General features: G+C 61.2%; 112 protein-coding genes and 1 tRNA gene (1 of these 113 running past the window's edge). 49 read left to right on the top strand and 64 right to left on the bottom strand.

Annotated features, from left to right (window positions below; translation table 11 throughout):
• Window positions 1-45 precede the first annotated feature (45 nt).
• The 3 genes from K328_RS26155 to K328_RS0120690 form a co-directional block, all read right to left on the bottom strand.
• The gene (locus K328_RS26155; protein WP_051285318.1) at window positions 46-567 is read right to left on the bottom strand and encodes a GNAT family N-acetyltransferase; all 522 of its coding nucleotides are present in this window, start codon (window positions 565-567) and stop codon (window positions 46-48) included.
• A 36-nt stretch (window positions 568-603) separates the two neighbouring features.
• Complete coding sequence (polA, locus tag K328_RS0120695) at window positions 604-3,450, bottom strand: DNA polymerase I (RefSeq protein ID WP_051285316.1); 2,847 nt, start codon at window positions 3,448-3,450, stop codon at window positions 604-606.
• A gap of 232 nt (window positions 3,451-3,682) precedes the next feature.
• The gene (locus K328_RS0120690) at window positions 3,683-3,865 is read right to left on the bottom strand and encodes a zinc-finger domain-containing protein (RefSeq protein ID WP_028467593.1); all 183 of its coding nucleotides are present in this window, start codon (window positions 3,863-3,865) and stop codon (window positions 3,683-3,685) included.
• Between the two features lie 117 nt (window positions 3,866-3,982).
• On the opposite strand from K328_RS0120690, the gene K328_RS0120685 reads away from it, so the two are divergent.
• From K328_RS0120685 to K328_RS0120675, 3 genes are all read left to right on the top strand, one after another.
• On the top strand, window positions 3,983-4,984 hold the full coding sequence (locus K328_RS0120685; protein ID WP_028467592.1) for an ABC transporter ATP-binding protein: 1,002 nt from the start codon (window positions 3,983-3,985) through the stop codon (window positions 4,982-4,984).
• Window positions 4,974-6,011 (top strand): alpha/beta hydrolase, encoded by a 1,038-nt coding sequence (locus K328_RS25225; RefSeq protein WP_051285312.1) that lies wholly within the window; start codon window positions 4,974-4,976, stop codon window positions 6,009-6,011. The genes K328_RS0120685 and K328_RS25225 overlap by 11 nt, the downstream gene beginning before the upstream one ends.
• A 91-nt stretch (window positions 6,012-6,102) precedes the next feature.
• Window positions 6,103-6,179 (top strand) — tRNA-Arg (locus K328_RS0120675).
• 109 nt (window positions 6,180-6,288) lie between these two features.
• On the opposite strand, the gene K328_RS0120670 is transcribed toward K328_RS0120675, so the two are convergent.
• Entirely contained in the window at window positions 6,289-7,539 is a 1,251-nt protein-coding gene (locus tag K328_RS0120670) for a DUF3179 domain-containing (seleno)protein (RefSeq protein WP_205620722.1), read from the bottom strand.
• A 558-nt stretch (window positions 7,540-8,097) separates the two neighbouring features.
• Here K328_RS0120670 and K328_RS25220 point away from each other — a divergent pair.
• Window positions 8,098-9,726: an FMN-binding glutamate synthase family protein gene (locus K328_RS25220; protein WP_051285310.1), complete on the top strand. Its 1,629-nt coding sequence runs from the start codon at window positions 8,098-8,100 to the stop codon at window positions 9,724-9,726.
• Window positions 9,727-9,765: 39 nt separating this feature from the next.
• On the opposite strand, the gene K328_RS0120660 is transcribed toward K328_RS25220, so the two are convergent.
• On the bottom strand, window positions 9,766-10,173 hold the full coding sequence (locus K328_RS0120660) for a DCC1-like thiol-disulfide oxidoreductase family protein (RefSeq protein ID WP_028467590.1): 408 nt from the start codon (window positions 10,171-10,173) through the stop codon (window positions 9,766-9,768).
• 312 nt (window positions 10,174-10,485) lie between these two features.
• Here K328_RS0120660 and dctP point away from each other — a divergent pair, with 312 nt between their 5' ends.
• The 3 genes from dctP (at window position 10,486) to K328_RS0120645 (ending at window position 13,349) form a co-directional block, all read left to right on the top strand.
• Window positions 10,486-11,484, top strand: coding sequence for a TRAP transporter substrate-binding protein DctP (gene dctP / locus K328_RS0120655; RefSeq protein WP_028467589.1), 999 nt, complete (start codon window positions 10,486-10,488; stop codon window positions 11,482-11,484).
• Window positions 11,485-11,562: 78 nt separating this feature from the next.
• Entirely contained in the window at window positions 11,563-12,072 is a 510-nt protein-coding gene (locus K328_RS0120650) for a TRAP transporter small permease (RefSeq protein WP_028467588.1), read from the top strand.
• A complete protein-coding gene (locus K328_RS0120645; protein WP_028467587.1) occupies window positions 12,072-13,349 on the top strand; it encodes a TRAP transporter large permease in 1,278 nt (425 codons plus the stop codon). The genes K328_RS0120650 and K328_RS0120645 overlap by 1 nt, the downstream gene beginning before the upstream one ends.
• Window positions 13,350-13,371: 22 nt before the next feature.
• On the opposite strand, the gene K328_RS0120640 is transcribed toward K328_RS0120645, so the two are convergent.
• From K328_RS0120640 to K328_RS0120620, 5 genes are all read right to left on the bottom strand, one after another.
• Window positions 13,372-13,668, bottom strand: a complete 297-nt coding sequence (locus K328_RS0120640) for a hypothetical protein (RefSeq protein ID WP_156901532.1) — start codon at window positions 13,666-13,668, stop codon at window positions 13,372-13,374.
• 278 nt (window positions 13,669-13,946) lie between these two features.
• Window positions 13,947-16,508 carry a PAS domain-containing sensor histidine kinase gene (locus K328_RS26150; protein ID WP_051285308.1) on the bottom strand — a complete coding sequence of 854 codons (2,562 nt, stop codon included), beginning with the start codon at window positions 16,506-16,508 and terminating at the stop codon, window positions 13,947-13,949.
• A 105-nt stretch (window positions 16,509-16,613) separates the two neighbouring features.
• Window positions 16,614-17,501 (bottom strand): glycosyltransferase family 2 protein, encoded by an 888-nt coding sequence (locus K328_RS0120630; protein WP_169721252.1) that lies wholly within the window; start codon window positions 17,499-17,501, stop codon window positions 16,614-16,616.
• A gap of 36 nt (window positions 17,502-17,537) precedes the next feature.
• On the bottom strand, window positions 17,538-18,602 hold the full coding sequence (locus tag K328_RS26145) for a 2OG-Fe(II) oxygenase family protein (protein ID WP_169721251.1): 1,065 nt from the start codon (window positions 18,600-18,602) through the stop codon (window positions 17,538-17,540).
• Between the two features lie 146 nt (window positions 18,603-18,748).
• Window positions 18,749-19,351, bottom strand: a complete 603-nt coding sequence (locus tag K328_RS0120620) for a superoxide dismutase (RefSeq protein WP_028467584.1) — start codon at window positions 19,349-19,351, stop codon at window positions 18,749-18,751.
• Between the two features lie 196 nt (window positions 19,352-19,547).
• Between K328_RS0120620 and K328_RS0120615 the strand changes: the two genes are divergently transcribed.
• Complete coding sequence (locus K328_RS0120615) at window positions 19,548-20,339, top strand: phosphodiesterase (protein ID WP_028467583.1); 792 nt, start codon at window positions 19,548-19,550, stop codon at window positions 20,337-20,339.
• 149 nt (window positions 20,340-20,488) lie between these two features.
• Window positions 20,489-21,445 (top strand): NAD(+) diphosphatase, encoded by a 957-nt coding sequence (gene nudC / locus K328_RS0120610; RefSeq protein WP_028467582.1) that lies wholly within the window; start codon window positions 20,489-20,491, stop codon window positions 21,443-21,445.
• 3 nt (window positions 21,446-21,448) lie between these two features.
• Here nudC and K328_RS0120605 read toward each other — a convergent pair whose 3' ends face one another.
• The gene (locus K328_RS0120605; protein WP_028467581.1) at window positions 21,449-21,751 is read right to left on the bottom strand and encodes a 4a-hydroxytetrahydrobiopterin dehydratase; all 303 of its coding nucleotides are present in this window, start codon (window positions 21,749-21,751) and stop codon (window positions 21,449-21,451) included.
• 101 nt (window positions 21,752-21,852) lie between these two features.
• Here K328_RS0120605 and K328_RS0120600 point away from each other — a divergent pair, with 101 nt between their 5' ends.
• The 3 genes from K328_RS0120600 to K328_RS0120590 all read left to right on the top strand — a co-directional run bounded on the left by K328_RS0120600 (window position 21,853) and on the right by K328_RS0120590 (window position 23,268).
• Window positions 21,853-22,239: a metallopeptidase family protein gene (locus K328_RS0120600; RefSeq protein WP_245577617.1), complete on the top strand. Its 387-nt coding sequence runs from the start codon at window positions 21,853-21,855 to the stop codon at window positions 22,237-22,239.
• Window positions 22,240-22,351: 112 nt separating this feature from the next.
• Window positions 22,352-22,810, top strand: a complete 459-nt coding sequence (locus K328_RS0120595; RefSeq protein WP_028467579.1) for a group III truncated hemoglobin — start codon at window positions 22,352-22,354, stop codon at window positions 22,808-22,810.
• Window positions 22,811-22,839: 29 nt separating this feature from the next.
• Window positions 22,840-23,268, top strand: a complete 429-nt coding sequence (locus K328_RS0120590) for an Rrf2 family transcriptional regulator (RefSeq protein ID WP_028467578.1) — start codon at window positions 22,840-22,842, stop codon at window positions 23,266-23,268.
• Window positions 23,269-23,277: 9 nt separating this feature from the next.
• Here the strand turns inward: K328_RS0120590 and K328_RS25205 are convergent, their stop codons facing one another.
• The 11 genes from K328_RS25205 to K328_RS0120535 form a co-directional block, all read right to left on the bottom strand.
• Window positions 23,278-24,636: a S8 family serine peptidase gene (locus K328_RS25205; protein ID WP_051285302.1), complete on the bottom strand. Its 1,359-nt coding sequence runs from the start codon at window positions 24,634-24,636 to the stop codon at window positions 23,278-23,280.
• Window positions 24,637-24,712: 76 nt separating this feature from the next.
• Window positions 24,713-25,360 (bottom strand): GNAT family N-acetyltransferase, encoded by a 648-nt coding sequence (locus K328_RS0120580; protein WP_028467577.1) that lies wholly within the window; start codon window positions 25,358-25,360, stop codon window positions 24,713-24,715.
• 10 nt (window positions 25,361-25,370) lie between these two features.
• Window positions 25,371-27,281, bottom strand: coding sequence for a DNA mismatch repair endonuclease MutL (gene mutL, locus K328_RS0120575; RefSeq protein WP_425411528.1), 1,911 nt, complete (start codon window positions 27,279-27,281; stop codon window positions 25,371-25,373).
• The gene (locus K328_RS0120570; RefSeq protein ID WP_028467575.1) at window positions 27,278-28,606 is read right to left on the bottom strand and encodes a glucose-6-phosphate isomerase; all 1,329 of its coding nucleotides are present in this window, start codon (window positions 28,604-28,606) and stop codon (window positions 27,278-27,280) included. The genes mutL and K328_RS0120570 overlap by 4 nt, the downstream gene beginning before the upstream one ends.
• Window positions 28,607-28,715: 109 nt before the next feature.
• A complete protein-coding gene (locus K328_RS0120565; RefSeq protein WP_028467574.1) occupies window positions 28,716-30,071 on the bottom strand; it encodes a M16 family metallopeptidase in 1,356 nt (451 codons plus the stop codon).
• A 10-nt stretch (window positions 30,072-30,081) separates the two neighbouring features.
• A complete protein-coding gene (locus tag K328_RS0120560) occupies window positions 30,082-31,434 on the bottom strand; it encodes a M16 family metallopeptidase (RefSeq protein WP_169721250.1) in 1,353 nt (450 codons plus the stop codon).
• 183 nt (window positions 31,435-31,617) lie between these two features.
• On the bottom strand, window positions 31,618-32,208 hold the full coding sequence (locus tag K328_RS25200) for a DUF3035 domain-containing protein (protein ID WP_051285300.1): 591 nt from the start codon (window positions 32,206-32,208) through the stop codon (window positions 31,618-31,620).
• A 31-nt stretch (window positions 32,209-32,239) separates the two neighbouring features.
• Complete coding sequence (lspA, locus tag K328_RS25195; RefSeq protein ID WP_036555279.1) at window positions 32,240-32,758, bottom strand: signal peptidase II; 519 nt, start codon at window positions 32,756-32,758, stop codon at window positions 32,240-32,242.
• 4 nt (window positions 32,759-32,762) lie between these two features.
• Window positions 32,763-35,570, bottom strand: coding sequence for an isoleucine--tRNA ligase (gene ileS / locus K328_RS0120545; protein ID WP_028467572.1), 2,808 nt, complete (start codon window positions 35,568-35,570; stop codon window positions 32,763-32,765).
• A gap of 41 nt (window positions 35,571-35,611) precedes the next feature.
• Complete coding sequence (locus tag K328_RS0120540) at window positions 35,612-36,544, bottom strand: bifunctional riboflavin kinase/FAD synthetase (protein ID WP_028467571.1); 933 nt, start codon at window positions 36,542-36,544, stop codon at window positions 35,612-35,614.
• Window positions 36,545-36,556: 12 nt separating this feature from the next.
• Window positions 36,557-37,012 (bottom strand): MaoC family dehydratase, encoded by a 456-nt coding sequence (locus K328_RS0120535; protein ID WP_051285298.1) that lies wholly within the window; start codon window positions 37,010-37,012, stop codon window positions 36,557-36,559.
• A gap of 106 nt (window positions 37,013-37,118) precedes the next feature.
• On the opposite strand from K328_RS0120535, the gene K328_RS0120530 reads away from it, so the two are divergent.
• A complete protein-coding gene (locus K328_RS0120530; protein ID WP_028467569.1) occupies window positions 37,119-37,892 on the top strand; it encodes a 2-keto-4-pentenoate hydratase in 774 nt (257 codons plus the stop codon).
• A gap of 15 nt (window positions 37,893-37,907) precedes the next feature.
• Here the strand turns inward: K328_RS0120530 and K328_RS0120525 are convergent, their stop codons facing one another.
• Both K328_RS0120525 and K328_RS0120520 read right to left on the bottom strand, forming a co-directional pair.
• A complete protein-coding gene (locus K328_RS0120525) occupies window positions 37,908-38,462 on the bottom strand; it encodes a hypothetical protein (RefSeq protein WP_156901528.1) in 555 nt (184 codons plus the stop codon).
• 81 nt (window positions 38,463-38,543) lie between these two features.
• The gene (locus K328_RS0120520; protein WP_028467567.1) at window positions 38,544-39,956 is read right to left on the bottom strand and encodes an amidase; all 1,413 of its coding nucleotides are present in this window, start codon (window positions 39,954-39,956) and stop codon (window positions 38,544-38,546) included.
• Between the two features lie 212 nt (window positions 39,957-40,168).
• On the opposite strand from K328_RS0120520, the gene K328_RS0120515 reads away from it, so the two are divergent.
• From K328_RS0120515 to K328_RS0120500, 4 genes are all read left to right on the top strand, one after another.
• A complete protein-coding gene (locus K328_RS0120515) occupies window positions 40,169-41,179 on the top strand; it encodes an Ldh family oxidoreductase (RefSeq protein WP_028467566.1) in 1,011 nt (336 codons plus the stop codon).
• A gap of 29 nt (window positions 41,180-41,208) precedes the next feature.
• A complete protein-coding gene (locus K328_RS0120510; RefSeq protein WP_028467565.1) occupies window positions 41,209-41,700 on the top strand; it encodes a GNAT family N-acetyltransferase in 492 nt (163 codons plus the stop codon).
• A gap of 83 nt (window positions 41,701-41,783) precedes the next feature.
• On the top strand, window positions 41,784-42,620 hold the full coding sequence (locus K328_RS25190; RefSeq protein ID WP_051285296.1) for a mechanosensitive ion channel family protein: 837 nt from the start codon (window positions 41,784-41,786) through the stop codon (window positions 42,618-42,620).
• 96 nt (window positions 42,621-42,716) lie between these two features.
• Complete coding sequence (locus K328_RS0120500) at window positions 42,717-43,103, top strand: hypothetical protein (protein WP_028467564.1); 387 nt, start codon at window positions 42,717-42,719, stop codon at window positions 43,101-43,103.
• A gap of 46 nt (window positions 43,104-43,149) precedes the next feature.
• Here the strand turns inward: K328_RS0120500 and K328_RS0120495 are convergent, their stop codons facing one another.
• The 4 genes from K328_RS0120495 to K328_RS0120480 all read right to left on the bottom strand — a co-directional run bounded on the left by K328_RS0120495 (window position 43,150) and on the right by K328_RS0120480 (window position 45,436).
• Window positions 43,150-43,797: a hypothetical protein gene (locus K328_RS0120495; RefSeq protein WP_156901526.1), complete on the bottom strand. Its 648-nt coding sequence runs from the start codon at window positions 43,795-43,797 to the stop codon at window positions 43,150-43,152.
• Window positions 43,798-43,997: 200 nt separating this feature from the next.
• Window positions 43,998-44,375: a hypothetical protein gene (locus K328_RS0120490; RefSeq protein ID WP_028467562.1), complete on the bottom strand. Its 378-nt coding sequence runs from the start codon at window positions 44,373-44,375 to the stop codon at window positions 43,998-44,000.
• Between the two features lie 67 nt (window positions 44,376-44,442).
• On the bottom strand, window positions 44,443-44,928 hold the full coding sequence (locus K328_RS0120485) for a hypothetical protein (RefSeq protein ID WP_028467561.1): 486 nt from the start codon (window positions 44,926-44,928) through the stop codon (window positions 44,443-44,445).
• Window positions 44,929-44,950: 22 nt separating this feature from the next.
• A complete protein-coding gene (locus K328_RS0120480) occupies window positions 44,951-45,436 on the bottom strand; it encodes a response regulator (RefSeq protein ID WP_028467560.1) in 486 nt (161 codons plus the stop codon).
• Between the two features lie 355 nt (window positions 45,437-45,791).
• Here K328_RS0120480 and K328_RS0120470 point away from each other — a divergent pair, with 355 nt between their 5' ends.
• Window positions 45,792-46,478, top strand: a complete 687-nt coding sequence (locus tag K328_RS0120470) for a gamma-glutamylcyclotransferase (RefSeq protein WP_028467559.1) — start codon at window positions 45,792-45,794, stop codon at window positions 46,476-46,478.
• Between the two features lie 84 nt (window positions 46,479-46,562).
• Window positions 46,563-48,974 (top strand): Lon protease family protein, encoded by a 2,412-nt coding sequence (locus tag K328_RS0120460; RefSeq protein WP_028467558.1) that lies wholly within the window; start codon window positions 46,563-46,565, stop codon window positions 48,972-48,974.
• Between the two features lie 3 nt (window positions 48,975-48,977).
• Here the strand turns inward: K328_RS0120460 and K328_RS0120455 are convergent, their stop codons facing one another.
• Window positions 48,978-49,994, bottom strand: coding sequence for a lipid II:glycine glycyltransferase FemX (locus K328_RS0120455; protein ID WP_028467557.1), 1,017 nt, complete (start codon window positions 49,992-49,994; stop codon window positions 48,978-48,980).
• A gap of 41 nt (window positions 49,995-50,035) precedes the next feature.
• Here K328_RS0120455 and K328_RS0120450 point away from each other — a divergent pair, with 41 nt between their 5' ends.
• Window positions 50,036-50,245 (top strand): hypothetical protein, encoded by a 210-nt coding sequence (locus K328_RS0120450; RefSeq protein WP_028467556.1) that lies wholly within the window; start codon window positions 50,036-50,038, stop codon window positions 50,243-50,245.
• On the opposite strand, the gene ltnD is transcribed toward K328_RS0120450, so the two are convergent.
• The 4 genes from ltnD to K328_RS0120430 all read right to left on the bottom strand — a co-directional run bounded on the left by ltnD (window position 50,246) and on the right by K328_RS0120430 (window position 53,127).
• Window positions 50,246-51,157 (bottom strand): L-threonate dehydrogenase, encoded by a 912-nt coding sequence (gene ltnD / locus K328_RS0120445; protein WP_028467555.1) that lies wholly within the window; start codon window positions 51,155-51,157, stop codon window positions 50,246-50,248.
• Between the two features lie 9 nt (window positions 51,158-51,166).
• The gene (locus K328_RS0120440) at window positions 51,167-51,916 is read right to left on the bottom strand and encodes an SDR family NAD(P)-dependent oxidoreductase (RefSeq protein ID WP_028467554.1); all 750 of its coding nucleotides are present in this window, start codon (window positions 51,914-51,916) and stop codon (window positions 51,167-51,169) included.
• A 94-nt stretch (window positions 51,917-52,010) separates the two neighbouring features.
• Window positions 52,011-52,496: a methyltransferase family protein gene (locus tag K328_RS0120435; RefSeq protein ID WP_028467553.1), complete on the bottom strand. Its 486-nt coding sequence runs from the start codon at window positions 52,494-52,496 to the stop codon at window positions 52,011-52,013.
• A 46-nt stretch (window positions 52,497-52,542) separates the two neighbouring features.
• Window positions 52,543-53,127 (bottom strand): nucleotidyltransferase family protein, encoded by a 585-nt coding sequence (locus K328_RS0120430; RefSeq protein ID WP_028467552.1) that lies wholly within the window; start codon window positions 53,125-53,127, stop codon window positions 52,543-52,545.
• A gap of 166 nt (window positions 53,128-53,293) precedes the next feature.
• On the opposite strand from K328_RS0120430, the gene K328_RS0120425 reads away from it, so the two are divergent.
• From K328_RS0120425 to K328_RS0120405, 5 genes are all read left to right on the top strand, one after another.
• Window positions 53,294-54,331 (top strand): AbrB family transcriptional regulator, encoded by a 1,038-nt coding sequence (locus tag K328_RS0120425; protein WP_028467551.1) that lies wholly within the window; start codon window positions 53,294-53,296, stop codon window positions 54,329-54,331.
• Window positions 54,332-54,418: 87 nt separating this feature from the next.
• Window positions 54,419-55,609: an acyl-CoA dehydrogenase family protein gene (locus K328_RS0120420; protein WP_051285293.1), complete on the top strand. Its 1,191-nt coding sequence runs from the start codon at window positions 54,419-54,421 to the stop codon at window positions 55,607-55,609.
• Window positions 55,610-55,830: 221 nt separating this feature from the next.
• The gene (locus tag K328_RS26140; RefSeq protein WP_051285291.1) at window positions 55,831-57,027 is read left to right on the top strand and encodes a matrixin family metalloprotease; all 1,197 of its coding nucleotides are present in this window, start codon (window positions 55,831-55,833) and stop codon (window positions 57,025-57,027) included.
• A gap of 100 nt (window positions 57,028-57,127) precedes the next feature.
• On the top strand, window positions 57,128-58,351 hold the full coding sequence (locus K328_RS26135) for a matrixin family metalloprotease (protein ID WP_051285289.1): 1,224 nt from the start codon (window positions 57,128-57,130) through the stop codon (window positions 58,349-58,351).
• 20 nt (window positions 58,352-58,371) lie between these two features.
• The gene (locus K328_RS0120405; protein WP_156901524.1) at window positions 58,372-58,956 is read left to right on the top strand and encodes a hypothetical protein; all 585 of its coding nucleotides are present in this window, start codon (window positions 58,372-58,374) and stop codon (window positions 58,954-58,956) included.
• 43 nt (window positions 58,957-58,999) lie between these two features.
• On the opposite strand, the gene acs is transcribed toward K328_RS0120405, so the two are convergent.
• Window positions 59,000-60,940 (bottom strand): acetate--CoA ligase, encoded by a 1,941-nt coding sequence (gene acs, locus K328_RS0120400; protein WP_028467548.1) that lies wholly within the window; start codon window positions 60,938-60,940, stop codon window positions 59,000-59,002.
• 132 nt (window positions 60,941-61,072) lie between these two features.
• Window positions 61,073-61,690: a regulatory protein RecX gene (locus K328_RS0120395; protein ID WP_028467547.1), complete on the bottom strand. Its 618-nt coding sequence runs from the start codon at window positions 61,688-61,690 to the stop codon at window positions 61,073-61,075.
• A 116-nt stretch (window positions 61,691-61,806) separates the two neighbouring features.
• On the opposite strand from K328_RS0120395, the gene K328_RS0120390 reads away from it, so the two are divergent.
• The 3 genes from K328_RS0120390 (at window position 61,807) to K328_RS0120380 (ending at window position 64,284) form a co-directional block, all read left to right on the top strand.
• Window positions 61,807-62,643, top strand: a complete 837-nt coding sequence (locus tag K328_RS0120390; RefSeq protein WP_051285287.1) for an ABC transporter permease — start codon at window positions 61,807-61,809, stop codon at window positions 62,641-62,643.
• Window positions 62,644-62,717: 74 nt separating this feature from the next.
• Window positions 62,718-63,863 carry a 2'-deoxycytidine 5'-triphosphate deaminase gene (locus tag K328_RS0120385; protein ID WP_051285405.1) on the top strand — a complete coding sequence of 382 codons (1,146 nt, stop codon included), beginning with the start codon at window positions 62,718-62,720 and terminating at the stop codon, window positions 63,861-63,863.
• Window positions 63,864-63,948: 85 nt separating this feature from the next.
• Window positions 63,949-64,284, top strand: coding sequence for a hypothetical protein (locus K328_RS0120380; RefSeq protein WP_028467544.1), 336 nt, complete (start codon window positions 63,949-63,951; stop codon window positions 64,282-64,284).
• Between the two features lie 78 nt (window positions 64,285-64,362).
• Here the strand turns inward: K328_RS0120380 and K328_RS26810 are convergent, their stop codons facing one another.
• Window positions 64,363-64,533: a hypothetical protein gene (locus tag K328_RS26810; RefSeq protein ID WP_156901522.1), complete on the bottom strand. Its 171-nt coding sequence runs from the start codon at window positions 64,531-64,533 to the stop codon at window positions 64,363-64,365.
• A 422-nt stretch (window positions 64,534-64,955) separates the two neighbouring features.
• Between K328_RS26810 and K328_RS0120370 the strand changes: the two genes are divergently transcribed.
• The 4 genes from K328_RS0120370 (at window position 64,956) to K328_RS0120355 (ending at window position 68,739) form a co-directional block, all read left to right on the top strand.
• Window positions 64,956-66,128, top strand: a complete 1,173-nt coding sequence (locus K328_RS0120370) for an aspartate aminotransferase family protein (protein ID WP_245577616.1) — start codon at window positions 64,956-64,958, stop codon at window positions 66,126-66,128.
• A gap of 67 nt (window positions 66,129-66,195) precedes the next feature.
• Entirely contained in the window at window positions 66,196-67,098 is a 903-nt protein-coding gene (gene argF, locus K328_RS0120365; protein ID WP_028467542.1) for an ornithine carbamoyltransferase, read from the top strand.
• A 27-nt stretch (window positions 67,099-67,125) separates the two neighbouring features.
• Entirely contained in the window at window positions 67,126-68,088 is a 963-nt protein-coding gene (locus tag K328_RS0120360) for an Hsp33 family molecular chaperone HslO (RefSeq protein WP_051285285.1), read from the top strand.
• A 66-nt stretch (window positions 68,089-68,154) separates the two neighbouring features.
• Window positions 68,155-68,739 (top strand): hypothetical protein, encoded by a 585-nt coding sequence (locus K328_RS0120355; protein WP_028467540.1) that lies wholly within the window; start codon window positions 68,155-68,157, stop codon window positions 68,737-68,739.
• Between the two features lie 54 nt (window positions 68,740-68,793).
• On the opposite strand, the gene K328_RS0120350 is transcribed toward K328_RS0120355, so the two are convergent.
• Together K328_RS0120350 and K328_RS0120345 are read right to left on the bottom strand one after the other, a co-directional pair.
• Window positions 68,794-69,276, bottom strand: coding sequence for a peroxiredoxin (locus K328_RS0120350; protein ID WP_028467539.1), 483 nt, complete (start codon window positions 69,274-69,276; stop codon window positions 68,794-68,796).
• A 105-nt stretch (window positions 69,277-69,381) separates the two neighbouring features.
• On the bottom strand, window positions 69,382-71,481 hold the full coding sequence (locus K328_RS0120345; protein WP_051285283.1) for a protein-disulfide reductase DsbD family protein: 2,100 nt from the start codon (window positions 71,479-71,481) through the stop codon (window positions 69,382-69,384).
• Window positions 71,482-71,662: 181 nt separating this feature from the next.
• Here K328_RS0120345 and K328_RS0120340 point away from each other — a divergent pair, with 181 nt between their 5' ends.
• Entirely contained in the window at window positions 71,663-72,253 is a 591-nt protein-coding gene (locus K328_RS0120340) for a YqgE/AlgH family protein (protein ID WP_028467537.1), read from the top strand.
• A gap of 70 nt (window positions 72,254-72,323) precedes the next feature.
• Here the strand turns inward: K328_RS0120340 and K328_RS27210 are convergent, their stop codons facing one another.
• The 5 genes from K328_RS27210 to thrC form a co-directional block, all read right to left on the bottom strand.
• Window positions 72,324-72,671 carry a GFA family protein gene (locus tag K328_RS27210; RefSeq protein WP_084608480.1) on the bottom strand — a complete coding sequence of 116 codons (348 nt, stop codon included), beginning with the start codon at window positions 72,669-72,671 and terminating at the stop codon, window positions 72,324-72,326.
• A 48-nt stretch (window positions 72,672-72,719) separates the two neighbouring features.
• The gene (locus tag K328_RS0120335) at window positions 72,720-73,922 is read right to left on the bottom strand and encodes a M20 aminoacylase family protein (protein ID WP_051285281.1); all 1,203 of its coding nucleotides are present in this window, start codon (window positions 73,920-73,922) and stop codon (window positions 72,720-72,722) included.
• Window positions 73,923-74,026: 104 nt separating this feature from the next.
• Window positions 74,027-74,638, bottom strand: coding sequence for a GNAT family N-acetyltransferase (locus K328_RS25175; RefSeq protein ID WP_084608453.1), 612 nt, complete (start codon window positions 74,636-74,638; stop codon window positions 74,027-74,029).
• A 132-nt stretch (window positions 74,639-74,770) separates the two neighbouring features.
• Window positions 74,771-76,042 (bottom strand): M16 family metallopeptidase, encoded by a 1,272-nt coding sequence (locus tag K328_RS0120325; protein WP_245577615.1) that lies wholly within the window; start codon window positions 76,040-76,042, stop codon window positions 74,771-74,773.
• Complete coding sequence (gene thrC, locus K328_RS0120320; protein ID WP_028467534.1) at window positions 76,039-77,463, bottom strand: threonine synthase; 1,425 nt, start codon at window positions 77,461-77,463, stop codon at window positions 76,039-76,041. Before thrC ends, K328_RS0120325 begins: the two co-directional genes overlap by 4 nt.
• Before the next feature lie 109 nt (window positions 77,464-77,572).
• On the opposite strand from thrC, the gene K328_RS0120315 reads away from it, so the two are divergent.
• Window positions 77,573-78,469: an NAD(P)-dependent oxidoreductase gene (locus K328_RS0120315; protein ID WP_028467533.1), complete on the top strand. Its 897-nt coding sequence runs from the start codon at window positions 77,573-77,575 to the stop codon at window positions 78,467-78,469.
• On the opposite strand, the gene K328_RS0120310 is transcribed toward K328_RS0120315, so the two are convergent.
• Window positions 78,466-78,933: an Lrp/AsnC family transcriptional regulator gene (locus K328_RS0120310; protein WP_205620721.1), complete on the bottom strand. Its 468-nt coding sequence runs from the start codon at window positions 78,931-78,933 to the stop codon at window positions 78,466-78,468. The two genes, K328_RS0120315 and K328_RS0120310, sit on opposite strands and share 4 nt — an antisense overlap.
• A gap of 129 nt (window positions 78,934-79,062) precedes the next feature.
• On the opposite strand from K328_RS0120310, the gene K328_RS0120305 reads away from it, so the two are divergent.
• Complete coding sequence (locus K328_RS0120305; protein WP_028467531.1) at window positions 79,063-79,320, top strand: DUF6356 family protein; 258 nt, start codon at window positions 79,063-79,065, stop codon at window positions 79,318-79,320.
• Between the two features lie 26 nt (window positions 79,321-79,346).
• Here K328_RS0120305 and K328_RS0120300 read toward each other — a convergent pair whose 3' ends face one another.
• The 9 genes from K328_RS0120300 to coxB all read right to left on the bottom strand — a co-directional run bounded on the left by K328_RS0120300 (window position 79,347) and on the right by coxB (window position 87,122).
• Window positions 79,347-80,840, bottom strand: coding sequence for a peptidase M32 (locus K328_RS0120300; protein WP_028467530.1), 1,494 nt, complete (start codon window positions 80,838-80,840; stop codon window positions 79,347-79,349).
• Window positions 80,833-81,564 carry an SURF1 family protein gene (locus K328_RS25170; RefSeq protein ID WP_036555271.1) on the bottom strand — a complete coding sequence of 244 codons (732 nt, stop codon included), beginning with the start codon at window positions 81,562-81,564 and terminating at the stop codon, window positions 80,833-80,835. Before K328_RS25170 ends, K328_RS0120300 begins: the two co-directional genes overlap by 8 nt.
• Window positions 81,565-81,677: 113 nt before the next feature.
• Complete coding sequence (locus tag K328_RS25165) at window positions 81,678-82,052, bottom strand: DUF983 domain-containing protein (protein WP_036555269.1); 375 nt, start codon at window positions 82,050-82,052, stop codon at window positions 81,678-81,680.
• Window positions 82,053-82,085: 33 nt separating this feature from the next.
• Window positions 82,086-82,871, bottom strand: coding sequence for a cytochrome c oxidase subunit 3 (locus K328_RS0120285; protein WP_028467529.1), 786 nt, complete (start codon window positions 82,869-82,871; stop codon window positions 82,086-82,088).
• 47 nt (window positions 82,872-82,918) lie between these two features.
• Window positions 82,919-83,530, bottom strand: coding sequence for a cytochrome c oxidase assembly protein (locus K328_RS0120280; protein ID WP_028467528.1), 612 nt, complete (start codon window positions 83,528-83,530; stop codon window positions 82,919-82,921).
• 3 nt (window positions 83,531-83,533) lie between these two features.
• Entirely contained in the window at window positions 83,534-83,671 is a 138-nt protein-coding gene (locus tag K328_RS26885) for a hypothetical protein (protein ID WP_169721249.1), read from the bottom strand.
• 4 nt (window positions 83,672-83,675) lie between these two features.
• Window positions 83,676-84,593: a heme o synthase gene (locus K328_RS0120270; protein ID WP_028467527.1), complete on the bottom strand. Its 918-nt coding sequence runs from the start codon at window positions 84,591-84,593 to the stop codon at window positions 83,676-83,678.
• 56 nt (window positions 84,594-84,649) lie between these two features.
• Window positions 84,650-86,236 carry a cytochrome c oxidase subunit I gene (gene ctaD / locus K328_RS0120265; RefSeq protein ID WP_028467526.1) on the bottom strand — a complete coding sequence of 529 codons (1,587 nt, stop codon included), beginning with the start codon at window positions 86,234-86,236 and terminating at the stop codon, window positions 84,650-84,652.
• Window positions 86,237-86,264: 28 nt separating this feature from the next.
• Window positions 86,265-87,122: a cytochrome c oxidase subunit II gene (coxB, locus tag K328_RS0120260; RefSeq protein WP_028467525.1), complete on the bottom strand. Its 858-nt coding sequence runs from the start codon at window positions 87,120-87,122 to the stop codon at window positions 86,265-86,267.
• A gap of 298 nt (window positions 87,123-87,420) precedes the next feature.
• On the opposite strand from coxB, the gene tldD reads away from it, so the two are divergent.
• The 3 genes from tldD to K328_RS0120245 all read left to right on the top strand — a co-directional run bounded on the left by tldD (window position 87,421) and on the right by K328_RS0120245 (window position 90,771).
• Window positions 87,421-88,854 carry a metalloprotease TldD gene (gene tldD / locus K328_RS0120255; protein ID WP_028467524.1) on the top strand — a complete coding sequence of 478 codons (1,434 nt, stop codon included), beginning with the start codon at window positions 87,421-87,423 and terminating at the stop codon, window positions 88,852-88,854.
• Between the two features lie 121 nt (window positions 88,855-88,975).
• On the top strand, window positions 88,976-89,314 hold the full coding sequence (locus tag K328_RS0120250; protein ID WP_028467523.1) for a hypothetical protein: 339 nt from the start codon (window positions 88,976-88,978) through the stop codon (window positions 89,312-89,314).
• Between the two features lie 2 nt (window positions 89,315-89,316).
• Window positions 89,317-90,771 carry a methyl-accepting chemotaxis protein gene (locus K328_RS0120245; RefSeq protein WP_036555266.1) on the top strand — a complete coding sequence of 485 codons (1,455 nt, stop codon included), beginning with the start codon at window positions 89,317-89,319 and terminating at the stop codon, window positions 90,769-90,771.
• A 20-nt stretch (window positions 90,772-90,791) separates the two neighbouring features.
• Here the strand turns inward: K328_RS0120245 and K328_RS25160 are convergent, their stop codons facing one another.
• The 3 genes from K328_RS25160 to K328_RS0120230 are packed head-to-tail and all read right to left on the bottom strand — an operon-like array spanning window position 90,792 to window position 93,980.
• Window positions 90,792-91,727, bottom strand: a complete 936-nt coding sequence (locus tag K328_RS25160; protein ID WP_036555264.1) for a DMT family transporter — start codon at window positions 91,725-91,727, stop codon at window positions 90,792-90,794.
• A 60-nt stretch (window positions 91,728-91,787) separates the two neighbouring features.
• Window positions 91,788-93,155, bottom strand: a complete 1,368-nt coding sequence (locus K328_RS0120235; RefSeq protein ID WP_028467521.1) for a glutamate--cysteine ligase — start codon at window positions 93,153-93,155, stop codon at window positions 91,788-91,790.
• 54 nt (window positions 93,156-93,209) lie between these two features.
• Complete coding sequence (locus K328_RS0120230; protein WP_028467520.1) at window positions 93,210-93,980, bottom strand: 16S rRNA (uracil(1498)-N(3))-methyltransferase; 771 nt, start codon at window positions 93,978-93,980, stop codon at window positions 93,210-93,212.
• A gap of 83 nt (window positions 93,981-94,063) precedes the next feature.
• On the opposite strand from K328_RS0120230, the gene ubiA reads away from it, so the two are divergent.
• Window positions 94,064-94,975, top strand: a complete 912-nt coding sequence (gene ubiA / locus K328_RS0120225; RefSeq protein WP_028467519.1) for a 4-hydroxybenzoate octaprenyltransferase — start codon at window positions 94,064-94,066, stop codon at window positions 94,973-94,975.
• Entirely contained in the window at window positions 94,972-95,700 is a 729-nt protein-coding gene (locus K328_RS0120220) for a class I SAM-dependent methyltransferase (protein WP_028467518.1), read from the top strand. Before ubiA ends, K328_RS0120220 begins: the two co-directional genes overlap by 4 nt.
• On the opposite strand, the gene K328_RS26130 is transcribed toward K328_RS0120220, so the two are convergent.
• Window positions 95,681-96,418: a hypothetical protein gene (locus K328_RS26130; RefSeq protein WP_051285279.1), complete on the bottom strand. Its 738-nt coding sequence runs from the start codon at window positions 96,416-96,418 to the stop codon at window positions 95,681-95,683. The two genes, K328_RS0120220 and K328_RS26130, sit on opposite strands and share 20 nt — an antisense overlap.
• Window positions 96,419-96,733: 315 nt before the next feature.
• Here K328_RS26130 and K328_RS0120210 point away from each other — a divergent pair, with 315 nt between their 5' ends.
• The 3 genes from K328_RS0120210 (at window position 96,734) to K328_RS0120200 (ending at window position 101,053) form a co-directional block, all read left to right on the top strand.
• A complete protein-coding gene (locus K328_RS0120210; protein WP_028467517.1) occupies window positions 96,734-97,900 on the top strand; it encodes an ABC transporter substrate-binding protein in 1,167 nt (388 codons plus the stop codon).
• 85 nt (window positions 97,901-97,985) lie between these two features.
• Window positions 97,986-100,622, top strand: a complete 2,637-nt coding sequence (locus tag K328_RS26125) for a methyl-accepting chemotaxis protein (RefSeq protein ID WP_169721248.1) — start codon at window positions 97,986-97,988, stop codon at window positions 100,620-100,622.
• 5 nt (window positions 100,623-100,627) lie between these two features.
• The gene (locus K328_RS0120200) at window positions 100,628-101,053 is read left to right on the top strand and encodes a RidA family protein (protein WP_036555261.1); all 426 of its coding nucleotides are present in this window, start codon (window positions 100,628-100,630) and stop codon (window positions 101,051-101,053) included.
• A 9-nt stretch (window positions 101,054-101,062) separates the two neighbouring features.
• Here the strand turns inward: K328_RS0120200 and K328_RS0120195 are convergent, their stop codons facing one another.
• Entirely contained in the window at window positions 101,063-101,656 is a 594-nt protein-coding gene (locus K328_RS0120195) for a GNAT family N-acetyltransferase (RefSeq protein WP_028467515.1), read from the bottom strand.
• Window positions 101,653-102,837 (bottom strand): DNA recombination protein RmuC, encoded by a 1,185-nt coding sequence (locus K328_RS25145; RefSeq protein ID WP_051285275.1) that lies wholly within the window; start codon window positions 102,835-102,837, stop codon window positions 101,653-101,655. Before K328_RS25145 ends, K328_RS0120195 begins: the two co-directional genes overlap by 4 nt.
• 165 nt (window positions 102,838-103,002) lie before the next feature.
• Here K328_RS25145 and def point away from each other — a divergent pair, with 165 nt between their 5' ends.
• The 3 genes from def to truA are packed head-to-tail and all read left to right on the top strand — an operon-like array spanning window position 103,003 to window position 105,274.
• Window positions 103,003-103,530: a peptide deformylase gene (def, locus tag K328_RS0120185; protein WP_028467514.1), complete on the top strand. Its 528-nt coding sequence runs from the start codon at window positions 103,003-103,005 to the stop codon at window positions 103,528-103,530.
• 33 nt (window positions 103,531-103,563) lie between these two features.
• Window positions 103,564-104,529 (top strand): methionyl-tRNA formyltransferase, encoded by a 966-nt coding sequence (gene fmt / locus K328_RS0120180; RefSeq protein ID WP_051285272.1) that lies wholly within the window; start codon window positions 103,564-103,566, stop codon window positions 104,527-104,529.
• Window positions 104,530-104,533: 4 nt separating this feature from the next.
• Window positions 104,534-105,274, top strand: coding sequence for a tRNA pseudouridine(38-40) synthase TruA (gene truA / locus K328_RS0120175; protein ID WP_028467512.1), 741 nt, complete (start codon window positions 104,534-104,536; stop codon window positions 105,272-105,274).
• Window positions 105,275-105,278: 4 nt separating this feature from the next.
• Here the strand turns inward: truA and K328_RS0120170 are convergent, their stop codons facing one another.
• The 4 genes from K328_RS0120170 to K328_RS0120155 form a co-directional block, all read right to left on the bottom strand.
• Window positions 105,279-105,857, bottom strand: coding sequence for a hypothetical protein (locus K328_RS0120170; protein WP_028467511.1), 579 nt, complete (start codon window positions 105,855-105,857; stop codon window positions 105,279-105,281).
• 5 nt (window positions 105,858-105,862) lie between these two features.
• Complete coding sequence (dapE, locus tag K328_RS0120165; RefSeq protein ID WP_036555257.1) at window positions 105,863-107,026, bottom strand: succinyl-diaminopimelate desuccinylase; 1,164 nt, start codon at window positions 107,024-107,026, stop codon at window positions 105,863-105,865.
• Window position 107,027: 1 nt separating this feature from the next.
• Entirely contained in the window at window positions 107,028-107,888 is an 861-nt protein-coding gene (dapD, locus tag K328_RS0120160) for a 2,3,4,5-tetrahydropyridine-2,6-dicarboxylate N-succinyltransferase (protein WP_028467509.1), read from the bottom strand.
• Between the two features lie 92 nt (window positions 107,889-107,980).
• Window positions 107,981-108,736: an SDR family NAD(P)-dependent oxidoreductase gene (locus K328_RS0120155; protein ID WP_028467508.1), complete on the bottom strand. Its 756-nt coding sequence runs from the start codon at window positions 108,734-108,736 to the stop codon at window positions 107,981-107,983.
• Between the two features lie 76 nt (window positions 108,737-108,812).
• Here K328_RS0120155 and K328_RS0120150 point away from each other — a divergent pair, with 76 nt between their 5' ends.
• Window positions 108,813-109,730 (top strand): LysR substrate-binding domain-containing protein, encoded by a 918-nt coding sequence (locus tag K328_RS0120150; RefSeq protein WP_051285270.1) that lies wholly within the window; start codon window positions 108,813-108,815, stop codon window positions 109,728-109,730.
• Between the two features lie 183 nt (window positions 109,731-109,913).
• Window positions 109,914-111,128, top strand: a complete 1,215-nt coding sequence (locus K328_RS25140) for a multidrug effflux MFS transporter (protein ID WP_051285268.1) — start codon at window positions 109,914-109,916, stop codon at window positions 111,126-111,128.
• 3 nt (window positions 111,129-111,131) lie between these two features.
• On the opposite strand, the gene K328_RS0120140 is transcribed toward K328_RS25140, so the two are convergent.
• Window positions 111,132-111,821, bottom strand: a complete 690-nt coding sequence (locus tag K328_RS0120140; protein WP_245577614.1) for a pyrimidine 5'-nucleotidase — start codon at window positions 111,819-111,821, stop codon at window positions 111,132-111,134.
• A gap of 101 nt (window positions 111,822-111,922) precedes the next feature.
• Here K328_RS0120140 and K328_RS0120135 point away from each other — a divergent pair, with 101 nt between their 5' ends.
• Window positions 111,923-113,495: the 5' portion of a sensor domain-containing diguanylate cyclase gene (locus K328_RS0120135; RefSeq protein ID WP_156901520.1), read on the top strand. It continues 167 nt past the right edge of the window; the window shows 1,573 of its 1,740 coding nt (coding positions 1-1,573); its start codon is at window positions 111,923-111,925; its stop codon lies beyond the right edge, outside the window.

Below are 113,495 nucleotides of genomic sequence, written 5' to 3'. Positions count from 1 at the left end.
CACGGCCGCGCGCCTCTTTTGATGAGATACCGGGAGTCTTTAGCGCTACGAGCCTAAATCTTTCCGGAACACATGGGTCGCAACCTTGTAGCCAAGGATGTCGTTGTCAATCCGGCCGGTCTCCTCGTAGCCCATGGCGCGGTAGAAAACTGCCGCGCGGGCGTTGAAGACATCCGCTTCGACATGCACGTGGTCGTGTCCGGCCTTGGCGATGCAAGCTTCGGCATCTTGCAGCAGCGCCAGACCAATGCCGCGGCGTTGCAGGTCGGGCAACACCTGCAGGGTCTTCATCTCATTGCCAAGCAGGAAACAGAAGCCGACCACGCCTTGCTTGCCATCTTCCGCCTCGGCCACGCGGCAGGTGTGCCAAGCGTTTTCGACGAAAGCCCGGCCGAGATTTTCGTTCCGGTAACGCGCCGGGACAGCGGGCGGCATGAAAGGCATCCATGTAGCCTCCCAGCAGGCATCCATGATCTCGACCAGACGGTCCTTGTCCCGCTCTTCGGCCTGGCGAACACGAACGGGGATCGGACTTGCCGTGCGTTTCGGTTTCGCGGCCTTGCTCATATGTCCTCCGGTATCCAACGTCACTCGACCACAATATTAATGCGCGTCCGACCAGCTGTCGCCCACACCGGCGTCGGCCACCAGCGGGACGGAAAGCTGCACGACCGGATCGGCCGCGCTTTCCATCACCTTGCGGACCAGCGCTGTGGTTTCATCGACTTCCGCCTCCGGTACCTCGAACAGCAATTCATCGTGCACCTGCAGCAACATGGTTGCCTTCAGCCCGGCCTCATCGAGTGCCGGACCTATACGGACCATGGCGCGCTTGATCACGTCGGCGGCCGAGCCCTGGATCGGTGCGTTGATCGCCGCCCGCTCCGAGAAGGCGCGGCGGGCCGGATTGTTGTCCTTGATGCCTGGAATATGGATACGCCGCCCGAACAGGGTGGTGACATAGCCGTCCTCCCGCGCCGCCGCCTTGGTCTTGTCCATGTAATCGCGGATGCCCGGGAAACGCTCGAAATAGGCGTCGATATACTTCTTCGCCACACCTGGCTCGGTGCCGATCTGACGGGCGAGACCGAAAGCCGAAATGCCGTAGATGATGCCAAAATTGATCGCCTTGGCATTGCGCCGCGTGGTCGGGTCCATATCCTTCAACGGCACACCGAAGACTTCCGAGGCTGTCTGGGCGTGAATGTCGATGCCGTCCCGGAAAGCCTGTTTCAGACTTTCGATATCGGCGATATCGGCAACCAGCCGGAGCTCGATCTGGGAATAATCGACCGCCAGCAGTTTATGCCCCGTCTCCGCGACGAAAGCAGTGCGGATCTTGCGGCCCTCTTCCGAGCGGATCGGAATGTTCTGCAGGTTCGGATCGTTCGAGCTGAGCCGTCCGGTGCTCGCCCCCGTCATGGAATATGACGTGTGGATGCGCCCGGTCTCCGGATTGATCGCCTCGACCAGCGCGTCGGTATAAGTGGATTTCAGCTTTGCAAGCTGGCGCCAATCCAGCACCCGCGCCGGCAGATCGTGCCCCTGTGCCGCAAGGTCGTCCAGAATATCCGCACCGGTCGCGTAGGCACCGGTCTTGCCCTTCTTGCCGCCAGGCAGGCTCATCTTGTCGAACAGGATCTCGCCGAGCTGCTTTGGCGAGCCGATCTTGAACTCCTCCCCCGCCAGCTCGTGGATCTGCACTGCCAGCTCTTCCAGCCGTTTCTCGAAATCCTTCGACATGGCGCGCAGGATCTGCGGGTCGACCTTGATGCCCGCCTTCTCCATGCCCACCAGCACCGGGATCAGCGGCCGCTCCAGCGTCTCGTAAACCGTCAACAGGCCCGCTTTCGGCAATTCCGGGCGCAGCTTGCGGTGCAGGCGGATTGTCATGTCCGCGTCTTCGGCCGCGTAATCCAGCGCCTTTTCAAGGGAGACTTCAGAGAATGAAATCTGAGTCTTACCCTTGCCGCAAACATCCGCGAACTTGATGTTCGTGTGGCCGAAATGCAGCTCCGACAGGTCGTCCAGACCGTGCCCGTGCATACCGCCTTCAAGCACATAGGACATGCACATGGTGTCATCGACCGGGCCGAGCACGATGCCGCCATTGGCTTCCCGCGCCAGAACCAGCGCATCGTATTTCGTATTGTGCAGCACCTTCAGCACCGACGGGTCTTCCAGCAGCGGCTTCAGCAGCGCCAGCGCCTCGTCTCGGGGGATCTGTTTCGGGCCGCCCTCACCACCGTCCGAACCGCCCAGCAAGTTGCCCTGGGCTTCGCCCGCGGTGTGCCCCAAAGGGATGTAACAGGCCTTGCCTGGCGCGATGCTCAACGACACGCCGACAAGATCCGCCCGCATCGCATTCAGCGATGTTGTTTCGGTATCGACGGCGACAGTGCCCTCGGCATGCGCCGACGCGATCCAGCGCTCCAGATCGGCGACTTCCTGCACCAGCTCATAGCTGACATCACCCACCGGATTAGGTGAGCCAACCGAACCCTCCGCCGGTGCGGCGCCCGGCGAGGATGCAGAGGCGCCATCTGCCAGTTCCGACTCGAAACGGGTGATCAGCCGCTTGAATTCCATTTCCTTCAGGAAGGCCAGCACGGTGGCGTCGTCGGGATCTTCCACGGTCAGCCGTTCGAGCGGCTCGATGACTTCGACATCGTCTTTCAGCCGGACGAGATCCCGGGAGATTCGCGCCTGATCCGCGAACTCGATCAGGTTCTGCCGGCGCTTGGGCTGCTTGATCTCCTCCGCCCGCGCCAGCAACGTGTCGAGATCGCCATATTCGTTGATCAGCTGTGCCGCCGTCTTAATGCCGATGCCGGGAACGCCCGGCACATTGTCGACCGAATCCCCGGCCAGAGATTGCACATCGACCACCCGCTCCGGCCCGACGCCGAACTTCTCGATCACCTCGGCGCGCCCGATCGCCCGGTTCTTCATTGGGTCGTACATGTCGACACCGTTATCGACCAGCTGCATCAGGTCTTTGTCGGAAGAGACCACGGTGACGCGCATACCCTTTGTCTTGGCCTGCAGGGCGTAGGTCGCGATCAGGTCGTCCGCCTCATACCCTTCCATCTCCAGGCACGGCACGTTGAAGGCCCGGACCGCATCGCGGATCAGCGAGAATTGCGGCCTCAAGTCTTCCGGCGGCTCATCCCGGTTCGCCTTGTAGTCTGGATAAATATCGTTCCGGAAGGTCAGCCGCTTGGTGTCGAAGATCACCGCGACATGGTCCGCTTCCAGATCCTCGATCAGCTTCATCAGCATGGTGGTGAATCCGAACACCGCATTGGTCGGCGTGCCGTCGGACCGGTTCATCCTTGGCAGAGCGTGAAACGCGCGGAAAATATAGCCGGAGCCGTCCACCAGATAGAGATGGTTCTCTACTGTGTCGGAGACGGCACTGGGGATATCGGACGCGGTAATATCGGTCATCAAGGATCCAGGGGCGGACTTCGGGAAACGGCTGCGGTGAGAGTCTAGCGACGGTACAGGCCATGACAAGCGAATTGGCGTGGCAGCACCGGAGTACAGCCCCGAAAAACCGCTCTATTCCACAAGGACCATGACGGGATCATGGGCATCATGCGAACCGCGAACAACGCTTACTGGAAAGTTTCCGGCAGCCCCCCGGGCGCTGCCATAACGGCAGCCGGCTTGTGATCGGTCAGGCGGCGCTTTCGCCAGCCACTGGCGCGCTATAGACGAACTCGCGCGAACAATAGGGGCAGATCACCTTGCCTTCGTCGCCGATGGTCAGGAAAACCTTCGGGTGGCCCAGCGCGCCCTTGCCCCCGTCACAGGCAACACGCTTCTCCGAAACAGTGATAACTTCGAACGGTTTTGCCATCTGACTGGTCCTTCTCCGCACCGGTACCTATATTGAGCGTAGCCTCCGTTCCCGGAATGCCGGGAGATAATAGCCGCTCACCGCGTATTTTCAATCGCCTGTATAAGGTCTGCCCCCGTGTCGACACGTTCACAGCCGTCCCAGTCCGTTCCCGAGCTCGCGCTAGAGATCAAAGGCCTTGAAAAGGTCTATGGCAAAGCCGGTGGATCGCGGCAAAAACATGCCCTGAAAGGCATCGACCTTGCCGTCCCGCGCGGCTCGATATTCGCCCTGCTCGGCCCGAACGGCGCCGGCAAATCGACCATGATCAATATCCTTGCAGGCATGGTGAACAAGACGGCCGGAACGGCGAAAGTCTGGGGCATCGATATCGACGAGGATCCGCGTCAGGCCCGGGCTGCGATCGGCATCGTGCCGCAGGAGCTGAATATCGACGCCTTCTTCAGCCCGCGCGAACTGCTCGACCTCCAGGCCGGGCTGTACGGCGTTCCAAAGGCGGAGCGGCGGACCCAGGAAATTCTCGACCTGGTCGAGCTCGGCGACAAGGCCGATGCCTATACCCGATCGCTGTCCGGCGGCATGCGGCGGCGTCTGCTGGTCGCCAAGGCGATGGTACATAACCCGCCGATCCTGGTGCTGGACGAACCCACGGCAGGCGTCGATATCGAGCTTCGCCGCAAGCTCTGGGACAATGTCCGCGAGCTGAACCGGCGCGGCGTCACCATCCTGCTGACCACGCATTATCTGGAAGAGGCCGAAGAGCTCTGCGACCGCATCGCCATCATCAATCACGGTGAGGTCATTGCCTGCGACACCAAGGAAAACCTGATGCAGCGGATCGATGTCAAATCGGTCACGGTCACTGTTGCCGAAACGCTCCCGGAGGACTCCGACAAGCTGCCGCAGCCGCTCCAGCCTTTCTCCGTATCCATCACCGGGCAAAACCAGCTGACGTTTACGTTCCGCAAGAGCGACGGCCCGATTGCCCGCATTCTCGGCGCCCTGGCAGCCGCGAATTTCCACATCCAGGACATCAGCACCGACGAGAGCGACCTCGAAGACATCTTCCTCGCCCTCACCAGCAAGGATCCGGAGACTGACCGCTTTCATGCGGCGTAACGGATCAGGGCCGGCGTGGCGCGCCGTTTTCGCCGTCATTCTTTTCGCGCTCGGCGGCTGTGCGCCCGGCATCGCACCCCGACTTGAAGCTCACCAACCGGCCGCTATCCTTGATGATGCGTTCGTCATGCAGGATGGAGCGGAACTGCCCTACCAGCGCTGGGCACCAGAAGAAGCACCCCGCGCCGCCGTCGTCGCCTTGCATGGTTTCAACGATTATTCCGGCGCCTATCGCGATCTCGGCCCTCTGCTCGCACTACACGGCCTGCTGGTCTACGCCTACGACCAGCGCGGCTTCGGCGGCACGTCCATGCGCGGGGACTGGCCCGGAGCCGAAGCGATGACAGGCGATCTCGACACGGTCACCGAACTGCTGCGCGCGCGCCATCCAAAGCTCCCGATCTACGCTCTCGGCGAAAGCATGGGCGGGGCCGTGATCATGACCGCCCTCGCCGGCGAGAGCCCGCCACGGCTGGATGGCGCCATACTCTCCGCACCCGCCGTCTGGGGCCGCAGCACCATGGCGCCCTGGAAGCGCTTCACCCTGACACTAGCGGCTCACATTGCGCCACGCATCCGCGTCCGGCCGCAAAGCCTGCCGAGCCCGCCTTCCGACAATATCGAGATGCTGCGCCGGCTCTCCCGCGATCCAATGATGATCAAGGAAACCCGGATCGAAGCCGCCTGGGGTCTGAGCGGTTTGATGGATGAAGCCCTGGCGTCAGCACCCGGCCTCTCCGTCCCGCTGCTGGTGCTCTATGGCGAGCAGGACGGCATCATCCCGCGCGGACCTACCTGCCGCATGCTGGAGACCCTTCCCGATGGCGGCACGGACGGGTGGCACTGGCGCCTCGCCCTGTATGAGGACGGCTATCATATGCTGTTCCGGGACCTGCAAGGCGACCGGGTCAGCGCCGACATTGCCGCCTGGCTCGGCGATCCCGCGGCGGCATTGCCGAGCGGGGCGGAAATTCCGCACGCGAACGACACGCGCCCGCTCCCCGTATTCTGCCATCAGGACGATTGAAACAGACCCGCGCTTTCCCCCTTGCGCCCAAATGCGCCCGAGGGTAGTTTCCGGTCGCTCAGCCGTGCGGCCTCCGCCCGGCTCCCGGTATGCACCCGTAGCTCAGCTGGATAGAGCGCTGCCCTCCGAAGGCAGAGGTCAGAGGTTCGAATCCTCTCGGGTGCGCCACTCAATCAAAGCATTTCAGCGGTTAACGGGAACGTGCTGGTCTGCCGGGCCTAGATTTCCGATGACGCAGCTCCGCCTGAGCGAACAGATTAAGGAGAAGTCAGGGGCCTCACTCAGGCCAGAGGGCGGTGCCCGGATGGAACTGGGACCAGGCAAACCAGAAGGCCTGATGGCTGCCGAGGTCGGATCCGTCCGCGCCCACGGCCTTTACACCGCCGCCATCCAGCAGCAGGCGGATATTCTCGAAAACGATCTTCTCACCCTTCGTCAGCGAAGCGACCGCTTTGCTCCGTTGAAATGCCACAGGTTGTCCGGAGGCAGTGACGGCACCGATGATATCCTCGTGTACTGGTAGTCGCGGATCGACATCGCCGACCGGAAATATCGGGCCGTCTTTATCCCGGCCACTGCGGAAATCGAAATTCCGGCCGAGCGCCAACGCTTCGGTCAATACCGTCGTTTCCGGGTGCGCTTTCTTCCAGGCGCCCCACTCGGCAGTGACGACACTCGCCTGTCTTAGCTGCAGATTCCTCTTGTGAAGAGTGCCTGTCACCGCCGTTCCGAAAAATGTGTCGAATACCGAGTATGTATTGACGTCATACATCACTTTGTTGGAACGGATCAGCAGCCCGGAAGTGCGAAGGACTGGCCGCTCGATCCCGGTGGGCAAACCGTCCGTGAAATAGGCCTGAGCGGCTCCGCAGAGGGTACAATAGGGAATGCCGAGATGTCGTCCGCCCAGGGTATCGTTCACCATTTCGCGGACTTCCATGATACGCCTAGGATAAGCTCTGAACTCGCCGTTGACCGCAATGCCGAAGACGATGTCATCATCCTTCAACCAGGTAGCATCTTCGGCGCTACTCACCTCGGGATTGTCCGCAGCGGGGATGCAGTTGCACGGCTCATCGGTTGTATCGTAGGCGCGGTCATCGATCTTCACCCCTCCCCAGGAGACGTGCCGCCAGTCGATATCGCCCTCAGCAAAGATCTTATCCCAGCCCGGCACAAAGCTGATGAAAATGGCGCGTTTGGCGTCGAGATAGCCGGGCGGTGCCGGAATGTCCCAGGCGATGAGATGATCGGTTACTGCTCCCCAGTGGTTCTCCTGAATTTGACCGATCCCCAGCAAACTGGACGCAACATCGGAAAGGAGCACACTGAGAGCAGGGTCATGGACGAAACGCATAAGGTCACTGACGATCCAGGCGATCCGGGGGTCTCCCGAAACAAGTATCAATTTGAGGGCTGCTACCTGTTCCGGTCCCCAAGTTCCTTTAATGACACTGTCGATGAAGGCTACCTTCACAGCGGCTTTCAGCTCTTTGGAGATCAGCCCCTCTGGTATCGCCGGGGGCATACCGAATTTCTCGATTACATGGTCAGGTAGAGTCCTTGTTTCCTGACCTGCGCTCTGCGCGCTCGACGCATCGCCACAGAACAGAGACGGCACTACCGCCAGCAAGATCAAGAAAGCATTAATCCGAAGCCTAATCACCGGTCGCGCTCCCAATGTCACAAACAGTTTCATGAACACCCAATCCACCACCTGTTTTTCGGCGGACACCGGTTAACAATGCCGCCCCAGTTGGCGGTGTCATGAGTTGCGGCGTCAGGCGGGCACGGGCTTACGCCATTCGTGGCTAGCCATATACTATTGGGCGGCCGTGTCACCGCGACGGCCAATCACGATAGATCAGCAATCTGCGAGGCTGCCGGCATGGCCGCCGGGAGGTGTAGACACGTTCGAACTACTCGAACACACCGTCCTCGTCCTGGTCGCAGGTGCAGTAGGATTTGTTCTGGACGCACTTGGTCTTAGGCTATGAGAAGAAGCTTTTTATGTCCGCTAAACATCAAAGGCGCAATTGCTTACCCTTGGCTGCGAGGCCAATATCAGTGCGGGAGAGACTTCCAGATGCGTTTTGCGTTCTTCGTTGCGATTGTCGCGGCAGCTTTCATCGCGTTCGGCCTCGGACTTGCCGGCTTTTTTTGGGGATGGATCGTTCTCGCCATCGCCGCGCCATTGACGCTTCTCGGCATCTGGGACCTCATTCAGGGTCGGCACAGCCTGTTGCGCAATTATCCAGTCATCGCCCATATGCGCTGGCTGTTCGAGGGCATCCGTCCGGAGATCCGGCAGTATCTGATTGAAAGCGACGCCGACGCCTTTCCGTTCAACCGGGAGCAGCGCTCGCTCGTCTATCAGCGCGCCAAGCAGGAGCAGGAAACGGTTCCCTTCGGCACACAGATGGACGTCTACAAGGCGGGATACGGCTATTTCACGCACTCCTTGGCCCCATTGCATCCCAAGAACAACAACTTCCGCCGCCATGTCGGCGGGCCGGATTGCACGCAGCCCTATGACATTTCCCTGCTCAACATCTCGGGAATGAGTTTCGGGGCCATCAGCGCCAACGCAATTGCGGCACTTAATCGGGGAGCGGCGACCGGCGGCTTCGCGCACGACACGGGCGAGGGTTCGATCTCGCCGCATCACCGGCGTTTTGGCGGCGATCTGATCTGGCAGATCGGATCTGGCTATTTCGGCTGCCGCACCGAGGACGGCATGTTCGATGCGGAGAAATTCGCCGCGACGGCTGCCGACCCTCAGGTCAAGATGGTGGAACTCAAGCTTTCCCAGGGCGCGAAACCCGGCCATGGCGGCGTTCTGCCGGCCTCCAAGATCACACCCGAAATCGCCGAAACACGCGGCATCCCGATGGAACAGGATTGTGTTTCCCCGGCCGCACATCCCGCTTTCTCGACCCCCGCCGGGCTTGTCGCCTTCCTCGGCGAGCTGCGCCGGCTGTCAGGAGGCAAGCCGGTCGGCTTCAAGCTCTGCGTCGGCCACCCGCACGAGTTCATGGCGATCTGCAAGGCGATGATCGCGCAAGAAACCTATCCCGACTTCATCGTCGTCGACGGCAAGGAAGGCGGCACCGGCGCGGCGCCCGTGGAGTTCACCAACAGTCTCGGCATGCCGTTGCGCGAAGGGCTGCATCTCGTCCATATGACGCTCGTCGGTGCTGGAATTCGCGAGCATATCCGCATCGGGGCCAGCGGAAAGATCATCTCCGGCGCGGACATCGCCACCGCCATCGCGCTCGGCGCCGACTGGTGCAACGCGGCTCGCGGCTTCATGTTCTCGATCGGCTGCATTCAGGCCCGCGCCTGCCATACAAACCGCTGCCCGACCGGCGTGGCGACCCAGGACCCGACGCGCCAGCGCGGCCTCTCCGTCGAGGACAAGTACAAGAGGGTCGCGAACTTCCATCGCAACACGCTGCGCGGCTTCGCAGAAATGCTTGGTGCGATGGGTCTGGACGACCCGAGCCAGATACGGCCCGAAACGCTGCACATTCGCGCCACCGACCCGGACAGCATCCTGCACCACCGGCTGGTACCGGGGCAGCTCTTCGAGGAGGATTGCCCGGACGCCTTCGCCACCCCGTGGAACCTCGCCCGGGCCGACAATTTCCGTCCGGCTGACGCAATGGAATTCAGAGAGTCCGGCGCTCATGCAGCGACCGAGAAACAACCGTAAGCACTCTTCAGCCTGCGTCGCGCAGATGATCCTTCTGATTCAATCAGAACGACGGAGATTATTGATCGACCCGATGCGCCGCAGTCGAAGCAGGATATTCCGGAGACCGCGTAGCGCTCTGTAAACGCAAGCCGAAAGCCCAGGTGAGCGGTGCAGCATCAAGCCAGCCCTTGTCAGCAGACTTGCTGGCTCGCCAAAAGCCGCCAGAAAGGATACAGCCCCCGCACCGTGATAAATCGCGCCGTCGGCGAAAATCACCATCCCCTCATCGAGATCAAGTCCCTCGGCGCGCGCTCGCTCGCACGCCTGGTGATCCGGCGCGGCGCGGGCATTCACGAGGTTCAAAACCCCATATTCTTTCCTGATGGCGAAAGCATGAGCGGTTGAGCGGCAGACAGGGCAGTCGCCGTCATAGATCAACCAGAAGCCTTCAAGATCGGAACTCATTCTGACTGTGCGGCCATCAGTGCAAAACTAACTGGAAAGCCGACTATAGGCCAGCCGACGGAAAACAGCGTCAGGTGAATTGTCACAGCCGCGCAACGCAACAGCGAGAAACACAGCAACCGAACTCGACCTGAAGCCGCAGGATGCTCTAATCGATCTTCGCTTGCCGTATCACACCTGTTGACCCGCGCACGATTTCGGATATGAAACGTGCCGAATTCCTTTCTACAGAATGCGACCGTTGCCCTGACGGGATGCAAATTGAACGAACCTTTCGATAAGCCACAGAAAATGTATTTCCAGGAGGAAACCATGAAGCGTTGGATTTTGGGTGCCGTTGCCGCGGCTGCTCTGGTTGCCGCGCCGGTTCAGGCCTTTGCCGAGACCACCATCCGGGTCACACTGCAGCTGCCGGAGAAGCACTCCCTCGGCCAGAACTGGCTCGCTTTCAAGAAGATCGTCGAAGAGAAATCCGGCGGCGATCTGCAAATCCAGTTGTTCCCGTCGGCTCAGCTTTTCAAGGACAAGGAAGTGCCCGGCGCCGTCGGGTCCGGTGCGGTCGAGGCCGGCTCCGCCTTCATCGGCCGGTTCGCCGGTTCCGTGCCGACGGTCGACGTGGTCTCCATTCCCTTCATCTTCGAGAGCGAGGCGCATGTCCGCGCCGCCGTCGCACCGGGTTCAGCGATGCGCAAGGAACTCGATGCCTCGATCCTGAAGGAAACCAACAACAAGATCCTCTGGTGGCAGGCATTCGGCCTCAACATCTATCTCGGCAAGGATGCGCCAATCGTCGAGCCTTCCGACCTCAAGGGCAAAAAGGTCCGGACCTATGGCAAGATCCAGGGCTGGACCGTCGAGGCCCTCGGTGGCGCGCCTACCCTGATGTCCGGCTCCAAGCAGTTCCTGGCCTACCAGCAGGGCGCGGTCGATGTCGGCATGACCGGTGCCTCCGCCGTGAAGTCGCGCAAACTCTATGAAGTCATGGATCACATGACCCTGACCTATGACACCGCAATCGAGTTCGTCGCCGTGATGAACAAGGACTTCTACGAAGGCCTGACCGACGCTCAGAAGAAGATCATCGACGATGCCGCCCGCGAGGTTGAACAGAAGCTGCGCGACGAAATCTTCGCCCAGCAGGCCGCCGCCGTCGACGAAGCCCGCAGCAAGATGAATGTCGTCGAGCTGACAGACGTACAACGCGCCGCCTGGGTGAAAGCGACCGCTGGCATCGTCGACCGTTTCGTCAAGGAAACCGGCGACAAGGGTGCCGCCGCCGTGAAGGCCGTCAAGGCCGCTGCAGCCAACTAAACCGAGCGACACCGGGGGCTGGACCGTCCCGCCTCCGGTATCCTCATTCCGCAACACGATCCGAAGAAAGACGCCGGTATGTTTGTGCGCTGGATAGACGCCCTTTCCGAGTTCGTCGGCAAGCTCTGCGCCTGGAGCCTGGTCGCCGTCGGCTTCTTCATCACCTTCGAGATCGTCATGCGCTACGTTTTCAATGCGCCGACCATCTGGGTCGACGAGGTCAGCCGCATCCTGCAGATCTGGGTGGTCTATCTCGCCGCCGCCTTCGTGCTGAAACACCGCGAGATGGTCACCATCGAGCTGATCCTGCGCAACCCGAACACGCTCTGGCGCCGGCTTGCCGAAACCCTCGCCATCCTGGTGATGTTCCTGTTTGCTGGCACCGCGATCTATTACGGCTTCTCGCTCTGGCTGCACGACACGTTGGCCGGGCACACCACCGACACCTATCTCGCCCCGCCGAAATGGTTCACCCAGGCCCCGGTGTGGCTCGGAAATGCACTGCTTGTGCTGCAGGGCCTGGCCCAGCTTATCCGGGTCTGGACCGAGGATCTGCCTGAGGACGATGTGCTGGAAGGCGCGCACTGATGGAAGCCTTCCTGATCCTGACGGCACTGGTCGCCCTGCTGCTGCTGCGCACACCCGTGGCCTTCGCCCTCGGCGGACTTGGCGTCATCCTGCTCGCCCTCAAGGGCTTGCCCATGGTGGCGGTGCCGCAGCGCCTGCACGGCTCCATGGACAGTTTCGAGCTGCTGGCCGTGCCGATGTTCCTGCTGATGTCGAACGTGCTGCTGAAGGGTGGCGTCGGGCGCGATCTCTATGCCGCCGTGCAAAGCTGGGTGGGGCACTGGCCCGGCGGCCTCGGCGTCGCGACCATTCTGTCCTGCACTTTGTTCTCCGCCATCTCCGGCTCGTCGGTGGCGACCGCGGCGACCATCGGCACCGTCGCCATCCCGGAGATGGTCGCGCGCGGCTATGACCGGCGTTTTGTTTTCGGCATGCTGGCTGCCGGCGGCACGCTCGGCATCCTGATTCCACCCTCGATCCCGCTGATCATCTATGGCGTGATCTCGGAATCCTCCATTCCCACCCTGTTCCTGGCCGGAATCGGCCCCGGCCTCTTCCTGGCTGGCGTCTTCACGCTTTACGGCATGGCCTATGCACGGTTCTCAGGCTCTTACGAGCCGGTGGACCGGGCGAGCTGGAGCGAACGTGGCACGGCCACCCTGGGCGCCCTTCCGACCATCCTGCTGGCCGCCGCCGTGGTCGGCTCGATCTATCTCGGTATCGCCACCCCGTCGGAAAGCGCCGGCCTCGGGTTCGTGGTCGCTCTCGGCATCACCTTCGCCATGGGTCGGATGGACTGGCCAAAGCTCAAGGAAGCAGTGGAAGCCTCGCTCCGCACCTCCGTGATGGTGCTGATCATCGTTGCAGGCGCCAAGGTGTTCTCCTACGCCATCACGCTTTACCTGATCCCGCAGTCGATCTCGGCGCTGCTGACCGAGAGCATCTCGACGCCGGGCCTCTTCATGCTCGCTGTCGGAGCCGTGCTGCTGATCATGGGTTTCTTCCTGGAAAGCCTGTCGATGCTGCTGATCATGGTGCCGGTCATGCTGCCCGCCGTGCTCAACATGAACATCGACCCGATCTGGTTCGGCATCTTCTTCGTCGTGCTGATCGAAACCGCGCTGATCACGCCGCCGGTCGGCATGAACCTGTTTGTCATACAGGCTGTCGGCAAGGCGAGTCTGCAGGATGTCGCCCGTGGTGCGGTCCCGTTCGCCATCATCATGCTGGCAACGGCCGTGCTGCTCTGGTTCTGGCAGGATCTGGCGCTTTACATTCCCTATCAGCTGATGCGCTAAACGCCGCCAAACGGGACAAGCGCTACTCGCCTGCGTCCGCGGCAAGCCACTCGAGCGCATCTTCGAGATTCAGAAATGCTTCGCGCTGCAGCGGCACCTGATCTACGCCGTAGACCGACCAGAGACGTGCCAGAAGCATTGCCCCGCGGTCGGGCAACAGGCTTGCCGATTTTGCGTTCCTGCGTCCGGGATGGTTCTGGAGGAAACGGTTGGTAATTTCCATTTCTGCCGTTGTGTACTGCGACAGATCAGCCTCCTGAAGATCCCATAGGACCGGGATTCCAGCCGCATATTCTTCATATTCATCAAGCGCTTCCATGCCTGCCCCGACAACCGCGCCGGTCAGAACTCCCCGAACTTTGATTGTCAGGAAATGAAAGCCGTTTCGATAGATGAGATTCGTTTCTATCACGCGCTTCATTTATCCCTGTTTTTTTTATCAGAATAAATGCGTAATATAATATGCGCAATGATATTCCCTCCAACGAACCTCAAATTTGATTGGAAAATCAAACCTCAACGGTCGAGGGGGGCCGGAAAGGGAGTTTCTGTTTTCAGAAATTTTATCCAGGCTACCGCGCGGCCTCGCCAATCCGGTCAGCTCTCGTCCGGAACGATCGGAAACCGGATCACAATCTCAATGCCCTCACCTGGTGCACTCTTGCAGCGAACAGTCCCGCGGAGGACCTGTGAGACCAGATTGAACAGAATGTGCATACCAAGACCGCTGCCGCCCTGTCCGCGCTTCGTTGTGAAGAAGGGATCGAAGATCCTCTTCACCGTTTCCTCCTCCATGCCGATACCGTCATCCACATAGCGCATCTCGGCGAAGCCGTTCTCTTCGGAGACCACCATGGTAATTCCGCCCCCGTCACGATCGGCAAAACCGTGCAGCATGGAATTCATCACCAGATTGGTGACGATCTGGGCGAACGCACCGGGATAACTTTTGAGTTCGAGATCGCTCGGGCCCGAAATGTCTATCGAGATCTTCTTGGGCTTCAGGTTTGGGCTGATGCTGTTTGCGATCTCCTGCAGATACGCGACGAGATGAAACGTTCTCTCGGCTTCACTGGCTTGATCGACGGCGATGCTCTTGAAGCTTGAAATCAGCTTGGCCGCTCGCGCCAGATTAGAGTCGACGAGAGTCATCCCCTCCATGATCTTTGTCAGCGCGGCATCGAATTCACTGCGCTTGAGGTCCCCTGCCGCAATCCCGTCCCGCAACGTATGAGCAGCCCCCAGTACGGTTGTTCCCGCAGTAACGCAGATCCCGACAGGCGTATTTATCTCGTGAGCAATCCCCGCGACCATTGAGCCCAGCGAGGCAAGACGCTCGGACTCAACGAGACTTTCCCGGGCCTGATATAATTCCGATATATCGGTCGTGGCCCCGGCATAGCCTTCGAACACACCATTCCTCCATAGCGGAGTGGCATTGAGGCGATAGCACCCGATCGTATCGGTTAATTTGTTGATGGCCTCGAAGTCCCGGATCTGTTCCCGTGCTTCATAAGCCGTCAGCAGCGCCCTGCTAATGTCGGAATTGTCCCATATGTCCTTGTGATATTCGGCGATACTAACCCCGATCAACGCCGAGCGTTGACGGCCTTGGGGAACCGGAAAATTCTCCGATAGATAAGTGAACCGCAAATTCTCATCGCATTCCCAGAACCAGTCTGCGGATGCGTGCGCCAATGTCCGGAACCGCCTTTCGCTTATGCGCAGCTCCTCAGTGCGCTCGAGAATCGCTTTCTCGAGGCTATTTTTGGCTTTCTCCAGCGCTTTCTGCGTCTCGATCAGCTCGGACACATCGTAGCGTAGAACGCCTAATCCCTGGACCTCGTCATTTCTGTCGATCAAGGGAAACCTGCTGAGCAGAAGGTATTGCCGCGCGCCGTCTACCCCGTCCCGCACGACAAGATGCTCATCTGTCTCCCGCCGAGCCATCATCCCGCGTTCTTGCTCGGTGATGCCGCCGGAGACCTCCTTGAGGCCCAGTATTGTGAACATTTCCGAGGTGGTTTTACCGACGACCTGATCGGCGGAAAGCCCGATTTGCTCGAGTGCCGCCCTGTTCGCCCGGATCAGGCGGGTATCGCGATCCCGGATCATAATCCCGTGACCGAAATTATCGAACAGGTTGCGCAGCAGATCTTCGGCATCCTGGTGCTTCTGTTCAAGCCTCCGCTGTTCCGTTATGTCCTGACGAAGCACAATGACGCCGCCATGCGGCATTCTGCTCTCAATCGTCTGACAAATCCGATTACCCAGCCGTTGCTCGAACGGCACCCCTGTCGCCTCCCTGTGCCGCTTCATCCGGCCTTCTGAAACTGACTCGTACTGGTCAGGCGTAACACCGGCGACCAGTCCGCAATCAAGAGTCTCCGAGATGATCTGGCGGAAGGTCAATCCGGCCGCGAGCTCCGGATCGTTACGAAAGGATGGATTGAACTGGGCATATTCCTTATTGCAGATGACCAGACGGTCTGACTGGTCATAGACGGCGAAGCCGGCAGGCATCGCCATGATCGCTTCCCTCAGAGTTGCTTCAAGCAGGGATGCCCGGTCGCGCTCCGCGGAGAGTGCGGCTTCAGCAGCCTTTTGATCCGTCCTGTCAAAGGCAATCGTTCCCAGACCTACAATCTTGCCTTCATCGTCAATCGCCGGAAACTTCACCAAAAAGCGCTGGTGTGCTTTTCCGGCGCGGACAACCTGAAGCTCCCTCGTCGCGACTTGGCCCGTTTCAACGACGAGGGTCTCCAGGGACTGGATATCCGATGAAACCCTTTCGGAGCTCTGCAGGACTGACGCCCCGCTCTTGCCGACAATTTCCCCGGCCGATTTGCCGAACCAATCGCAATAAGCCTGATTCACCATCAGATACCGGCCGTCCTGATCTTTCAGGTTCATGCAGATGGGAGAATGCTCGAAGAGAGCGCTGAGCTGAAATGTTGAATTGCGCAGATCTCGCAGGATGTTTTCGGCACGTCCTGCTTTGAGGAAAAGAATAAACGCGCAGCCAAATGCCACGATCGCCAGTCCGATCGAGACCGTCAGAAAGCCCACGTTCTGATGACCTGCCTCCGCCCACGCAAATGCGAGGGCAATCACCAGCGCAAAATTGAGGCCTCCAACCAAGATCGACAATCTGTGCATCGGATTTGTCCTCGTTGATAGCCGGAAACAAGTCATCCGGACAGTCGCGGCGGTGAAACTGCAGGCAATAGCGCCGCACCCTCCAGCTTAGGTTGCCACAGCATATTACCGGGAAGCTAAAGACTTGCAGTCTCTTTGGTTTTTTATGTGCTGCCTTATCTGCAGTCGGGGCAGAACGACTGTAAAATGGAGCGCAATGAACAGTCCCTCCCAGCGTTTCCGCCGGATATCCCAGGCGAGTTGATGCCTCCAAAGTTGCTTCAGGAGTCCCCAGGTCTGATGAGCGGTCCGGCCAATCTCGCGCGGCTCTGGCTGCGCCCAACTCACATAAGTCTGGTACCGCCAATAGGTGTTCACAAGAGAGCGAAATGTGTCCTTACGTAAATGGTGAACAAAGGCGTTCGGCTGATAGCGGAGCCTGGCGTTTGGTACTCTCATATAGATCCGTTTGCAGATCTCCAGGTCTTCCCCATTCGTCCGAAGTCTCGCTGGATAGGCTCCCGCAGCCTCTAGGGCGCCTCGCCTGAAGACTGTGTTCGCACCGAACAGAAAACGTGGATTCTCAACAACTTTCTGCCCATAATGTTGTGCCATATGGAAGGTCCGCCAGCGATCCGGAATGGTGTCCCGCTCGGACTCGTTGACCGCACCGGCCGCGCCAGAGAGTTCCGGATCGCGTTCCATTTCCGCTTCCAGAATTTGCAGCCATAACGGGTCGGCGGCGCAATCGGAATCGATCGACGCGACAAGATCGCCCTTGCTGAACCGGATGCCGGAATTCCGAGCCGTCGCCAACCCCTTGTTCACCGCATGCTGGATGATTTTGACGCCGGGAAAGCGCTTCGCAATATCGAGAGAGCGATCCGTACTACCGTCATCCACCAGCAGGATTTCGTCGGGCTTTCGACGTTGCGCAATCAACGATGCGAGACATGCCCCTATGGTTCGTTCTGCATTGTAACAAGGCACGTAGACGGAGATTTTGAGAGACACGGTCAGTCCTGTGACGATGGGAAATAGTGATTGGGGTCAGCTTTCGCCGAAAAGGAAACCGAGGAGCGCGAATCGGCGCCCCTGGCGCATATGCAGAACCTCATGCAGCAGCGAGCATGAGAACACGATGGCCGCACCGGCCGGCGGCTTGTAGGACTGTTGGCTGAACTCCGGAAACCAGATCTCGCCGCCTTCATATTGGTCGGAATTCAGATTGATGGTCACCGCGAAGCGCCGATAGGCAACCGCTGCATCCGTATTGTCCCGATGCCCGTGCAGTTGGCCGCCCCGGTCGCCTTCATAACAGGCGATCCTATAGCGCTCGTGACGGCTGACCTTGTAATGGAAAGATTTCTGGATTTCCGGTAACAGCCGGCCAGCGATCCGCTCGTCGATATAGTTTTGCGTCTCGGGATTGATAACCCAGTGATCGATCCGGTCGCCGCGGCCATATTCCGGGATCCGCATCTTGCAGTCCGTGGTCCGGTTCTGCAGCGTGTTGTGCCCCGGCTCGACATATTCCTGGCCCTGCATGGCATAGACGCTCATCAGATGCGCGCAGTCGGCCGGGCTGAAGATATCCGGCACCAGCAACACCGGCGGATGCATGCGATAGGGCTGCTCGGCCCGGAGCGCGGACTGGGCCTCAAGCACACTGCCGACGATCTCAGGATGATCGGGCTTGTCCGCATCGAGAAGCCTGAGGATGTGCCGGTTCGGCGCGATCAGCACCGTGGTCGGGCCCGCATTCAGCGGCCGCCCGAACGGCGCCTGCTGGCCGAAGGCCGCGAAAGCCTTGCCGTCGGCATCCATCAGAACCGAGGCGTCGGCGACTGGCTTCGGAAGACCCGGCTTCTTCTTGCCGGGCGCCACATAGTAGATCTGCGCACCGTGCCCGGCGAACCGTTCTCGCGCGGCCTCAAAAGCCGCTGCCGCCGCCTTGTTCGCCGCAGCGTCATGCCCGAGCAGGACCAATATGTTGAAATCTCCGGACACCTCGTCCGCGATCAGGCTGAACTCATCCCCGGCGCAGCGTGGAAGCTTCACGGGGGCCGCGATATCGCCCTGTTCGACTTTGCGGATCGCATTTCCGGCCTGCATGGACATTGTCCAACCCCATGGTCATTTCCCAGCCGGAAGTGTGCCGATTCAGGCTCGGAAAGCAAGCGTCCAGGCGTGATATTCCGAAATGCAAACGGGCCCACCAATGGCGGGCCCGTCGCAGTTCAGTGCAGGGTCTTGCCGGATCAGCTCGCCTTGGCGAACAGCTCCCCGACATAGTCCCAGTTCACCATGTTCTCGATGAAGGCCTTCACGTAGTCGGGACGGCGGTTGCGGTAGTCGATGTAGTAGGAATGCTCCCACACGTCGCAACCGAGCAGAACGGTCTCGCCATAGGCCATCGGGCTTTCGCCGTTCGGAGTCTTGGTGACCTTCAGCTTGCCGTCGCTGCCCATGGCCAGCCAGCACCAGCCGGAGCCGAACTGAGTGACACCGGCCTCGATGAAGGCAGCCTGGAAATCGGCAACAGAGCCGAGGTCAGCGATGATCTTCTTTTCCAGCGCGCCGGGGATCGCACCGCCGCCGTTCTTCTTCATCATCTGCCAGAACTGCAGGTGATTCCAATGCTGGCTCGCATTGTTAAGCAGGCCGGCCATCTTGTTCTTGTAGGCAGTCTGCACGATCTCCTCGAGGGACTTGTCCTCGAGACCGGTGCCTTCCAGCAGCTTGTTGCCGTTGGTGACATAAGCCTGATGGTGCTTGTCGTGGTGAAACTCGAGGGTTTCCTTCGACATGTACGGCTGAAGCGCTTCGTAATCGTAGGGAAGGGCTGGCAGTTCGAGGGCCATTTCGCTCTCCTGTTCTCGCTTGTTAATCTCGCCGGAACCCGACAGCAGGACGTGCGGATGACATGCCATCCACCTATAAACACCGGATCCCTTGATAAGGTGACTTAAGTCACATTTAACGAAATGCAAAGGGAAAGAAGCTGGACAAGCGGGGAATAGACCCGTGCAATTGCTTCAGAAATGAGAGGGCACGGGCATGCTTCTGGTCGAGATTACCGATACACATTTGATGGATGGCGGCGTCCCGGCCTACGGGACCATAGACACCAAGGCCTATCTTGCAGCAGCCGTCGCCAGAATTGCCGCCCTGACGCCAAAGCCGGATGCCCTGCTGGTCGCCGGCGATGTATCGGAAGACGGCACGCCGGGCTCATATACGCTGTTCCGCGAAATGGTCGCGCCCCTTGGTATTCCGGTCTACGTGGTTCCCGGAAATCATGATGCGCGCGAACTCATGCGCGCGGCCTTTGCCACGGACGGGTACATGGCCGCCGCAGGCCCGCTCGACTATGCCGTCGATCTCGGTCCCCTCACGCTCGTCGCATTGGACACCCTCGAAGAGGGAGAGCCTTTCGGCACTTTCGGCCCGGAACAGTGCAACTGGCTGGGCGAAACGCTTGCTGCTCTTTCCGGAAAGCCCGCGATCGTCATGCTGCACCACCCGCCTTTTCCAACCGGCATGAAGATGGATGAAATAGGCTGCCGCGACGGCAATGCCATCGGCGCGATTATCGAACAATTCAGCAATATCGAGATTGTCCTGTCCGGCCATTTCCATCGCTCAATGCATCGCAACTGGGCTGGAACAACAGCCAATATCTGCTCATCGACAGCTCATCAAATGGGACTCGATCTGGCTCACCAGCCAGGTTTCAAGGTCTTCATGGAGCCGCCACAGATCCAGCTGCTTCACTGGCAGAAAGAGATAGGACTTTCCGTACATCAAGTTCCAGTCGACGCGTTCGAATGCGTCCATGAAAGCGCGTAAACGAACTACGCGGGCAAAATTTCCGGCACGGGGAATGAACGATTGGCGACTGGAAAGGCCGTCAGAATAAACCGCTCGCACAATAACCTTGTGAAAAGGTGGCCAACCGGTGATTGCCGCGCCCGCCGGAGCGTGTAAACTCCGGCGCCATGTCCGATCAATATCCCCTCGACCTCACCCGCCGCCAGCCGAACATCTACGGCTTCAGTGGCCTCGACCGCAGCGCTCACCTCCGCGAGGAGGAGGGCTGGCTTGAACGGCTTGTCGGTGACGCCACGACCCGGCTGGTGCCGGTCTGGCGCAGCCGTTCGCTCGTCTTCGGCGCGGAAAGCGAAACCCCGGCCGCCTCATTGCTGAACGCGCGGGAGTTCGCTGTCCTGGTCGAACGTTCCGAGACCGTCATCTTTCTCGGCAACCGGAACGGCGAGGCGCATGTCGCGGTCGATCTCTCCCACCTGGAAGAGGAAGAAGCGGCGGCTGCTGTGAGCGATGCCGGCGAATTCATGGATCTGCGGCAAGTCGGCCCCGTGCTGGAGCGCTTCGAGGGCTCCGTCCTCGCCTATGCCCGGGGTCTGATGCACTGGCATCAGCGTCATCGCTTCTGCGGCGTCTGCGGCTCGCCCACCCGGATCGCGAAAGGCGGGCATCAGCGCAGCTGCACGAACGAGAGCTGCAACACCCCGGCATTCCCGCGCACCGATCCCGCCGTCATCATGCTGGTGCATGACGCGGCCGGAGAGAAGGCCCTGCTCGGGCGCCAGGCTGTCTGGCCGGAAGGGCGCTATTCCACTCTCGCCGGTTTCGTCGAGCCGGGCGAGACACTGGAAGAAGCCGTTGCCCGGGAAGTTTTGGAAGAGACCGGCGTCGAAGTGTGCGACGTGCGCTATCACTCCTCACAGCCCTGGCCCTTCCCGGCATCGATCATGCTCGGGTTTCATGCCGAGGCGAAGACATCGGAAATCTTCCGGCGCGACGACGAACTGGAAGACGCCCAGTGGTTCAGCCGCGACGAGTTGATGAATTTCCGCGCCCTCGGCAAGGGACTGCCAAGCAAGGATTCCATCGCCCGCCGGCTGATCGAGGATTGGCTCGCCGGGGACGCCTGAGTTTCAGGCGCCGAAGTCTTCCGCCGCCGCGTCCATCCGCCTCGCGAGATCGATATCGAGGCGGGTCAGGCCGCCCGCGTCGTGAGTGGTGAGGGTGACGTCCAGCCGGTTATAGACATTGAACCATTCGGGATGGTGGTCCATCTCCTCGGCGATCTCGGCAACCGCACTCATGAACCCGAACGCGGCCTTGAAATCAGCGAACTTGTAGCTGCGCCGGATCGCATCCCGGCCGGCGACCGCGTCCCAAGCCGTGAGAGCGGCCATCGCCAACTCCCGTTGCTGCTCGGTGAGTTTATCTGCCAAGGCAACCTCCCTGCCCGTTCACCACCACACTAGCGGAAAATCCCCGCGCCGGTTATAGCGGAAGCATGAGCCAGCCTATTCAGCCGCGCATGGAACTGCCCATGGAACCGCCCAGCCTCGACGATATCGAGGCCCTCGCCCGCGAAGCATTCCGGACGATCCCGGACGCGTTCCGTGCGCAGACCGGGGACGTCACGTTCCTTGTTACCGACTTTGCCGAACAGGACGTGCTGGACGAACTTGGCGCCGAAAGCCCGTTCGAGATTCTCGGCCTTTATGCCGGCGTTCCGTTCGGAGAGGCCGGAACACTTGCCAGTCCGTCCGACCTCAACCGGATCTTCCTCTACCGCCGGCCGATCCTCGATTACTGGTGCGAGACCGGCGAAGACCTGAGTGACATCGTCCGGCATGTCCTGATCCACGAGATCGGCCACCATTACGGCTTCTCCGACGACGACATGGAAAATATCGAAGCCAACGCCGACTGAACCAAAAGCCGCTCCATTCCGCCTGAGCTGAGTGCCGTACCTGGCAGGACGTCTTGTGCTTTGCCATTTAAGATGCATATTAAATACATCTTTTAACATCAGAGTTCCGACCATGACCTCCATTCCGATCCGCAGCAGACCGGCCTCACGGGAAGATCTTCGCGCCGAAGCGGAGGCGATCGGCATTACCGAGGCCTATATCTCGACACTCGTCGACAGCTTTTATGACCATATCCGCGCGGACGCCATGCTTGGTCCGATCTTCGAGCGGCGCATCGGCGATGACTGGGACCCGCACCTCGCCCGGATGAAAGCCTTCTGGGGATCGGTCGCGCTTTATACCGGGCAATATTCCGGCAAACCGGTTCCGGTGCATTACGCCATAACGGAAATCGAGGCCGGGCATTTCGATCACTGGCTCACGCTGTTCGAAAAGACACTGGAGGAGACGGCGCCGACACCCGGCGTGGTGCCCTATTTCATGGAACGCGCCGGGCGTATCGCCGAAAGCCTGAAGCTGGCGATCTTCGGTGTGCCGGAGCTGCAACGCGCCCGGAGCCAGAAGCCGTGACCACGCCGGTTCACACGGAGTAGCGCGGCATGCGGCTCAACACGCAAACAGACTATGCCCTGCGGCTGCTGATGCATCTGGCGGTGAACTCCTCCCGGCTGGTGACCATCCAGGAGGTCGCGGACCGTTTCTCCATCTCCAAAAACCACCTGATGAAACTGGCCAGCACCCTCACCCGTGAAGGGTTCGTCACATCGGTGCGTGGACGTTCCGGTGGCCTGAAGCTGGCAAGACCGTCGGAGCGGATCCCTGTTGGTTCAATTGTCCGCTGCATGGAGAACGATTTCGCATTGGTCGAATGCTTTCAGGCGGAGCGGGGTGAATGTCTCATCACCCCCGCCTGCCGGCTGAAGGGCGTGCTGAACGGCGCCGTCGCGGCTTTCCTCGCGGAACTCGACCGCTGCACCCTCTCCGATCTTGTTCAGAACAACGTGCCTCTGGAGCGGATGCTGGCCTGATCCGCCGCCTCAGGTCACCGAATCTACAGCCCGCGCGGCGTCGGCGAGCCCATAGCCAACCGCCCCGTCCGGACCCGGTCGCGCTTTGCGGCCATTGGCATTCACGCCCGCAGTGATATCCCTGGCCGTGTATTTAAGCAGGTTCTTGATCTCCTGCGGCGAGAGGCCTGGCTTGACTTCCTTCAGCAGAGCGCAGATTCCGGCCACCATCGGCGTCGCGGAGGAGGAACCGCTGAAGGCGAACCACCCGTCCCGTGCCGCACTGCCGCCATGAGCGGCCTGGGGCACCGGCAGGGTGATGTAGTCCTCTTGCGCCTTGCTGCCGCAGAGTCCGCAGAGGTCCGGGGTCTGCCGACCGGGGAACCAAGTGGAATCAAACCCGCTGGTATGATCCGAGGCCCGGTAGTTCAGATCCCGGTCTACATGCACCCCGCCGACACTGATCACCTCGGGTATGCTGCCGGGAAAGCCTTTCACTCCACCATTGCCTGCCGCGACGCAGACCACGATCCCCCGTGCAATCGCATCCAGGACCGTGAGATGGAACGGCTTCAGATTGTTGGGCAGTGTCGGACTATTCTCCTCCAGTTCGGCTGCCCAACTGCAGGAAATCACATCGGGCCCCATCTCGACGGCGGTCTTGAAACCCAGAGTCTTGTTCACCTGTTTGATACCAATTAAATTCACGCCCGGAGCAACCGCGAGCAAGTTGGCCGAAATCCCCGTTCCGTGCCCTGATAGATCCGTCTCGTAGTCGATTGCATCCGTAGCCGCGATGGCGAGATAATTGTAGCCGTGCGCGTCGAAATAGGGATGTTTGAAAAAGCCGTTATCCGGCATGGCCACGGTCACGCCACGCCCGAAGATCCCCCGTTGATGCACAGTCCTGGCCTGCATCAGCAGGGCGACATCGTCTGGAACGCGTAGCCGAAACTTGTCATCCCCGAATGGCGGGACACTGTCCGGCGGCAGAATTCGCTCGCCGGCGAAATAATGTGGCGGCCGCTGCACATAAGCCCGCTCGATAATCGTCTCCAGCCCGTCGATTTCGGGCACGCGGAACGCAGCACCCGGCGGCGGGGCAAGAGAGCGCTCGTCATCCGCTCGCTCCTCCTCGACCAATTCGGTTTCGAAGAATTCTTTGAATTTTTCCGCCTCGATAGAGGCTGAGATGCTGAACCGACCGATCTTGTCGATGGTAAAATCGCGCACTCCGAGCTTTCGGGCGCATTCGATCTGCCGCGACGGGTTGGCGGCAAAATCATTCACGGTCGCGACACTTGGATAGACACCCTCGGCGAACATGGACGGGCATCCCTCATCCGGGAACACAACGATTTCAAGGCGAAGAATCTGATCGTCGGACATGACGCTTCCTCCCGCAATGAGCGTGCAGATATATTTTTATATAACTTTTTGCGTGAATTTATGAATGGAATTGTTTTTACGTCTGCCGGCATTCTCCCGCGGACGGAACCATCCGGCCAAGCCAGACGGCCCGCGCGGTCTCGTCATTCAGCGAAAGCGGGATCTGCCGAAAGCCGGTCCCCTGCCAAAAGGCCAGACCACCCGCATTGCCGGGATTGACGCCAACATGAACCCGGGCGGCTCCAGCCTCGCGTGCCGCCGCGAACCAGCGCTCAAGCAGCCTGGAGCCAACGCCCCGACGTTGCAGGCGTGGCAACAGGTTCATGTGAAGGTGGCCCGGGCACTCCGCGACAACAGCATCGGGGATCACCGCCGTATGGTGCATCCGGTGCACCCGCTTCATGTCCGCATCACAGTCCGGCGGCAATACTGCTCCCGGATCGGGGTAGCGAGCACGCAAGGCCGGCCACCATTCGCGCTCAAGCTGCGCCTCGAACGAACGGGTGTCGGCGGTCCCGACAACATAACCGGCAGGACCATGATCGTCTTCCGCGACAAAACAGAGATCAGGCACCAGCGCCGTGTAGGGCCCGACATAGATATGCCCCATAAGATCCGGGTCCCGATAGAGATGCCGCGCATCTCCCCCGACGTCTCCCGTCATCACCGAAATCTTGTAGAGCGCCGGAAGGTCCGCTTTGCGGTATTCCCTGATGCGGATCACGGAGGCTCCCTCAGCGCCGGCCGAACAGCTTCTCGATATCGTTGAGGCCGAGTGCCACATAGGTCGGGCGGCCGTGGTTGCACTGGCCGGAATGAGGGGTGACTTCCATCTCGCGCAGCAGCGCATTCATTTCCTCGACGGTCAGCCGGCGTCCGGAACGGACCGAGCCATGGCAGGCAATGGTGCCGCAGATATGCGCCAGCTTGTCCTTCAGGGCCATGGCCTCGCCGAACTCTGTCAGCTCTTCTGCAAGGTCGCGCACAAGCCCGGCCACATCCGCTTCGCCCATCAGCGCAGGCACTTCACGAACCACAACCGCACCGCCACCGAACGGCTCCAGCACAAGGCCCAGTTCGGCAAACTCCTCCGCCCGCGCGGCCAGCCGCTCGACCGAGGCTTCGTCCAGGTCCACCACTTCGGGGATCAGCAGCATCTGCCGCTTGATACCATCCGCCTCCAGCGCCTTTTTCATCCGCTCATAGACCAGCCGCTCATGCGCCGCGTGCTGATCGACGATCACCATGCCCTCGCTGGTCTGGGCCACGATGTAATTCTCGTGCAACTGGGCACGGGCCGCACCGAGCGGATGAGCCTCCAGCGCCGCGCTTTCCGGGGTCGGAGCCTCGGAACGGGCCTGCGGTGCCTCGTCCTGCCACATACCACCTGACGGCTGTTCTCCGGAAGGCTGGCCAATGGGAGCCTGACCAATAGGGGCCTGGTATGCCATGCCGGCCTCGGCCATGCCACGCGACACCGTGCTGCCGTACCCCGACCGGTTCTGCGGCTGCCAGGCATAGCTTGTCTGCGGCATCTGGTTTTCAACGGACCGCCCGAGCGCACCCAGCGTCGCGTTGGCGACCGTGGTCGATGCTCGATGACCCGCCGCGACAAGCGCATGTTTCAACGCCCCGACGATCAGCCCGCGCACCAGTCCCGGCTCCCGGAACCGGACCTCAGTCTTGGCCGGGTGCACGTTCACATCGACCATTTCCGGCGGCACGTCTAGGAAGAGCGCCAGCAGCGGGTGCCGGTCGTGCGAGATGAAATCCATATAGGCACCACGCACCGCGCCATAGAGCAACTTGTCCCGCACCGGCCGGCCGTTTACGAACAGGAACTGGTGGCTGGTGGTGCGCTTGTTGATGGTCGGCAGGCCCGCATAGCCGGACAGCCGGATGCCCTCACGCTCCGCCTCAATGGGCAGGGCGTTATCCTCGAAATCCCGTCCCATGACGGCGCCGAGCCGAACCAGCCGGGCCTGGAACAGATCGCCTTCCGCCTCGTTCAGCCGGATCGTCGTCCGGCTGCCGTCGCCGAGCGAGAAGGCGACATGGGGATGCGCCATGGCAAGCCGTTCGATGACATCGACGGCGTGGCTGTATTCGGTGCGTGGTGCTTTCAGGAACTTGAGGCGGGCGGGCGTGGCATAGAACAGATCGCGGACCTCGATGCGCGTGCCCTGGCCGAGCGCGGCAGGCTCCGGCGGGGTCACCCTCCCGCCTTCGACAGACAAGCTCCAGGCGCTCTCCTCCGGGCCCGCGGAGGCCGCCCGGGTGGTGATGGTCATACGGCTGACAGCACCGATGGACGGCAGCGCCTCGCCCCTGAAACCGAGGCTGGTGATATGGGTGAGATCCTCGCCCTTCAACTTGGAGGTTGCGTGCCGCTCGACCGCGACTTCCAGCTCCTCCCGGCTCATTCCCATGCCATTATCGGTCACCGTGATCGCCGTCCGGCCACCGTCGCGCATGACCACATCGACGCGCGTTGCACCGGCATCCAATGCGTTCTCGATCAGCTCCTTGGCGGCACTGGCGGGGCGTTCGACAACCTCGCCCGCAGCGATCCGGTTGACCAGTCCGTCCGGCAGGCGCCGGATGCGCCCGACGGTTTCCTCAATTCTGGAGGCATTTCCGCTCACCCTCCCATCTCCGCCAGATAGCGCCGGGCCAGAACCTTGCCGTCCTCGACGGCTGGCTGATCGAATGCATCGACGCCGATCAGATCGGCCGCCACCATGGTCTCCAGGAAAAGATGCATCATCAAGGCGCCGACAGTCTCCTCGTCGACGGCATCGGTTTGAATGATCCGGGTCGGCCGCTTGTTTTCAATCAGGGTCGCCGCTGTCGCCCTCTGCTCCGCATCGAACAGGTCGCCCATGGTACGCCCGGCGAGATAGGACAGCCCGTCGCCCATCAGTGCCGTCGCGTTCGCACCGACTGTGGCACCTGTTCCCGCAACTGCGCTCTGCACCAGCGTTACCAACTTGTCGCGCGGGCCGTCGAGGAAGAGCTGCAGGCTGCTATGCTGATCGACCGCGCCAAGCGCGCCGATCGGCGTGGTGCCATTGCCATGCTTGCCAAGGCTTTCCGCCCAGAGCTGGGTAAACCAGTCGCCCATCCGGTCCAGCCGGTCGCTATAGGGCATCAGTACAGTCTGGGTGACGCCACGTTCCCGGCCGAGTCCGATATTGACCATGGCCCCGAGAGCCGGTGCGCTCTCCAACGGGTCCGACGGCGCAAGAGCGGCGTCGGTCACCGCCGCCGCGCCGCGCCGGATGGCTTCCGCGTCGAGCCCGACGATCATGGCCGGCAGCAACCCGTTCAGGGTCAGGCCGGAATAGCGCCCGCCGATAGCGGGGTCATGCTCGAGGCAGCGGCACCCTGTTGTCTCCGCAAACTGGCGAAGCGGGCGCGAACCGGGCTCGGTGACCGTGATGAAATGTTTCGCCGGATCCAGTCCGGCCGCGACGAACGCATCATGGCAGATCAGGGTCTGGCACAATGTCTCCGCCGTACCGCCGGATTTGGATATGGCGATGACAGCCGTCTCCTCCAGCGCGATGCGTTTGAAGATCGAGGTGAAGGTGGCCGGGTCGATATTGTCGAGGAAATGCAGCTTCGGCGTATCCGGAGAGAAGGTCCCTCCCTTCTCCGCCAGACGGCAGATCGTCGCTCCGCCGAGGCTGGAGCCGCCGATGCCAAGCACCAGCACATGCCGGGCCCAGCCGCGCAACTCAGCCGCGAGGACCGCACCCTCTTCCAGATCGTCCTGCCGCCAGGGCAGAGAGAGCAGTGGCAGCGCGCCGCTTGCCTTCTTCTCCCGCAGCCCTTTAAGCGACCGAGCAGCAGCCGGAATCAGCGCCTCAAGAGCGGCAACAGAGAGACCAGCCTCGCCGATCCGATCCTCGAATATCGCGGAAAAATCATGCCGGAGCGGGCCGGCCACCAAGGGACACGTCTTCATGACGCAGGAATCTAGCAGATGCCCCGGGCCGGAACCACCACCGGAACGACGCTAACAAGCATATAATCGCAACACTTATTCCGCTGGCAGACCCACCGGCAGACCAACTTCAGGAACGCGGTTCGGGCGCAGGCGCCGTGGCGGTCAGGCCTTGCGGTTCTCCAACCACTGAGAATGTCAGCTCGTCCGCCAGGAACAGCCGCTTCGCAACCCGCTTCAGATCCGCCATTGTGACCGCATTGATCCGGTCTTCCCGGCCGTCGAGATAATCGATGGCCCGTCCATCCCGCTGCAGCGAAACCAGCAATCCGGCAATCGGTCGGGAACTGGTCAGACGCATCGGGAAGGAGCCGTTGATGTAGGTCTTGGCATCCCGCACCTCTTCCTCGGTCGGACCGTTCAGTGCCATCTCCGCCCAGATCTCGCGGACCAGGCCCACCGTCTCGGCAACCTTGTCGTTCCTGGTCGAGACCCCGCCCATGATCATCTGCGCATCCTCAAGCGGCAGCGTGTAGGCATAGATGCCATAGGTCAGGCCGCGTTTCTCGCGAATCTCCTCGGTCAGACGCGAGCCGAATCCGCCAGCCATGATCTCCATCAGGATGGAGGCCGCAAACCGGTCCGGATCGTTCCGGGGAATGCCCCGGTGACCAAACACGACGACCGATTGCGGTACCGGATTCTGGACCACGAAGGTCTCACCAATGGCCGCCGGTTTCGCCGGCACGGGTGGTGTCGAGGGGCCACTTTCAGGCAGCGTGCCGAAGGTTTTGTCCAGCAACGTCCCCAATCTTTCGGGCGCAATATCGCCGACGACGCCGATCTTCAAACTGCCCCGTGTCAGCACCCTGCCAGCAAAGGCTTTCATATCCGCCGTCGTGACGTGCCCGACACTTTCCACCGTGCCGCCGGACGGACGGCCGTATGGATGGTGCGGGAAGGCCGCCCGCCACCAGACCCGGCTGGCGATGGTCTGCGGTCGGTTCTCGCTACGCTTCAGCCCGGCGACGATCTGCGCGCGGATGCGTTCCACCGGCTCGGTATCGAACCGTGGCTCGGTCATGGCCAGACGGAGCAGATCGAAGGCCTCGTCCGAATTCTCCGTCAGGGTCTGCAGACTGGCGCCGAAACTGTCATTGCGGGCACTGAAACCGAGGCCGATGACCATGTCTTCCAACTTGCGGCGGAAGGCATCGCTGTCGTAGGGACCAGCCCCTTCATCCAGCAGGCTCGCGGTCAAGACAGCCAGCCCTTCCTTTCCGTCCGGATCGGCCGCCGCACCACCCTCGAAACTGGCGGAGAGAGTAATGATCGGGTTCTTGTGATCCTCGACCAGCCAGGCCTCGATACCGCTAGGGCTGACGACACGCTGGATCTCGATGGCCTCCGCAATACCCGGCCGTACCAGCAGGAGGGCGGCGAAAACCAGAAACGGGACAGAAGCCCGCGCGATAACGCTTCGCATCACTCTCTCCTCAGCTTGCCGGTTTTGGGCGCAGGATGCTGGTGACATGCGCCGGCGTATCCAAAATCGCCCGCGCCGCCTGCATGACCTGCTCCTGTGTTACTGCACCCACCTGGTCCGGCCAGCTCTCAATTTCCGCAATGGTGCGTCCGATGGCGAGTGCCTGTCCCACGGCATGAGCCGGGGCCGTCACGCTGTCCCGGGCATAAACCGCGCTTGCCTTCATCGACTTGACTGCACGGGCAACTTCCTGCGCGTCGACTCCATCCCGCAGGATGGCCGCGAGCTCCTCTTCAAAGGCTGCTTCAAGCGCCTCGACACTCGTACCTTCCGTCGGCACGGCATAGAAGGAGAACGTACCGGGGCCGATGCTGCTGCCGCTGTAGGATGCGCCGGCCGAGAGTGCGATCTTCCGGTCGATCACCAGTGACCTGTAGAGCCGGCTGGTGGCCCCGCCGCCGATCACCTCCGCCAGCACGTCGAGCGGCATGACCTGATCGGTCTCACCATAAAACCGACTCGGCGCCTGATAGCGGCGACTCCAGCTAACCTGGCCTACCTGCGGATGCGAAAACTCGATCCGGCGGGCGCTAATCTGCTCAGGCTCCAGCGGCCGCTTGCGGTCCGGTACGGCACGTGCCGGGATGACCCCGTAATATTTCTCCGCCAGCGGCTTCAGCTCATCCATGGTGATGTCACCCGCCACCACCAGCACGGCGTTATTCGGCGCATACCATTTGCGATAGAAAGCCAGCGCATTTTCCCGGGTCAGCGCCTTGATCTCATGCGCCCAGCCGATCAGCGGACGACGATAGGGATAATTGAGGTACAGCGCCGCGTTGGTCCGCTCGCTCAACAACGAGCCGGGATTGTTATCGATCCGGGAACGACGCTCTTCCAGCACCACCTCGCGTTCCGACGCGACCTCGTCTAGGTCGAGCGTCAGGTTCACCATGCGGTCGGCCTCCATTTCCATCACCAGCGGCAACTTGTCCGAAGCGATGGTCTGGAAATAGGCCGTGTAGTCGTATCCGGTAAAGGCGTTACCGTCCCCGCCATTGCGGGAAACGGTGCGGGAAAACTGGCCGGACAGCACCTTCTCGGTACCCTTGAAGAGAAGATGCTCAAGGAAGTGCGCCAGCCCGGTCTCGCCCGGCGCCTCGTCAGCGCCGCCGACCTTGTACCAGACCATATGGGTCACCACGGGCACCCGGTTATCGGTGATGGCGACCACCTGCATGCCGTTCGCCAGCGTGATGCTCTCGGGCTCGTAGACTTTCGCGTCAACCGTCCCGCCGGTCATGACGACGCATAGCGCCGCCAGAGCCAGCATCATGCGTTCCGGGATCATCCTTGATCTCACTGTCAGCCTCCTGCCTCCGGTAACGGTCTGTCCCGGGTATCCGGCAATAGGAGATATGGAAAAATTTACGGCAGGAACAAGGCGGCCGCGCCGGATCACGCTCAAACGTGGAAACAAAACAGAAAAGGCGCGGTTCATTGCACCGCGCCTTTTTATCCCAATTCGACCCGTGAGCCGTTCCGCCTAGAACAGACCCTTGCGCTTGCGCTGGATGGTCGGCGTATCGCCCGCTGTCGGTGCGTTGCCAAGCGCCGCATTTTCCTGCAAGCGCTTCTGCTCGGCCGTCGCGTCGACAACAACGCCGCGCGGCGCCTTTTCGCGCCAGAAGAGCAGGTTGTCGATCAGGTATTCTTCTTCATAGACGAAGGTACCGGTTTCCTGATTGACCGTCTGACGGATGCCCGGCTCGGCACTCGCGGTATTCAGCAACTGCCGCATCTTGGACTCGCCCGGCGTTTGCCTGGAAACAGCCGTGCTCGCCGCCGAAGACGGGACCTTCCCGGCAGTTCCGGAAACCGTGCTCTGGTTCCCGGTTCCCAGCACGAGCCGTTCGGCGCCCTTCGTCACGTCGCGTTCCTGTGGCCGTGGCTCTCCCGGGGTCGGCGGGCGCAGGGCAAAGTTCGGCGGCACGCTGAGCGGCGGCCGCGCAACCACCGCGAACTCGTCCGGTGCCTGCTTCGTATTCCCGATCGCTTTCTGAATATCGCTGCACCCCTGCAGGCCGATCACTACGGCGCAGAGGGCGAGGCCAAATGTCCGACTGACCCTGATCATTCCATGCTACTCCGGTCGATGGCTGTCCCGCTCATTCTCCATTCCCCTTTGATATCTGGGGATCGGAGCCCTGCGAGTCACCAAGAAAGCTGTCAAACAACAGAAATACTACGCCAACAGATATCGCGCTATCGGCAAGATTAAAAGCCGGCCAGTGATAGCCGAACGCATGCCAGTCGATGAAATCGACGACCGCATTGTAACGCAACCGGTCGATCACATTACCGATCGCCCCGCCGATGACCAGGCCGAGCGAGATCCGCAGCAACTGACTGGGTGCCCGCGCCAACCAGACCAGAAGCCCGATCACAACGGCGATCGCGAAACCGGACAGATAGTAAGGCGTCATCGGATTGTCGCTCGCCAGCAGGCCGAAGCTGACCCCCCGGTTCCAGACCGCGACTAGATTGAAGAACGGGGTCACCTCGACGAGAGCCCCGTCGCGGAACAGGGTCGCCAGCGCCCACTCCTTGGTCACCTGGTCGGCAAGCACAACGAGAAGCGCCAGCAGACCGCCAGCGGTGAGATTGCGTTTCGGACTAACAGTCACCTGACTATTCAGCCGCGGTTTCGAGAGTGCCCACCGCATCAGCACAGCGCTTGCAGACCGGCGGCTCGACAACCTCGGGTAGGACTTTCCAGCAGCGCTCGCACTTGCCGCCATCCGCAAGAGCCGGGACTGCTGCGATACCCTCCACGTCTTCGAGACGGAAAGCCTCTTCCGGGCCCTCACCGGCAATCAGCTCAGCATCCGACGTGATGAAGATTTCGGCAGGGTCCAGCCCCTCGAACGCCTTCAATGCGGCGTCGCTGACATAGACCTGCGGCGCGGCCTGCAGGGAGGAGCCGATACGCTTGGCGTTGCGTTCCAGCTCCAGAGCACCGGTGACGACGCGACGGACGTTCCGGATTTCTGCCCAGCGGGCCGCGACCGCATCGTCGCGCCAGCTTTCCGGGGTTTCCGGGAAGGTCCGCAGATGCACGGATTCCTCCGCCCCCAACCCACGCGTCGTCCAGGCCTCTTCCGCCGTGAAGCAGAGCACCGGAGCGAGCCAGGCGGTCAGCCGGTTGAAGATCTCGTCCAGCACGGTGCGCGCGGCCCGGCGGCGGATCGAGTCCGGCTGGTCGCAATAGAAGCTGTCCTTGCGGATATCGAAGTAGAAAGCCGAAAGGTCGATGGCGCAGAAATTATGCAGCTGGGTGAACAGCGCGTGGAAGTCGAATGCCTCGATCTTCTCGCGGATCATGGCATCCAGCTCCCAGAGCCGGTGCAATACCCAGCGCTCCAGCTCCGGCATCTCGGCGGCCGGCAGCCGTTCGGCCTCGGTGAAACCGTCGAGATTGCCGAGCAGATAGCGCAGCGTGTTCCGCAGGCGGCGATACTGGTCCGCCTGGTGCTTCAGGATTTCCTTGCCGACGCGCAGATCCTCGGAATAGTCCGAATTCACCACCCAGAGCCGGAGGATATCGGCGCCGCTCTGGTCGATGACGTCCTGCGGGGCTGTGATGTTGCCGAGAGACTTCGACATCTTGCGGCCGTTTTCGTCCAGCACGAAGCCATGGGTCAGGACCGCATTGTACGGCGCCCTGCCGCGTGTGCCGCAGCTTTCCAGCAGCGAGGAATGGAACCAACCGCGATGCTGGTCGGAGCCTTCGAGATAGAGATCCGCCGGCCATTGCAGGTCCGGGCGCTGTTCCAGCACGAAGGAGTGGGTCGAGCCACTCTCGAACCAGACCTCGACGATATCCTTGTTCTGCTCGTAATCGTCCGCGTTGTAATCGTTGCCAAGGAAACGCGACGGCTCGCTGGTGAACCAGGCGTCGGAGCCTTCTTCTTCGAAAACAGCCCCGATGCGGTCGATCACCGCCTGATCGCGCAGCATCTCGCCGGTTTTTTTCTCGACAAAAACCGGGATCGGCACGCCCCAGGTACGCTGACGGCTGATGCACCAGTCCGGCCGCTGCTCGATCATCGAGCGCAGACGGGTCTGGCCTGCCTGCGGCACGAAGCGGGTCTCGTCGATCGCCTTCAGCGCCGTGTCCCGCAGATCGTTCGACTCCATGGAGATGAACCATTGCGGCGTGTTGCGGAAGATCAGCGGCGCCTTGGAGCGCCAGGAATGCGGATAGGAGTGGGTGATGCTGCCCCGGGCCAGAAGACCGCCCGCATCGCGCAGGATGGCAGAGATCTTCAGGTTGTCTTCCAGCACATGCATGCCGGCGAAGACCGGGACGTGATCGTAGAAATAGCCGTCATCCGCCACCGTCTGCGGGATCTCGAGGCCGTTCTCGTTCCCGAGCACAAAGTCATCCGCACCATGGCCCGGCGCGATATGGACAAAGCCGGTACCGGCATCGGTGGTGACGAAATCGGCCAGCAGCAGCGGCACGTCGTAATCGTAGCCCTGTCCGCGCATCGGATGGGCCAGGATGGAGCCGGCGATATCGGCGCCGGTCACGCGGGCCAGTTCGGTGACGCTTTCAATCTTCGCCGTCTGCTTGACGGACTCGAACAGATCAACCCCAACGACCAGCTTCTCGCCCGGTTTGGCGAGGCTGTTCTCGCCAACCTCACCAACCTCGAAAACCACATACTCGAACTCTTCACCGGCCGCGACGGCGCGGTTGCCCGGCATGGTCCAGGGAGTGGTGGTCCAGATCACCACCGCGGCCCCTTCAAGGGCCGGATGCTTCGCCTCCACCACCGGGAACCGGACGTGGATCGTGACCGACTTGTGATCGTGATACTCGACCTCGGCATCGGCCAGCGCGGTCTTCTCGACCACGGACCACATGACCGGCTTGGCGCCCTTGTAGAGCCCGCCATTCATGATGAACTTGCCGATCTCGCGGGCGATCTGCGCTTCCGCCGGGAAGGTCATCGTCAGGTACGGCTGTTCCCAGTCGCCGGAGACGCCGAGCCGCTTGAATTCCTCGGTCTGGATATCGACCCATTTCTGGGCGAAATCACGGCATTCCTTGCGGAACTCGATAACCGGGACAGTGTCCTTGTCGAGCCCCTTCTCCCGGTACTGTTCCTCGATCTTCCATTCGATCGGCAGACCGTGACAGTCCCAGCCCGGCACGTAATTCGCGTCCTTGCCGAGCATCTGCTGCGAGCGGTTGATGACGTCCTTCAGCACCTTGTTGAGCGCATGGCCCATATGCAGGTTGCCGTTCGCGTAGGGCGGGCCGTCATGCAGGATGAACTTCTCGGCGCCGGCGCGGCTCTCGCGCAGCTTCTTCCGGAGGCCTATCGCTTCCCAGTGCGCCAGAATCTCCGGCTCGCGGGTCGGCAGGTTGCCGCGCATCGGGAAGTCGGTCTTCGGCAGAAAGACGGTCGTCTTATAGTCCACGCTCATCGGTTTTCTCTCTTGGCGGGCACTCTTAAGGCCCGCGCCTTTTATTCGGACAGTGTCTGGCGCGCGGCATCCGCGTCGCGCGCGATCTGCGCCTTCAGCTCGTCAAGGCCGCTAAATTTCATTTCCGGGCGGATAAAGTCAATGAATTGCACGCGGAGTTTTCGCCCATAGAGATCGGGCGAGACGTCGAACAGGTTCACTTCCAGCAACGGGCCCCGATCATTCACGGTCGGCCGTCGCCCGAAATTTGCCACCCCGGACCACCAGAGATCGCTCTCCTCGTCCCGTGCCCGAACGGCGTAAACGCCATGCGCCGGATGCATGACGTCCTCCAGCTGCAGGTTCGCCGTCGGAAACCCGATCGTACGGCCGCGCTGGTCTCCCAGGATCACGGTCGCCATCACTTCCCATGGCCTGCCGAGCAGGGCTGCCGCTCCGCGCGGATCGCCTTCTTTCAGGCATTGCCGGATCCGGCTGGAGGAATAGACAGCACCGTCCTGTTCCGTCACCGGGTCGATAATGCTGACCCCGAAGCCGAGCCGGATACCGTATTCCTGCAACATTTCAGGCGTGCCGCGCCGGCGGTGGCCGAAAAAGAAATCATGGCCGATCACCACATGCCGCAACCCGAGCCCGCGGTGCAGAATACCGGTGATGAAATCTTCGGCTGAAACCTGCGAAAACTCCGCATCGAAGCCCAGCTCGAACAGGATGTTGGTTCCGAGCGCAGCAATGGCTTCCGCGCGCGCGGCGGCGGACGTCAGTCGAAAGGCCGGGGCGTCCGGCTGGAACAGCATGCGGGGATGAGGCTCGAAGGTCAGGACGGCCGCAGGCGCACCGGCGAGTTGCGCCGCATGCTGGGCCTGTCCGATGACCGCCTTGTGCCCGAGATGGACACCGTCGAAGTTTCCGACCGCCGCTATTGCGCCGCGGTCATCGGTGGTTACGTCCGCAAGGCTACGTATGATCCGCATGATCCCGCCATCCTAGAGAGGACGGCTGGGTACCATGATCAGAGCATCCCCGTCGATCACCATCTGTTCGTTCACAAGGCATCGGGTGGCGAACAGGACCCGGCTTTTCTCGGCTTCGATCTTAACCACCTCGATGACGGTCTTGACCACATCGCCGTATCGCACCGGAGCCGTGAATTTCAGGTTCTGCTTCAAATAAACGCTACCCTGCCCCGGCATTACAGTGCCGAAAAGCGTGGAGAAGAACCCTGCCGAGATCATTCCATGCGCGATGCGGTCCTTGAAAATCGTCCCGCGCGCATAGTCCTCGTCGAAATGCAGCGGGTTCCGGTCTCCCGTAACTTCCGCGAATTCCTCGCCCATCGGTTCGGTCACCTGGCGCTCGAACTCGGCGCGCATGCCGATCTCCAGATCTTCCAGAAAGTAGCGCCCGATCTTCTCCGGAGCGTGAGAAACAACAGGTGACATTAGACCTCCCGACATATTTTTTGCACTGCAACAAAGGAATATATCCATGGAGCACGCCCCCCTCAACTGCTTAGATAGGCGCAAGAAACGGGAGGAAACCAACCACATGATTGGTATGGATAAATTGGCGGACTGCATTCTGGCTGCACGGCTGGACGCAAAGATGCCCGCGCAGACCGAACACTGGTTCGGCAACACCGATATCGACGACGCCTACAGCGTTCAGATCAATGTTCTCAAAGGGATGGAGCGTCGCCGCGGCGGCAAGGTTATTGGCCGCAAGGTCGGCTGCACCAATCAGTCCGCGCGTGACCTGCTCGGTCTCAACGGCCCGTTTCATGGCGCGTTGTTATCGGACACAGCGATGGCCAGCCCGGCCCGGATTGCGCGCAGCGACTATCCTTTCATCGTGCTGGAGCCTGAATTCGCGCTGCGGCTCGGCAAACCGCTCGGACCGGAAGGCGCACCGCACACGGCCGAAAGCGTCGCAGGAGCCGTGGACGCGGTACTGCCGGCGCTCGAGATCGTCTCCTCCTGTCACAAGGACTGGACCCGCACCGGCCCGGCCCTCGTGATTGCCGACAACGGCTCGTCCTACGGCTGGGTACACGGAGAGCCCATCATGGATTGGGATGTCGATACCCTGATGAATGCCGAAGTCACGCTGCATGTCGATGGCGATCAGGTTGCAACAGGCAATGCCGGCAACGTCGATGGCGGACCGCTTGGTGTGCTGGCATGGCTCGCAGACCGGGTGTCATTGCCCGCCGGAGCCTTCGTCAGCACCGGAACAACAACGAGCGTCCATTTTGGCGACAAGGGAGATCAGGTGGAGGCACGGTTCGGGAAATTCGGAGAGGTCTCGGTCGAGATTGCCTAGCCCGCTCGAACAGTCCTAGCCCGCTCGTCCTTCCAGTAAATCCCCCGGCTGGAAGATGAGCGCCTTACCCGCCATGCTGCAGGACAGGATGACATCCGGCTCGGCGCCATATCCGGGACAGGGAAGTTTGATCACGCTCCATTCGGATGCCCGATCATAGCTGGTGACGAAGCCGGAATTGGTGCCGATGGCCGGAATCGAGAGAATATCCTGGTAGAAAGGGATCAGGTTTCGCTCGACCATGGCCGGTGAGTGGCTCAGCAACTTGCCGGTCTCGTCTATCCCGAGACGATCGACGAGCTCCGAGCCCCAGAGGCGGCAGCGCATTTCGAAAGGACTGTCCGAGATGGTCTCGTCGATATGGATCCAGCCGTGCCAGCCGCCGAAATCATAGAAATCGAAGGCCGACCAGGACGGCAGCTTGCCATCACGCCATTTGTCCCGCCAGATCTGGACAAACGCCCCCAGAGCACCAAACCGCCCCACCGGCGCATCGACAGCGTGCAGACAAAACTGACGGCCCGGCGACGGCAGTGGCGAGATATAGGATTTCCAAGGCTTCGGCGTCACGATCACTCTGCACGTTCAACTGGGACCTTTTCATCCTACTCCAGCCGCCGCCTTCCGAACAGGACTCACCTCGAAGTGGCGTCAGATCGGATCAATCGGCACCGCTGCCGCGTGACCGAGAACCGTCTCCAACAAAGCGGAAGCCGAGAGCAAGGCTCCCTCGCCGCGCGGACCAGCTACGACCTGCAGACCGACCGGCAGCCCTTCCGAGGTGAACCCGGCCGGCATTGACAGGGCCGGGAACGTTGTCAGCGTGATCGCATAGGCCATGGTCAGCCATTCGACATAATTGTCGAACGTATGCCCGTCGCATTCCGCGACATAGCGCTGCTCAACCGGATACGGCGCCACGCAGGTCGCCGGAGACAGCAGCAGATCGTAGGTCTCGAAGAAGTCGACCGCCCGCTGGATATAAGCGCCGCGCGCAAGCTGAACGCGGGTGAAATCCTCGATGCTGTAATCCAGCGCCTTCTCGATGTTCCAGACGACTTCCGGCTTCAGCTTGTCGCGATGTTCTTCCAGAAGCTTCCGCTTGGTCATGTAGAAACCTTCCGCGCGCAAGGCCTGGAAGATGTCCTGGACGTCATGGAAATCCGGGTGCGCTTCCTCGACCTTCACACCGAGGGATTCAAACCGGAGCGCGGCTTCCTCACAGATTTTCGCAACTTCCGGGTCCACCGGCGTGCAACCCAGATCCCGGGAGAATGCGACCCGCTTCGGCAGCCGCTGAGCCTTGACCGCATCGCTGAAGCTCTCCAGCGGAGAGGCCAGCGAGATCGGGTCCCGAGGGTGCTCGCCCGACATGGCGTCCAGCATCATGGCCACATCGGTCACGTTCCGCGCCATCGGCCCCGCGACCGGCAGGTTCGAGAACGGCAGACCGCCCGGGCCGCGTGCAACCCGTCCCGGGCTCGGCCGCAGGCCGACGATGGAACAGAAGCTGGCCGGATTACGCAGCGAGCCGCCGGTATCCGAGCCCTGTGCCAGCCAGGCTGTGCCGGAGGCCAGTGCGGCAGCGGACCCGCCGGAAGACCCGGCAACGCTGCGCTCCTGGTTCCACGGGTTCAGCGTGGTCCCCAGCACTTCATTAAAGGTGTTCCCGCCGGCACCAAATTCCGGCGTGTTCGACTTCGCGTAAACCACACCGCCGTTCTTTTCCAACGTCTGCACGACAAGGTCGGAGTGATCGGGAATATGATCCGCGTAGATCGGCGAGCCGTACGTCGTGCGGACCCCCTTCACCTCTTCCAGATCCTTGATCGCAACCGGTATCCCCATCAGCGTGCCGCGCTCTTCCTTCGGCTTCTCCATCAGAGCTTTGGCTGCGTCGCGGGCGCGCTCGAAACAGAGGGTCGGCAACGCGTTGATCTTCGGCTCGACCTCGGCAACCCGCGTCTCGAGAGAGTCCAGCAGATCAAGAGGTGAAACCTCATCCTTTGCCAGCAGATCTCGGATTTCAGTCGCAGTTTTCCAGATGAGGGTAGTGTCGGACATAAGGACTCCAGTCACGGGATACGCGGATTAGCGCATGGCGGGAGCGAAAGAGTACTCCAAACCGACCCGGCTGCAAGCCAAAGCCAGTGCAGGGTCTGTTGCCGATCCGGACCGGCTGGACGGGCGGCAAGGCCGCGTTGACAAGAAAGAAGGCCCGTCGCAAGTTCGGGCACGCCTTGGTTTCCACGACAAACCTCACCGGAGAACACCCCATGCGGATTTCGCTCGACGCGCTGCAGACCCTGATCGCGGCGGCCTTCGAAAACAGCAAGGTGGCTCCGGATACGGCGCAGATCGTGGCGAAAGCTCTGGTCCGGGCCGAGGCGGACGGCATTTCCTCGCACGGCGTCGCCCGCGTCCCGCCTTATGCGGAACAGGCGAAATGCGGCAAGGTCGACGGCTTCGCCAAGCCCACGCTCGACCAGCCCCGGCCGAGCGTGATCAATGTGGACAGCCATATAGGCTTCGCCTTCCCGGCCGTCGAACTCGGTCTCCGCGAGGGGATAAAAGCAGCGCGGGAAGCTGGCATGGCGGCCATCGGCATCGCCCATTCCCACCATTTCGGCGCTGCCGGCCACCATGTCGAGGACGCGGCGGATGCGGGGCTGGTCGCTCTCGCGTTTTCGAACACACCGTCCGCGATCGCACCGTGGGGCGGGTCTCGTGCGCTTTACGGCACCAATCCAATCGCTTTCGCCTGGCCACGCAGCGACAGTGCGCCGATGGTGATTGATCTGTCCGTCTCCACCGTTGCCCGCGGCAAGGTCACACTTGCAGCAAAAGCCGGCGAGCCGATCCCGTCCGACTGGGCTTTCGATGCGGACGGCAATCCGACGACAGACGCAAAAGCCGCCCTTGCTGGCTCAATGGCGCCGCTCGGCGGTGCCGGTGCCGGCGCGAAAGGCGCGGCTCTCGCACTCATGGTCGAGCTGCTCTGCGGTGCGCTCACCGGCTCGAACTTCGGTTATCAGGGCACATCCTTCTTCGAGCCGACCGGCGCCCCGCCCTCCATCGGCCACATGATTTTGCTCTTCGATCCTGCCGCGTTCGGAGGCGCCGAAAACTTCGGCGAACGGGCCGAAGAACTGTTCGGCGAGATTCTGGCACAGGATGGCGCCCGGCTCCCCGGCGACCGCCGCCTGAAACTCCGCGAAGCTGCGGCGCGCGACGGCGTCGATATTCCCGACGATCTGCTCGACGACATCAAGTCCCGCGCCTCCTGACCTTCTCTCATGCTCCATCGGAACAGACCATGACCGACACAATCACCATCCGCCGCGCCACCCGTGAAGACGTTCACCAGATGTTCGAGATGGTCCGCGGGCTCGCGGACTATGTGAAGGAAACCCACCTGCTGCGCGCATCGGAAGAAGACCTGCTGCGGGACGGATTTGGCTCCCAGCCGCGCTTCAAGGCATTCGTCGCCGATGACGGCACGGGCACGCTGCTGGGCAGCGTGATCTATTCCGCCAACTACTCGACCTGGATCGGCCGGTCCGCCTGCTATATCGACGATCTCTTCGTCACCGAGGCAGCGCGCGGCAAAGGAGTGGGCCGGCGGCTCGTCGCTGCAGTCGCCGCCGATGCGGTGGCCGAGGGACACGGCCGGATATCACTGACGGTACTGGACTGGAACCCGGCCCGCGAGGCCTATCACAGCCTCGGGTTCGAGCATGAGGAGAGCTCCCTGCGCTATACGGTGTCGGGCGAAGCGTTGAACAAACTGGCGGCCTCCGCGGACTAATCCGCCCGCCCCGGTACTTGACAGAACCTCTGCTTTGACAACCAATTCAATAGATATTTTTCGATAAATGGAGAGTTCGGCTCATGGAAATCGATGTTGCCGGTGAAGTGAACGTTCTCTGGGAAGAAACCCAGGTCGCCCTGGCCACTTATGGCCTTGATGTCCTTGGTGCCATTCTGATCCTGCTCTTCGGCTGGATCCTTGCCGGCTGGGCCGGACGCGCCACGCGAGGTGCCGTGGACAAGATCGCGTGGATGGACGGCACGATCAAACCGTTGCTCTCCTCCGTCGTCCGCTATCTCGTGGTTATCATTACTGTTGTCGCGGTGTTGAACCGGTTCGGCGTGCAGACCACCAGCATCATCGCCGTGCTCGGTGCCGCTGGCCTTGCCGTTGGCCTCGCCCTGCAAGGCACGCTCAGCAATGTCGCCGCCGGAGTGATGATCCTGTTCCTGCGCCCCTTCAAGATCGGCGATTACGTGACTGCCGGAGGCAATGGCGGCACCGTAGCAGGGGTCGGGCTTTTCACCACCGAACTGACCACACCGGACAACGTTTTCATTTCGGTGCCGAACAGCCAGATCATCAACAGCGCAGTCAGCAACTTCTCGCGCCACGCCACCCGGCGTATCGATATCGTCGTCGGCATCGGATACAACAGCAACATCGACACCGCCTTCGAGGCCCTGATGAAGCTGGCCGAGGAAGACGAGCGGGTTCTGGCCGATCCGGAGCCGCAGGTTTCCGTCCGCGAACTGGCGGACAGTTCGGTCAATATAGGCCTCCGGTTCTGGGTGAATGCAGGCGACTATTGGCCGACCCTGTTCGCCTTCAATAAAGCCGTGAAGGAAGCTCTCGACGCCAATGGGATCGAAATTCCGTTCCCGCAGCGCGTGATCGAGATGCGCAACGCAAAGTAAGACTGAAGGCTTCGACTCAGGAACGGGATACGCGAACCAATTCGATCTATGCTATTGTATAAGAACGGATTCGGTCCGCGAGCTGGCAGGTGACGAATGGCTAAAGACTACGCCCGAACAAAAGCCCTCGAAGCCCTGGAGGCAACAGGCAACAATCGTCATGAGGCTGCCTTGCTGCTCAGGGTTTGGGCTGAGACCGACGACAAGTTGAAGTCTGCATTGATCGGCCCGTTTTTTAACAATCTCTGCGCCCTTGCAGTGCAACGGGCGATGTCCAGCAACGTCGCGCGCCGCAAGCCCGTGAGCAAACGGGCGCGCCCGAAGGATAATGCCGCAACGCTTCTGGAAGCGATTAGCAAGAGCGGTGCCCAAACCATGTCGAGCACCCGCAGCTCCGCGCCGCCACCGCCGGTCGGTAGTGCCCGACACAAGCAGGCAGTGACGCTTCTTGCCGCCGCGTTCAAGCCGGGCGGCAAGTCCTAGAGTCGAAAATCCGAGAGATTGAAAACCCTAAGGCCGTAGGCGACCCCTATTTGGGCCGCGCCTCGACCATGTTTTCATAGAGATTGGCAAGGTATGTCGGATCAGCGCCGATGCTGACCTGCTGGTTCGTTTTGCTACGAATTTCAGCTGTCTCGGCAACGCCGGCCGCGACCATCTCGGGGGTCGGCTCGTCGGGAACGATAACCTGACCGTTCTTGATCAGCCCGGCCAGCATATCCTGGGAATGCTTGCGAAAACGCTGAAACGAGGAATCCATGCCGCCGCTATCGCGTCGCGCACGCGGATTGGACGCCCGTGACAGAGCCATCGAAAAGATATCCAGAATCAGGTTCGGATTGTAGGTCTCGAGCCAGCCATCGACCATGGCGCCGAAGACGGCTTCGACATAGACCCGAGCGCCACGCTGTCCCATCAGGCCGCCGGCAAGTGTCTTGTCGGCCCCCGCGATCATGGCGTCCGTCGGCTCCTTCGGGACGATCGCGAAACCGGCCAGTTCAAGCGATTGAACGACGCCCTCGCTGTCCTTCTTGTACTTTTCCCATTCGTTCTCGATGAGGAACGAGCCCAGGATATCGACCTGGTCATTCTGGACACGGTTCAGGAACCGCGCGAATTCTTTGGCAACATGTTCAACGACGATGAACTGTTGCACCGGCTCCCTGCCGCGCATCATCTACTCCTCAACTGGACCGGCTCGCTCTAGCCGGTCAAAAACCAGCTCCACAACAAATGGATCGCGACCGCGTCCAGAAAACAAAAATTATATTCAAATTGCGCCAAACACTAGCCGATCCGGGCATCTAAAAACAATGCCGATCATTTCAAACCATGGACCTGAAGAATGCGCGTATGGCAAAATGCACGCCCTGCTCTCTAACGGGTTGTACGGGTAAGGAAGCGTGGAGGTGACTGCATGTCACCACCCGCGCCCGGTTTTCTTGCCGGGCCCGCCCGGCGTTGCGGCGCATCCATATCCCGCCAGTCGCGCTCGGTTCCGAACGGCGCCACCTCGCCGAGCTCTTCCCGAATGATCGCGTGGGCCAGATTTTCGGCGGCCGAACCAATGTCGCTACGCTGCCAGTCCGGCAGGGCATCGAATGCGGCGCGGGCCATGAAACGGTCGATCTGCTTGCCTGATGTGTAGGCCCGCCGGATTTCCCGCGTGACCTTGTCTGACGGCCCCAGTTTCTCGGAAATCGTATCCGAGAGGATGCCCAGTGCTTTGCGGTCCGTTCTGTCGAAGTCGGCCATCGGAGGCTCCAATTAAACACGTACTCCTAAGATAAGGGCACGACATCCTTCTGTCACGAGTTTGCGCTCAGCTGAATTTCCGAACAGCCGTCCTGAGACCGCTGAGCACCTGATCTTCCAGGATCCCGCCATTATCCGTGATGCGGTCTGCAATCACGACATACATGGCATCGATATGCAGCTGCAGGATCTCAAACTGGATCCGGCCCAGCGTCTGACGTTCGGTCACGAAATCATTCAAAGTCGTGGCGATCAGACTGAGCACCTGATAGCCGATCGTGCCGCCCATGCCCTTGATCTGCAGGCTTTCCTCGAACACCAGCTTCAGCAGATCAACATCGCTCATCTGGCCATCGGTCCGGGCTTGCGTACTTGCCCGCAATTTGCGCAGACGCGCTGCAAGATCGACCACAAACCGTTCGCGGGACTGATTGACCACTTCTTCCAGACGGCGCAGGACACCAGGACTGAGACGCAAGTCCATCCCGGTCGTGCTGTTGACGGCGCGCTGGGTCAAATCCTCCGCCGGAGGCAAAAGCTTTGATTTCGCCACAGTCAATTCGACACCCTAGCTGCTAATCTCGCCGGTCCGGCCCATTAAAAGGCACCTGCCGGCGACGTCTGTCAGGACCAAAATACTCGTTACTGTCTACGAAAGCACGCGGCCGCGCAACGATACCGACCATGCGCCGGTAAAAACCCTCAACCCCGTAAGGCTTTGCAATGAATTCCGTTACGCCTGCGTCACGGGCTTCGAAAACATGCTCCTTCGCCGACATCGCGGACATCACCAGGATCGGCATCTGCTTGTGCGCCCTGGTTTTACCGTCGCGCACCGTGCGGATCAGCTCGAGGCCGCTGCGTGGAGGCAGGTGGAGTTCGGTCAACAGGACGTCGACAGAGTCGGAGCCGAGAACGTCAATTCCATCATCGAAACTGTGCGCCACAAACACCGTCTCCGCGCCCATTGTCAGCAACAGGTCACGCGCCAGATCAGCGGAAAGCGCGTTACCGTCAACGATCAAAAAATGGACACCACCAAAATCTACTTTTTCCGCCATGAACGGATATGCCTTCCCTCGAAAAGCTGACCTATACCTCAAATTCGATGCGGTCGCCCGAACGGACTTTGAAAGATATCAAAGCCTTTCAGTAAAACCCGCACGCACAATCCATACCAGATGCGACGCCAGTCACGATTTTCGGCCGCTCGCACAGGCTTATTGATCATTATTTCACGCATATGGCGTAGGACACACACGCATTTGTGACCGACTATCTCGCCCTCCTATTGCCATAGGAGGCGACACGCATCGCCGAGCCGGCAATTGCCCCGCTCCATTCTGCCTGAAATCGCACAAGACCGATCCGACTGTCGGACTTGCCCGGCCCGCCAAGTCCGCTAGGCTCGTTTACATGGCTGACCAGCAACATACCCCGCTCACGCGCGATACGATCCGATCGGGTCACATCCGCGACCTGATCCGGAAAAACGCCGTTGCCTACAAGGTCCTCAGCGACGAGGAACTTCACGCATCGCTCGCCTCCATGTTCTCCGGCGGCGTTCCGGAGACGGATGTCTGGTTGTTCGGTTACGGATCGCTGATCTGGAACCCGTCTTTTCATTTCGCCGAGAAATGCTGCGCCACTGCCCGCGGTTATCACCGGCGGTTCTGCCTGCAGACCCATCTCGGGCGCGGGTCGCCCGAAGTTCCGGGCCTGACGCTTGCCCTGGACCGTGGAGGGAGTTGCCGCGGCGTCGCCTTCCGCATCTCGAAGGAAAAAGCCGCCGAGGAACTCGAAATTGTCTGGCGGCGGGAAATGGTAAGCGACGCCTATATTCCGCGCTGGCTTTCCATGACCGGACCGAGCGGCCCGTTCAAGGCCCTCGGCTTCGTGATGAACCGCAGCCACGAGCGCTATGTCGGCCAGCTCCCCGAAGAGGAAATGGCCCAGACCATCGAACGGGCCAGCGGCTTTCTTGGCCCCTGCTCGGACTATCTTTTCAATACGGTAGAGCATCTCGACGAGCTGGGCATGCCGGACCGGGGCCTGACCCGGCTGCGCGACAGGGTTCTGGAAATTCGTGGCGGCGGAGACTAGCCGGGGCAGCCACGACGGGATTAAGGTTTTCACCAGTTTCGATCCGGCGACCCGCATCAGCATCGGTCTCGAAGGAATCCAGGAATGCCCGTGAAGCCTATTGCCGCCAAGGCCCTCTACACCAAGACGGATCTCCGGCCGCTTTCTATCAAGAGCACCGAAGACCTTGAGGATATCGAGGCCCTGATCGGCCAGGAGCGGGCTCTCGGCGCCGTGCGTTTCGCCACCCGGATGCGGCAGCGGGGTTACAATCTCTTCGTCATCGGACCGAAAGGCTCCGGCAAGCACATGGCGGTGAGCCGCTTCCTGGAGCAGCGCCGTGCCGAGCTCGAGGCGCCGAGCGACTGGGTCTATGTGCACAATTTCGAAAACGCCTATACGCCGACTGCGATCGCCCTGCCCCCCGGCCGGGCCGAACCGTTCCGGCGAGCCATGCAAGAACTTGTCACCGATCTTGAAGCGGTGATCCCGGCGCTGTTCGAAAGCGAGGATTACCGACTGCGGATCGATGCCGTGAACAAGGAGGCGGCGGAGAAGCAGCAGAACGCCCTGGAAGCTGTGGACAAGCAGGCGCGGGAACAGAAACTGACCTTGATTAGAACACCTCAGGGCTTCGCTTTCGCGCCGCTTTCCGGCAAGACAACAATGGCTCCCGAGACCTTCCAGAAGCTCCCCGAAGCCGCCCGAAAGCGCTATCAGGACGCGACCCAGAGCATGATGGAGGTACTGCAGAAAACCCTCCGCTCGCTGCCGCATATCGAGCGCGACCGTTATCGCAGCCTGAGAAAAATCAACCGCGAGACCGCTCGCCGCGTCATCAAACAGGAAATCGCGGACGTCGAGAAGGCAATGACAGGGGCCGATGCGGCGCTCAAGCACCTGAAAGCCGTCGCCGACGATATGGTTGAGCAGATCGGCCTGTTCCTTAACACCGAGGAAGGCGGCCCTGACGCCATCCCGGGTGACGTCGGCGAAAGCGCGGTCGAGAGCGACCCGATGCATCGCTACCAGGTCAATGTTCTGGTCTCGAACCGTCCGGCGGGCGGAGCGCCTGTGATCGTCGAAGACCATCCGGCGCTGAGCAAACTGGTCGGCCGGATCGAGTACTACGCGCATATGGGCACGCTGACCGCGGACTTTTCGCTTATCCAGTCGGGCGCCCTGCACCGGGCCAATGGTGGCTTTCTGCTGATCAACGCGGACAAATTGCTGCTCAATCCGATGAGCTGGGAAGCCCTGAAACGCGCGCTCTATGCTGAGCAGGTCACCATAGAGGCGCCCAACATGACCACGGCGACGGCAACCGTGGTGTCGCTGCAGCCGGATCCTATTCCGCTCGATCTGAAGATCGTGCTGTTCGGGGATTACCGGCTTTATCTCATGCTCTCCGCGCTCGATCCGGACTTCCAGGACCTGTTCAAGGTTGCCGCCGATTTCGAAGAAGCCATGGAACGGACGCCGGAGAACGACCAGCTTTTCGCCCGCCTCGTCACCACCATCACCCGTAACAACAAACTCCGCCCCTTCATCCGCGCAGCCATTGAGCGGGTCATGGAACATGCCGCACGGCTGGCCGGGGACTCCGAACGGTTGTCGACCCGTGTCGGCCAGATAGCGGATCTGATGCGCGAGGCCGATTACTGGGCCGGGGAAGAGAAGAGGGACACGGTCGTGCGGGGCGATGTCGACCGCGCCATCGCCGCCCAGACCCACCGCGCGGACCGGCTCCGGCAGCGGACGGTGGAGGAGATTACCCGCGGCACGGTGCTGATCGACAGCGATGGCGCAAAGGTCGGCCAGGTTAACGGGCTCTCGGTCCTCTCGATCGGCAATTTCGCCTTCGGCAAGCCGAGCCGGATTTCCGCCACGGTCAGGGTCGGTGCCGGGAAGGTCATCGATATAGAGCGCGAGGTCGAACTTGGCGGCCCGCTGCATTCCAAAGGCGTGATGATCCTCTCCGGCTACCTCGCGCAGAATTATGCGGCAGATGCTCCAATGGCCCTCGCCGCGACACTGACCTTCGAGCAGTCCTATGGCGGCGTCGACGGCGACAGCGCCTCCTCAGCCGAGCTCTACGCCCTGTTGTCGGCACTCTCCGAGTTGCCAATCGATCAGTCCCTCGCCGTCACCGGCTCGGTGAACCAGATGGGCGAGGTACAGGCCATCGGCGGGGTGAACGAGAAGATCGAAGGCTTCTTCGACGTCTGCGTGGCGCGCGGACTGACCGGCAAACAAGGCGTCCTGATCCCTGCATCGAACGTGAAGCATCTGATGCTGCGCGAGGATGTGGTCGACGCCTGTCGGGAAAAGAAGTTCCGCATCCTGCCAATTGCCACGATCGCGGAAGGCATCGAGGTGCTGACGGGAAAGAAGGCCGGCAAGCGCGGGGCCGGCGGGAAATACCCGTCAGGCAGTATCAATCGGCTGGTTGAAGACCGGTTGGTCGGCTTCGCGGCCCTGCGTGCCAAAGCTGCGGCGAGAACAAAAGAAACCTGATCGCTAGAGATAGGTCCCCGCCAGCGTGACCAGCTCGCCGCCAACCCCGAGCTTGAAGCGGGAGACGCCGGGCATGTGCAAGCCGTCGACGCCGCCGAGATCGAGCCATTCCACACCGGTTTCCCTGAGCTTGATGATGGCTTTCCAGAGCAGCAGATTGTGGGCTTGCTTCTCGCGCCCCTCCACACCGGTCCAGCCGACATAATAGGTCGCGGAGTTGCCGTGCCGGATGGTCAGAATCGCCGCGATCGGCTCGCTGCCGACATAGGCGGTGAAAACCTGTGTCGCGCGCTTGTCGCGTCCGCTATCGGCGATGGCGGCAACGAAGGCGCCTGCCGGTGCCCGGAACTTGCGCCGCTTCCTGTGCTGGTCATGCCGGGTCAGCAGCCATTCCAGCGGCGCGCCGCCAAAACCGCTGCGCACCCGGATCGGCTCCGCTTCCGCGAGCTTGAGCTGGTTGCGCCATTTCATATGCAAACCGGCCCGGAGCGTCTCCAGGTCACGCCGGAGATCCAGCCAGACAGTGCTGTAGCCGGTCACCATCGGGCGCATGCCAATGCCGCGCAGGAGCGCATCGCTGTCCGCGCTGGCGGGGAGTTCCGGGGTCATGAAGAAGAGATTGAGCCGAGCGACCGGATAACGCTGTTTTATGAGATTGAAGATCGCCGCGCGTTCCGTCTCCGAAACATCCGCCAGGAAGACCGGGCCCCGCGTCAGTTTGGCGATCCGAAAACCGCCCGGAAACCGCCATTCGAGGACCAGGGCAAGCGCCACCCGCTCCGGGCCGCGCATGAAGACCGCCGTGACGGGGGTATAGGCGGAGGCGCGCGACATGGCCATGCCATAGGCGGAGGATTGCTCCAGCGCCGAGCGGTCCGCCTTCGCGATCAGCTCGTCCCAGCGCCGCTGATCGACCGCGTCCCAGAGCGCGACGATGCCGTCCTGCTCCTCACCACGCTTATCTTTCAGTGGCCGGTCACTTTTCTCTTTGGCTTTCTGGGCTTTGGCGGCAGCCGCCATTCAAGGTTCCCCCGTCCCCGTTCCGCGGCTAGTCTTAGCCCATGTCCGTGCTCGCACAATTCAAAAAACCGCCCGTGATTCACGGCCACCGGATTCCCGGCCGCCGCTTCACACGCTGGGCCGCGCTCTATTTTATGGGCTTCGTTGGCCTGCCGATTCTCGGTTTCACGTTGCTGCTCGACCTGATCGGCTACCTGCTGGCGGTGAAGCTGTTCGGCGCGTCCTGTTACGGCCTGCTCTGCCTGCTCTGATCAGTCGTCCTTGCTTTCCGGCAAGTCTATCCCGGCGAGTTTCTGGAACACCTTGATGACGGCGGAATCGTCCTCCGTTCCCAGCCCGGCCGCTGCCGCGCCGAGGAACTGCTGGTGCGCCGCCGCCGAGAGCGGCAACGGGAAGGTCAGCTCCTTGCCGGTCTCCAGCACGATGCCTAGATCCTTCACGAAGATATTCACGGCACTGAGCGGCGCGTAGTCGCCATCGAGAATATGCGGCACCCGGTTGTTGAACATCCAGGAAGCACCGGCGGAATTGGAAATCACCTCGAACAGGTCTGTGGGCGCCACACCGGCACGAATGCCAAGCGCCATGGCTTCCGCCGCCGCAGCGATATGCACTCCCGCGAGCAACTGGTTGATGGTCTTCACGGTCGAGCCCGGCCCTGCCTGATCGCCCAGCCGGTAAACCTTGGCGGCAATAGCGTTCAGCAGGAAGCCGGCCGCCTCGAATGCCTCCGGCGTGCCGGAGCCCATCACCGTCATCTCGCCGGTCGCCGCCTTGGCGGCACCGCCGCTGACCGGCCCATCGACCATCAGCAGGCCGTGCTCCGCCAGCCGGCCTTCCAGCTCCCGCGCATAGGCAGCAGGTACCGTGCTGCTGGCAACGACGACAGCGCCCTTTTTCATGTGTTTGACCGCGCCGGTCTCGCCGAACAGCACGCTTTCGGTCTGGGCCGCATTGACCACCAGCACCAGCAGCGCATCCACGTTCGATGCCAGCTCCGCCGGACTTGCCGCGCCCTTGCCGCCATTCGCCGCAAAATCCGCGACGGACTCGGCACGGACATCCGTGCCCCAGGTCTCGACCCCGGCCGCAACAAGAGAGCGGGCCGCGCCCATACCCATCGAGCCAAGGCCGATGACCCCGGCGATACGTCCTTCAGTCATTACTTTCCCCTAAATCAATCCGCCATTCACATGGATGACTTGCCCTGTAACGTAGCTCGCTTCGCTGGATGCGAGAAAGCCGATCACGGCCGCCACCTCGTCCGCCGTGCCTCGCCGCCCCATCGGAATATGGGCAGAGAGTGCCGCCACGCCCTCCGGCGTCATGGCCGAATGCGTGCCCGGGTCTTTCTCGATGAAACCCGGCGCCACGACATTCACGGTCGCCCCTGACGGCGCCAGCGTGAGAGCGAACGCGCGTGCTGTTGCCTCAAGAGAGGCTTTCGCCGCAGCGGTCGCCGGAAAGGCCGGCAAGTCGGTGCGCCAGACATGCGGCCCGAAAGCCCCTACCGCGATGACCCGGCCTTCTGTCGAGACTTCCAGCAGCGGCAGAGCCGTCTCCGCCATCTCGAAAAAGGAGCGCGAAATGGCGTTCTGCGCCTGCTCGAACTTCTCCGTCCCGGCCTCACCCAGCGGCGCCTTGTCCGCGTAACCCGCATTGGCAACGAGGATATCGAGCCCCCCGAAGCGTTCGGAACAGGCATCGATCAGATATCGCCCTGCGCCCGGCTCAGCCAGATCCTTCAAAACGGTTTCGGCGGTTGCCCCTTTGGAACGCACCTGCTCGGCGACGACGTTGAGACCATCCAGGTTCGCGCGCGTATGCAGCAGGAAACGGTCGCCACTCTGCGCCAGTTTGCGAGCCGCTGCCGCGCCGATGCCACTGGCCGCGCCCGTTATCAGGATTATCCGTTCGCCCATGCGCAAATCCCCCGCAGAAGATGAGACCCGACTGTCGCACGCGGGCGGCTCATGAAAAAGAGAGACCGATCATTAAGCGTGGAAAGACAGCCTTCTAGATCCAGCGCCGGACCCGCGCCTTGTAGTCAGTATAGGCCGTGCCGAAGAGGCGCTCGAGATAGGCTTCCTCACGCAGAACCACGCCGTAATGCATCACGCCGACAAAGCCGACAGTGGCTGTCAAAATCCAGAGCGTGTTCCCGGCAAAAGCAAGGCCAAACAGCAAGACCACCATGGCGACATACATCGGATTGCGGCTGATCGAGAACAGGCCGGTTGTGACGATGGCGGTCGTCGGCACCCAGGGCTTGGCGCTGGTTCCGACGCGCTTGAACTGACGCTCCGCGATGATGGCGACGGCGACCGCTCCAACGACCAACGCGGGGCCGAGATAGGTCTGCGCCCAGTCCGGCGCAAAGGGTCTCGGCACGAAAGTCTCAAGCACGGCGCCAAAGGCAATGACGATCAGCAGAATGACCGGCGGCGGCAGGATCACGCCCGCCGTGTCTGGCAAGCTGTCGGGCTGTTGCTTCTCATCCATGCCTGTCCCCTTTGTTTCAGCCGCTCGGCTTACCACACCTTCCGGATCAGGAGGTACTGATAGCCGCATCCTCTTCCACAATTTTCAGCCATGGCCAGCGCTCCCGGTAACTTCCGCATTTGAATTGAAACTGGTGCGGCGTCGGGTTCACCGGATTGTAGCGCAGGACACCCGCGAACATGTCCTCGAAGCCGTAGGGCGCATGCACCTCGCCCGCTTGCGAAATGCCGCAGCAGGTGCCCGCGACAACAAACCGGTCGATACCCGTACGGGATTCGGAAATCGGCGGATAAGGCACCCCGAACCGCGCCTCGTACCAGAGCGGGACCCGCGCCTGATTGCGGATCTCGACCTCGACCCCAAGATCGGCGAACAGGGCCGCACCGCGGCGGATCACCGCGTCCTCCGACTCATAGCTGGTGTCCGGGTCGTAATAGAAAATATCGTAGTCCCGGATGTTCTCGGTCAGCGGACGATTGGACAACTCATTCCAGACCGTCCCGAACAGACAGCCTGCCACCAGCCAGCCATCCTCGACGCCAAGATCCGGCATCCGTTTCAGGATAGCCCGGTTCACCGGGTTATTTAGCACCATCCCAAGGAACCGCTCCTGCAAGCTCTCTTCGGTCATCGACGAGCCCCTGTTTTTCGACCTTGTGGAATTCATCCCATGCACGGGCACCAAAGCGCCGTCAACAGATTGACCGGAACGCCGCAGCCTGCCTAAGTGCAGGCATCAACTCATTTGATGGCCGCGCAACCGACTCCGGAAACCGGCCAAGCCAGGCCCGCCCGCCATGTCCATTCCAGCGCCCGTTCGCCATCTCGCCAGCTTCGCCTTCGCGGCGGGAGCCGGCGGGGCATTCGCCTTCCTTGGCGTGCCTCTGCCATGGCTGCTCGGCCCCATGCTCTCGGTCGGCGTGCTCAGCATGGCCGGGCTCACGCTCACCATGCCGAAAGGCGCGCGGCAGACCGGCCAGCTTCTGCTCGGCACCGGCATCGGCCTCAATTTCACACCCACCGTCGCCGCTTTCGTGGTGGACCATATCGCGGTAATGGTGATCTGCGCGCTGGCCTCGATCCTGTTCGGGCTGCTCTCCGCACTTTATCTGCGCAAGGTCGCGAAAGTGAACATGGCCACCGCCTATTTCGCCAGCGTGCCTGGCGGCGTGGTCGAGATGGCCTTGCAGGCAACGAAGTGGGGCGGCGAGATGGCGCCGGTTTCGCTCGCCCAGTCCCTGCGCATTCTCTGCGTCGTCACCACCATCCCGACCACACTGACCCTTATCGGCGCGGTCGGGCATTCGCCGTTCGAGGCGCAAAATCTCCCGTTCGACCTGCAGGGCTTTCCGGTCCTGATCGTCCTTTCCCTGCTGTTCGGCGGCCTGATGGCCTGGCGCAAGATCACCAATGGCTGGCTGCTCGGACCGCTTGCCGCAGGCGCTCTCGTGACGGTGCTGGATCTGCACCTTTCCGGCATGCCGCGTGAACTGCTCAATCTCTCGCAGGTGCTGATCGGCTGCTTCATCGGCCTGCGCTACCGCCGCGAGCTGGTGCTGCCGCTGAAGCGCTTCCTGCCCCATGCGTTGCTCAGCACGCTGGTTCTGGTCGGACTCAACATCCTGTTCGGGCTTGGCGTGGCGGAGGTGACCGGCCTGCCAGCCGCCACCATGGTGCTGTCCGTCTCCCCCGGCGGCATGGCGGAAATGAGCATCACCGCCGCCGTGCTGGAACTTGGCGTTCCGCTGATCGCGGCCTTCCACATTATCCGGATTTTTCTGGTTATTGCCCTATCGGGACTGATCTTCCGCTATATTCTAAGTTCAAAGACCTAGAGAAACCGGTATTTTCGGTTGATCCAAAACACGATAAACGGCGTTCCGCCACACAAAAAAATCCGGGGCTCCCGGGAGGAAAACACCATGAACGCAGCTGTCGCCGCGAACCAGTCCGGCCTGTCGCTCGAAGAGCGTGCTGAACAGGAGCGCATGATTCTGGACGCTGTCGAGCGCTTCCTCACCCGCGATGTCGCGCCCTATGCCCATGAGCTGGAAGCCCAGGATGCCTGGCCGGAGGATATTGTCGGCAAGATGGCGGAGCTCGGCCTGTTCGGTGCCACCATCGGCGAAGAATGGGGCGGGCTTGGCCTCACGGCCTCGACCTATACGAAAATCGTCGAGCGGGTCAGCCGGGTCTGGATGTCGATCTCCGGCATTTTCAACTCCCATCTCATCATGGCCGCCGCGGTCGAGCGCTCCGGCACGGAAGCGCAAAAGGCCGCCTGGCTGCCACGCTTCGCCAGCGGTGAGCTGCGCGGCGGCATCGCCCTGACCGAACCAGACGCCGGCACCGATTTGCAGGCCATCCGTCTGCGCGCCGACAAGACCGAGGGCGGCTACCGGCTCAACGGCACCAAGATGTGGATCAGTAATGCCTATCACGGCCACATCCTTGCCGTGCTGGCCAAGACCGATCTCGAGGCAAAACCACGGCACAAGGGCATGAGCCTGTTCCTGATCGAAAAAGGTGAGGGCTTCAACGTCTCCAAGAAGCTGGAGAAGCTGGGCTACAAGGGCATCGATTCCGCCGGTTTCACCCTGGATGACTGCTTCGTGCCGGACGCAAATCTCGTCGGCAATGTCGAAGGCCGCGGTATGCAGCAGATCCTCGGCGGGTTGGAGCTCGGCCGGATCAATGTGGCCGCGCGCGGCGTCGGCATCGCCCGGGCCTGCCTTGAGGAATCGGTGCAATATTCACAGGTCCGCAAGACCTTCGGCAAACCGATCGCGGAGCATCAGGCGATCCAGCTGAAACTGGCCGACATGGCGACACAGGTCGAGGCTGCCCGGTTGCTGACCGAGCAAGCCGCCGCCGCCTATGACCGGGGCGAGCGCTGTGACATGGAAGCCGGCATGGCGAAACTCTTCGCCACCGAAGCGGCCCTGCATAACAGCCTGGAGGCCATGCGCCTGCACGGTGCCTATGGCTATGCCAAGGAATACAATATCGAACGCTATTACCGGGACGCCCCGCTGCTCGCCATCGCCGAGGGCACGAACGAGATGCAGCGCCTGATCATCGCCAAGCAACTGATCCAGCGGAATCCTGCCTGAGCCTGCTCGCTCAAGCTGAACCGAAAAGCCCGGCTTCAGCCGGGCTTTTTTGTGCGCAAACTCCTGATTTTCCGAGAACTTCCAAATGGAGGCGCTGTCTGCAAACTCAGGCGATATTCACGAAAGACTGTTGTCAATTTCGCTCTGTCGTATAGTTGTACGACCGCCTCAAAGATGATTAACTTTCCTTAATATATACTTCAGATATACGGATTTATTTTATGGGATTGTACACAGGCTATTCCTTTGTCCCTTCGTCAACGGTCTATTACACGACCGAGCTCGACTATAGTTTCGCTTACTATGGATTTTATGAGGTTTCATCTTCTGAGAAATCCATAACGCATTCCGTATTCGCGGAGTGGGGTCGCGACCTCTCCATCAATTTCGTCCATACCTCGAACACTGATTTCGCCGACGTGATCGTCATGGAAAGTTACATTGACGGGTATGGCGGCACACTGGGTGTGAATATTCCCTATGACGGCAATGGAGACTTCGTAATCAACACGACAGGTGTGGATTACGATTTCGTCGTCATGGACTATTACGACTCATCATACTTCAGGACGACGCTACGGCATGAGGTTGGCCACGCACTGGGCCTCGATCACGACGAAACCCCCGGCAGCCTGATGAATCCTGTGCTGATCGGCACCGAAACGATCACTGATTACGATATCGCCAAGGCCGCAGCTATTTACGGATACAACAAGACCGGCACGGCCGGCGCCGACGACTTGAGCGGCAGCCAGACTGGTGACCGGTTCAGCACGCTGGGCGGCAACGATATCGTCCGCGCAGGACTTGGTAATGACACTGTGTTGGCCGGCGATGGCAACGACATCCTGATGGGCGAATCTGGCACCGACAATCTTTCAGGCGAGGCCGGTGCCGACATCATCTACGGCAATCTTGAAGTCGACTATCTGGACGGCGGCGCCGGGGACGATACCATCTTCGGCGGCCAGAACAGCGGAACCGCCCGCCTCGACGCCTACGGCGTCCTGCGCCAACAAGATGGCGTGGAGACAATCGTCGGCGGAGACGGCAATGATTCGATCTTCGGAAACTATGGCAACGATATTCTCTCTGGCGGAGCTGGAAACGATACGCTTTTCGGCGGCCAGAACGAGGATACGCTGGATGGTGGCTCCGGCGACGACCTGCTGCTCGGCAACCGTGAGAACGATCATCTCACCGGTGGTCTGGGTGCCGACACCTTCTTCTTCGCGACAGACGGACAGGGCGACGACATCGTCACCGATTTCAATGCGGCCGAGGGCGACAAGCTGGCTTTCACAACCGCCTATTCCACATCGAGCAGCGGATCGGATCTGGTGATCACCCATGGCGGCGGGACGGTGACGCTGATCGGTGTCTCCGGCACCGGCGTCGACGCGGGCTGGTTCGCCTAAGCAATTGAAAGAATAGCTGCCGGCGCGAAGCGGGCAAAACATTGTGCACGCCCCCCTTAAGTGGCGCGCTTCAAACCCTATGATTGAGGAGCTATCGGGGGTGGGCGTTTACAACGGATACAACGTGGGTTCTGGCGGCGGCTACAACTGGAACGCCACGTCGGAGATGAGAGCGCAAGGCTATTACGATGTTTCCTACTATCTTAGGGGCACCGTAACGGACGCTTTCGAGGTCTGGGACAACAACGTCGATTTCAATTTCTATGGAACAGACATATTCGACTCGGCGTTTGTCTTTGTCGGCATAAAGACTGTTGGTAGTTCGACCGAGACAAGCGCGAGAACGGTCTTCAATGACCCTGATGGCGACGGCCGGTTGGGATGGGAAGGCGGTGAGAGTTATGGTGATGGCACCGCTTTCATCTATCTGGATCTGAGTTTTTCGGATCAGACCGATCTGGACAAGATCTACGAAGTCCTGATGCACGAGATCGGCCACGTTGTTGGCCTTGCTGACAGCTCGAATTCGGAGAGCATTATGAACCCCGCGCTGGACGGGGATCCGACACTTTCGGCGACCGACAAATCTAACCTCGACGCCCTTTATACAAATCTTCCCGAAAACACCGTTACCAACGCGACCCCGACAACGGAACCAAGCTCGGGCCAGGTTACTGGCACTTCCGGCAACGACTACCTGACCGGAGCGGAAACTGCGGATACCTTATCCGCCGGGTCAGGCCAAGATGTTCTCTCAGGAAACGGCGGGACCGATTACCTGTTCGGCGGTAACGGAAACGATCTGATCTACGGAAACAAGGAGATCGACTATCTGGCAGGTGGTTCGGGAAACGATACGATCTTTGGCGGCCAGAACAGCGGCACAGCCCGCGCCGACGCGTCCGGTCTGATGCGGCAGCAGGACGGGACTGAAACCATTTATGGGGGCACCGGAGAAGATCTGATTTATGGCAACTATGGCAACGACATCATTTATGGCGGCTCCGGCAATGACACTATTTATGGTGGCCAGAACGAGGACACAATCTTCGGAGAAGCTGGCAACGATATGATATTCGGCAACCTTGGGAACGACACCTTGGATGGCGGATCAGGCTCCGACACCTTCATGTTTGGATCGTCTAACCAAGGTTTTGATGTAATCAACAATTTCGACCGCTCCGAAGGCGACCTGATTGCATTTGCGGGCGACCATACAACATCATCCGATAGCGCAGGGGATGTCATCCTCACCTACAAAGGCGGCCAGATAAAGCTGACTGGCATTTCCACGTCAGACTTCGAGGATGGCTGGGTATTATGAGTTTCCGGTATCTTTTCATTGTGGCAGCCCTGACAGCCTACACAATTCACACAAGTGCTTCTGTCGCCGATCAACAGAAAGAAATTACGGCACGCCAGTCTCCTCTCTATTTCGCACTCGATGTTCCGCAGAAGATCGTCGATGCCGGTTGGGATGCCGAATATTCTATGCGCACCTATTCGATCACCTCAATTCCGACGAGCCCCATTGACCCACGTGCTGAAATCATCCTGATCAATATGGCTCCCGGCTACTACATGGAATGGGTCACGGAGGCAGAGGGCATGGTCGAGAAGTTTCGCTTCTTCACGAAGGGCGGAAAAGCTACCGGCTCGCAACAACCTGCTAACCTAGGCCATTTTCTGTCAACTTACGTGAAGGCTCGCGCCCATGGTCGGGAATGCGTGGTCTTTGCCGGGAAACAGGGACAAGGTGGCGGAGACCTCGCGGTGTCGGAGGGAACTGCCTACATGACCGGTTATTATTGCCAGCCTGCGACCGACCCGCTCGACGCAGACGCCATCAGGACGGTCCTCGGCGCAATCGGTTTGAAGGCGATAGATACATCGGGGCCAGTCAAAATCCCGGCACCAATACCGGAATAACGAACAACAGCGGAGCCTGCAAATGCAGGCCCCGCTACATGCTCTACTTGTTCATCCGGTTATCGACCAGATCATCCACCACCGCCGGCTCCGCCAGCGTTGAGGTGTCACCGAGGGAGTCCTGCTCGTTGGCGGCGATCTTGCGCAGAATACGGCGCATGATCTTGCCGGATCGGGTTTTCGGCAGGCTCGGGGCCCACTGGATCAGGTCCGGTGAGGCGATCGGGCCGATTTCCTTGCGAACCCAGGTCACCAGCTCCTTGCGCAGCTCTTCCGACGGCTCCAGCCCGGCATTCAGGGTGACATAGGCGTAGATGCCCTGGCCCTTGATGTCGTGCGGATAGCCGACCACCGCCGCTTCCGCGACCTTGTCGTGCGCAACCAGCGCGCTTTCGACCTCGGCTGTGCCCATGCGGTGACCGGAGACGTTGATCACGTCGTCGACGCGGCCCGTGATCCAGTAATAGCCGTCCTCGTCCCGGCGGCAGCCGTCGCCGGAGAAGTAACGGCCCGGGAACGTGGTGAAGTAGGTCTGGATGAAGCGCTCATGGTCGCCATAGACTGTGCGCATCTGGCCCGGCCAGCTGTCAGCCATGCAGAGATTGCCCTCTGCCGCGCCTTCCAGCACCTTGTTGTCCGCATCGACAAGGACCGGCTGGACCCCGAAGAAGGGCAACGTCGCCGATCCCGGCTTCAGTCTGGTTGCCCCCGGCAGCGGGGTGATCAGGATGCCGCCTGTCTCCGTCTGCCACCAGGTATCGACGATCGGGCAGCGCTTGTCGCCGACCACCTCGTGATACCACATCCAGGCTTCCGGATTGATCGGCTCTCCGACCGACCCGAGGATCCGAAGGCTCTTGCGGCTGGTCGCCTTGACCGGCCCGTCGCCCTCGCGCATCAACGCCCGGATCGCGGTTGGTGCGGTGTAGAAGACTGAGACGTTGTGCTTGTCGCAGACCTGCCAGAAGCGGCTGAAGTCCGGATAGTTCGGCACGCCCTCGAACATCAGGGTCGTGGCACCGTTCGCCAGCGGACCGTAGATGATGTAGCTGTGCCCCGTGACCCAGCCGACATCGGCCGTGCACCAGTAGACCTCACCGTCCTGATAATCGAAGACATACTCGTGCGTCATCGAGGCGAAGACCATGTAGCCGCCGGTTGTGTGCAACACACCTTTCGGCTTACCGGTCGAGCCCGACGTGTAGAGGATGAAGAGCGGGTCTTCCGCGCCCATCTCTGTCGGCGGGCAGTCGTCGGACGCCGCATCGCAGATGTCGTGATACCAGTGATCCCGGCCGTCGACCCAGTTGATCTTGCCGCCGGTACGCTTGACGACAACCACCGTCTTGCAGTCGGGGCAGCCCTCCAGCGCCTTGTCCGTATTGGCCTTCAGCGGGACCGGACGGCCGCCGCGCAGCCCCTCGTCCGAGGTAATGACGATATTGGATTCGCAATCCTGAACACGCCCTGCCAGCGCGTCCGGTGAGAAGCCACCGAAGACGATGGAATGCACCGCACCGATCCGGGCGCAGGCCAGCATGGCGACCGCAGCCTCCGGAATCATCGGCAGGTAGATCGTTACCCGATCGCCCTTTTTGACGCCGAGGTCTTTCAGAGCATTGGAAAATTTGCAGACGTCGCGATGCAGCTCGCGATAGGTGATCTTCTTGTCGTCCTTCGGATCGTCGCCTTCCCAGATGATCGCCACCTGATCGCCGCGCGTTGCAAGATGCCGGTCGAGGCAGTTCGCAGCCGCGTTCAGAGTGCCATCATGGAACCATTTAATGTGCAGGTCCTTGGCGTCGAAGGAGACGTCCTTGACCTTGTTGTAAGGCTTGATCCAGTCGATGCGCTTGCCATGCTCGGCCCAGAAACCTTCCGGATTCTCGACCGAATGCTTGTACATCTTCTCGTACTTGGCTGCGTCCGCATGGGCCGTCTTGGCGATGTCCGCCGGCACCGGAAAATCATGCACGTCCCACATAGTTACCCCCTTGAGTATTGCGCGGTCTGACCACCGCATTCGTTATGTTTAATTGGCCGTAACTATAACAACCGTTTCTCTACGGTTAAGCGATTTTTGTGCGCTGCGTTGCCGCGCCCCCTCGCACCTGCCCTAACCTCCGTCCGTGCCTTCAATTTCCTCTTCCAGCGCTTCCGGGCTCTCAGCGTCGACCACCTTTGCCGCAATCCCGAAACCGAACCCCTGCCGGGCCAGCGCCGCCATGTCGCGGTCGCGGTTCTCTTCCCGCTTTTCCGGAAGCCGGAACGGGCCGATCCGCCGGCGCCGGGCATAGCGTGCCGCCGAGGCCAACTCGCCGTTCTCCTGATCGACAACCTCGGCCAGCGCCGCGTCTATATCCTCGGACGAGACACCCTTTTCCATCAGCTTCCGCCTGATCATCTTGGTCGAGGTGCCGCGCGAGACAAGAGACCGGACGCGGGTCTCGGCGAACAGCCGGTCGTTCAGGATGCCCGCCTCGGTATAGCGCTGCACCACGGCATCGACCATCTCCGCGCCTTCCGCCGGGTCGCTGCCGTGATGGGCGGAGGACAACCGGACCCGCCGCATCAACACCGCTTTCAGGTTCGCGGCGGAGCTGGCATAGCGCTCCATGTACCAAAGCGCGACATTGCGCAGGTAGCTCTCGGTGATTGGTTTTGGCGGCTTTTTCTCGCGGCGTTTTTTCCCTGCGCTACGACCATCGCCACCGCCATCGGTGAAATCATTCATGCGGATTTCCGGGTCGGTACTGTTGCTTCCCGCGCAACGCACCCCATTTTGTTGCTGTCACATCGCCGAGGCGCCTATTGTGCGCGCCTAACACAACCTAAGCCATCGGCCCATACATGTCAGACCGTCCTTTTGTCTCGAATCTGAACGAGAACAGTATTCCTGTTCCCTCTGTGCGCAGGGTAGGCGTGGTCAACTGGATCGGCGTCTGGACACTTTATGAAAAAGAGGTCCGCCGTTTTCTGAAGGTGATCACCCAGACCGTGTTCGCGCCGGTCGTCACCTCACTGCTGTTCCTGGCGATCTTTACCCTGGCCCTGCAGCGCTCGATCGATATCGGCGGCGGCATCAGCTATTCCGAATTCCTGGCGCCGGGCCTCGTGGTCATGGCGATGATGCAGAACGCATTTGCGAATACCTCCTCCTCGATCATGATATCGAAGGTCCAGGGCAATATCGTCGACGTGCTGATGCCGCCGCTCGGGCCGGGCGAGCTGCTGGCTGCCTTCGCCCTCGGCGGCGTGACGCGGGGCCTGATCGTCGGAGTCTCCACCGTGATCACCATGTCTCTCGCAGTCGGCTTCCATGCGGCGCACTGGCCGGTGGCCATCTTCTTCGCGGTCTCCGCTTCGCTGGCGTTAGCCCTGATCGGCATCGCCGCCGGCATGTGGGCGGAGAAATTCGACCACCTGTCCTCGGTGACCAACTTCGTGATCCAGCCCCTCGCCTTTCTGTCCGGCACCTTCTATTCGATCGACCGGCTGCCCGGCATCTGGAACCAGATCGCACACCTCAACCCGTTCTTCTACATGATCGACGGCGTGCGCTACGGCCTGATCGGCTGGTCCGACAGCGACCCGCTGATTGGTGCTGCCGTACTGACGGTGATGAACGCGGCTCTGATGGGGCTGTGCTACCTGCTGCTGAAGCGCGGCTACAAGATCAGGAGCTAACGCACAAAACCGCTGGTCCCTTGGGCGCTGTCTGCTATTTTGCGCCAAATTGGGATTATTGGGCGGACCAGGATATGACCGCGGACACCTCAGCGGCAGCACCGGACAGCGGCACGCGCGAAAAGCGCACAACCGGGATTCTGCCGAGCCAGACCATCCGGGAGATGATCAAGGGCGGTCAGATCATTTCTGACACGCTGGTCATAGACGCGCAGATCCAACCCTCCAGCATCGATCTCCGGCTTGGCGACGAAGCCTACCGGGTGCGCGCCAGTTTCCTGCCCGGCCGGAACGCCTCCGTGCGCGACCGTCTCGAAACCCTCGCCATGCACAAGATTGACCTGCGCGACGGCGCGGTGCTGGAAAAGGGCTGCGTCTATATCGTCCGCCTGCAGGAAAGCGTCTCGCTCCCAGCAAAAGTTTCCGGCACGGCGAACCCGAAAAGCTCCACCGGCCGGCTCGACATTTTCACCCGGCTGATCACCGATTACGGCACCGAGTTCGAGAGCGTGCCGGAAGGGTACGAAGGCCCGCTCTATGCCGAGATCAGCCCGCGCACCTTCAGCGTGCTGGCCCGTACCGGCTCACGGCTGAACCAGCTCCGTTTCCGGCGCGGCCATCCGGTCGCCAGCGACGCGGCAATGCGTCGGCTGCAGGACAGCGTCGTGCTGGTGCATGGCCAGGAGGCCGATATCAAGGAAGGGGTCGCTGTCAGTGTCGACCTGACCGGCGAGCCGAAGACCGGGCTGATCGGCTACAAGGCGAAGCAGCATACCGGCCTGATCGATATCGACCGGCCGGGCAGCTACGACGTGCAGGACTTCTGGGAGCCGCTCTACCGCCAAAAAGATCGCCCGGCGGAACTGGTGCTGGATCCGGACGAATTCTACATCCTCGCCTCGAAGGAATATCTCTCCGTACCGCTCGACTATGCCGCCGAGATGCGTGCCTACGATACGAAGGTCGGCGAATTCCGGGTGCATTATGCCGGCTTCTTCGATCCCGGCTTCGGCATGCCCGAGGCCGGCGGCGAGGCGACCCGCGGCGTGCTTGAAGTCCGCTCCCACGACGTGCCGTTCGTCATCAGTGACGGACAGATCGTCTGCCGCCTGGTTTACGAGCCGCTGATCGAGATCCCGGACAAGATCTATGGCACCGGCGGCATCGGCTCGAACTATCAGGGCCAGGGCCTGAAGCTCGGCAAGCATTTCCGGAGCTAACCGGCAGCCAAACCCAAAGGCTGCCAATTAGAGCCGTAACCGCTATCATCGCGTGCATCCGATACCGGCTTCCGGAGGACACACGATGCCGAATATGCATGCACCGACCAGCGTAAACCTGCCGCTCTCCGGCAATGTCACGCAGGCGATCAATCCGTGGAGATGGGTGTTCGACTGGGCCGGGAGCAGTTTCAGCCTGATCAACGTCAATCTCGGCCGCTCATCCGATCCCGATCTGGAGCAGGAAATCCTGACGGAGGTCGGCTCTTACGGCCGTCAGCTCGGGCGGATGGGCGAGGCGATGCAGGTGCTGGTCGACAAGCTGGACCGCAGCACGCTGGACAAAGCGGAGCGCCACGCGATCGAAGCGTTCGAGGTGCAGCTTCGGGAAATCGACCGGCTGAAAAAACACCGGCGCTGAAAACAAAACCGGCGCGGAACAGGGGCATCACAAAGCCCGCATACCGCGCCGGTTTATATTTGTGAAAATAGTCTGGTCTCAGACGGTGATGTCGACACCTGAAGAGGAAGCGCTCTGCGCTCCTGTCGACTGGGCGATCTGCTTGGCTGTTTCAACAGCGCTGGAGACAACCTGGGCCTGGACAATTTGCTGCTGCTTGTCTGCGCGGAACGCAAAAACAGCGAGACTGGACTGCACGGGTGCGGTCATGGCGGACTCCTTTCTGGTGATTCCGCTTATTCAAGTGACTGCACTATATCCGCCAGAGCTTTACGAGTCATGAAGGATCGCTTTGGATTTTATTGAGTTTTAAGGCTTTCTGGAAACAAGGAGCCGTGGTTTCCATCGTCACATGAGTTTAACTCCAACTCCGCTGACGAAGCTTTATCTGAACCATGTCGTCGTTCCCCTGCGCGAACGGAACCCGAAGATCCCGGCTAGGTGATGCGGATGCTGCGTGAGGGCTATGACCGATGGAACCGGGCACCGCCCCTGGCTTCGATTCGCACAGTTTCGCGGGATTCGATGCCGCAACACCATATTCCCCTTGGCGTCCCCCGGATTCCGTGCTTTTTTCGATATCCGGCGGCGCCGGTTTTCGGTGCCGCCATTTTTTATGGTGGAGAAGGACGTTGGTTACCACGGTGATGCCCACATACGGGCGTATAGATATCGCTTTCGAGCGGGGGGAAGGCCCTTATCTGTATAGCACCGAAGGCCGACGATATCTCGATTTCGCATCGGGGATCGCCACCAACTCCCTCGGTCATGCGCACCCGCATCTGGTCGAAACGCTGAAGAGCCAGTCGGAAAAGCTGTGGCATGTTTCCAACCTCTACGAGGTTCCGGAACAGAAACGGCTGGCCGACCGGCTGGTGCAGAATTCCTTCGCCGACACGGTCTTCTTCGCGAATTCCGGTGCAGAAGCGAATGAAGGCGCGCTGAAGATCGCCCGCAAATACCAGTGGGAACGTGGCGAACAGGAGCGGAACGAGATCGTCTGCTGCACCTCCGCCTTCCATGGCCGGACGCTCACCACTCTCTCAGCCGGCGATAACGAAACCTACCGGACCGGCTTCGGCCCGCGCCCGGAAGGCTTCCGTCATGTCGCTTTCGGCAACATGAATGAGATGCGTGAGGCGATGGGCGCGAAGACCGCGGCCATCCTGGTTGAGCCGATCCAGGGCGAAGGCGGCATCAACACCGCCGATGTCGAGTATCTGAAGGCGCTCCGCCAGGCGGCGGACGAATTCGGCGCCCTGCTGATCTTTGATGAGATCCAGTGCGGCATGGGCCGGACCGGCAAGCTCTGGGCCTATGAATGGGCTGGGGTCGCGCCGGATATCATGACGCTTGCCAAGGGTCTTGGCGGCGGCTTCCCGGTCGGCGCCATTCTGGCGAGCGAGAAGGCCGCGTCCGGTATGGCACCAGGCACGCATGGCTCCACTTTCGGTGGTAACCCGCTGGGGATGGCGGTCGCGAATGCGGTGCTCGACGTATTGCTGGAGCCGGGCCTGCTGGATCGCGTCGCGAAACTTGGCGAAGACTTCCACAAGCGTCTGGACGCAATTGCATCGCGTTATCCGAAGATCTTTTCGGCGGTCAAGGGCAAGGGCCTGATGCTCGGCCTGGTCTGCGAGGTCAAGAATACCGACTTCCAGGGCAAGCTGCGAGAAGCCGGCCTGCTGACCGTCGGCGCCGGAGGAAACGTTCTGCGTATCCTGCCGCCACTGATCATCGACGAAAGCCATGTCGCCGAAGCCTGCGACATTATCGAGAAAGTCTGCGCGGACTGGGACGCCTGAACAGGCACCCGGCCGGCTCCCTCGGATGGGGCCGGCCGGCGTCCGCCCCCGATTCTGGAACTCCGATATGACCAAACAGAACCATTTCCTCGATCTCGACCAGATCGATGCGCTCACCCTTCGGTCCATTGTCGATGAAGGCATGGCCATGAAGCGCGGCGAGGCCGGAACCGAAAAACCGCTGGCCGGCAAAACCCTGGCGATGATTTTCGAGAAACCGTCGACCCGGACCCGTGTGTCCTTCGAAGTCGGCATGAAACAACTCGGCGGCGAGGTCGTGGTGTTGAACGCCGCCGACCTTCAGCTTGGCCGTGGCGAGTCGGTGAGCGATACCGCCAAGGTGCTGTCCCGCTATGTCGACTGCATCATGATGCGGACCTTCGACGAGGCAACGATCCGCGAGATGGCGGAGCATGCCACCGTCCCGGTGATCAACGGCCTGACGGACCACTCCCATCCCTGCCAGCTTATGGCGGACATCATGGCCTTCGAGGAACATCGCGGCCCGATCCGCGGCAAGGCCGTGGCCTGGAGCGGCGACGGCAACAACATGGCCTCCTCCTGGATTCACGCGGCGACAAAGTTCGGCTTCGAGCTCCGCATCGCCTGTCCGCCGGAACGCAGCCCGGACCCGGCCCTACTGGATTGGGCGCAGAAGAATGGCGGTAACGTCATCCTGACACACGATCCGGAAGAGGCCGTCAGGGACGTGGATTGCGTGGTGACCGATACCTGGGTCTCCATGGGCGACGACAGCTCCAACGTGCACAATCAGCTCGGCCCGTACCAGGTAACCGAAGACCTGATGGCGAAGGCGAAGCCGGATGCGATCTTCATGCATTGCCTGCCGGCGCATCGCGGCGAGGAAGTGACGGCGGAAGTCATCGACGGCCCGCAATCCATCGTCTTCGATGAGGCGGAGAACCGGTTGCATTCGCAGAAGGCCGTCCTCAATTGGTGTCTTTCATAAACCGCCTGGCCTGATCCGGAGATCAAGATGAGCACCGCCGACATTTTCGCAGAGTCGGGTCACGACGATCTGTTGCTGCCGTTCCAGGTCGACCCGTTCGGCCTGCGCGGCCGCATGGTGCGGCTGAATTCCGCCATCCACACCATTCTGGACCGGCACGGCTATCCCGAGCCGGTATCCAAACTGCTCGGCGAGGTCATGACCATTACGGTCTGCCTCGCCGGCGCACTCAAATACGAGGGCGTGTTTTCCCTGCAGATCAAGGGTGACGGGCCGATCCGCACCATGGTCGCGGATTTCACCAGCGAGGGGCATCTGCGCGGCTATGCCGCTTTCGACGAAGATGCCGTGAGGCAAGCGGCGGACAATGGCGAAGCGACAGTTCCGCGGATGATCGGCGGCGGCTATATCGCCTTCACCGTCGATCAGGGCGTGGCCACGGAGCGCTATCAGGGCATCGTGCCGCTGGCCGGACAGACGCTCGCGGAATGCACCCACGAATATTTCCGCCAGTCCGAGCAGCTCGAGACAGGCATCAACGTCGCTGTGCGCAAGGACGAGTTTGGCATCTGGCGGGCAGGTGCCCTGATGCTGCAGCGCATGCCGCTCGACGGCGGCGACGCGCCGGAGCCGGGCAAGGCCCGCACCGTGCATGACATGGATGCGTATGAGGATGCCTGGCGCACCGCCATGGTTATGCTGAGCAGCGCCAGCCCGGACGAGATCGCCGGTACCCGCGTCGCACCGGACCGCCTGCTGTTCCGCCTGTTCCACGAAAGCGGCATCCGGGCCTATCCGGCCCAGCACGTGGCGGAACGCTGCCGGTGCTCGAAAGACCGGGTGGAATCCGTTCTGACGTCACTGTCGGACGAGGAAATCCAGGACATGACCGTGGACGGTCTTGTGTTCGTTATCTGCGAGTTCTGCAAATCCCGCTGGGATTATGACGAAGCCAGTATGAAAAAACTTCGGGCTGGCACTGACGATTGATCATAATGCTGCCCCATCACTTAGGTTAGAATGATTCTTTCGGCTCATTCATCCTTGGGGGTTTCAATGCGGGTCCGGCTTGCTTTTCTGCTTTTCGCTTTCGTTGCACCGCTGCTCGGTGCCTGCGCAACGCCACCGACGACGAATTTTCCGGAGCTGACCTTCCGGCACAAGACACCGATCCGGCTTGCCGTCGGGTCCGTCGAGGTCATCAACGAATTCCGTATGCCTTTCGCTGCACCGAATGTGGAGCACAAGATGCCCGTCGCCCCCGGCCCGGCCGCAGAGCGCTGGGCACAGGACGTACTGCAGGCCATGGGTGGCCCGGACAAACTGGTGATGGTGATTACCGATGCCTCGGTGACGGAAACCCCGCTGAAAATCAAGAAGGGCCTCAAGGGCGCTTTCACCACAGATCAGACGGAACGGTATGAGAGCCGGGTTGCGGTACGCCTCGAAATCCGCACACCGGAAAACAAGCGCCGGGCCGTGGCGGAGGCTTTCGCCACCCGCAGCGCGACAATCGCCGAGGACGCCACTCTGGCAGACAGGGAAGCTCTCTGGTACGGCCTTACGGAAAAGCTGTTGGGTGAATTCGACACTACGATCCGACCGCAGGTCACGGCGCATCTCGGAGAATTCCTCCGCTAGAACGCGGAGTGCTCCGGAGCGGCTTATCGCCGCTCCGGAGCCTGACGGTTTGCGTCAGATATTGGCCAGCACGTGTTCAGCGCTGGAGACTTCGAAGGCGCGCGGCTCCTCAACGAAGAGCTTGGTGACGGTGCCGTTCTCGACAACCATCGCATAGCGCTGGGAGCGCATGCCGAGGCCGGCGACGGAGACATCCATCTCAAGGTCGAGCGCCTTGGCAAGTTCGCCATTGCCGTCCGCAATCATGGTGACAGCGTCGCCCGCGCCCTGGTCCTTGGCCCAGGCACCCATGACGAAAGCATCGTTCACGGCCGTGCAGGCAATCGCGTCGACGCCCTTCGCCTTCAGCTCACCCGCCTTCTGCACGAAGCCCGGAAGATGCTGCACGGAGCAAGTCGGCGTGAACGCCCCCGGCACCGCGAACAGGACGACCTTGCGGCCCTTGAAAAATTCCGCCGTATCGAGATCGTCAATCCCGTCCGCCGTATTTGTCTTCAGCGTCAGCGCCGGAAATGCGTCCCCAACTTTAATGGTCATTCTGGTCTCTCCCCCTGGGTGTTGTCTGGCCGGGTTGGCCAAAAGAATTCGGTCTCGAAAATACGATGCTTGAGATGGGGCCGACCAGCCCCAATTCCAATGCCGTCAATTACCGGCTTCCGCAATCGCTGTTTGCACCGCTTCAAGGCTCAGCAGTTCCGGCAGCGCGACACCGCCCGGCGCACCCGGACCATAGACCGCGTTGAACGGAATGCCATAGCGTCCGAACGATGCCAGATAATCCGCGATCGCCGGATCGGGAGCCGTCCAGTCAGCCCGCATGGCAACAACGTCCTCCGTCCCGATCAGTCCGGTAATCTCCGTGGATTCCAGAACCAGCGATTTGTTGACCTTGCAGGTCAGGCACCAGTCCGCCGTGACATCGATCAGAACAGTTTTACCTTCTGCCACCAGCCGGGAAATCTCCCGCTTGTCAAAAGGCCTCCAGGCGGATTCGACATCGGATGCCTTCGGTGCGGAGCTCTCCCGCACCGTGGCATATAGACCAACCCCGGCGACCGCGAGCATGGCGGCCAGGGCAATCGGTGCGCCCGCGCGCCTGCCGGGCACGCCATCCCGCGCCCTCCAGGTCAGCGCGGCCGTCAGCACCAGAGCCAGGCCACCGAGCAAAAGTGTATCGGGCAACGCGGCGGTCGCTGCAAAGACAGTATAGAGCCACACAGCCGTCGCCATGAGCGCCAGACCAAGGACGCGGCGCAGCCAGATCATCCAGGCGCCGGGCCGCGGCAAGGCGCGCGCGAGCCCAGGCAACGCAGCGACAAGAAGATAGGGCGCCGCCAGGCCGAGCCCCATGACAAGGAAGACAACGGCAATCTCGACGGACCCGCGCGAGAGTGCGAAACCGATCGCCGTGCCGAGAAACGGCGCAGAACATGGCGTCGCCAGCAGAGTGGCAAACGCACCGGTGAGAAAATGACCCGACAGGCTGGTTTTTCCCTCATGCCCGCCCGCACCGGAAGCCGCAAGGCCGAGATCGGAGACCCGTTGCGGCAAACCGATCTCGAACAGGCCGAGAAGATTGCCCGCAAAGAGCACCAGAATTGCCACCATGAGCGCAAGGAACAGAGGTTGCTGGAACTGGATGCCCCAGCCGACCGCAAGGCCCGCCTCCTTCAGCGCGATGGCCCCACCGGCCAGCAGCAGGAATGAGACAACAATCCCGGCGGCCGAGGCCAGAAAACCCCTCCGGATCGTGCCCTTGTCAGCCCCGCCATATTTCACCGCGCCGACCAGCTTCAGGGACAGCACCGGCAACACGCAAGGCATCAGGTTGAGGACCAGGCCGCCGAGGAAGGCAATGCCAAGCACAGCCGCCAGTGCCGCCCAACGGTTGAAGGGTCCGGCCTGCACCGCTTCAGAAACTGTGACCTTCCGCTCCAGGAACCGGTCACCGTCGACCAGCGTCAGGGTGACCTCCTCACCGGCCAGTCTGCTACCTTCCGGCAGGGAGGCCGGGACAGTCAGCACGGCGGAGCGCCGGTCCGCGGAGAAGGCGATATCCGGTTTGCCAAAGGCAAAGCCCTGCCGCGCTTCAGGAAAGACATCCGGCGCGTCGAGCGGATGTGTCGCCTGGATGGAGACGGCGAGCGAATGCGGCTCCGGCGTGCCGACCGCCGTGACCTGACCGATATCGAGGCCAAGCCCGCTCAGATTCTTCGGCACACGAGCGCGGAATCGGTCTATCAGCTGGGCGAACGCCGTCGGGCTAGCTTCCGTCCCGGCGAGATCGAGGCTCAGACTGGCCGTCAACGGCACGCAGATATCACTGCAGGCCAGCGCGTTCATCTCCGCCCGCAATGCCAACGGTTCACCCGGCTGGGAAAGCGTCGCGCGAATCGGAATCACCACCTCGCCGTGGTAGCCGTAGGTCTCCAGCCCGAACAGGCTGAACCGTTCCGGCACCGGCCAGCGCCAGGCCATTCCGGCAAGGTTGCTTGAGCCCTGCCAGTCAATTTCCGGCGGATAACCGGCATCGCCCGGGGCACGCCAATAGATCTTCCAGCCGTCGGCCAGGCGGAACTGCAGGCCGAGAGGAACATTGTCCTGGCCCTGGGTTCCCGCCACCGCGGAAATCAGCCGGACATCGGCGAATTCGGTACTGACCCAGTCGGACGCACCGGGCGCACCAGTGGCAGGGCGCGCAAAAAACCCGAGCGCCATGATGACGCCCAGAATAGCGGCCACTATTGGATTTCTTGGGCGGAAGACCCAACTCATAATCAGATGCCCGAGCTTGTTGCAGGGTTTTCACACCCTTTCCGTCCCGCATATATAGTGGACCGGAGCCGCCACGTCGGTCACATTTTCCGGAAACGCGGGAAAGAATTGGCGGACCCGGCGCAACCGAAGATCAGGACAGTCAAGAATGACCAGTACCGTCGCCGAGGAAACCCAGGAAGGCTATCTCACCGGACAGCTTCTGGTGGCTATGCCGGCAATGCGCGACCCGCGTTTTGCCCGTTCCGTGATCTATATCTGCGTCCATAACGCCGAAGGTGCGATCGGCCTGGTGGTAAACCGTCTCGTCGGCTCGATCGAGTTCAGCGACCTGATCGAACAGCTCGACATGCAGTTTGGCGAAACCGACCTGGTCGCCAACCCGCCGGTCCATTTCGGCGGACCGGTCGATACCGAACGCGGTTTCGTGCTGCACAGCGCCGACTACCAGAGCGAGGAGACGCTCGATATCGACAAGGAATTCGGGCTGACCGCGACGATCGACATCGTCCGAACCATCGCGTCGGGCAGCGGTCCGAAGGACCATCTGCTGGCGCTCGGCTATGCCGGATGGGGTCCAGGCCAACTCGATAGCGAGATCCAGGAAAACGCCTGGCTCAATGTCGATGCGGACAACGCGCTGGTCTTCGATACCGATCTCGACAGCAAATGGGACCGGGCGCTGGCCAAACTCGGCGTCGATTCCGCCCTGCTCTCGACCGAGTCCGGACGGGCCTGAAACTTTCCGTTTCAGTGAACAGCAGGCGCCCTTCTCGGCAAGAAAACCGGACGAGATAAACGCCCCCATTTCACGACAGGCGACTGCCCTGCACTCGTTCAACCGGAAGCGCGTCTAAATCGACATCCTCCAGGCAGCGCACATTTACCGACCATAAATGCGGTGCGGTGCGCGGTCTCCGGAATGGGAGGATGCCGCAACGCGGGCAAAAATAGTCCGTCGCCTGCTTCGTGTTGAACTGATACGTCGTGAGTTCTTCGAGCGGAGTAAGCACCTCCAGAGCCTTTTCTTCCACCCGGTGAAGCAATGCGCCTCGCCGTCGGCAGATAGAGCAATCGCATACGCGGACATGATCGAGGTCAACCTCCAACGTGAACCGCACCAGCCCGCAGTGGCAACTGCCTGAATAGACACTCATCTTCTGCACCCCAATCAGCCATGGAAGACCAAAGTTTAGGGAGTTCGCCTATGCGCTTTCCGGCAACAGCTTGTCCACCAGTGCTAGCCAATACCCTATGCCGAGGGGAATGGAGGCGTCGTTGAAGTTGTAGTCCGGGTAATGCAGCTTGCCGGAGGCGTGATCCGGCGCCGCCGTACCCATCCAGATGTAATTGCCCGGACGCTCGTTCAGCATGAAGGAGAAATCCTCGCCCGCCATACAAGGATCGTGCTCGCGGATTACCTTTTCCGCGCCGACCAGCGACTCTGCGACCCCGGCCGCGAATTCAGCCTCGGCGGGCGGGTTTATTGCCGGCGGATAGTTCTTGCGGTAGTCGATCACCGCCTCGCAGCCGAAGCCCTGGGCGATACCAGTTGCCAGCGAACGAATGCGTGCCTCGGCGAGATCGCGCACGCCCGGCTCGAAATAGCGCACCGAGCCGCCGATCACCGCTTCATCCGGCATCACCACATAGGCATCCGAGCCCCTGAACATAGAGACCCCGATGGTCGCGGTTTTGTGCGGCGAGACATTGCGCCCCGGCACGCTCTGGATTGCGGTGACCAGATGGGCCGCCGCCAGCACCGTGTCCACACCGTCATGCGGCATCCCCGCATGGGTGCCCTGACCGCGCACGGCAATGTCAAAATAGTCGATCCCCGCCATGATCGGGCCGGCCAGCGGACAGAAGGTTCCGAGCGGCAGGTCGGGCCAGTTGTGCAGTCCCCAGACCGTCTCGCAATTCGCCTTGTCGAACAGGCCCTCCTCAACCATCACCCGGCCGCCGCCGCCGCCTTCTTCCGCCGGCTGAAAGATCAGCGCGACCGAACCGGAAAAATCACGGCTTTCGGCCAGCAGCTTCGCCGCGCCAAGCAGCATCGCGGTGTGCCCGTCATGCCCGCAGGCATGCATCTTTCCCGGTACTGTCGACTTGTAGGGCACGTCGCCGACTTCCTGCATCGGCAGCGCATCCATATCCGCGCGGAGTCCGATCATCGGTCCCTCAGAACGGCCGCGAACAATGCCGACAACGCCCGTGGTCGCAATCCCGGTCATTACCTCGTCGACCCCGAAGGCCCGCAGCTTGTCGGCGACAATCCCGGCAGTACGCACTTCCTCGAACCCGGTCTCGGGATGGGCATGCAGGTCGCGGCGCCACTCCGTGACATCCCCATGCAGGGCGGAAATCCGGTTGTGATGGCGCGAAGAGAGGGCGGACTGGTCGGTCATGGGAGCTCCGGTGATAGTCGCCGGGTCCGGACGGTCCCGACGTGATACGGAACAAGAATGCCAACCTGAAAGGCTCTCGTCGAGTTGAACCGGAAAACGCCGGCCTAGAAGTGCTTCAGCTCATCCGCGAAGCTTGGATAGAACTCCTCGCGCAGCAGCGCGAACAGGACGTGGTCCTGCCAGCGGCCGTCGATCTTCAGATACTTCTTCGCCAGTCCTTCCTCACGGAAGCCGGCTTTGCGCAACACACCCTGGCTCGGGTAGTTGCGTGGCAGGCAGGCGGCCTCGACCCGGTGCAGGGAGAGCTGGTCGAAACCGAAAGAGCAGGCACCATGCACGGCCTCGGTCATATAGCCATGCCGGGCATAGGGACGGCCGATCCAGTAGCCGATTGTACAGCATTGGGCGACGCCCCGACGGACATTGGCAATGGTGATACCACCGACCATCGCATCGTCACTGCGCCGGTAGATGAGGAAGGAATAACCTTGGTCCCGCGCCCAGTCCTCGGCATAGCGGGCGAGACGGCGGCGGAAGGCGGCGCGCGTCAGCGCGTCGTCTGGCCAGCGCGGTTCCCACTCGACAAGAAAATCCCGGCTGATGGCGCGCAGTTCGGCCCATTCACGCCAGTCGTTCTTGTTCGGCTGCCGGAGATAAAGCCGCGGCAGGGATACCCGCGGCTCGATCTTGGACGGCGGAAAAAACGTCAGGACCAAATCACGAATCCCCTCGGAGCCCGTTACAGCGTCATTTTTCCTGTTAACCGTGCTGAAGGCAAGCGGAACCGCCGCACGGCAAGCCTTGCCGTGCGGGGTCTGGGAATCTGAGAGAAATTCATAGCCCGCCGGTCAGTTCAGCCGGGCACAGATCTTGTCGTAGGATTCGAGGCTTCCGGTCGGGCCGAGAGCAGCCAGGGTCGGCTTGCTCTTGAGCAACCGCTCCGCCACGCGGCGGATCGCCGCCGTATCGACCGCGTCGACCTTGGCAACAAGTTCGGGCACCGGCACCGGGCGGCCGTAGACCAGCATGTGCTGAGCCAGTTGCTCGCACCGGTTCGAGGTGCTCTCCCGGCTCATCAGCAGACCGGAGCGGAGCTGGGTGCGGGCCCGCTCGACTTCTTCCTCGGTAACGTTCGTGGCGACATCAAGCAACTCGTCGCAAACCACCGGCATCAGTTCGATCGATTCCTTCTCGCCGGTTCCGGCATAGACCGAGAACATGCCGCCATCGTTATAGGCCGCGCTGAAGGAATAGACCGAATAGACCAGCCCGCGCTTCTCGCGCACTTCCTGGAACAGACGCGAGGACATGCCGCCGCCGAACAGCATGGAAAGAACCTGCTGGGCGTAGAAGTCCGGGTCGTGGAAGCCTGTCCCCTCGAAGCCGAGCAGCAGGTGCAGCTGTTCCAGATCCTTCTCGACCCGGATCTCGCCGCCCTTGTATTCCGCCTGCTCGGTCTTCGCGGCTGTCTGCGCGCCGAGCGTACCGAAGCCGCGTTCGACCTCGGCCACCACCGCATCGTGATCGACTGCACCGGCTGCGGAGAAAACCAGACTGTCTCCTGCATAATTCTCGTTGATGAAGGCCATGATGCCGTCCCGGCTCATCTCCTGGACGATCTCGGAGCGGCCGAGCACCGGGCGGCCCATGGCCTGCTCCGGATAGGCGGTTTCCTGAAAATAATCGAAGACGATATCGTCCGGCGTATCCGCCGCCTGGCCGATTTCCTGGATGATCACGGAACGCTCGCGGCTCAGTTCCTGCTCGTCGAAGGTCGAGTTCACCAGAATGTCCGAGATAACATCGACGCCCAGCGACACGTCTTCCTTAAGCACTTTGGCGTAGTATGCGGTCTGCTCCCGCGCCGTATAGGCATTCATGTGCCCGCCGACCGCCTCAACCTCCTCGGCAATCTGAAGTGCCGAGCGGCGCTTGGTGCCCTTGAACACCATGTGTTCCAGCAGATGCGCCACGCCATTCTCGGCCGCGACCTCGTGCCGGGTGCCGACATTCAGCCACGCGCCGAGCGAAACGCTCTCCACGCTGGCCATCTTGTCGGTCACCACGCGGGCGCCGTTGGCGAGTTCGGTGATCTTGATTCCGTCCATGTCGCCGCTCATGCAGCGTTCTCCTTGGTCGCAACGATGCCTGCTATATGGGTGCTGACGGTCCCGTAGTCATTAGCGAGTACGGTCATGCGCTCTTCACGCTCCAGCAAATCGGCCAATCGGGGCGGCAGCGCCGGGCGCTGGCCGATGGCGGACTCGACCGCATCCGGGAATTTGGCCGGGTGAGCGCAGGCGAGTGAGATCATCGGCTTGTCGATGCTAATGGCGCCGCTTTCACGGGCCTGACGGGCCGCGCCGAGAGAAACGGCGGAATGCGGATCGGTGATCTCGCCCGTCTCTTCATAGACAGCCTTGATGGTCGCCTTGGTACCGGTCTCATCGGTCCGGAAGCCGTCAAATTCGCCCCGGGCGCGATCCAGCATGCCCTGGGAGACAGCGAAGTGGCCGGTCTCGCGGAAACTCGAAAGTGCGTCGGTCACGGCGGTGCCGTCCCGGTCGAACAGATCGAACAGGTAACGCTCGAAATTGCTGGAGACCTGGATATCCATGCTCGGGCTGATGGAGGGCTGCACGCCTTCCAGCTTCATCTCGCCGGAAGCGAGGAAGCGGGACAGGATGTCGTTCTGGTTCGTCGCCACCACCATGCGGTCGATCGGCAGGCCCATCTGCTTGGCGGCATAGGCGGCGAAGATATTGCCGAAATTGCCGGTCGGCACGACGAAGGAGACAGGCCGCTCCGCCGTGGCGCCGATGCTCAGCGCCGAGGTCACGTAATAGACCACCTGCGGCAGGATGCGGGCCCAGTTGATCGAGTTCACGCCGGAAAGGTTATGTTTGTCCCGGAAAGCGATGTCGTTGAACAGCGCCTTCACCATGTCCTGGCAATCGTCGAATGTGCCTTCCAGCGCGATGGCATGGACATTCGGCGCATCGACCGTTGTCATCTGGTGCTGCTGCACCGGAGAGACCCGGCCCTTCGGGAAGAAGATGAAGATCTCGGCATTGGCGCTGTCGCGGAACGCCTCGATGGCGGCCGAGCCGGTATCGCCCGAGGTGGCGCCGACAATGGTCACCTTCTCGCCGCGCTTGGTCAGCACATGATCGAACATCCGCCCGAGGACCTGCATCGCATAGTCCTTGAAGGCCAGCGTCGGGCCGTGGAACAGCTCCATCATCCAGAGATTGCCGTCGAGCTGCTTCAGCGGCGCCACGGCGCTGTGCTCGAAGCTGCCATAGACCTCGTCCATGATGCCCTTCAGCGTCGCGTCTTCGAAGGCGTCGCCGGTGAACAGGCGGCAAACCTCGAACGCTGTCTCGGCATAGGACAGTCCGGCGAGCCGTTTCAGGTCCGCCGGGGTAAGGGTCGGCCATGTCTTCGGGACATAGAGTCCGCCGTCGCGGGCAAGGCCCGTCAGGAGTACGTCTTCGAAACCGAGTTCAGGGGCCTTGCCCCGGGTGCTGATATAGCGCACGTCCGCCGTCTCTTTTTCGCCGTTCGAAAGGACGCAACCTAGCGGTGGCGCTGGGTTCTTGCAACAATACCGGCTCAGTCGGAAAAGGACGCAAACCGGGATGCTCTCCATGGCCATCGAAACTGTCGGAATCATGACGCCCGGGGACATGGGGCACGCCATCGGCCAGCGGCTCGGCGAGGCCGGAATCCGGGTCGTCACCAACCTCGCAGGCCGCTCCGATCGCAGCCGTGCCCTAGCGAGAAAAGCAGGGATCGAGGATCTCGGCTCCGACGCCGCTTTGCTCACCGACTGCGACGTCATCTTCTCTATCATGCCGCCCGATCAGGCGGCGGGCTTCATCAGTCGCATGGCCGCGGCGGCGGGTGCGCTCGACACCAAACCAAAAGCGCTGATTGCCGACCTGAACGCCGTCGCACCCTCCACGGCGCGGCAGCTTCAGGAGACAGCGGAAGCCGCCGGTATCGGCTTCCTCGATGGCGGCATCATCGGCGGCCCGCCCTATCCAGGACGGTCAAGCCCGCGCATCTATCTGAGCGGTCCCGGCGCGGATGCCCTCTCAGCCCTGAGTCCCACCCTAGACATCCGCCCGCTCGGCGATGAAATCGGCGCCGCCTCGGCCCTGAAGATGTGTTTCGCCACCCTGACAAAAGGCGTGCAGGCGCTTGCCATCCAGAGCTTCGTCACGGCGGAGCTGGAAGGGGTCGGCCCGGCTTTCCGGGCGGAGTTGGAGGGAGCGCAGGCAAACCTTCTGAGAAGCCTGACCGGCAGCCTCCCCGGCATGCCGCCGAAAGCCTATCGCTGGGTCGGCGAGATGGAGGAGATCGCCAAGACCTATGGCGATGCCGGCCTGACGCCAAAGACCTTCGAGGGTGTGGCTGATGTCTACCGCTTCGTCGAGAGCACCCCGCTGGGCAAGGAAGTCGTCGAGAACCGGACCATGGGGACCGATCTCGACGATCTGGTCACCCGGCTCGCCGACGCGCTGCGGGAGCGGCGCTCCTAGCCCGCATAACCAAGGGGCAGTGCCGTCGTATACTTGATTTCTTCCATGGCAAAGCTGGAGCTGACTTCCGCCAGATCCGCAATCGAGATCAGGCGTTTATAGACGGCGTCATAGGTCTCCACGCTCGGAACCACGACGCGGAGCAGATAATCGACGGTTCCGCTCATGCGATAGAATTCGAGGACTTCCGGGATTTCCGAAACGCCCTTGGCGAACTTCTCCAGCCAGACATCGCTATGCTGGCTGGTGCGGATCATGACGAAAACGGTCAGCGGCACGTCGACCGCGCGGCGATCCAGCAGGGCCACCTTTTTGCGGATCACACCCTGCTTTTCGAGATTCTGGATACGGCGCCAGCAGGGTGTCGAAGAAAGACCGACACGGGTGCCGATCTCCGCCACGGAGAGATCGGCGTTCTCCTGCAACAGGGCGAGGATACGCCGGTCCGTCTCGTCGATCTTCATTCCGCATAACCCGCTTATGTTAGAATATTATTCTAACATAGAGGCGATGCTTGAGGAAAAAAGCAAACTTTTTGCCGCGATTCCGGGCCAGAATGAATGCGTCTTCCACATTCACTCCGGGGCGCCGCCATGATCTTCAAAATCTTTACCAGCCATCCACAATCGGTCGGCGAGGGCTATTGGCAGCATTTCGGATTTGCCACCTCGACCGGTGGCGCGATGATGCTCGGCGGTCTCGCCTGCATGGTGCACGGCCTGTTCCCGTTCCTCTGCACCCGGACCGGTAGCAAGACCATCGCCCGGCTGTATGGCCGGATGTCCTCCGGCGCTCGGCATGCCGTGATGGAAAAGAACCACACCGAACTCAGCCAGCAACCGGCCGAATAGATCTCTATCGGAGGCAGAGTTAGCGGTTAGAGATAACGCTCATTCAGGTGGCCAAGGAATGCATCCGCCGAGAGCGGCGCACCGGTTGCGGCGCTGATGATTTCGTCCGTGGTCTTCGCGCTTCCGACCGAATGAACATTCTCGATGAGCCAAGCCAGCAGGCTTGAGAAATCGCCGGCGGCGATACGCTGATCCAGATCCGGCAGAGCGTCATGTGCCGCCTTGAAGAGTTGGGCAGCGGCAAGCGCCCCGAGCGTATAGGTCGGGAAATAACCGAACGAGCCATGATACCAGTGGATGTCCTGCAGGCAGCCGTCCCGGTCGTCTTCGGGCGCCACACCGAGTGACGCCTTCATCCCGTCACGCCATGCGCCTGGCAGATCCTTCAGCGCAAGATCGCCTGAGAGCAGAGCCTTTTCCAGATCGTAGCGCAGCATGACATGCAGCGGATAAGTCACCTCGTCCGCATCGACCCGAATCAGCCCGCGCGCCACTCTGTGGCCAAGCAGGTTCAGATTCTCCGGCGTCATTGCGGGGCCGCCCGTATGCAGGACCTCCGCCGCAAGCGGCGCCAGGAACCGGTAGAAAGCCGGCGAGCGGCAGGCCTGCATTTCCATCAGCAGGGATTGGCTCTCATGCATCACCATGCCCCGTGAAGACCCCACGGGCTGGTTGCGCCAATCCACAGGCAGGCCGCGCTCATAGAGAGCATGTCCGGTCTCGTGGATTACCCCCATCAGGGCGCGGCTGAAATCATCCTCGGAATAGCGTGTCGTGATGCGGACATCGTCCGGGATACCGCCGGTGAAGGGATGTGCGCTCTCATCGAGTCGGCCATGCGCAAAATCGAAACCGAGCGCGCTCATCACGCGCGCGCCGAGTTCCTTCTGCTTCGCAGCGGGGAACGGTCCTTCGGGGATGATCGGCGCCGGTCCGGCGGCCTGATGCTCCAGAATGTTTTCCATCAATCCCGGCAGCTCGGACTTCAACCTGGCGAAGACCAGATCAATCCAGGCCATGGTGCCGCCCGGCTCATAGCTGTCGATCAGTGCATCGTAGAGACCGCAGCCGAGTTTTTCGGCCTTGATCGCCCCGTACTCCCGGGTCAGCTCAAGCACCGTGGCGAGCTTGCCCGCGACGGCGGAGAAATCGTCCTTCGCCCGGGCATCGCGCCAGGCGACGACACAGGCGGATGTAGCCCTCGACCGGGCTTCCACCAGATCGGCCGGCGCCACCGTTTCGTTGGTATGAACCCGGCGCATCTCCCGCAGATTGGCCTGCTGCATCGGGGTCAGCGCGGCGCTGTCCTCTTCCGCCCGCGAGAGCTCGTCGGAGACAGCGTCGGTCGCCAGCAATTCATGCTGCAGCACATCCAGCGTCGCCAACTGCTCGGCCCGCGCTTCCGCGCCGCCCGACGGCATCATGGTTTCCTGATCCCAGCCGAGAACCCCGCTCGCTCCGGAGATAGCGGAGTATCGTTTGAAACGTTTCTCAAGGGCTGCGTAAGCGCTGTCAGTCACGGCCGGGCTCCGCCTCATCTTCGGGTTTCAGGTGATAGATCACATAGATGACGATGAGGGTCAGCGCGAGCAAGGCCCAGGTGGCGGCATAGCTCAGATGCTCGTTCCGGACATGGATTTTGCTTTCGGCGCCGATCGGCATATTCAGCGGCCCGGGATCGCGCAGCCTGTCCACATAATAGGGCAGCACCGGGCCAAGATCCCTGGTCGCAGCCATCTCCGCCGTGTCGATATAGAGCCAGACCTCATTATCCGGCTCGTTGTCGGGCACGAAATAGCCTTTCAGCCGATCCTGCCGGATCAGGCCATCGACCGTCTGAACGCCCTCGACATGCATGGGAGCCGTATCGACAGGGCCTTGCCTCTTGAGTTGAATCCAGCCCCGGTTCACCAGCACGGTACGGCCGTCCACCAGCTTCATCGGCGTGATCAGATGGAAGCCGGCATTGCCCTTGAACGGCTTGCCGGTGACCAGCAGCTCCCTATCATGCAGATAGGTGCCTTCAAGCCGGACCCGCTTGTAGCGCCAGTTCTCGATGGCATCGATGCTGTCGGGGAGGGCCACCGGCGGCGCCTCGACCCGGCTCTCGAACTGGTCGATAAGATTGCTCTTCCAGGCAAGCCGTTCCAGCTGCCAGTAGCTGAGGCTCAGCATGAAGGCCACGGAAATGATCGTGAAGAAGGTTGCCCAGAAAGTGGGACGGAACCTGCGATTGCCGAACATTCTTTTTTCCAGACGTTGCACGCAAACCGGGGACATTAGAGCCAAGCCGGACCATAGGCCGTGGACGGTATTTTGCCCAGTCCTGAGGAGGAGCCCCGGACTAGCCGCCCTAACTAGTCACCCGGGGGCCGGTTCGGTGTCTTGTGTTTGTATTGCAGGGCGATCGTGAAAGCCTTCAAAGGCCGCAAGAGCGCGATCGTGCCGCCCAGGACCACCACGCTCCAGAGCAGTGCATGAACCCAGAGCGGAGGTGCGAACAGTGTTTCGAACCAGAGGGCGATGGGCACAATCGTGCCGCCCAGGACGAAAATAATGAAGACAGCCGGACCATCGCCGCTGTCTTCATTTTTCAGATCGAGACCGCAAATCAAACAGGTATCCCGAACGGTCAGGAACCCCTCGAAAAGGCTGCCCTTGCCGCAGCGCGGACATCGGCAGGCCAGCCCGGTCGAGAACGGCGACTGCGGAGGAAAATAAGGGTCGCTCACGGCGTTTCCTCCGCTATCCCCGCCTTTGCTGGATCAGCCGCCCCACCAGTAGACGCAGACAAACAGGAACAGCCAGACGACGTCGACGAAGTGCCAGTACCAGGCAGCCGCCTCGAAGCCGAAATGGTGGTCCGGCTTGAAATGGCCGGCCCGGCCGCGGAACCAGCAGACACCGAGGAAGGTGGTGCCGATGATAACGTGGAAGCCGTGGAAACCGGTCGCCAGATAGAAGGTCGAGGCGTAGATGCCATCAGTGAAACCGAACGCGGCGTGGCTGTATTCGTAAGCCTGCAGAGCGGTAAACAGAACGCCAAGCAGTACTGTCAGTCCAAGGCCGAGCTGGAACTGGTCCCGCTTGTTCTCGATCAGCGCATGATGCGCCCAGGTCACCGTACAGCCTGACAGCAGCAGGATCATGGTGTTGATCAGCGGCAGATCCCAGGCACTGAACGGCACAATACCCTCCGGCGGCCAGATACCGGTGTCCGGATAGAGGGCACTGTCGAAGAAGGCCCAGAAAAACGCCGCGAAGAACATTACTTCGGAAGCGATGAACAGGATCATGCCGTAACGCATGCCCAGCTGGACAACATGATTATGGTGCCCCTGAAATTCGGCTTCGCGGATAATGTCGCGCCACCAGAAGAACATCGTTGCCAGGATCGACAGCAGGCCAACGATCAGGATGGAACCGCCGAAGGAAAGCTCATGCATATACATGATGCCACCGACAGCGGCGACGAAGCCTGACATGGCACCGACAAAGGGCCACGGGCTGGGCTCTACCAGATGGAAGGAATGTTGTGGATGTCCGCTCATTATCTTTCCCCTTCAGTCCGGCGCTTGTCGCGCCTTACTCTCCTCGATTATCCCTTGATATCCGCATTGCCGCGAGTCCCGGCATTCGCCTGTTCCCGGGCGGCTTTCGCCGCGGATTGATCCTGGGCCTTATAGAATGTGTAGGAGAGGGTGATCGTGGTCACCCCATCCATCTTCACGTCCTTGTCCATCTCCGGATCGATATAGAACGAGACCGGCATATCGACCCGCTCACCTGGCTTCAGGATCTGTTCGGTGAAGCAAAAACAGTCGATCTTGTCGAAATACAGCCCCGCCTTATCCGGCGACACGTTGAACACCGCCGTCGCGACCACGGGCTCGTCGCCGAGATTGACCGCCTCGTAGAACGCGAGCTGGGTTTCCCCCACCCGCGTTTCGATGGCTTTCTGCGCGGGTTTGAAGCGCCATTTAAGGTCCGGCTGCACACTGGCATTGAACCGGACCGTTACCTTACGCTCGAGAATTTCGGCCGCGTCCTGGTCCGCGATCTGCGTCGTGCCGCCAAAGCCGGTCACCCGACAGAACAGGTCATAAAGCGGTACCGAGGCAAAAGAGACGCCAACCATGCAGACCACAACACCCGCGAGAAGGAGGGCAATGCGCGTGTTACTGCGTTGCTGCCGTGGAGACTTCTGCATGGCTCAGCCCCCCATCCTCAAGATGGTGATGACATAAAACAGAATGGCGAAGACCGCGATACAGGCAAGAATCGCGAGATTCTTACCGCGCTTGCGTGTGTACAGTTCTTCCCGTGTACTCGGCTTTTGCTCTTCGCTCATCGCCTTACACCCCCGCTGCCTGATCGATGATCAGCAGCGTAAAGAGAACAAACAGATAGAGGATCGAAAAGCCGAACAGACGTCGGCAGTTCTTTTCGCTGGCATCCCGGAAAACCTTCCAGGCGGAGAGAATGAACACCAAACCGAAAGCTGCCGCGGGCAGTCCGTATGTCAGCATGCCAACCGTCTCGAATGCCACCGGCAACAATGTGATCGGCACCAGCAAAAGAGTATAGATCAGGATCTGCTTCTGGGTTTCCCGCCGGCCGGAGACAACCGGCAGCATCGGCACGCCCGCCGCCTCGTAATCGCCGGAACGATAAAGCGACAGCGCCCAGAAATGCGGCGGGGTCCACATGAAGATAATCAGGAACATGACCAGCGGCAGGGCCGTCACGTCGCCGGTCACCGCAGCCCAGCCTATCACCGGAGGCAAGGCGCCGGAAGCACCGCCGATGACGATGTTCTGCGGCGTCCGCCGCTTCAGCCACATGGTGTAGATAAAGACATAGAACCCGATGGTCGCTGCCAGCAATGCCGCCGCGACCCAGTTGGTTGCAAGCCCCATGATCATGACCGACATACCGGACAGGATAACGCCGAAGGCAAGCGCCTCGTCCGCCCCGACTTTACCGGCCGGGATCGGACGGCCGCGCGTACGGGTCATCACCGCGTCGATATCGCGGTCATACCACATGTTGATGGCACCGGAGGCCCCGGCACCGATCGCAATGCAGAGCACCGCGATGGCCGCCAGACCCGCGTTGAGTTCACCTGGCGCAAGATACAGTCCTGCAAATCCGGTGAAGACAACCAGAGACATCACGCGCGGCTTCAGCAACGATACGTAATCCCGGATCGCCTGAGACGCGGAAGCGGCGGTCGGTGCCGCCGCTTTTATTTCGATGGACGTATCAGACACGCAAGGAACCTTTCTTGCTCCGGTCCGTCTTCATAACGCCGCCGAGGCGCCGCGGATCATTTGATCCGCGGCAGCTCGTCGAATGTATGGAACGGCGGCGGAGAGGACACGGTCCATTCCAGAGTGTCCGCGCTTTCGCCCCACGGGTTGGCATCCGCCTTGCGCTTCGTGATGAAGGCCTCGATCACGACGATCAGGAAGACGATGGTCGCCAGACCGCCCATGTAGGCGCCGTAGGAAGCCACAGTGTTCCAGCCGTGCAAGGCATCCGGATAGTCGATGTAACGACGCGGCATACCTGCCAACCCGAGGAAATGCATCGGGAAGAAGGTCACGTTGGCGCCGATGAACATCAGCCAGAAATGCAGACGGGCGAGGAAGCCACTGTAGTGGTAGCCGGTCATTTTTGGGAACCAGTAATAGAACCCGCAGAAGATCGCGAATACCGCACCCAGCGACAGCACATAATGGAAATGCGCGATGACGTAATAGGTGTTGTGCAGCACCACATCGACACCGGCATTGGCGAGCACGACACCGGTCACGCCACCAACGGTGAAGAGGAAGATGAAGCCGATCGCCCAGATCATCGGAACACGGAAAGAGATCGAGCCCCCCCACATGGTCGCGATCCAGGAGAAGATCTTCACGCCTGTCGGCACCGCGATGACCATGGTCGCCGCGGTAAAGTAGGCCCTCGTGTCAACATCCAGCCCCACTGTGTACATGTGGTGCGCCCAGACGATGAACCCGACGAAACCGATAGAAAGCATCGCGTAGGCCATGCCCAGATAGCCGAAGATCGGCTTGCGGGAGAAGGTCGACACCACGTGGCTGACAATGCCGAAAGCCGGAAGGATCATGATGTAGACTTCCGGGTGTCCGAAGAACCAGAACAGGTGCAGGAACAGGATCGGATCGCCGCCGCCGGACGGATCGAAAAACGCGGTACCGAAGTTACGGTCCGTCAGCAGCATGGTGATGGCACCGGCCAGAACCGGAAGCGCCAGCAACAGCAGGAAGGCGGTGATCAGCATGGACCAGACAAACAGCGGCATCTTGTGCAGCGTCATGCCCGGAGCACGCATGTTGAAGATCGTGGTAATGAAGTTACTGGCACCGAGGATCGAGGATGCACCGGCAAGGTGCAGCGACAGGATCGCCATGTCCATGGACGGACCAGGCGTTCCGAGCTTGCTCGACATCGGCGGGTAGATGGTCCAGCCGACACCCGCGCCACCATCGGCGAAAACCGACAGGAACAGCAACAGGAAGGCCGGAATCAGAAGCCAGAAGCTGATGTTGTTCATCCGCGGGAAGGCCATGTCCGGTGCGCCGATCATCAGCGGCACGAACCAGTTGCCGAAACCACCGATGAGACCCGGCATAACCACGAAGAACACCATGATCAGACCGTGGGCCGTGGTGAACACGTTCCAGACCTGACCGTTCTCCATATACTGGACACCAGGGTCCTGAAGCTCCATCCGCATGTAGATGGACATGGCTCCACCAATCAACCCGGCGATCACCGAGAAGATCAGGTACATCGTGCCGATGTCTTTATGGTTGGTCGAATACAACCAGCGCCGGATACCCGTCGGCGCCCCATGATCATCAGCGTGAGCGTGAGCGGCACTCATATCGGTCTCTCCCAATAGCGTGATTGTTTTAGTTGGTGCTGAGCGCAACGCGGACCGGCGCGTCGTCGCTCATTGCAAAGCGTTCCTTGGCTTCTTCCAGCCATTCCTTATACGCCTCTTCCGAGACCGCCTTCACGACGATCGGCATGTAGGCGTGCCGGGGACCGCAGATCTGGTTGCACTGACCGTAGAAAGTGCCTTCCTTGTCGAACTGCATCCACGTCTCGTTGGTACGACCGCCGACCGCGTAAACCTGCACAACGGCGGATGGCACGAAGAACGAGTGGAAAACGTCGTTGCTGGTCACCAGAACCTGGATCTTCTTGCCGGTCGGAACAACAAGGGGATTGTCGACATCGAGCATACGGATGCCGTTCACCTTCGCGAGATCCTCGCCCTCCAGCAGATAGCTGTCGAAAGCGATTTCCTCGTCCGGATACTGGTAGTTCCAGTACCACTGGTTACCGGTGACCGTTATCGTCATGTCCGGATCAACCGCCCGATCAAGATAGTAGAGGTTCTTGAAGGACGGGACCGCGATCACCACAAGGATAATGACCGGAACGGCAGTCCAGAGAATTTCGATCAGTGTGTTGTGCGAGGTGCGTGACGGGTTCGGGTTCGCAGACGCGCGATACCGAATGCACACATACACCAGAAGCAGGAAGACGAAGATGCCGGTGGCGAAAATCACCCACAGAAGAAAATCGTGGAATTCGCCGATCCGGACCCCGACGGGCGATACCGGGTCCTGCAGGCCCAACTGGTAAGGCTCAGGCAGACGGATTTCCTCGGCGCCGGCCGGCAATACAAGCCCGGCGATCAACAAAAAGGGCAGCGCCGCGATGTACGCGAGGCTGGAGATTGCCCGGTTGAAAAGCCTCATGATCTCCGCTCTCTCCAAGTTTCTTAGTACGCGGGGCCGTTTTTAGCGCTAGGCGCGACCCTTCACAAGTTTATCGAAATACACTTTCCGACTCATTGCGGGAAGACAAATCGACCAATTTTGATTGTATCGTCGACGATCCGCGACGAAGTGACGCGCCCCCATGCGGTGAAAGACGGCGACAAAAACACGGCTTCCCGCGCCGTGACTTTGTCGCCGTCCGGCCCATATGCTATCGGGTAGATATTGAACAAACTGTTGGCCCGGCTTTTGGACGGGCCCAGAAGGAGCAGACGCTATGGGCGATCTCAGCAAGACCGACGAAATCTTCTTCCAGCGCGGCGGCCTTGAGCTTTCGCGGGTCGGTCAGGTCGTCGACGACGCGCTGCACGGCGCCGACGATGGCGAGCTCTTCCTTGAATACCGCCAGAGCGAGAGCCTTGCCTTCGATGATGGCCGTCTGAAGAACGCTTCCTTCGACTCGACCCAGGGCTTCGGCCTCCGGGCTATCGCTGGCGAGGCGCACGGATATGCCCATGCCTCGGATATCTCGGAAGATGCGATCAGACGTGCCGCCGACACGGTATCCGCCGTCAGCAGAGGCTATGGCGGCACGCTTGCCGCTCCGCCCGCCGCAAGCAACGCGATTCTATATACAGACGACAATCCGCTGGCCCTGACCGCCTTCGGCGACAAGGTCGATCTCCTGAAGGAAATCGACGCCTATGCCCGGGCCAGGGACCCCCGTGTCAAACAGGTGAGCGCGTCGCTGGCCGGCTCCTGGCAGGCTGTGCAGATTATACGCGCCGGTGGTCATCGCGTTGCCGATATTCGCCCCTTGGTGCGGCTCAATATTTCCGTCGTGCTGGCCGATGGCGATCGCATGGAAACCGGCAGCTCCGGCGCCGGTGGCCGGGTCACCTATGACCAGTACATGACGCCGGAAAACTGGAAGGCCCAGGTCGACGAGGCGTTCCGCATCGCCGAAGTAAACCTCGCGTCGGTCGCCGCGCCTGCCGGAGAGATGGAAGTCGTTCTCGGCAGCGGCTGGCCCGGCGTCATGCTGCACGAGGCCGTCGGACACGGCCTTGAAGGTGACTTCAACCGCAAGAAAACCTCAACCTTCTCCGGCATGATGGGCCAGCAGGTCGCGGCAAAGGGCGTGACCGTCGTCGATGACGGCACGATGCATGACCGTCGCGGCTCCATCAGCATCGACGACGAAGGCACCCGCAGCCGCCGGAACGTGCTGATCGAGGACGGCATCCTCGTCGGCTACATGCAGGACCGCCAGAACGCCCGGCTGATGGGCATGGAGCCGACCGGCAACGGCCGCCGCCAGAGCTTCGCCCACGCCCCGATGCCGCGCATGACCAACACGTTCATGGAAGCCGGCGACAAGGATCCGGGCGAAATCCTCGCCTCCGTCAAGAACGGGCTTTACGCAGTCAACTTCGCCGGCGGCCAGGTCGACATCACGTCCGGCAAGTTCGTGTTCTCGGCAAGCGAGGCTTACCTGATCGAGAATGGCAAACTCGGCGCTCCGGTAAAGGGTGCAACCCTGATCGGCAACGGTCCGGACGCCATGGGCCGGATCACCATGATCGGCAACGATCTCGCGCTCGATGAGGGCATCGGTACCTGCGGAAAGAGCGGACAGGGCGTTCCCGTCGGCGTCGGCCAGCCGACCCTGAAGATGACCGGTGTTACCATCGGCGGCACCGCCATGTAGGAACGAACCCATGGTTCCAGTGCATTAATTAATAAAATTTAAGGATTATTTCCCCTACTAATTAAGTTCCTAAAGGTTAATTGCCCCAACGAAGGGCAAATCAAATACACAGGAGCTGATTGTGCGGGATACGCTGGGTGCAGCAGCATTGTTGTTGTGCAGCACTTTCTTTATTGCCGGCTTGATGCTGACGGCCCCGGTCGCCCCGGGTCAGGCCGTCGCGGCAATCTTCCCTCCCTGGCTCAACAAGACGGAAATTCTTGGCGCGGTCTCGACCGCGGGCGGACGGATGCTGCGCCATGGCGGCATCGACTCCGTCGCACTCGTCAGACTGGAAACACCTGACGATGTCCAGCGACTGAAACATGCCGGAGCCTGGGCCGTGGTTGCCCCCGCCGGCCTCTTCGGCTGCGGCGGCGTCACCGACGCAGCGCAACGATTATTCCAAAAGGAGACCTGAGAATGAATGCGCTCGAGTTAATTCGCGCACGGGCCGTCAAGTTCATGGCCCTTTTCATTGCCGTCCATGTTCTGCTGGTACTTGCCTTCGGGCTGATGCTGGGCACGCATTTGATTGTCCCGGCCATCGGCGCAGTGGCGTTCGCTGTGGTTTGTGGCGCGGCAGCGTGGAAAGCACCGCATGCAGCATCGACACGCATGCTGCAGGCCGTCGGGATCATGGTCATGGTCTCCCTGATCGTGCTCCAGTTCGAAGGTCATCCCTGGCAGATCGACGTGCATATGTACTATTTCGCCTGCCTCGCGATCCTGACGACGCTTTGCGATATCCGGGCAGTCATCGCCGCCACGGCGGCCGTGGCGGTGCATCACATCGGCCTGAACTTTTTCTTTCCGGCTTGGATTTTCCCTGATGGGGCCGATTTCGGACGGGTCATCGTTCATGCGGTCATCGTCATCGTCGAGGCCGTGATTGTCGGCTGGCTGGCAATAACTGTCGCCAAGGCCTTCACCACATCCGATGCAGCAGTGCGTGAAGCCGAAGCAGCCAAGGCGGAATCGGAACGCCTCAGCCAGGAGCGGATGGAGCAGGACCGTCTGATGGCGGACCAGAAGGCCAAGGAAATGGCAGATCTCGCCGATTCCTTCTCACAGTCAGTCGGCTCGATTGCCATGACCGTCTCCAGCACCACGTCGGAGCTGACCGAAAATGCGGGGGACATGAATTCGGTCGCAAACGCGCTGATCACACAGTCGCAATCCGCGAACGAAAACACAGCGTCCGCCGCCGACAATGTGCGCATGGCCGCCGAGGTTGCGGGCGAGCTGGCCAGTTCCTTCTCGGAAATCGGCCAAAGGGTCGCAGAGTCCAGCGCAGTCACGAAACAAGCAGTGGATCAGGCGAACCAGACCAACGAATCCGTTTCCGGTCTCGCCAAGGCGATCGAGAAGATCTCCGAGTTCCTGAAGCTGATCACCGATATTGCCGAGCAGACGAACCTTCTGGCGCTGAACGCCACCATCGAGGCGGCGCGGGCGGGCGAAGCGGGCAAGGGCTTTGCCGTCGTTGCCACTGAGGTGAAGAACCTCGCCTCCCAGACGGCCGAGGCGACCGAGACGATTTCCGCCCAGATCCAGGCGATCCAGCAGGAATCCAATCAGGCGGTGGACGCGATCTCCACCATCGTCAGTACCGTGGCGAAGGTGGATGAAATATCGGCCGGCATTGCCGCCGCCATCGAGGAACAGGTCGCCGCGACGAACGAGATCTCAAATCAGGTCGCCATGGCCAGCGAGCGCAGCATCAATGCTTCGCAAGGCATGAGTATCCTCAATGATGAAAGTACCCGCAGCGGCGAAGCCGCCCAGCTGATGCTCTCGGCGTCAGAAAAGCTTAGCCAGGATACAGGCCGGCTCCGTTCCGAGATCGACGGGTTCCTGACTAAAATCAAGGCCTAGATCGACTGGGCCCTACATCTTCATGGAAAAGGCTCCGGCATCGCGCCGGGGCCTTTTGTCTTTTTACCCAGGCGGGTTTCCCGGTAGCCGATATAGAGCCCAGCGCTGATCACGATGGCGCCGCCAAGCAGTGTCATGCGATCCGGAATCTCATTCCAAAGCGCCAATCCAAACAGTGTGGCCCAGATCAGCGCGGTATATTCGAAGGGAGCGATGACCGCCGCCTCCGCATGCCGGAAAGAGGACGTCACAAGAAACTGGCCGACCCCGCCAAGCAATCCCAACAGCAGGAACAATCCCCAATCGGCAGGCAACGGCTCTGTCCAGCCGGATGGCGTTCCGGAAGCCCAGAGCGTACCAGCAGTCCCGACCACGAGACCGGCGAGGGTCGTATAAAACGTCATGGAGACGCTGGTCTCTGTCGAGGACATGCGCCGCGCGAGCAACATGGTCATGGCAAAGCAAAACGAGGCTGCGATCGGAATCAAGGCATCAAACTTGAAGATTTCGGCGCCAGGCCTGACCACGATCACCACACCGACGAAACCGACAATCGTTGCGGACAGCCGCCTCGGTCCGACGCGCTCTCCCAAAACCAGCATCGAGAGCAGCGTGACGAAGAGTGGCGAAGAGAATGCGAGAGTTACCGTCTCGGCAAGTCCAAGAACGGAAAGCGCATGGAAAAACCCGACCATGGCGCTGGCTCCGAAAGCTGCACGCAGCAACTGAATGCCCGGCCGCGACGTCCGCAGAGCCGCAATGCCACCCCAAAAGAAAACAATAACAAAGAGCGGTATCAGGCCGAACAGTGAGCGCAGCATCACAATCTGGATACTCGGATACGAGGCCGTCAGCCACTTGATCAGGGCATCCATCACCGAGACCACGAAGATCCCGGCAATCATCAAGGCGATACCACGCCCAGTCGCGGCCCGGTCGTCCGGCAATCCGGTCATGAAGTCCCCTCCGAGGCCGCAGCCCGCAAATGCAGGCCGCGTTAACCGGACCTGCCCTGTCTAGTAGCGCTGGAACTCGAAGATCGGATCGACCGACCCGTTCCACTCACCGTGATAGAGATCGAGCAGATGATCCGCCGAGGTCTTGCCTGATTCGGCGACATCCTGCAGCCAGTTCAGGAAGCCGCTCTCGTCATTACCCGCCGCATCGATTCGGGCCCGGCGCTTCAGGCCGTGCCGGGAAATCTCGATCATCCGCTTGGCGAGGTCCTGGACGGTGCCGTCCCGGAAAGGGGTTTGCAAGCCGAGCTTCGGCACCGCGTCCCGCAATGCCGACATTTCCTCCACGGTCCAGTCGGCAATCATGTCGGCCGCCGCCTGCTGGGAATCGCTGTCATAGAGGATACCGGTCCAGAGCGCCGGCAGCGCGCAGATATTCCGCCACGGGCCGGTGTCGGCGCCGCGCATCTCGATATATTTCTTCAGCCGGACTTCAGGGAAACTGGTCGTCATATGATCGGTCCAGTCGCCCATGAAAGCGCTCTGGCCTTCATAGCCCTCTAGCTTACCAGCCATGAAGTCGCGGAAGCTCTTGCCGGCGACGTTCTGATAATCGCCGTCCCGATAGAGGAAATACATCGGCACATCGAGCATGTAATCGACATAGCGCTCGAACCCGAAGCCGTCCTCGAAGACAAAGGGCAGCATGCCGCAGCGGTCCGGATCCGTGTCGGTCCAGACGTGTGAGCGATAGCTTTTGAAGCCGTTCGGCTTGCCCTCCGTAAAGGGCGAATTGGCGAACAGCGCCGTTGCGACCGGCTGTAGCGCGACACTGATGCGGAACTTCTGCACCATGTCCGCTTCGCTCTCGAAATCGTAGTTCCCCTGCACGGTGCAGGTGCGCTTCATCATGTCGAGGCCGAGGGTGCCGACCTTCTGCATGTGCGCGCTCATGACCACATAGCGGCCTTTCGGCATGAACTCGATATCGTCCCGCGTCGAGGTCGGGTCGAACCCGGCACCCAGCATGCCGACGCCGAGTTCGGCATTGACCTCCTTGATCTGCGCCAGATGCGTATGCACCTCGTCGCAGGTCTGATGCAGAGTCTCCAGCGGCGCGCCGGATAGCTCGAACTGCCCGCCCGGCTCCAGCGTGATGGCGCAGCCCCCATGGGTCAGGGCGACGACGTTCTCGCCCTCATGGATGGGATCCCAGCCGAACTTGTCCACCAGCCCATTCAGAATGGCGCCGATGCCGTCCTTGCCGAAATAGGGCAAACGCTTGTGGTCACTGAGGCGGAACGGAAACTTCTCGTGCTCTGTGCCGATGCGCCAGTCGGCGCGCGGCGTACAGCCGGATTCGAGATCCTCGACGAGCTGCGCCTTGCTGGCGATGGGCTCGCCTTGAGAGCCTGGGGGACGGGACATGTTTCCTCCGGTGGGATCAGTCGAATCAGTGTGCCGATGGGCACAAAGTCAGGTTTAAAGATCGAGTCCCTCGGGACGTTTCAGGGTCCAATCCCCCGCCACCGCCTGCCAACAGGCCAGCGCTGCGAGCGCCGCCGTGTCGGAACGCAGCAAACGCGGTCCTAGACTTACAGGTGTAACAAAGGAACTTTGGCGGAGCCGGTCAAGTTCATGATCGGCAAAACCCCCTTCTGGACCTATCAGCAATCCGCAGGGGGTTCCCCCCTTGAAAGGCGGGTTCGAGAACACAGTGGCGACAGGCGTTCCGGCCCCGGTCTCATCGCAAACGATCAGCGGCCGGTCCTGCGGCCATGCTTCCAGCAGCGCGTCGAAGCGCACCGGCTCGCGGATTTCCGGGACACTCAGCCGGGCTGTCTGCTCGGCCGCCTCCGTCGCGTTGGCCAGTAGCCGGTCGGTATTCACCCGCTCGACCTGCGTATGTCTGGTAATCACCGGCCAGAGCACCGATGCGCCAAGCTCGGTCGCTTTCTGGGCGGTAAAATCAATGCGCGCCCGTTTGATCGGCGCGAAAACCAGCCAGATATCCGGCTCGTCGCACTGCGGGCGGCGCTGTTCGATGAGAGACAGAGACGTCGCGCTCTTGCCGATATTGTCAATTCGCGCGGTCCACTCGCCGTCTCGGCCGTTGAACAAGGCAACATGCGCGCCGGGCGCCAGGCGCAGGACGTTTTTCAGATAGTGCGTCTGACTGGTTTCAAGCCCGACCGAACCATCCACGGTAAGGTCGGCAGTCACAAACAGACGGGTCTCGGTCTTCTCACTCATCCGGCCTCGCGTTCTAGGCGACAATTTGCTGCCGCCGTCCGGTCCTTGCTCCGGAGTGCCGCCCGGTTTATGCAGAAGCCACCATGACCGCAAGCGATATTGCACGCAATGACTGGGTGGACCGGCTTCTGCCCCCGAGCGCACAGCCTTATGCGAGACTGATGCGGCTGGATCGGCCAATCGGCACCTGGTTGTTATTGCTGCCTTGCTGGTGGGGTCTTGCCCTCGGCTGGCAGGCAACGGAGCAGGTTCTGCCGCCGTTTGATCTCCTCTGGCTTTATATATTGTTCAGCGTTGGCGCCGTGATCATGCGGGGGGCCGGCTGCACCATCAACGATCTCTGGGATCGCGATTTCGACAGTCAGGTCGCGCGCACCGTGGAGCGGCCGATAGCAAACGGCGATCTTTCCGTCCGCCAGGCTCTCGTCTTCCTCGCCCTGCAACTCGGCGCCGGGCTGCTGATCCTGCTGCAACTGAACCAGACCTGCTGGGTGCTCGGCGTCCTGGTGCTCGTGCTCGTCGTCACCTACCCGCTGTTCAAGCGCATTACCTACTGGCCGCAATTCGTGCTCGGCCTGACCTTCAACTGGGGTGCGCTGATGGGGTGGGCGGCGGTCACCGGCGATGTCGGTATCGCCAACAGCGTGCTTTATTGCGCAGGCATCATCTGGACCCTCGGGTACGATACGATCTACGCCCATCAGGACAAGGAAGACGACGTCCTGATCGGCGTGAAATCCTCCGCCCTTGCGCTCGGCGCGCGAACCGTGCCTTTTCTCTGGGCTGTCTATCCGCTGACACTGGCCGGGATCGCGGCAAGCGGCTGGCTGATCGGGCTTTCCTGGCCGTTCTATCTGGGACTTGCCGCCGCCGGTGCGCAGCTGCTCTGGCAGATACGCACCATCGATATCGACGACCCAAAGGACTGCCTCGTGAAATTCAAATCGAACAGATACTTCGGCTGGATCGTTACCGCGGCAATACTGGCCGGATGACCGCCGGGGGCACGAAGCTCATCACAACGGATTTCATCCTCCGCAACACCGAAGCCATCTCGCCTCCCCTGATCCCGGAACTAACACTGCATCTGGCCACGGAAGCGACACAACTCTGGCAAGCCACCGAGACGGAGCTGGAGCAGATCGGCCTGCCGCCGCCCTACTGGGCTTTTCCCTGGGCTGGAGGACAGGCCGTCGCACGGTATGTCATCGACAACGCCCCGCTCGTCGCCGGCAAGCGCATCCTTGATGTCGGCTCAGGCTCCGGCATGGTAGGGCTGGCCGCGCTCTGGGCATCGGCGGCGGCCGTCATTGCCAACGACACCGATCCGGTAGCCGCGACGGCAATCGCCCTGAATGCGGAAACAAACGGGCTGCAGGCAGGGCTGACCATCGCAATCAGGGACATGCTGGATGAGCCGGTTATGGCCGACGATGGCGGGCCGCTCTACGACACCGTGCTTGCAGGGGACATCTGCTACGAGCGGAGTATGTCCGACCGCATGCAGGCCTGGCTGCAACGCCATGCGGATGTGGGTGCATTGGTACTTGTCGGCGATCCGGGGCGAACCTATCAGCCGATCGGCGGTATCGCGCTCTGCGCGCACTATGACGTGCCGGTATCCCTTGAGATCGAGGATTCGGAACTCCGGAAAACCGCCGTCTGGCGGCTGACCGGTTCGGCCAAAGCTGCCGCCGGGCCTACCCCAGAATCACCCTGAAACGTGGGTCGTCGAACGGAACTGTTTTTTCAGAGAGCCGCTCCGTCAGATGCGCCCGGCGCGGCCCGTTCTCCTCGCCCAACAGAGACAAGACCCATGCGGCCTCCTCCGGATGATCGCCGAACATGCCATGCAGAAGCGCAAGTTTTGCCGCCTGGGGCAGGCTTTTAAACTGCCGTCCCTTCGCCTCGATCTCGGCCAGGGCAACCGGCGCGCCATCCAGCGCGAGCGCGCCGCACTTTGTTATATAGCAACCCGCCCGCATCGCCGGCCGGCCGTCACCGAGATTGATCGCGTCCGGATCGAAGGTTCCATAAACATAACTGGCGCCGACATTCTCGGTCTCGTGCATCCGCTCCAATTGCACCTCTGTCAGCCAGGTGACCGCCACCCGGACCTCGGTCCCGGGACTGCCGTGGAGCGTGGCGGGCACGGAGCCGTATCCGGCAAGATGGGCGCAATAGACCACGTCATAACCATGCATCCAGGCCCAGGTAACCGGGATTGTGCTCTCGCCCATGTCGCCGAACTTTCTCGCCAATTGTTCCGGCGCCCGGTTGGAGCCGACGGCGATGACCGGCTGCCGGTTCCCGAGATCCGGATCCACCGGAAGCGCTTCAACTCGTCCGTCCGCGAACAGGTAATCGTGGCTCGGCGCCGGATAGGGATAACCGTAAGCGCGCCGCAGACTGTGCTCAGATGAACGCTCAATCGTCATTGCTGAACCATTACCCCCGGGTACTCGTGCATACAATCAAATGACACCCGATTTGATTTATTTAATTGAAGCCCAACCAACATTGACACCTCACGAAGACAGAAAACACAGGTGAACTGTTAACCCAAAAATCTTCTTACGATCTTTTAACATCACCATATCGTATTCATCAATTTTATGGCACATTAATTTTATGGCAAATATAATTCCACTTTTCTCTTGTTCTTTTTCGACAACTATTGATCCTGATTAGGCAATTATTAATTTTCATACGCGCATCTTGCGCATGGGAAGTTATAGGAGAGGACACTACCCATGCAATTACTCAAGAATAGCGCCGTAACCGCGCTTCTGATCGCTGGTTTTTTGGTTGCCCCTGCACATGCCGAAACGCCGGGCGTCTCCGGTGACAAGATTGTCTTCGGCCAGTCCGCAGCCTTCGAAGGCCCTGCGGGCGCCCTCGGGACCGGTATGAATCAGGGACTGATGGCTGCATTCACCGCTGCCAACAAGGCCGGCGGCGTCAACGGCCGGATGCTCGAGATCGTCAAGTATGACGACGGTTACGAGCCGGACCGCGCGATCGAGAACACAAAGAAGCTTATCGATCAGGACAAAGTATTTTCAATCATTGGCGCTGTCGGCACACCGACCTCCAAAGCGACACAACCGATCGCGACGGCCGCCAAGGTTCCGTTCGTTGGTCCCTTCACCGGCGCAGGCTTCCTGCGCGATCCGGCGAACTCGAACGTCATCAACGTCCGGGCAACCTACGATCAGGAAACCGAAACCTGGATCAAGCATCTGACGGAAGATCTCGGCATTACCAAGATTGCCATCCTGTATCAGGATGACGGTTTCGGTCGCGTCGGTCTTTCCGGGGTGAACAAGGCGCTTGAGAAACGCGGCATGAAGCTGGTCGCCGAAGGCAACTATCAGCGCAACACGACGGCGGTCAAAACGGCACTCCTCTCGATCCGTAAAGCGGAACCGGAAGCTGTCGTCATGGTCGGCGCCTACAAGCCGCTGGCCGAGTTCATCAAGCTTTCCAAGAAGCTGAAACTGGACCCGGTATTCGTCACCATTTCTTTCGTGGGTTCGAATGCGCTCGCCAGCGAGCTTGGCGATCAGGGCACTGGCGTGGTGATCAGCCAGGTCGTTCCGTTTCCGTGGGACAAGAGCATTCCGCTCGTCGCGAACTACACCGACGACCTGAAGGCCTATGACAGCGCCCTTGAGCCGGGATTTGTCTCGCTCGAAGGCTACATGGTCGGACGCCTGACGATCATGGCGCTTGAGAAAGCCGGCAAGGACCTGACCCGGGAGAACTTCCTGGACGCTGTCTACAGTACCGGAAAATTCGATCTCGGCGGCGCGACGCTTGAATATGGCGCCGGCGACAATCAGGGCATGGGCGACGTCTTCCTGAGCGTGATTCAGGCCGACGGCAGCTTCAAGTCCGTAGAAAAACTAACAAAATAATAAACACCTGGTGGCCGGCGGCACTGTGTGCTGCCGGCTTTCGGGACGGGGAAGAAACGGACCGGAAGAGATGAGCATGGCGAGCATGGAACAGACTAAGGACTACACCGACAACGAGGAGACGGCTCCACGGCCCAAGAAACGTTTAGGCCTGGGCGTCGGCGGAAAACTCTATCTCTCTATCGGCAGCATGTTCGTCATCACTGTCGTCGCCGCATTGGTTTCTATCTGGGCCTTCGGGGAACTGAAGCGTGCCATGGAGAGCTTTGCCGGAGAGGCTATTCCGGCCATCAAAACCTCGCTCCATATGTCAGCGGAAAGCGCCGGAATCTCTGCGAAAGCCCCCGAGATCGTGACCGCGCAAAGTGACGAGGAACGGGCCGCGACGGAATCCGAAATCGAAATCCTCATCAAGAAACTTGAAGACGAAGTCCGCAATCTCGGAGCGCTTGACGAGACAAAGAAGACGCAGAAGCTCGACATGATCGCCTCCTTCCACGGCGGCATCGTCGCCCTCGGCGATAAGATGCGCGAGAAAGAAGCCATTGAAGACCGCATCACCCAGAAGGTTACTCAGATGCTGTCGGCTCATCAGGACTTTCTGAAAGATCTGTCTCCGCTGGTGGACGATGCGAACTTCAATCTCGTTATCACCAGCGAAGATACCGTCGACAGTTCCTCAAAGCTGATCAAGTCCCTCCTCGAAGGAGAGGTTAACTACCTCCAGGGGGGACTCCGTGTCGGTGCGAGCCTCAGGGAACTTCTTGCCCTGATGATCCGCACAGCGGCAAACACGGAACTTGAAGCGATCACCCCTCTCGAAGAGGCGTTCCTAACCATTCGCAAAACTGTCCGGGAATATGAAACACAGCTTCCGGAGACCGAAGCGGCACAGGGCCTGAAGGACTTTACGGAAAGCCTTATTAAGCTCGGCGAAGGCGAAGATTCGGCGTTTGCGATCCGGTTCAAGGAACTGGACTACAATCAGTCTCTTACGTTCCAGCAGACGCTCGATCTAAAGTCCAAGAGGGAAGCTCTCGACGCCAAGCTCGCGGAACTGGAAGACCTGTTCAAGACCAAGGTCGAGCCCGTCATCGACGATGCGACATTCAATCTGGCGGTCGGCGGAGACAACCTGAATGCGAACATTCGCAAGACGATAACGGGTCTGGTCAACGGCGACGTGGCAAAGCTGCAGTCGATGCTGCAGCTCGCCGCGGAAGCCAATCTCCTGGCCGGTCTCTTGAACTCCGGCGCCACCGCTCCGGATATCTCGGCACTCAATGTCCTGTCCGGCCGATACAATGCCGCCAAGGGCGCAGTCGAGTCGGCAATCGCTGTTTTCAAGGAGCGCGTCGATAATGAAACGATTCCACAGCTCGCAGCTCAGATCGTCTCATATGGAGCTGGCGAGGAAAGCGTCTTCGCGCTGCGCCAGGCACAGCTTGAGATCGAAGCCGCTGCTCTGACCGCGCTGGATGAGAACCGGACAGCATCGGAAAACATTCAGGTTGAATTCGCCTCGTTGGTTGCCGACGCAGAAACTGCGGCAGCGTCGAGCGAAACCAGGGCACTTTCGACAATCGACGATAGTCAGAACCTGCTGTTCGCAATGGTCGGCATCAGTGCTGTCGCCGGCCTTCTGATTGGCTGGCTCCTGGTGTCACGTCAGGTGGTGCGGCGGATCTCCGGCCTTGCGGGCACGATGGGCGTGATCGCGGACGGCAATCTGGACACGGATGTGGATACGTCCGGCGGTGACGAGATCACCACGATGGCCCGGACGGTGGAGATCTTCCGCGACAATGGCCGCGAGGTCGAGCGGCTGCGCGAAGAGCAGCAGCGCACAGAGGCCCGCTCCGCCGAGGAGCGGCGTCAGGCCATGCTGAACCTGGCTGATAGGTTCGAGCAGTCGGTGAAGGCCATCGTCGATCAGGTCGGCCTGTCGGCCCAGGAGATGGAGAAGAGCTCGGAAGGCATGGTGAACTCCTCCGAGCAGGTGAAGATGGAATCCTCCGGCGTGCTGACGATTGCCGAGACCACCTCGAACAACGTCAACACCGTGGCCGCCGCGGCGGAGGAACTGTCCGCCTCGGTGCAGGAGATCAGCACCAACATCTCCGAGACCTCACGGGTGGCCCAGATGGCCGCCGACAAGGCGCAGGACACCGACAGGATCGTCACCAGCCTTGATGAGGAGTCACAGAAGATCGGCGAGGTGGTGAAGCTGATCACCGACATCGCGGAGCAGACCAACCTGCTGGCCCTCAATGCCACCATCGAGGCCGCACGGGCCGGCGATGCGGGCAAGGGCTTTGCCGTTGTCGCCTCCGAGGTGAAGAACCTGGCGACGCAGACGGCGAAGGCGACGGAGGAGATCTCGGCGCAGATCAACGCGGTGCAGATGAACACCAACCAGGCGGTGGACGCGATCCGGGAGATCGGCAATCTGATCGGGGACATGACCGAGAAGATGGTTGCGGTGTCCAGCGCGGTGGAGGAACAGGGTGCGTCCACGGACGAGATCGCCCGCAGCACCTCCGAGGCAGCCCAGAGCACCGGCCAGGTCAGCGCCACGATGAACGGCATGATGACGGTCGCCGGAGAGGCAGGCACCGCCGCCGATCAGGTCCTCAGCGCCGCCAAAGGCGTCGCCGGACAGGCACAGTCCCTCGACCGCGAGGTCAAAACATTCCTCGAAAAAGTCAGATCGGATAACTGATCACGATGACAGGCGCCATCCGCATTTCACCTCCGAACGTATGGTCCGATGAAGATTTCCCCTTCTCTCAGGCGGTGGTGGAGCCCCTCGGGAGAAGGGTGCATCTGACCGGACAGGTGGCATGGAATGCGGATGGCGAGATTGTCGGGCCGGACGATCCAGAAACTCAGACGGGCGTTGCGATCGATAATATCGAAACCGTGCTGGCGGCTCTCGGCGGCCAGCTTTCGGACATTGTCTCGACCACGCTTTATTACGTTCGGGATGAAGATCTTCCGGCGATCCAGAATGTCCGTATGCGCCGTTTCTCGAAAGTGCACGGCCCCGCCGCAACCGGCGTCAAGGTCGCAGGCCTGGTAGATCCTGGCCTGCTGGTGGAGCTGACAGTCATTGCGGTCATTCCGGAAGAACGGTTTAAGACGCCCGCCTGAGCTTCCTGGCTATTCAGCCTCCGGAGTACCGGTCCATTCCCGAGCCAGAATGGCGTAGATGAAATCTTCCGCCCAGACACCCTTGAAGAACTCGCTCTCGCGAAAATGGGCTTCCCGCTTCATCCCGAGCTTCTGCATCAGCCGCCAGGATGCCGTATTACGGGCATCGCAATGCGCCCTGATCCGGTGCATTCCGAAATGCCGGAAGCCTAGATCCAGCGCTGCAATCGCGGCCTCCCGCGCATAACCCTTGCCGTGATAGCGGGGATCGAAGACATAGCCGATCTCGCCCTGCAAATGCTCGATGCTGATGATCTGCAGCTTCAGGTTTCCGAGATAGGCACCATCCGACCGCCGCTCGACAGCCAGCGTGAGCTGGTCTCCATCCTCGTCAAAACGGGAGACGGACATGTATTTGGCCAGGAGCCCAGGTGCCTCTTCCTCAGTCAGCGGATCACCATAGAGCAGCTCCACCACATCCGGATTGGAACGCAGCCGGAAAAGGTTCTCGAGGTCATCCTCCCGGTGGGCCCTTATGCACAGCCGTTCCGTCAGAACCGGAAGCTCAACGGTCCGGTTTTTCAGAACACCCGGCTGCATCATTCCCTCTCGAGCGGCAGGGCGTCGACCTTGCCCAGAAGATCTTCCGCAGCATCGCCTGAACTCTCCAGAGTGCCGAGCTCGATCTCCTCGATCCGTTCGCTGCGCTTGATCACCTTGCCGGTCGAGATCCGGATATCACGGATATCCTTCTCGGCCTGATGGAAGTGGGTTTCCAGCTTGCCCACCCGGTCGTCCAGCCGCCCGACATCGTTCAGCATAATCCTGACCTCGGCCTGGATGACATGTGCCTGCTCACGCATACGCGCGTCCTTCAGGACGGCCCGGACCGTATTCAACGTCGCCATCAGCGTGGTCGGCGAGACGATCCAGACCCGTTCCTTCCAGGATTGCTCGACCACCTGGGGCAGGTTGGCGTGCAGCTCGGCATAGATCGCTTCCGACGGCAGGAACATCAGCGCAGATTCCGCCGTCTCTCCCGGCACGATGTAGCGCGACGAGATATCTTTTACGTGCTTCAGGATCGCCACGGCCATCTGCTTGCGTGCAGCCTCCCGCTCGGCGTCGTTCGTAGCGTTGGACAGCGCGTGATAGCTCTCCAGCGGGAACTTGGCGTCGATGGCGATGGAGCCTGGCGGGTTCGGCAGGTCAATCAGGCAATCGACGCGGCGGTTATCGCCGATCTGCACCTGAAACCGGTAGGCGTTCGGCGGCAGGATCGATTTGACCAGATCGTTGAGCTGGATTTCCCCGAAAGCCCCGCGCGCCTGCTTGTTGGAGAGAATGTCCTGCAGGCCGACCACCTGGGTCGACAGCTCTGTGATGTTCTTCTGCGCCGTATCAATGACAGCCAGACGCTGCTGCAGCTCGGACAGGCTGGTCTGCGCCTTGGTGCTGGATTTCTCCAGGCTCTCGCCAACCTTCTTGGAAACATCGGCCAGACGCTCGTCGAGACGCTTGGTCACCTCGCGTTCCTGCACCTGCATCAGCTCGGCGATCCGGGCCTGGGCCGCCGCGTGATTCTCGGAAAGCTGTGTTACCCGGCCAGCCAGCTCAGCCTGAGCGGTCGCGGCACGTTCCGCCTGTTCCGCCTGCCTGCGGGCAGCCTCCTCCAGCGCCGCCGCGAGCAGCGGGTCCGTGCCGCGCCCCTTCAGCAACACGATCGCGGCCAGCAAAACCGCACCTGCAGCAACGACCGCGAGAATTAGCGTCAGTCCATCCATTTCGGCACCTTCGGTTCAACCGGTCATCAAAGCCGTCTCGGCGAATCACCATTCTACCACGTCCGGCCTAAGGAAACGGGGGTTCGAACTGGCGCCGCAACGCTTGACCTGTGCAGACCGATCCCCTACCTGAAGGGCTGCTGGCAACAAATTCGACACATGTTTATGAGCACGCGCGACATCGTCTGGGCACCCGACCGGGTCCTGAAAACCAACTGTACTCCCGTGGCGGAGATCGACGGCGATATCCGTCAGATCCTCGACGACATGCTGGAGACCATGTATGCCGCGCCCGGTATCGGGCTGGCGGCGCCGCAGATCGGCCTGACCAAACGGCTGCTCGTGGTGGATATCTCGCGCGACGACGAGAAGAATCAGCCGCTAAAAGTGATCAACCCGGAGATAGTCTGGTCCTCCGAGGAGCTGAACACCTACGAGGAAGGCTGCCTTTCCCTACCCGGTCATTATGGCGAGGTCACGCGCCCGGCCCAGGTTACGGTCCAGTTTCTCGACGAGACCGGCGCGGAGAAACGGATGGATGCCGACGGCCTTCTGGCAACCTGTCTGCAGCATGAAATCGACCATCTGAACGGCGTGCTGTTCGTCGATCATATCTCCGCCCTGAAGCGGAACATGATCCTGAAAAAGATGATCAAGGCGAAGAAACAGCGCGAAGAAGACGAGGCGGCCTGAAGCCGACCTCACCTGCCTCAGAACGGATAGATCATGACCGGGTCCGCCCCGCTTCCCGCCGCCGGTACAAACCTCCGGCTTGCCTTCATGGGCACGCCCGACTTCTCTGTGCCCGTTCTGGAAGCGCTGATTGCCGCCGGACACGAGATCGCCGCCGTCTACAGCCAGCCGCCCCGCCCCGCCGGTCGCGGCAAGAAAGAGCGGAAATCTCCTGTGCATGAGGCGGCGGAAGCGCACGCCATCCCCGTCTTCACGCCGCTCTCCCTCAAACATGAGGATACGCATCGGGCTTTCCGGGATCTGAAGCTCGACGCCGCCGTGGTGGTCGCCTATGGCCTGATCCTGCCGAAGGAAATCCTCGACGCGCCGCGCCTCGGCTGCGTGAACGTCCATGCCTCCCTGCTGCCGCGCTGGCGTGGTGCCGCGCCGATCCAGCGGGCGATCCTCGCCGGCGACACGGAAACCGGCGTCACTATCATGAAGATGGACGAAGGCCTCGATACCGGCGCCATGCTGCTGGCGGAACGCGTGGAGATCACAGCGGAGACCACCGGCGAGACGCTGCATGACGCGCTTTCGGCCCTCGGAGCCAAGCTTATCGTCCCGGCCCTGGCCGGACTGGCGGAAGGCTATCTGGAGGCAACACCTCAACCGGATGAAGGCGTGACCTACGCCGAAAAGCTCACCCGGGAGACCGGCCATCTCGATTTCACGCAAGACGCCGCCACACTGGAGCGCACCGTGCGTGCGCTCGCGCCATGGCCCGGCGCCTGGTTCGAGCTGGATGGCGCCCGCTTCAAGGTCTTCGCGGCTGACGTGCTGGAACTTGGGGCACTGGGCAACGATCCCGGCACGGTGCTGGATGAGGAGCTTACCGTTTCCTGCGCCAAGGACGCCCTGCGCATCACACGCCTGCAGCGGCCCGGCAAGGCGCCGATGGATGCCGCCGACCTGCTGCGCGGCTATGACGGGCTGACGCCCGGCACCAAGTTAGGCTGAGCCCATGCCCCGCTTCAGGATCACAATCGAATATGACGGCGGCGGTCTTTCCGGCTGGCAGCGTCAGGCCAACGGGGCGTCGATCCAGCAGGCGCTGGAAGAGGCCGTCAAAGCCTTCTCCGGAGAAGATGCCGAAGTGGTCGGCGCGGGCCGCACCGATGCGGGCGTGCATGCCCTGGCACAGGTCGCCCATTTCGATCTGGAATCAGATCGGTTCGATGCCGGGACGGTGATGAAGGCGGTAAACTTTCATCTGAAACCGGCGCCCATCGTCATCCGCCACGCGATGGAAGCGGAACCCGATTTTCATTCCCGCTTTTCCGCCATCAAGCGATCCTATCTTTACCGCATCCTGAACCGGCCGGCACCGGCCGCACTCGATCACGGCCGGGTCTGGCACGTCCCGCAGGAACTGGATGCAGCTGCCATGCATGAGGCGGCGCAGGCGCTCATCGGCAAGCACGACTTCACCACCTTCCGGGCAAAGCACTGTCAGGCGCAGTCACCAGAGAAGACCATGGATGCGCTGACCGTCAGCCGGGTCGGCGAGGAGATCCATGTGAATGCTCACGCCCGCTCCTTCCTGCACCACCAGATCCGCAACATCACCGGCACCCTGCGGCTGGTCGGAGAGGGAAAATGGACGCGGCGGAGCGTGGAAAAGGCACTGGCCGCGAAAGACCGGGCCGCGGGCGGACCGACGGCACCGCCGGACGGGCTCTATCTGGTATCGGTCGGGTACTGATAGCTCAGATACTGGCCACGACGCTTTCCAGCAGCAGATAAGCGAGCAACGAGAACAGCTCGTCCGCCAGGACAAAGCCGAAGGCCATCAGCGCCGAAACACCGAGCAGCGTGCGGGCCCAGCGAAACATCAGGTACAACAGGCCAACCCAGGCAAACACACTCAGGTTTCCGGCAAAACCCGCGACCGGGCCCTCTCCGGCGCCGATCACGGTAAGCGCGCAGAAGAGATAACCGAACGGCAGCGTTACCCAGTTGTAAGGCACCAGAAGATCGAGAATGCGATCAAGCACACCGACCTTCTCGGCGATGATGCAGGCAGCCAAAGGGAAAACCAGCCAGTAGATGGCGTAACGCAGGGCGTAGCTGATCCAGTCAAGCACGCCACCGTCGAGCCAGGCCGCCGTGCCATGCACCACGTCGGACAGCACGAAGGCTGGCAGGACCAGCACAGCCGCGAAGAAAGACCGGAAGAAACCGGTCTCGCTACGGTCGAACAGATCAATGGCCCCAGGCCGGCCAAGCGCCAGACACCAGCAGCCATAGACCGCGCGGAAGATTTCGGCAGGGCCCGGTACGGCCATCGGGCTCAGGCCCGCGCCGCGTTGAAGAATTTTTCCAGCGCCGCCTCGTAGATGGTGGTCAGCGCCTCGATATCCGAGACCATCACATGCTCGTCCGTCTTGTGCATGGTCTGGCCGACAATGCCGAACTCCACCACCGGACAGAATTTGCGAATGAAGCGCGCGTCGGACGTGCCGCCGGACGTGCTGAGCTCCGGCTCCTTGCCTGTGACATCCTTCACCGCCGCCGCAACCGCATCGCTGAGCGGGCCTGGCTCGGTAACGAACGCGTTCGAGGTGCATTCAATGCGAAGATCGTAGCGCCCGCCAACCGCATCGAACATCGCGCGGAATTTCGCCTCAAGGCTCTCCGCCGTGTGCAGATCGTTGAAGCGGACATTGAAGGTTGCACTGGTCTTTGCAGGGATCACGTTGGTTGCCGGATTGCCGGTATCCACCGTCGCAATAGCGACCGTGGTCGGCTGGAAATGCTCGGTTCCCTCGTCCAGCACGCCTTCCGTCAGCGGCTCCAGCATCTTCACCAGCCTATGGATCGGATTGTCCGCGAGATGCGGATAGGCCGTATGACCTTGCGTCCCATGCACCGTCAGATACCCGGTGAAGCTGCCGCGCCGACCGATCTTCATCATCTGGCCGAGGAATTCCGGATTGGTCGGCTCGCCGACGATGCAGGCATCGATGGTCTCGCCCTCGTCCGCCATCCAGTCCAGCACCTTTACGGTGCCGTTGATGGCCGGGCCTTCCTCATCGCCTGTGATCAGGAAGGAAATCGAGCCCCCGAAATCAAACCCGTGTTTGCCGACATAACGGGCCGCCGCCGCCGCGAAACAGGCAACGCCGGATTTCATGTCGGAGCTGCCACGACCGTACAGACGGCCCTCACGGATCTCACCGGAGAAAGGAGGAGCCACCCAGTCGTCCGCATCGCCCGGCGGCACCACATCGGTGTGCCCGGCGAAACAGATGTTCGGTGCCGAGGTGCCGACCCGGGCATAGAGATTTTCGACGTCCAGCGTGCCCGCTTCGGAGAAACGGAGGCGACGGCAGGTAAAGCCGTGCGCCGTCAGCTCCTTCTCAAGCAACGCGAGTGCGCCGCCCTCGACGGGCGTCACACTCTCGCAGCGGACAAGATCCTGGGTCAGCCGAACCGGATCGATGAGAACGTACACGTCAGTCCCGCAGCAGATCGTTGATCGAGGTCTTGGAGCGGGTCTGCGCATCGACGCGCTTGACGATCACGGCGCAGGACAGGGACGGGCCAGGCGTGCCGTCCGGCAGGGGCTTGCCCGGGAGAGAGCCCGGGACCACAACGGAATAGGCAGGCACGCGACCGATGAAGATCTCGCCCGTGTTGCGATCGATGATCTTGGTGGTTGCGGAGATGAAGACGCCCATGGAGAGCACGGCGCCCTCCTCGACGATCACACCCTCGACAACCTCGGAGCGTGCACCGACGAAGCAATTGTCTTCGATGATGACCGGGGAAGCCTGCAAGGGCTCCAGCACGCCGCCGATACCGACGCCGCCGGACAGGTGCACGTTCTTGCCGATCTGGGCGCAGGAGCCGACCGTGGCCCAGGTATCGACCATCGTGCCCTCGTCCACATAGGCGCCGAGATTGACGAAGCTCGGCATCAGTACAACGCCCTTGGCGATGAAGGCGGAGCGACGGACGACACAGTTCGGCACGGCGCGGAAGCCGGCCTCGCGGAAGCGGTTGGCACCCCAACCGGCAAACTTCGACGGCACCTTGTCCCACCAGACGGACGGACCGAGATTGCCATCGACCGGGCCACCCGGGATGATGTCCATGTCGTTGAGCCGGAAGGACAGCAGCACCGCCTTCTTCGCCCACTCGTTCACCTGCCATTTATGATCGCCAAGCGGCTGGGCTGTCCGGATGGAGCCATCATCGAGACCGGCCAATGCCTGCTCTACCGCCTCGCGGATCTCGCCCTTGGTTTCCAGACCGACATTGTCCCGGTCGTCCCAGGCCGCATTGATCACTGTTTCGAGTTGGCTCGCGCTCATCGCCTCACACCCCATAACCTGCATGAAATTTGAGGCGCAACATGAGCACGTGGCGGATTTCTGTCAATCTGTGCAGCGTTGCTTTTTTGGCATCATGGCGCGAAGTAGGCACCGCCATTCTGGTGGATCACCTGCCCGGTGATGTATCCCGCGTCCGGACTGCAGAGAAATGCAACGGTCGCGGCGATCTCGTCAGCCCGCGCCGGGCGCCCGACCGGAACCTCACTCACGAATGCCTCGATACGTGCCGGATCCCATGCGGCGGTAAATTCCGTCCCGGCGACCAGACCGGGCGCAATGGCGTTTACCGTGATGCCGTCGCCCGAGAATTCCCGCGCCAAACCGACCGTGAGACCGTTCAGTCCGGCCTTGCTCGCGGCGTAGATCGCCGATCCCTGGCTCCGCCCCCCGGTATAGGCGGCGATAGAGCCGATATTCACGATGCGTCCGTCGGGTCTCTTCAGGAACGGCGCGACAGCCATGGACAACTGGTAAGCGCCAGTCAGATTGGTTGCCAGAACCTCGTCCCAGTTCGCCCAAAGCTGCTTCAGCTCAAGGTCTGCGGCACCGTTCCGGGCAATGCCCGCATTGTTGACCAGCGCAGTCACCTTCGAGCCGCTGCTTTGCAGATCGCCGACCAACCGGACAAGCGAAGCCCGATCCGTAACATCCAGGGCATAAGGCAACAATGACGGCCCCATCTTCTCCGCCAGACCTTCCAGCTTTGACAGAGTGCGGCCGATACACAGAACCGCGCCCTCACCGGCCAGCCGCGCGGCAACCGCCGCTCCGATACCGGTTCCGGCACCGGTGACAATCGCAAGTTCCTTTGGGAAAGAGGTTTTCATGATCGCGTTCTCCATTCGATTGAGACGCGCTCTTTTTGACGTTCGAAAACCAATTCATCCAATATATGATTTAAGCATGTTTGATATATTTCTTAGGCTGAACATCAGCCTCCGCCAGCTGCACCAGTTCGCCGTGGTTGCACGTGAGCTGCATTTTGGCCGCGCTGCGGCACAGCTGCACATGACCCAACCTCCACTCAGCATGGCCATTCAAAGCCTTGAAACCTCTCTTGGTATCAGACTGTTCGAGCGCACGAACCGGCAGGTTTCCCTGACCGAAGCGGGCACGGCCTTCCTTACCGAGGTCGAGCAAATCGCAGAGAAACTGGATCTTGCGGTGAACAGGGCCAGGAAGGTCTCTGCGGGTGAAGAAGGAGAGATCCGACTAGGGGTGCTTCCATCCTGCAGCGTCCTGCCGGAGGTCCTCCGTACCGTCAGGAAGGAGCGGCCCGGTCTTGCCATCGATCTTCGCGAAGCGACGACCGCCGAGCAGCTCGCATTGATCCAGGACCGGCGCATCGACGCGGGATTGATACGTCCGCCTGTCACCTACCCCGAAGATCTGGAGCATCTGGTCGTCGCAACGCAACCTCTCGTCGCCGCGCTGCCGGACGATCACCACCTGAGCAAACTGCCGGCGATTCCAATAGACGCGTTCCGCCAGGAGCGCTTCATCGGGACACCTACAGACAACGCGAACGGCCTTCATGGCCGGATCAGTGCATTGACCGCAGCCAGCGAGTTCGAACCGAACATTGTTCAAGTGGTCCGTGAAATTCCAACCGTCATGGCGCTGGTCGCCGGCGGCCTTGGCGTCTCCATCATACCAAAAAGCGGGCTTGAAACCGGCTATTCGGGCGTCACCATCCGGCCCATAGAAATGCCTGCGGGAGCACCGGCGCCGGAAATTGCCCTCTGGCTCGCCTGGTCAAGGCACAATGGCCGCGAGCCGCTGCATGGTTTTCTGGAAGCGCTGCGGCCGACATTGACCTAGCGCCGTTGGCTGTTAATCTCTCTCGCCATGAGGATGATGCAGGTAAGTGTCGTAGTGGGAAGGCGCATGGGAAAGGCGGCGTAGCCGCCGGGCGAAAGCACCCATGCGCGGTAAGCAGGCCCCTTAAGGGGCCTTTTTCATGACCTGAGCCATCCCTCTCCGAAACCTCCGGCGATACTCCCCATGCCAAGCCCTCACCACGGACCGCGCCTGTCCACGCTGATCCTGCTCTCGGCGCTCTGCATCCTGCCCATCAACATTTTCCTTCCGTCGCTGACGAACATGGCCGCCGAATTCGGTGTGGAATACAGTGTGATCGGTCTCTCGCTGGCTGCCTATGCCGCCGCGTCCGCCGTCCTGCAGATCGTCCTGGGGCCCCTGTCCGACAGGTTCGGGCGCCGGCCGGTCATCCTTTCCGGCCTCGTACTCTTCATGATCGCCACGGCGGGATGCATTTTCGCGCCGGATATCTGGACCTTCCTCGGATGCAGGTTGCTCCAGGCCGTTATCGCTCCGACCTATGCCGTGGCCCTCGCCGTCATCCGGGATACGACCGGCAAGGAAGAGGCCGCGAGCAAGATCGGGTATGTCGCGATGTCCTGGGCCGTGGCACCCATGCTCGGCCCAAGTTTGGGCGGGTTGCTCGACGAGATGTTCGGATGGCGCGCCAGCTTCTGGTTCCTCGAAGCCTTCGGACTTGCCATCTTTGCCCTGTGCTGGATGGACCTGAAGGAAACGAACCACTCCCGCTCCGTTTCCATGAGCGCACAGTTCCGCACCTACCCCAAGCTGCTCGCTTCCGGGCGGTTCTGGTCCTATGCGCTCTGCATGGCCTTCTCGGTCGGCGCCTTCTTCGCCTTCCTTGCCGGCGCACCACTCGCCGCCGGAGCTGCTTTCGGTCTCTCGCCCGCGGCACTCGGCCTCGGCATGGGGTCGATCACGGCAGGCTTCATGTTCGGAAGTTTTCTCTCCGGGCGATTCGCCGGGAGGGTCCCGCTAACGACCATGATGCTCGCCGGGCGCGCCCTCGCCTGCGCGGGTCTGCTTCTCGGACTGGTGCTGTATGCCATGCAGATCGATCACATCATGGCGCTGTTCGGTCCCTGCATGCTGGTCGGTGTGTCCAACGGACTGACCCTTCCGAGCGCGAATGCCGGTGCTATCTCGGTACATCCAAAGCTCACCGGCAGCGCCGCCGGCCTGGCGAGCGCCATCACCGTGGCTGGCGGCGCCACCATGGCATCGGTCGCCAGCGCCGTCCTGACGGCTGAGAACGCCCGTTATGCGCTTCTCCTCGTGATGCTCGGATCGGCGGTAATCGCTCTTGCCGCCGCTATGGCCGCGCACCGCCTCGATAGGATTGTCCAACCGGCAAGCCCAGACGGCCCGGTAGCGTAGTGTTCAGGCCTGTAGCGGCCCGGACAGACCGTCCAGCCATGCCGTCAGATCGTCGGCAACATGATGGACGTAATCCTGCTCCGCTCCCTCCTTCGCCCAGTCGAGCGTGCCGGAGAGCCAGACCGTCGTCATGCCGAGCGCGGCCGCCGGTTCCAGATTGCGGGCCATGTCCTCGACCATGACGCAGCGCGCGGGATCGAGGCGATGCCGGGACACCAGCGTGTCGTAGGGGCCGGGATTCGGTTTCGGCACGTAATCGGCAGCAACAATATCGAAAACGTCCTCGAAATGATGGTCGACGCCGATCTGCCCCATGATCCGCCGCGCGTGGGGAACCGAGCCGTTCGTGTAGATGATTTTCCGTCCCGGCAGGCGGGCGATGGCCGCCTCCAGCGCGTGGTTCGGCTCGATATCCGCGACATCGATGTCATGCACGAAATGGAGATATTCCTCGCCATCAATACCGTGCTCCGCCATCAGGCCGTTCAGAGTCGTCCCGTAGCGCCGGAACATATCCTTCTGCAACGCGCGGGCAGGCTCGTGCTCAAGCGAGAAACGGTTCTGGACATACTCGGTTATCCGCACAGAAACCCGGGCAAATATATTGCTCCCTGCAGGATACAGCGTGTTGTCGAGATCGAAGACCCATGTCTCGATAGCGTTTGGATCCAGCATTCCCTTGTTTTTTAGCATATTGTTATCTTTCATCATCCTAGAGTGGCGTCTCGAACCGCCGCGGGCAAGCGCGGCGACAGTCACAGTCCCCTAACGGGGATCGGCGAGGGGAACGCGGCGTGACAAGGCAACAGAGCGGCACCGGCACGATGGACAGTAAAGAACCAAAAGAGTTTGCAGGGGTCGATTCGGACCAAATTCTGCAGTTGCTGGAAGATGGCGCTCCTCTCTTCCAGTATCCGGGACCGATCCTGCTGCTGGATCCGGAAAAGAATATTATCGGCGCGAACCCTGCTGCAATGTCTCTGGTCCACGGGATCATGTCCGGCAGCGCCCTTTCGGTGATCGCGCTGGTCAGCGCCACTCTCTCCAGCGGCGGCCGCCCGCAGAACATGAAGATCCTGGACGAGGAAGCAGGGCGGACAACCGATATCACCGCCCTTCCGGTCGACAGCGGGGAGCATGTGCTGCTGCTCGGCCGGGATATCTCCCTCGACCAGAACCTGCGCAACGCCCTTGTCGAATCCCGGCAGCGCTACAAGGACCTGGTAGAAATCTCCAGCGATTTCGCCTGGGAAACCGACATGAACGGCAAATTTGTCTTCGTCTCTACCGCGGGCGCCTTGGGCTACGAGCCGGATGAACTGGTCAGCCATTCCGCCGACGATTTCGTGAGCAAGATAGACGGTATCGAGGTGGTCACACCGTTCAACGCGAGAGAACCCTCGACGGGCATCGAATTCCGTTTCCGCCGGGCCGACGGCAGCATCGCCGAGCTGGAGGCGTCCGCTGCCCCCCTCCATTCAGAAGACGGCGAGTGGCTTGGCGCCCGCGGTGTCTGCCGGGATATGTCCGAGGCACGGCGGCGCGATGCCGCTCTGGCAAAGGCCCGCAATCGCGAACGGCTGATGGCCTATATCGTGCGGACCATTCGCGACGAAGTGGACCCGAAAGCCATGCTGGCTTCCGCCGCCCGCGCGATTGCCCGCTCCCTCGCCTCGGACGGCTGCGTGATCTGCCGCAGGAACGACGCGGGCGGCCTTATGCTGGCCGTCGAACTCGGCGACGCCCCCGAGGCCTTCCTCGCCGATCTACTCAAATCCGGGGCCGAAACCCTGGCCCCGATCACGCTGACCGATCCCGACGGCTCAAATATCCTCGCCTATCCGACCGGATATCATCAAAAAGCGAATGGCGCGGTGATCCTCTGGCGGGACACTGTGGGCGGGGTCTGGAACGAGGATGACAGCGACCTGATGAAAGAGGTCGCGAACCAGATCGGCATCGCCATCGAGCAGGTCGCCTCCCACGAAAACCTGGAACTGCTGTCGACCACGGACCCGCTGACCAAGCTGCTGAACCGGCGCACCTTCCAGCAGCGCCTCGACGACCGGCTGGCAAAAGCCGGCGAAGGCGGCGCGCTGATCTATGTCGATCTGGATAACTTCAAGCTGGTAAACGACAATCTCGGGCACCAGATGGGCGACAAGGTATTGCTCGACGTTGCCGCAATGCTGCACGACGCGGCCGGCAAACAGGATATGCCGGCCCGGCTCGGCGGTGACGAGTTCGTTATCTGGTTCGATGGCGTTGACAGAGAGACGGCCGCCAGCAAGGCCGAGGGGTTGCTGAAAGCCGCCGGCTCTCTGGCGCAATATGCCGTGGACGAGACCCGCAAGGTCGGCATGTCGA

It is taken from the genome of Nisaea denitrificans DSM 18348, assembly GCF_000426505.1.
GTDB classification, from domain to species: Bacteria; Pseudomonadota; Alphaproteobacteria; order Thalassobaculales; family Thalassobaculaceae; genus Nisaea; species Nisaea denitrificans.
The sequence above is the reverse complement of the archived record's forward strand: the minus strand, read 5'-3'. Positions and strand labels throughout refer to the sequence as shown.

What these genes read in the sequence shown, in the direction of transcription:
- K328_RS0120590 (WP_028467578.1), top strand. Translation starts at nt 22,840, where the DNA reads ATGCGGCTCAACACGCAAACAGACTATGCCCTGCGGCTGCTGATGCAT.
- ctaD (WP_028467526.1), bottom strand. Translation starts at nt 86,236, where the DNA reads ATGAGTGCCGCTCACGCTCACGCTGATGATCATGGGGCGCCGACGGGT.
- K328_RS25160 (WP_036555264.1), bottom strand. Translation starts at nt 91,727, where the DNA reads ATGACCGGATTGCCGGACGACCGGGCCGCGACTGGGCGTGGTATCGCC.
- K328_RS0120325 (WP_245577615.1), bottom strand. Translation starts at nt 76,042, where the DNA reads ATGAGCGGCGACATGGACGGAATCAAGATCACCGAACTCGCCAACGGC.
- K328_RS0120200 (WP_036555261.1), top strand. Translation starts at nt 100,628, where the DNA reads ATGACAGGCGCCATCCGCATTTCACCTCCGAACGTATGGTCCGATGAA.
- K328_RS26155 (WP_051285318.1), bottom strand. Translation starts at nt 567, where the DNA reads ATGAGCAAGGCCGCGAAACCGAAACGCACGGCAAGTCCGATCCCCGTT.
- K328_RS0120515 (WP_028467566.1), top strand. Translation starts at nt 40,169, where the DNA reads ATGCGGATTTCGCTCGACGCGCTGCAGACCCTGATCGCGGCGGCCTTC.
- K328_RS27210 (WP_084608480.1), bottom strand. Translation starts at nt 72,671, where the DNA reads ATGAGTGTCTATTCAGGCAGTTGCCACTGCGGGCTGGTGCGGTTCACG.
- K328_RS25140 (WP_051285268.1), top strand. Translation starts at nt 109,914, where the DNA reads ATGCCAAGCCCTCACCACGGACCGCGCCTGTCCACGCTGATCCTGCTC.
- K328_RS0120460 (WP_028467558.1), top strand. Translation starts at nt 46,563, where the DNA reads ATGCCCGTGAAGCCTATTGCCGCCAAGGCCCTCTACACCAAGACGGAT.
- dctP (WP_028467589.1), top strand. Translation starts at nt 10,486, where the DNA reads ATGAAGCGTTGGATTTTGGGTGCCGTTGCCGCGGCTGCTCTGGTTGCC.
- K328_RS0120310 (WP_205620721.1), bottom strand. Translation starts at nt 78,933, where the DNA reads ATGAAGATCGACGAGACGGACCGGCGTATCCTCGCCCTGTTGCAGGAG.
- K328_RS0120390 (WP_051285287.1), top strand. Translation starts at nt 61,807, where the DNA reads ATGTCAGACCGTCCTTTTGTCTCGAATCTGAACGAGAACAGTATTCCT.
- K328_RS0120690 (WP_028467593.1), bottom strand. Translation starts at nt 3,865, where the DNA reads ATGGCAAAACCGTTCGAAGTTATCACTGTTTCGGAGAAGCGTGTTGCC.
- ltnD (WP_028467555.1), bottom strand. Translation starts at nt 51,157, where the DNA reads ATGACTGAAGGACGTATCGCCGGGGTCATCGGCCTTGGCTCGATGGGT.
- K328_RS0120355 (WP_028467540.1), top strand. Translation starts at nt 68,155, where the DNA reads ATGCGGGTCCGGCTTGCTTTTCTGCTTTTCGCTTTCGTTGCACCGCTG.
- ubiA (WP_028467519.1), top strand. Translation starts at nt 94,064, where the DNA reads ATGACCGCAAGCGATATTGCACGCAATGACTGGGTGGACCGGCTTCTG.
- K328_RS0120470 (WP_028467559.1), top strand. Translation starts at nt 45,792, where the DNA reads ATGGCTGACCAGCAACATACCCCGCTCACGCGCGATACGATCCGATCG.
- K328_RS25225 (WP_051285312.1), top strand. Translation starts at nt 4,974, where the DNA reads ATGCGGCGTAACGGATCAGGGCCGGCGTGGCGCGCCGTTTTCGCCGTC.
- K328_RS26810 (WP_156901522.1), bottom strand. Translation starts at nt 64,533, where the DNA reads ATGACCGCACCCGTGCAGTCCAGTCTCGCTGTTTTTGCGTTCCGCGCA.
- K328_RS0120650 (WP_028467588.1), top strand. Translation starts at nt 11,563, where the DNA reads ATGTTTGTGCGCTGGATAGACGCCCTTTCCGAGTTCGTCGGCAAGCTC.
- K328_RS0120305 (WP_028467531.1), top strand. Translation starts at nt 79,063, where the DNA reads ATGATCTTCAAAATCTTTACCAGCCATCCACAATCGGTCGGCGAGGGC.
- K328_RS0120660 (WP_028467590.1), bottom strand. Translation starts at nt 10,173, where the DNA reads ATGAGTTCCGATCTTGAAGGCTTCTGGTTGATCTATGACGGCGACTGC.
- K328_RS0120540 (WP_028467571.1), bottom strand. Translation starts at nt 36,544, where the DNA reads ATGCGGATCATACGTAGCCTTGCGGACGTAACCACCGATGACCGCGGC.
- def (WP_028467514.1), top strand. Translation starts at nt 103,003, where the DNA reads ATGAGCACGCGCGACATCGTCTGGGCACCCGACCGGGTCCTGAAAACC.
- K328_RS0120645 (WP_028467587.1), top strand. Translation starts at nt 12,072, where the DNA reads ATGGAAGCCTTCCTGATCCTGACGGCACTGGTCGCCCTGCTGCTGCTG.
- polA (WP_051285316.1), bottom strand. Translation starts at nt 3,450, where the DNA reads ATGACCGATATTACCGCGTCCGATATCCCCAGTGCCGTCTCCGACACA.
- K328_RS0120565 (WP_028467574.1), bottom strand. Translation starts at nt 30,071, where the DNA reads ATGCGAAGCGTTATCGCGCGGGCTTCTGTCCCGTTTCTGGTTTTCGCC.
- K328_RS0120490 (WP_028467562.1), bottom strand. Translation starts at nt 44,375, where the DNA reads ATGGCCGACTTCGACAGAACGGACCGCAAAGCACTGGGCATCCTCTCG.
- K328_RS0120360 (WP_051285285.1), top strand. Translation starts at nt 67,126, where the DNA reads ATGAGCACCGCCGACATTTTCGCAGAGTCGGGTCACGACGATCTGTTG.
- ileS (WP_028467572.1), bottom strand. Translation starts at nt 35,570, where the DNA reads ATGAGCGTGGACTATAAGACGACCGTCTTTCTGCCGAAGACCGACTTC.
- dapD (WP_028467509.1), bottom strand. Translation starts at nt 107,888, where the DNA reads ATGAGCGCGAGCCAACTCGAAACAGTGATCAATGCGGCCTGGGACGAC.
- K328_RS0120420 (WP_051285293.1), top strand. Translation starts at nt 54,419, where the DNA reads ATGAACGCAGCTGTCGCCGCGAACCAGTCCGGCCTGTCGCTCGAAGAG.
- K328_RS0120150 (WP_051285270.1), top strand. Translation starts at nt 108,813, where the DNA reads ATGTTTGATATATTTCTTAGGCTGAACATCAGCCTCCGCCAGCTGCAC.
- K328_RS0120430 (WP_028467552.1), bottom strand. Translation starts at nt 53,127, where the DNA reads ATGACCGAAGAGAGCTTGCAGGAGCGGTTCCTTGGGATGGTGCTAAAT.
- K328_RS0120335 (WP_051285281.1), bottom strand. Translation starts at nt 73,922, where the DNA reads ATGACCGACCAGTCCGCCCTCTCTTCGCGCCATCACAACCGGATTTCC.
- argF (WP_028467542.1), top strand. Translation starts at nt 66,196, where the DNA reads ATGACCAAACAGAACCATTTCCTCGATCTCGACCAGATCGATGCGCTC.
- K328_RS0120455 (WP_028467557.1), bottom strand. Translation starts at nt 49,994, where the DNA reads ATGGCGGCTGCCGCCAAAGCCCAGAAAGCCAAAGAGAAAAGTGACCGG.
- K328_RS0120440 (WP_028467554.1), bottom strand. Translation starts at nt 51,916, where the DNA reads ATGGGCGAACGGATAATCCTGATAACGGGCGCGGCCAGTGGCATCGGC.
- K328_RS26885 (WP_169721249.1), bottom strand. Translation starts at nt 83,671, where the DNA reads ATGAGCGAAGAGCAAAAGCCGAGTACACGGGAAGAACTGTACACACGC.
- nudC (WP_028467582.1), top strand. Translation starts at nt 20,489, where the DNA reads ATGTCCGATCAATATCCCCTCGACCTCACCCGCCGCCAGCCGAACATC.
- K328_RS0120495 (WP_156901526.1), bottom strand. Translation starts at nt 43,797, where the DNA reads ATGATGCGCGGCAGGGAGCCGGTGCAACAGTTCATCGTCGTTGAACAT.
- K328_RS0120280 (WP_028467528.1), bottom strand. Translation starts at nt 83,530, where the DNA reads ATGCAGAAGTCTCCACGGCAGCAACGCAGTAACACGCGCATTGCCCTC.
- K328_RS0120230 (WP_028467520.1), bottom strand. Translation starts at nt 93,980, where the DNA reads ATGAGTGAGAAGACCGAGACCCGTCTGTTTGTGACTGCCGACCTTACC.
- K328_RS0120340 (WP_028467537.1), top strand. Translation starts at nt 71,663, where the DNA reads ATGACCAGTACCGTCGCCGAGGAAACCCAGGAAGGCTATCTCACCGGA.
- K328_RS26150 (WP_051285308.1), bottom strand. Translation starts at nt 16,508, where the DNA reads ATGCACAGATTGTCGATCTTGGTTGGAGGCCTCAATTTTGCGCTGGTG.
- K328_RS25220 (WP_051285310.1), top strand. Translation starts at nt 8,098, where the DNA reads ATGCGTTTTGCGTTCTTCGTTGCGATTGTCGCGGCAGCTTTCATCGCG.
- K328_RS25145 (WP_051285275.1), bottom strand. Translation starts at nt 102,837, where the DNA reads ATGGATGGACTGACGCTAATTCTCGCGGTCGTTGCTGCAGGTGCGGTT.
- K328_RS0120670 (WP_205620722.1), bottom strand. Translation starts at nt 7,539, where the DNA reads ATGCCCCCGGCGATACCAGAGGGGCTGATCTCCAAAGAGCTGAAAGCC.
- K328_RS0120140 (WP_245577614.1), bottom strand. Translation starts at nt 111,821, where the DNA reads ATGCTAAAAAACAAGGGAATGCTGGATCCAAACGCTATCGAGACATGG.
- K328_RS0120210 (WP_028467517.1), top strand. Translation starts at nt 96,734, where the DNA reads ATGCAATTACTCAAGAATAGCGCCGTAACCGCGCTTCTGATCGCTGGT.
- K328_RS0120480 (WP_028467560.1), bottom strand. Translation starts at nt 45,436, where the DNA reads ATGGCGGAAAAAGTAGATTTTGGTGGTGTCCATTTTTTGATCGTTGAC.
- K328_RS0120220 (WP_028467518.1), top strand. Translation starts at nt 94,972, where the DNA reads ATGACCGCCGGGGGCACGAAGCTCATCACAACGGATTTCATCCTCCGC.
- K328_RS0120595 (WP_028467579.1), top strand. Translation starts at nt 22,352, where the DNA reads ATGACCTCCATTCCGATCCGCAGCAGACCGGCCTCACGGGAAGATCTT.
- truA (WP_028467512.1), top strand. Translation starts at nt 104,534, where the DNA reads ATGCCCCGCTTCAGGATCACAATCGAATATGACGGCGGCGGTCTTTCC.
- K328_RS26130 (WP_051285279.1), bottom strand. Translation starts at nt 96,418, where the DNA reads ATGACGATTGAGCGTTCATCTGAGCACAGTCTGCGGCGCGCTTACGGT.
- K328_RS0120450 (WP_028467556.1), top strand. Translation starts at nt 50,036, where the DNA reads ATGTCCGTGCTCGCACAATTCAAAAAACCGCCCGTGATTCACGGCCAC.
- K328_RS25205 (WP_051285302.1), bottom strand. Translation starts at nt 24,636, where the DNA reads ATGTCCGACGATCAGATTCTTCGCCTTGAAATCGTTGTGTTCCCGGAT.
- K328_RS0120510 (WP_028467565.1), top strand. Translation starts at nt 41,209, where the DNA reads ATGACCGACACAATCACCATCCGCCGCGCCACCCGTGAAGACGTTCAC.
- fmt (WP_051285272.1), top strand. Translation starts at nt 103,564, where the DNA reads ATGACCGGGTCCGCCCCGCTTCCCGCCGCCGGTACAAACCTCCGGCTT.
- tldD (WP_028467524.1), top strand. Translation starts at nt 87,421, where the DNA reads ATGGGCGATCTCAGCAAGACCGACGAAATCTTCTTCCAGCGCGGCGGC.
- K328_RS0120195 (WP_028467515.1), bottom strand. Translation starts at nt 101,656, where the DNA reads ATGATGCAGCCGGGTGTTCTGAAAAACCGGACCGTTGAGCTTCCGGTT.
- K328_RS0120245 (WP_036555266.1), top strand. Translation starts at nt 89,317, where the DNA reads ATGAATGCGCTCGAGTTAATTCGCGCACGGGCCGTCAAGTTCATGGCC.
- K328_RS0120395 (WP_028467547.1), bottom strand. Translation starts at nt 61,690, where the DNA reads ATGAATGATTTCACCGATGGCGGTGGCGATGGTCGTAGCGCAGGGAAA.
- K328_RS0120500 (WP_028467564.1), top strand. Translation starts at nt 42,717, where the DNA reads ATGGCTAAAGACTACGCCCGAACAAAAGCCCTCGAAGCCCTGGAGGCA.
- K328_RS0120425 (WP_028467551.1), top strand. Translation starts at nt 53,294, where the DNA reads ATGTCCATTCCAGCGCCCGTTCGCCATCTCGCCAGCTTCGCCTTCGCG.
- K328_RS0120385 (WP_051285405.1), top strand. Translation starts at nt 62,718, where the DNA reads ATGACCGCGGACACCTCAGCGGCAGCACCGGACAGCGGCACGCGCGAA.
- K328_RS0120235 (WP_028467521.1), bottom strand. Translation starts at nt 93,155, where the DNA reads ATGTCCCGTCCCCCAGGCTCTCAAGGCGAGCCCATCGCCAGCAAGGCG.
- K328_RS0120435 (WP_028467553.1), bottom strand. Translation starts at nt 52,496, where the DNA reads ATGGATGAGAAGCAACAGCCCGACAGCTTGCCAGACACGGCGGGCGTG.
- K328_RS25190 (WP_051285296.1), top strand. Translation starts at nt 41,784, where the DNA reads ATGGAAATCGATGTTGCCGGTGAAGTGAACGTTCTCTGGGAAGAAACC.
- K328_RS0120570 (WP_028467575.1), bottom strand. Translation starts at nt 28,606, where the DNA reads ATGAAGACGTGTCCCTTGGTGGCCGGCCCGCTCCGGCATGATTTTTCC.
- K328_RS26145 (WP_169721251.1), bottom strand. Translation starts at nt 18,602, where the DNA reads ATGCAGGCCGGAAATGCGATCCGCAAAGTCGAACAGGGCGATATCGCG.
- K328_RS0120600 (WP_245577617.1), top strand. Translation starts at nt 21,853, where the DNA reads ATGGAACCGCCCAGCCTCGACGATATCGAGGCCCTCGCCCGCGAAGCA.
- K328_RS0120170 (WP_028467511.1), bottom strand. Translation starts at nt 105,857, where the DNA reads ATGGCCGTACCGGGCCCTGCCGAAATCTTCCGCGCGGTCTATGGCTGC.
- K328_RS25170 (WP_036555271.1), bottom strand. Translation starts at nt 81,564, where the DNA reads ATGTTCGGCAATCGCAGGTTCCGTCCCACTTTCTGGGCAACCTTCTTC.
- K328_RS0120615 (WP_028467583.1), top strand. Translation starts at nt 19,548, where the DNA reads ATGCTTCTGGTCGAGATTACCGATACACATTTGATGGATGGCGGCGTC.
- K328_RS25200 (WP_051285300.1), bottom strand. Translation starts at nt 32,208, where the DNA reads ATGATCAGGGTCAGTCGGACATTTGGCCTCGCCCTCTGCGCCGTAGTG.
- K328_RS0120620 (WP_028467584.1), bottom strand. Translation starts at nt 19,351, where the DNA reads ATGGCCCTCGAACTGCCAGCCCTTCCCTACGATTACGAAGCGCTTCAG.
- K328_RS0120350 (WP_028467539.1), bottom strand. Translation starts at nt 69,276, where the DNA reads ATGACCATTAAAGTTGGGGACGCATTTCCGGCGCTGACGCTGAAGACA.
- acs (WP_028467548.1), bottom strand. Translation starts at nt 60,940, where the DNA reads ATGTGGGACGTGCATGATTTTCCGGTGCCGGCGGACATCGCCAAGACG.
- K328_RS0120640 (WP_156901532.1), bottom strand. Translation starts at nt 13,668, where the DNA reads ATGGAAGCGCTTGATGAATATGAAGAATATGCGGCTGGAATCCCGGTC.
- K328_RS0120530 (WP_028467569.1), top strand. Translation starts at nt 37,119, where the DNA reads ATGATTGGTATGGATAAATTGGCGGACTGCATTCTGGCTGCACGGCTG.
- K328_RS0120380 (WP_028467544.1), top strand. Translation starts at nt 63,949, where the DNA reads ATGCCGAATATGCATGCACCGACCAGCGTAAACCTGCCGCTCTCCGGC.
- K328_RS0120520 (WP_028467567.1), bottom strand. Translation starts at nt 39,956, where the DNA reads ATGTCCGACACTACCCTCATCTGGAAAACTGCGACTGAAATCCGAGAT.
- K328_RS0120155 (WP_028467508.1), bottom strand. Translation starts at nt 108,736, where the DNA reads ATGAAAACCTCTTTCCCAAAGGAACTTGCGATTGTCACCGGTGCCGGA.
- K328_RS26125 (WP_169721248.1), top strand. Translation starts at nt 97,986, where the DNA reads ATGGAACAGACTAAGGACTACACCGACAACGAGGAGACGGCTCCACGG.
- K328_RS0120535 (WP_051285298.1), bottom strand. Translation starts at nt 37,012, where the DNA reads ATGTCACCTGTTGTTTCTCACGCTCCGGAGAAGATCGGGCGCTACTTT.
- K328_RS0120315 (WP_028467533.1), top strand. Translation starts at nt 77,573, where the DNA reads ATGGCCATCGAAACTGTCGGAATCATGACGCCCGGGGACATGGGGCAC.
- K328_RS0120285 (WP_028467529.1), bottom strand. Translation starts at nt 82,871, where the DNA reads ATGAGCGGACATCCACAACATTCCTTCCATCTGGTAGAGCCCAGCCCG.
- coxB (WP_028467525.1), bottom strand. Translation starts at nt 87,122, where the DNA reads ATGAGGCTTTTCAACCGGGCAATCTCCAGCCTCGCGTACATCGCGGCG.
- K328_RS26140 (WP_051285291.1), top strand. Translation starts at nt 55,831, where the DNA reads ATGGGATTGTACACAGGCTATTCCTTTGTCCCTTCGTCAACGGTCTAT.